The sequence below is a fragment of the Psychroflexus halocasei genome (assembly GCF_900107595.1).
Lineage (GTDB): Bacteria > Bacteroidota > Bacteroidia > Flavobacteriales > Flavobacteriaceae > Psychroflexus > Psychroflexus halocasei.
Map to the genome: position 1 here is coordinate 115,344 of NZ_FNQF01000001.1, position 115,343 is coordinate 230,686.

At 34.6% G+C, this 115,343-nt stretch carries 86 protein-coding genes, 4 tRNA genes and 1 riboswitch (2 of these 91 cut by a window edge); of the genes, 32 read left to right on the forward strand and 58 right to left on the reverse strand.

The window, feature by feature from the left end; all coding sequences use genetic code 11:
* The 5 genes from BLV84_RS00565 to rlmB all read left to right on the forward strand — a co-directional run.
* Positions 1-2,483, forward strand: partial view of a SusC/RagA family TonB-linked outer membrane protein gene (locus tag BLV84_RS00565; RefSeq protein ID WP_093237907.1) — the 3' portion only. Its footprint begins 475 nt before the window's first position; the window shows 2,483 of its 2,958 coding nt (coding positions 476-2,958); its start codon lies beyond the left edge, outside the window; its stop codon occupies positions 2,481-2,483.
* Positions 2,484-2,486: 3 nt separating this feature from the next.
* Complete coding sequence (locus tag BLV84_RS00570) at positions 2,487-3,899, forward strand: RagB/SusD family nutrient uptake outer membrane protein (protein ID WP_093237910.1); 1,413 nt, start codon at positions 2,487-2,489, stop codon at positions 3,897-3,899.
* Between the two features lie 11 nt (positions 3,900-3,910).
* Positions 3,911-4,705 carry a DUF4843 domain-containing protein gene (locus tag BLV84_RS00575; RefSeq protein ID WP_093237914.1) on the forward strand — a complete coding sequence of 265 codons (795 nt, stop codon included), beginning with the start codon at positions 3,911-3,913 and terminating at the stop codon, positions 4,703-4,705.
* 108 nt (positions 4,706-4,813) lie between these two features.
* Positions 4,814-6,757: a S8 family serine peptidase gene (locus tag BLV84_RS00580; protein WP_093237917.1), complete on the forward strand. Its 1,944-nt coding sequence runs from the start codon at positions 4,814-4,816 to the stop codon at positions 6,755-6,757.
* 75 nt (positions 6,758-6,832) lie between these two features.
* Complete coding sequence (rlmB, locus tag BLV84_RS00585; protein WP_093238751.1) at positions 6,833-7,564, forward strand: 23S rRNA (guanosine(2251)-2'-O)-methyltransferase RlmB; 732 nt, start codon at positions 6,833-6,835, stop codon at positions 7,562-7,564.
* A 16-nt stretch (positions 7,565-7,580) separates the two neighbouring features.
* Here rlmB and BLV84_RS00590 read toward each other — a convergent pair whose 3' ends face one another.
* On the reverse strand, positions 7,581-8,378 hold the full coding sequence (locus tag BLV84_RS00590) for a rhomboid family intramembrane serine protease (RefSeq protein ID WP_234953057.1): 798 nt from the start codon (positions 8,376-8,378) through the stop codon (positions 7,581-7,583).
* A 38-nt stretch (positions 8,379-8,416) separates the two neighbouring features.
* Between BLV84_RS00590 and BLV84_RS00595 the strand changes: the two genes are divergently transcribed.
* Positions 8,417-9,697, forward strand: a complete 1,281-nt coding sequence (locus BLV84_RS00595; RefSeq protein WP_093237920.1) for a replication-associated recombination protein A — start codon at positions 8,417-8,419, stop codon at positions 9,695-9,697.
* A gap of 23 nt (positions 9,698-9,720) precedes the next feature.
* On the opposite strand, the gene BLV84_RS00600 is transcribed toward BLV84_RS00595, so the two are convergent.
* From BLV84_RS00600 to BLV84_RS00660, 13 genes are all read right to left on the reverse strand, one after another.
* Positions 9,721-10,473, reverse strand: a complete 753-nt coding sequence (locus BLV84_RS00600) for a hypothetical protein (RefSeq protein ID WP_143521305.1) — start codon at positions 10,471-10,473, stop codon at positions 9,721-9,723.
* On the reverse strand, positions 10,470-11,147 hold the full coding sequence (locus tag BLV84_RS00605) for a YjjG family noncanonical pyrimidine nucleotidase (RefSeq protein ID WP_093237926.1): 678 nt from the start codon (positions 11,145-11,147) through the stop codon (positions 10,470-10,472). The genes BLV84_RS00600 and BLV84_RS00605 overlap by 4 nt, the downstream gene beginning before the upstream one ends.
* Positions 11,147-12,436, reverse strand: coding sequence for a DUF7033 domain-containing protein (locus tag BLV84_RS00610; protein WP_093237929.1), 1,290 nt, complete (start codon positions 12,434-12,436; stop codon positions 11,147-11,149). The genes BLV84_RS00605 and BLV84_RS00610 overlap by 1 nt, the downstream gene beginning before the upstream one ends.
* The gene (radC, locus tag BLV84_RS00615; RefSeq protein WP_093237932.1) at positions 12,437-13,135 is read right to left on the reverse strand and encodes a RadC family protein; all 699 of its coding nucleotides are present in this window, start codon (positions 13,133-13,135) and stop codon (positions 12,437-12,439) included.
* A 61-nt stretch (positions 13,136-13,196) separates the two neighbouring features.
* Positions 13,197-14,552 (reverse strand): UDP-N-acetylmuramate--L-alanine ligase, encoded by a 1,356-nt coding sequence (locus tag BLV84_RS00620; protein WP_093237935.1) that lies wholly within the window; start codon positions 14,550-14,552, stop codon positions 13,197-13,199.
* 47 nt (positions 14,553-14,599) lie between these two features.
* Positions 14,600-15,454, reverse strand: a complete 855-nt coding sequence (locus tag BLV84_RS00625; protein WP_093237938.1) for a tetratricopeptide repeat protein — start codon at positions 15,452-15,454, stop codon at positions 14,600-14,602.
* Positions 15,454-16,707 carry a rod shape-determining protein RodA gene (rodA, locus tag BLV84_RS00630; RefSeq protein WP_093237941.1) on the reverse strand — a complete coding sequence of 418 codons (1,254 nt, stop codon included), beginning with the start codon at positions 16,705-16,707 and terminating at the stop codon, positions 15,454-15,456. Before rodA ends, BLV84_RS00625 begins: the two co-directional genes overlap by 1 nt.
* Entirely contained in the window at positions 16,708-18,573 is a 1,866-nt protein-coding gene (mrdA, locus tag BLV84_RS00635) for a penicillin-binding protein 2 (RefSeq protein ID WP_093237944.1), read from the reverse strand.
* Positions 18,570-19,061, reverse strand: coding sequence for a rod shape-determining protein MreD (gene mreD, locus BLV84_RS00640; protein ID WP_234953058.1), 492 nt, complete (start codon positions 19,059-19,061; stop codon positions 18,570-18,572). Before mreD ends, mrdA begins: the two co-directional genes overlap by 4 nt.
* Positions 19,062-19,065: 4 nt before the next feature.
* Complete coding sequence (mreC, locus tag BLV84_RS00645; RefSeq protein WP_093237950.1) at positions 19,066-19,896, reverse strand: rod shape-determining protein MreC; 831 nt, start codon at positions 19,894-19,896, stop codon at positions 19,066-19,068.
* Between the two features lie 11 nt (positions 19,897-19,907).
* Positions 19,908-20,936: a rod shape-determining protein gene (locus BLV84_RS00650; RefSeq protein WP_093237953.1), complete on the reverse strand. Its 1,029-nt coding sequence runs from the start codon at positions 20,934-20,936 to the stop codon at positions 19,908-19,910.
* A gap of 43 nt (positions 20,937-20,979) precedes the next feature.
* Positions 20,980-22,515, reverse strand: coding sequence for a bifunctional phosphoribosylaminoimidazolecarboxamide formyltransferase/IMP cyclohydrolase (purH, locus tag BLV84_RS00655; protein ID WP_093237956.1), 1,536 nt, complete (start codon positions 22,513-22,515; stop codon positions 20,980-20,982).
* Between the two features lie 70 nt (positions 22,516-22,585).
* The gene (locus BLV84_RS00660; protein ID WP_093237959.1) at positions 22,586-23,026 is read right to left on the reverse strand and encodes a retropepsin-like aspartic protease; all 441 of its coding nucleotides are present in this window, start codon (positions 23,024-23,026) and stop codon (positions 22,586-22,588) included.
* Positions 23,027-23,076: 50 nt separating this feature from the next.
* Between BLV84_RS00660 and BLV84_RS00665 the strand changes: the two genes are divergently transcribed.
* The 8 genes from BLV84_RS00665 to BLV84_RS00700 all read left to right on the forward strand — a co-directional run bounded on the left by BLV84_RS00665 (position 23,077) and on the right by BLV84_RS00700 (position 28,234).
* Positions 23,077-23,847, forward strand: a complete 771-nt coding sequence (locus BLV84_RS00665) for a TatD family hydrolase (protein ID WP_093237961.1) — start codon at positions 23,077-23,079, stop codon at positions 23,845-23,847.
* Positions 23,844-24,872, forward strand: coding sequence for an asparaginase (locus BLV84_RS00670; protein ID WP_093237964.1), 1,029 nt, complete (start codon positions 23,844-23,846; stop codon positions 24,870-24,872). The genes BLV84_RS00665 and BLV84_RS00670 overlap by 4 nt, the downstream gene beginning before the upstream one ends.
* 78 nt (positions 24,873-24,950) lie before the next feature.
* Positions 24,951-25,040: transfer RNA gene (locus BLV84_RS00675), tRNA-Ser, on the forward strand.
* Between the two features lie 56 nt (positions 25,041-25,096).
* Complete coding sequence (locus tag BLV84_RS00680; RefSeq protein WP_093237967.1) at positions 25,097-25,882, forward strand: MotA/TolQ/ExbB proton channel family protein; 786 nt, start codon at positions 25,097-25,099, stop codon at positions 25,880-25,882.
* A gap of 8 nt (positions 25,883-25,890) precedes the next feature.
* Positions 25,891-26,325: a hypothetical protein gene (locus BLV84_RS00685; RefSeq protein ID WP_093237970.1), complete on the forward strand. Its 435-nt coding sequence runs from the start codon at positions 25,891-25,893 to the stop codon at positions 26,323-26,325.
* A gap of 2 nt (positions 26,326-26,327) precedes the next feature.
* Positions 26,328-26,954, forward strand: a complete 627-nt coding sequence (locus BLV84_RS00690; protein ID WP_093237973.1) for an ExbD/TolR family protein — start codon at positions 26,328-26,330, stop codon at positions 26,952-26,954.
* A 15-nt stretch (positions 26,955-26,969) separates the two neighbouring features.
* Complete coding sequence (locus tag BLV84_RS00695) at positions 26,970-27,452, forward strand: ExbD/TolR family protein (RefSeq protein ID WP_093237976.1); 483 nt, start codon at positions 26,970-26,972, stop codon at positions 27,450-27,452.
* Positions 27,453-27,532: 80 nt separating this feature from the next.
* The gene (locus tag BLV84_RS00700) at positions 27,533-28,234 is read left to right on the forward strand and encodes a porin family protein (protein ID WP_093237979.1); all 702 of its coding nucleotides are present in this window, start codon (positions 27,533-27,535) and stop codon (positions 28,232-28,234) included.
* On the opposite strand, the gene BLV84_RS00705 is transcribed toward BLV84_RS00700, so the two are convergent.
* From BLV84_RS00705 to cysQ, 17 genes are all read right to left on the reverse strand, one after another.
* On the reverse strand, positions 28,222-28,836 hold the full coding sequence (locus BLV84_RS00705) for a phosphatase PAP2 family protein (RefSeq protein WP_093237982.1): 615 nt from the start codon (positions 28,834-28,836) through the stop codon (positions 28,222-28,224). The two genes, BLV84_RS00700 and BLV84_RS00705, sit on opposite strands and share 13 nt — an antisense overlap.
* Positions 28,833-30,278, reverse strand: a complete 1,446-nt coding sequence (gene rpoN / locus BLV84_RS00710; RefSeq protein WP_093237990.1) for an RNA polymerase factor sigma-54 — start codon at positions 30,276-30,278, stop codon at positions 28,833-28,835. Before rpoN ends, BLV84_RS00705 begins: the two co-directional genes overlap by 4 nt.
* Positions 30,279-30,280: 2 nt before the next feature.
* Positions 30,281-31,159, reverse strand: a complete 879-nt coding sequence (locus BLV84_RS00715; RefSeq protein ID WP_093237994.1) for an RluA family pseudouridine synthase — start codon at positions 31,157-31,159, stop codon at positions 30,281-30,283.
* A gap of 5 nt (positions 31,160-31,164) precedes the next feature.
* A complete protein-coding gene (gene asnS / locus BLV84_RS00720; RefSeq protein WP_093237997.1) occupies positions 31,165-32,607 on the reverse strand; it encodes an asparagine--tRNA ligase in 1,443 nt (480 codons plus the stop codon).
* Positions 32,608-32,974: 367 nt separating this feature from the next.
* Positions 32,975-35,362, reverse strand: a complete 2,388-nt coding sequence (locus BLV84_RS00725) for an efflux RND transporter permease subunit (RefSeq protein WP_093238000.1) — start codon at positions 35,360-35,362, stop codon at positions 32,975-32,977.
* A gap of 56 nt (positions 35,363-35,418) precedes the next feature.
* The gene (locus BLV84_RS00730; protein WP_093238003.1) at positions 35,419-37,719 is read right to left on the reverse strand and encodes a DUF5686 family protein; all 2,301 of its coding nucleotides are present in this window, start codon (positions 37,717-37,719) and stop codon (positions 35,419-35,421) included.
* Positions 37,720-37,737: 18 nt separating this feature from the next.
* Positions 37,738-38,292, reverse strand: a complete 555-nt coding sequence (frr, locus tag BLV84_RS00735) for a ribosome recycling factor (RefSeq protein ID WP_093238007.1) — start codon at positions 38,290-38,292, stop codon at positions 37,738-37,740.
* A 10-nt stretch (positions 38,293-38,302) separates the two neighbouring features.
* Positions 38,303-39,010 carry a UMP kinase gene (pyrH, locus tag BLV84_RS00740; protein ID WP_093238010.1) on the reverse strand — a complete coding sequence of 236 codons (708 nt, stop codon included), beginning with the start codon at positions 39,008-39,010 and terminating at the stop codon, positions 38,303-38,305.
* Between the two features lie 169 nt (positions 39,011-39,179).
* Positions 39,180-40,004 carry a translation elongation factor Ts gene (gene tsf, locus BLV84_RS00745; RefSeq protein WP_093238013.1) on the reverse strand — a complete coding sequence of 275 codons (825 nt, stop codon included), beginning with the start codon at positions 40,002-40,004 and terminating at the stop codon, positions 39,180-39,182.
* Between the two features lie 84 nt (positions 40,005-40,088).
* The gene (rpsB, locus tag BLV84_RS00750) at positions 40,089-40,988 is read right to left on the reverse strand and encodes a 30S ribosomal protein S2 (RefSeq protein ID WP_093238015.1); all 900 of its coding nucleotides are present in this window, start codon (positions 40,986-40,988) and stop codon (positions 40,089-40,091) included.
* Positions 40,989-41,147: 159 nt separating this feature from the next.
* Entirely contained in the window at positions 41,148-41,534 is a 387-nt protein-coding gene (gene rpsI, locus BLV84_RS00755) for a 30S ribosomal protein S9 (RefSeq protein WP_093238018.1), read from the reverse strand.
* On the reverse strand, positions 41,535-41,990 hold the full coding sequence (gene rplM / locus BLV84_RS00760; protein WP_093238021.1) for a 50S ribosomal protein L13: 456 nt from the start codon (positions 41,988-41,990) through the stop codon (positions 41,535-41,537).
* Between the two features lie 355 nt (positions 41,991-42,345).
* Positions 42,346-42,699 carry a hypothetical protein gene (locus BLV84_RS00765; RefSeq protein WP_093238024.1) on the reverse strand — a complete coding sequence of 118 codons (354 nt, stop codon included), beginning with the start codon at positions 42,697-42,699 and terminating at the stop codon, positions 42,346-42,348.
* Positions 42,700-42,758: 59 nt separating this feature from the next.
* The gene (locus tag BLV84_RS00770) at positions 42,759-44,015 is read right to left on the reverse strand and encodes a sulfate adenylyltransferase subunit 1 (RefSeq protein ID WP_093238027.1); all 1,257 of its coding nucleotides are present in this window, start codon (positions 44,013-44,015) and stop codon (positions 42,759-42,761) included.
* Positions 44,016-44,095: 80 nt separating this feature from the next.
* Complete coding sequence (gene cysD, locus BLV84_RS00775; protein ID WP_093238030.1) at positions 44,096-45,001, reverse strand: sulfate adenylyltransferase subunit CysD; 906 nt, start codon at positions 44,999-45,001, stop codon at positions 44,096-44,098.
* Between the two features lie 11 nt (positions 45,002-45,012).
* On the reverse strand, positions 45,013-45,600 hold the full coding sequence (gene cysC / locus BLV84_RS00780) for an adenylyl-sulfate kinase (protein ID WP_093238033.1): 588 nt from the start codon (positions 45,598-45,600) through the stop codon (positions 45,013-45,015).
* Positions 45,597-46,394 (reverse strand): 3'(2'),5'-bisphosphate nucleotidase CysQ, encoded by a 798-nt coding sequence (gene cysQ, locus BLV84_RS00785; protein ID WP_093238036.1) that lies wholly within the window; start codon positions 46,392-46,394, stop codon positions 45,597-45,599. Before cysQ ends, cysC begins: the two co-directional genes overlap by 4 nt.
* Positions 46,395-46,585: 191 nt before the next feature.
* Here cysQ and BLV84_RS00790 point away from each other — a divergent pair, with 191 nt between their 5' ends.
* Positions 46,586-49,228: a calcium-translocating P-type ATPase, PMCA-type gene (locus BLV84_RS00790; protein WP_093238039.1), complete on the forward strand. Its 2,643-nt coding sequence runs from the start codon at positions 46,586-46,588 to the stop codon at positions 49,226-49,228.
* Between the two features lie 2 nt (positions 49,229-49,230).
* Entirely contained in the window at positions 49,231-49,560 is a 330-nt protein-coding gene (locus tag BLV84_RS00795; protein WP_093238042.1) for a DMT family transporter, read from the forward strand.
* A gap of 80 nt (positions 49,561-49,640) precedes the next feature.
* On the opposite strand, the gene BLV84_RS00800 is transcribed toward BLV84_RS00795, so the two are convergent.
* Positions 49,641-60,005, reverse strand: coding sequence for a CARDB domain-containing protein (locus tag BLV84_RS00800; RefSeq protein ID WP_093238045.1), 10,365 nt, complete (start codon positions 60,003-60,005; stop codon positions 49,641-49,643).
* A gap of 452 nt (positions 60,006-60,457) precedes the next feature.
* On the opposite strand from BLV84_RS00800, the gene BLV84_RS00805 reads away from it, so the two are divergent.
* From BLV84_RS00805 to BLV84_RS00820, 4 genes are all read left to right on the forward strand, one after another.
* On the forward strand, positions 60,458-61,633 hold the full coding sequence (locus tag BLV84_RS00805; RefSeq protein ID WP_093238048.1) for a CynX/NimT family MFS transporter: 1,176 nt from the start codon (positions 60,458-60,460) through the stop codon (positions 61,631-61,633).
* 111 nt (positions 61,634-61,744) lie between these two features.
* The gene (locus tag BLV84_RS00810; protein ID WP_093238051.1) at positions 61,745-64,456 is read left to right on the forward strand and encodes a TonB-dependent receptor; all 2,712 of its coding nucleotides are present in this window, start codon (positions 61,745-61,747) and stop codon (positions 64,454-64,456) included.
* Between the two features lie 10 nt (positions 64,457-64,466).
* Positions 64,467-65,816 carry a DUF4876 domain-containing protein gene (locus BLV84_RS00815; protein ID WP_143521306.1) on the forward strand — a complete coding sequence of 450 codons (1,350 nt, stop codon included), beginning with the start codon at positions 64,467-64,469 and terminating at the stop codon, positions 65,814-65,816.
* A 24-nt stretch (positions 65,817-65,840) separates the two neighbouring features.
* Positions 65,841-66,521, forward strand: coding sequence for a DUF6850 family outer membrane beta-barrel protein (locus BLV84_RS00820; RefSeq protein ID WP_093238057.1), 681 nt, complete (start codon positions 65,841-65,843; stop codon positions 66,519-66,521).
* A gap of 3 nt (positions 66,522-66,524) precedes the next feature.
* On the opposite strand, the gene BLV84_RS00825 is transcribed toward BLV84_RS00820, so the two are convergent.
* Entirely contained in the window at positions 66,525-67,691 is a 1,167-nt protein-coding gene (locus tag BLV84_RS00825; protein WP_093238060.1) for an IS4 family transposase, read from the reverse strand.
* Between the two features lie 122 nt (positions 67,692-67,813).
* Here BLV84_RS00825 and BLV84_RS00830 point away from each other — a divergent pair, with 122 nt between their 5' ends.
* From BLV84_RS00830 to BLV84_RS00840, 3 genes are all read left to right on the forward strand, one after another.
* On the forward strand, positions 67,814-68,716 hold the full coding sequence (locus BLV84_RS00830; RefSeq protein WP_093238062.1) for a DUF6850 family outer membrane beta-barrel protein: 903 nt from the start codon (positions 67,814-67,816) through the stop codon (positions 68,714-68,716).
* Positions 68,717-68,893: 177 nt separating this feature from the next.
* Positions 68,894-69,859: a cytochrome-c peroxidase gene (locus BLV84_RS00835; RefSeq protein ID WP_262501505.1), complete on the forward strand. Its 966-nt coding sequence runs from the start codon at positions 68,894-68,896 to the stop codon at positions 69,857-69,859.
* Positions 69,860-70,026: 167 nt separating this feature from the next.
* Positions 70,027-70,989, forward strand: a complete 963-nt coding sequence (locus BLV84_RS00840) for a YfaP family protein (RefSeq protein ID WP_093238068.1) — start codon at positions 70,027-70,029, stop codon at positions 70,987-70,989.
* 386 nt (positions 70,990-71,375) lie between these two features.
* Here the strand turns inward: BLV84_RS00840 and BLV84_RS00845 are convergent, their stop codons facing one another.
* The 7 genes from BLV84_RS00845 to BLV84_RS00875 all read right to left on the reverse strand — a co-directional run bounded on the left by BLV84_RS00845 (position 71,376) and on the right by BLV84_RS00875 (position 75,631).
* On the reverse strand, positions 71,376-71,732 hold the full coding sequence (locus tag BLV84_RS00845; protein WP_093238073.1) for a hypothetical protein: 357 nt from the start codon (positions 71,730-71,732) through the stop codon (positions 71,376-71,378).
* Positions 71,733-72,197: 465 nt separating this feature from the next.
* Positions 72,198-72,272 (reverse strand) — tRNA-Val (locus tag BLV84_RS00850).
* Between the two features lie 38 nt (positions 72,273-72,310).
* Positions 72,311-72,385, reverse strand: a tRNA-Val gene (locus BLV84_RS00855).
* A 64-nt stretch (positions 72,386-72,449) separates the two neighbouring features.
* Entirely contained in the window at positions 72,450-73,670 is a 1,221-nt protein-coding gene (locus BLV84_RS00860; RefSeq protein WP_093238076.1) for a bifunctional folylpolyglutamate synthase/dihydrofolate synthase, read from the reverse strand.
* On the reverse strand, positions 73,671-74,540 hold the full coding sequence (locus BLV84_RS00865) for an energy transducer TonB (RefSeq protein ID WP_093238079.1): 870 nt from the start codon (positions 74,538-74,540) through the stop codon (positions 73,671-73,673).
* 1 nt (position 74,541) lies between these two features.
* A complete protein-coding gene (locus BLV84_RS00870) occupies positions 74,542-74,934 on the reverse strand; it encodes an ExbD/TolR family protein (RefSeq protein ID WP_093238082.1) in 393 nt (130 codons plus the stop codon).
* 4 nt (positions 74,935-74,938) lie between these two features.
* On the reverse strand, positions 74,939-75,631 hold the full coding sequence (locus BLV84_RS00875; RefSeq protein ID WP_093238085.1) for a MotA/TolQ/ExbB proton channel family protein: 693 nt from the start codon (positions 75,629-75,631) through the stop codon (positions 74,939-74,941).
* A gap of 170 nt (positions 75,632-75,801) precedes the next feature.
* On the opposite strand from BLV84_RS00875, the gene BLV84_RS00880 reads away from it, so the two are divergent.
* Positions 75,802-76,719, forward strand: a complete 918-nt coding sequence (locus tag BLV84_RS00880) for a zinc metalloprotease (RefSeq protein ID WP_143521307.1) — start codon at positions 75,802-75,804, stop codon at positions 76,717-76,719.
* 24 nt (positions 76,720-76,743) lie between these two features.
* Here the strand turns inward: BLV84_RS00880 and pbpC are convergent, their stop codons facing one another.
* The 5 genes from pbpC to BLV84_RS00905 form a co-directional block, all read right to left on the reverse strand.
* Positions 76,744-79,110: a penicillin-binding protein 1C gene (gene pbpC / locus BLV84_RS00885; protein WP_093238091.1), complete on the reverse strand. Its 2,367-nt coding sequence runs from the start codon at positions 79,108-79,110 to the stop codon at positions 76,744-76,746.
* Between the two features lie 72 nt (positions 79,111-79,182).
* Positions 79,183-84,720 carry an alpha-2-macroglobulin family protein gene (locus tag BLV84_RS00890; RefSeq protein ID WP_093238094.1) on the reverse strand — a complete coding sequence of 1,846 codons (5,538 nt, stop codon included), beginning with the start codon at positions 84,718-84,720 and terminating at the stop codon, positions 79,183-79,185.
* A gap of 156 nt (positions 84,721-84,876) precedes the next feature.
* Positions 84,877-86,256 carry a sodium:proton antiporter NhaD gene (nhaD, locus tag BLV84_RS00895; protein ID WP_093238097.1) on the reverse strand — a complete coding sequence of 460 codons (1,380 nt, stop codon included), beginning with the start codon at positions 86,254-86,256 and terminating at the stop codon, positions 84,877-84,879.
* A 9-nt stretch (positions 86,257-86,265) separates the two neighbouring features.
* Positions 86,266-87,492, reverse strand: a complete 1,227-nt coding sequence (locus BLV84_RS00900; RefSeq protein WP_093238100.1) for a Glu/Leu/Phe/Val dehydrogenase dimerization domain-containing protein — start codon at positions 87,490-87,492, stop codon at positions 86,266-86,268.
* 13 nt (positions 87,493-87,505) lie between these two features.
* Entirely contained in the window at positions 87,506-88,585 is a 1,080-nt protein-coding gene (locus BLV84_RS00905; protein WP_234953059.1) for an anhydro-N-acetylmuramic acid kinase, read from the reverse strand.
* Positions 88,586-88,700: 115 nt separating this feature from the next.
* Between BLV84_RS00905 and BLV84_RS00910 the strand changes: the two genes are divergently transcribed.
* On the forward strand, positions 88,701-89,843 hold the full coding sequence (locus BLV84_RS00910) for an acyl-CoA dehydrogenase (RefSeq protein WP_093238106.1): 1,143 nt from the start codon (positions 88,701-88,703) through the stop codon (positions 89,841-89,843).
* A 78-nt stretch (positions 89,844-89,921) separates the two neighbouring features.
* On the opposite strand, the gene BLV84_RS00915 is transcribed toward BLV84_RS00910, so the two are convergent.
* The 4 genes from BLV84_RS00915 to mvaD form a co-directional block, all read right to left on the reverse strand.
* Entirely contained in the window at positions 89,922-90,740 is an 819-nt protein-coding gene (locus tag BLV84_RS00915; RefSeq protein WP_093238757.1) for a pseudouridine synthase, read from the reverse strand.
* Positions 90,741-90,786: 46 nt separating this feature from the next.
* Positions 90,787-91,689, reverse strand: a complete 903-nt coding sequence (locus BLV84_RS00920) for a geranylgeranylglycerol-phosphate geranylgeranyltransferase (RefSeq protein WP_093238109.1) — start codon at positions 91,687-91,689, stop codon at positions 90,787-90,789.
* Positions 91,690-91,701: 12 nt separating this feature from the next.
* The gene (locus BLV84_RS00925) at positions 91,702-92,640 is read right to left on the reverse strand and encodes a mevalonate kinase family protein (protein ID WP_093238112.1); all 939 of its coding nucleotides are present in this window, start codon (positions 92,638-92,640) and stop codon (positions 91,702-91,704) included.
* A gap of 86 nt (positions 92,641-92,726) precedes the next feature.
* The gene (gene mvaD / locus BLV84_RS00930) at positions 92,727-93,791 is read right to left on the reverse strand and encodes a diphosphomevalonate decarboxylase (RefSeq protein WP_093238115.1); all 1,065 of its coding nucleotides are present in this window, start codon (positions 93,789-93,791) and stop codon (positions 92,727-92,729) included.
* A gap of 92 nt (positions 93,792-93,883) precedes the next feature.
* On the opposite strand from mvaD, the gene BLV84_RS00935 reads away from it, so the two are divergent.
* Positions 93,884-94,366 carry a TspO/MBR family protein gene (locus BLV84_RS00935; protein ID WP_093238118.1) on the forward strand — a complete coding sequence of 161 codons (483 nt, stop codon included), beginning with the start codon at positions 93,884-93,886 and terminating at the stop codon, positions 94,364-94,366.
* Positions 94,367-94,369: 3 nt separating this feature from the next.
* On the opposite strand, the gene BLV84_RS00940 is transcribed toward BLV84_RS00935, so the two are convergent.
* The 3 genes from BLV84_RS00940 to BLV84_RS00950 form a co-directional block, all read right to left on the reverse strand.
* The gene (locus BLV84_RS00940; RefSeq protein WP_093238120.1) at positions 94,370-95,599 is read right to left on the reverse strand and encodes a BaiN/RdsA family NAD(P)/FAD-dependent oxidoreductase; all 1,230 of its coding nucleotides are present in this window, start codon (positions 95,597-95,599) and stop codon (positions 94,370-94,372) included.
* 42 nt (positions 95,600-95,641) lie between these two features.
* Complete coding sequence (locus tag BLV84_RS00945; RefSeq protein ID WP_093238123.1) at positions 95,642-97,774, reverse strand: Tex family protein; 2,133 nt, start codon at positions 97,772-97,774, stop codon at positions 95,642-95,644.
* A gap of 496 nt (positions 97,775-98,270) precedes the next feature.
* Complete coding sequence (locus tag BLV84_RS00950) at positions 98,271-99,395, reverse strand: Fic family protein (RefSeq protein ID WP_093238126.1); 1,125 nt, start codon at positions 99,393-99,395, stop codon at positions 98,271-98,273.
* A gap of 446 nt (positions 99,396-99,841) precedes the next feature.
* Between BLV84_RS00950 and BLV84_RS00955 the strand changes: the two genes are divergently transcribed.
* The 4 genes from BLV84_RS00955 (at position 99,842) to BLV84_RS00970 (ending at position 105,437) form a co-directional block, all read left to right on the forward strand.
* Positions 99,842-101,650, forward strand: coding sequence for a T9SS type A sorting domain-containing protein (locus BLV84_RS00955; RefSeq protein WP_093238129.1), 1,809 nt, complete (start codon positions 99,842-99,844; stop codon positions 101,648-101,650).
* Positions 101,651-102,202: 552 nt separating this feature from the next.
* Positions 102,203-102,338, forward strand: a riboswitch (cobalamin riboswitch).
* A 96-nt stretch (positions 102,339-102,434) separates the two neighbouring features.
* The gene (locus tag BLV84_RS00960; RefSeq protein WP_093238132.1) at positions 102,435-103,388 is read left to right on the forward strand and encodes a ribonucleotide-diphosphate reductase subunit beta; all 954 of its coding nucleotides are present in this window, start codon (positions 102,435-102,437) and stop codon (positions 103,386-103,388) included.
* A gap of 10 nt (positions 103,389-103,398) precedes the next feature.
* On the forward strand, positions 103,399-103,791 hold the full coding sequence (locus BLV84_RS00965; RefSeq protein ID WP_093238760.1) for an acyl-CoA thioesterase: 393 nt from the start codon (positions 103,399-103,401) through the stop codon (positions 103,789-103,791).
* Complete coding sequence (locus BLV84_RS00970; protein ID WP_093238135.1) at positions 103,788-105,437, forward strand: ribonucleoside-diphosphate reductase subunit alpha; 1,650 nt, start codon at positions 103,788-103,790, stop codon at positions 105,435-105,437. The genes BLV84_RS00965 and BLV84_RS00970 overlap by 4 nt, the downstream gene beginning before the upstream one ends.
* A gap of 257 nt (positions 105,438-105,694) precedes the next feature.
* Here BLV84_RS00970 and BLV84_RS00975 read toward each other — a convergent pair whose 3' ends face one another.
* Positions 105,695-107,464 carry an aminopeptidase P family protein gene (locus BLV84_RS00975; protein ID WP_093238138.1) on the reverse strand — a complete coding sequence of 590 codons (1,770 nt, stop codon included), beginning with the start codon at positions 107,462-107,464 and terminating at the stop codon, positions 105,695-105,697.
* Between the two features lie 235 nt (positions 107,465-107,699).
* On the opposite strand from BLV84_RS00975, the gene BLV84_RS00980 reads away from it, so the two are divergent.
* A complete protein-coding gene (locus BLV84_RS00980) occupies positions 107,700-108,632 on the forward strand; it encodes a sterol desaturase family protein (protein WP_093238141.1) in 933 nt (310 codons plus the stop codon).
* Between the two features lie 271 nt (positions 108,633-108,903).
* Here the strand turns inward: BLV84_RS00980 and BLV84_RS00985 are convergent, their stop codons facing one another.
* Together BLV84_RS00985 and BLV84_RS00990 are read right to left on the reverse strand one after the other, a co-directional pair.
* On the reverse strand, positions 108,904-110,172 hold the full coding sequence (locus BLV84_RS00985; protein WP_093238144.1) for a mechanosensitive ion channel family protein: 1,269 nt from the start codon (positions 110,170-110,172) through the stop codon (positions 108,904-108,906).
* Between the two features lie 273 nt (positions 110,173-110,445).
* A tRNA-Leu gene (locus BLV84_RS00990) sits at positions 110,446-110,527 on the reverse strand.
* A 115-nt stretch (positions 110,528-110,642) separates the two neighbouring features.
* Here BLV84_RS00990 and BLV84_RS00995 point away from each other — a divergent pair.
* Positions 110,643-112,037, forward strand: a complete 1,395-nt coding sequence (locus BLV84_RS00995) for a dipeptidase (protein ID WP_093238147.1) — start codon at positions 110,643-110,645, stop codon at positions 112,035-112,037.
* Positions 112,038-112,175: 138 nt separating this feature from the next.
* Here BLV84_RS00995 and BLV84_RS01000 read toward each other — a convergent pair whose 3' ends face one another.
* The 3 genes from BLV84_RS01000 to BLV84_RS01010 all read right to left on the reverse strand — a co-directional run.
* Positions 112,176-113,738 carry an SGNH/GDSL hydrolase family protein gene (locus BLV84_RS01000; RefSeq protein WP_093238150.1) on the reverse strand — a complete coding sequence of 521 codons (1,563 nt, stop codon included), beginning with the start codon at positions 113,736-113,738 and terminating at the stop codon, positions 112,176-112,178.
* A 10-nt stretch (positions 113,739-113,748) separates the two neighbouring features.
* Complete coding sequence (locus BLV84_RS01005; protein WP_093238153.1) at positions 113,749-115,005, reverse strand: OmpP1/FadL family transporter; 1,257 nt, start codon at positions 115,003-115,005, stop codon at positions 113,749-113,751.
* 111 nt (positions 115,006-115,116) lie between these two features.
* Positions 115,117-115,343, reverse strand: the end of a protein-coding gene (locus BLV84_RS01010; protein WP_093238156.1) for an alpha/beta fold hydrolase. 541 nt of this gene lie beyond the right edge of the window; only the last 227 of its 768 coding nucleotides appear in the window; its start codon lies off the right edge, out of view; the stop codon is at positions 115,117-115,119.

Sequence of the window (115,343 nt, forward strand, 5' to 3'; positions counted from 1 at the left end):
GATCGTCTGCACGTGTAAGAATTAGAGGTAATGGATCTATTAACGGTGAAAACGGACCTATGTATATTGTAGATGGTATCGAAATCACACCTGGTGATTTTGCTAACTTAAACAGTAATGACTTTGAGCGTGTTGACGTCTTGAAAGATGCAAACGCGACAGCATTGTATGGATCTCGTGGTGCAAACGGTGTTATTGTTGTGAGCACTAAAAAAGGGTCATTCTCTAAAGGAACGACTTTCAACTACAAAACAAGTTTTGGTTTTAGCGAAATCGGAGAAGCTAAGTTTGAAATGATGAATTCATCTCAACTATTAAACTTCCAAAGATTAATTGGTAGAGGCTTAGGTGCTGGAAAAACTGATGCTGAAATAGCTGAACTTGCTATGGTCAACACTGACTGGTCAGACGAATTCTTTAGAACAGGTACAGTAAGTACGCATGAATTGAGTATGGATGGTGGTAATGATAAAACAAGATTTTTCAGTAGTGTTCAGTACTTAGATCAAGAAGGTCTTTCTTTAAGATCAGGCTTGAAACGTTTTTCTTTAAGAAACAATTTAGAGCACAGACCTGATGAGAAAACTCAAATTGGTTTAAATACTCAAATGTCTTACTCGAAATCATCTCGTATTGATTCTGAAAGTTCAGTTACATTACAAAATCCATTTGCTGCTGCTTACTTAGGTTCGCCTTACCATGCGCCTTATGATGAAAATGGTGATTTTAACACAGGTGGTGGACGTGTTGGTCCTAATGCTTTAGAGCACTTGCTTAAAAGTGGGAATGACAGAAATGTTGTAAAAATCATCGCGAGTGGTTTTGCGAATAGAGAACTTTTTGAAAACGTTACTGCAGGAATTAACTTAGGTGTTGATTACCAACAATCTAATGTGATTAGATATACTGACCCGAACTCTCATTATGGTAGAACAACTGACCCAGGACAACAGGGTAGCTATAATGAATCTAACAGATATGATGCGAATATTACATCTACAACTAATATTGGTTATGCGAATACTTTTGATGAAAAGCATAACTTTAGTTTTGATGCATATTTAGAATACTATAAAAGACACGTTAGATCAAGCGGCTTTACTGGTTACGGCATCAACGAATTAATCGTTGGTTACCCAGGAGGTATAACTGCAGGATCACCGTCAAATGAATTAATTCCTACTATATCAGGCGGAGTTTTAGAAGAAGGAATCTTCTCTTATTTCGGTATTGCAGATTACGGTTACGACGGTAGATTTGGTATTAATGCATCTGTTAGAAGAGATTCATCAAGTTTATTTGCTGATGAAAACAAGTGGGCTACATTCTGGTCTGTTGCAGGTCGTTGGAACTTACACGAAGAAGGCTTTATGGATGGAGCTGATTTTGTTGACAACTTGAAATTAAGAGCAAGTTATGGTACATCTGGTAACAAAGGAGCTATAGATCCTTTCCAGTATGCAACTTCATACGGACAGTCTTCATATGATGGTCAGCCAGGCTTCGTACCTACTAACTTAGGTAACTCAGATTTAACATGGGAAACTTCAAACCAGTTAAACATTGGATTAGATTTTGACTTATTTGACTACAGATTATATGGTAGTGTTGAATATTATAACAATTTAACAACTGAGTTATTTATCGATTATAGTTTAAGTGCAACTGCGGGTGCAACTTCTATAGAAAGTAACAACGGTGAAATGAGTAATAAAGGTGTTGATTTATCTTTAAATTATGACATCGTTCGTTCTGAAGATAAAGATGGTTTAAACATTAGTTTAAATGTTAATGCAAACTATAACAAAAACACGATTGAAGATCTAGGTCAAGTTAATGAATTTGAGCAAGGTACTTCTATTATCAGAGAAGGTTTACCTTTAGGAACGCATTACATTGTTGGTTGGGCAGGAGTCAACCCAGCGAATGGTCAGCCATTGTACTTAGATAAAGACGGAAATGTTACAAATCAATATTCTGAAGATAATAGTACTGCAAACTATGGCAGTTTTAACCCAGAATACACAGGTGGTTTTGGAGGAACTATTTCTTACAAAGGATTTAAGCTTTCTACATTATTTACTTTCCAAGCAGAATACTACAGATTTAATAACCAAACTTTCTTCCAAGAAAATCCTAACTTTTCTCAGTACAACTTAAGTACTAAAATGTTAGACATGTGGAAGCAACCAGGTGATGTGACTGAAGTTCAAAGTTACCTTTATGGAAGAGAATTTTCATCTAAAGATATCGAAGACGCTTCTTTCTTAAAGTGGAGAAATTTAACTTTAGGCTATACATTCTCTGACAAGGTTATCGAATCAATTGGTTATATTTCAGGGTTACGTGTTTACGGAATGGCTCAAAACCTTTCGACTTGGACTAAGTTTACAGGTTTCGACCCAGAGGATGACAACAACATTGCACAATATGAATATCCAACGCCAACAACAATTACATTTGGTGTTGACTTAAAATTTTAACTCATGAAAAAAATATTTAAATTAAATTTTGTTTTATTAGTGTTTTTGGCAGCTGTATCCTGTAAAGACGCTTATGAAGTAGATCCAAAAGATGAAGTTTTCGAAGAGAATGCTTTTAATACTGTTGACCAATTGGAGGTCGGTTTATATGGAGTTTACAGCGGTATTTTCAGTAATAACGACTCTAACCTTATCAATTATACATCTGTTTTTGCTGATGATTTAAGAATTGCAAGCACAAACAGAGGACAAGGAATTCAAGTTCATACATGGAGTATTAACTCTGGTACGACTGAGCCTGAAGCAATTTGGAATAGCTATTACAGAGTGATTAACAGAGCTAACCGTATCATGAAAGCTGCGGAAGGTATCGCTACTGAAGACGCTGATGAGCAAGCGAAAAAGGACAGAATAGTTGCTGAATTACATGCCATCAGAGGTTTTGCACATTTCGACTTAATGAGGTTATTCTCTCAAAGTTATGATCCTTCTGCTGAGTCTGTGCCTATTGTTGACAGAGTTTGGGTTTACGAGCAGCCTGCAAGAAACACTGTGGCAGAGGTGACTCAATTTATCAAAGATGATTTTGATGATGCTAAAGATATTTTTGCAACATTAGGTGCATCTACTGATATTAACCGTATGTCAAGCATCGCAGTAACTGCTTTACAGGCTAGATTAGCTTTATACACTAAAGATTATGATGCAGCTATTAACTTCTCAACTGAAGTTATAGATAACTCACAGATAGCAACTACTTTCAATGATTATATCGGAATTTGGGCTGACGAGTATACTGGAGAAACTTTATGGCAATTAGCAAGAACACCAGGTCAAGAGACTATCGGTACAATTTTTACTGATACAAATGGTGATGTATTATTTAATGTGTCAGATCAATTATTTGATGTTTTAGGAAACAATAATTTTGATGATGACCATAGAACATTTGCTATTATTGATACTCAAAATTTCGATCCAGACAACTTGATGGTGGGTAAATATTTAGGTTCAGAATCTAATCCGTTTTTAGCTAATATTAAAATGTTAAGAACTTCAGAGCAATATTTAATTAGAGCTGAAGCTTACGCAAGAACCAATCAGTTAACTGAAGCAAGTACTGATATCGAAACTTTAAGAAATGCAAGAAAAGATATCACTGTAACAGTTGGATTCTCTGATCAGCAAAGTGCATTATCTGCTATCTTAACTGAAAGAAGAATGGAGTTAGCTTTTGAAGGACATAGAATGTTTGACTTAAAAAGATATGACTTAGGTGTGGTTCGTGACGCTAGCGATTGTGCAAATGCAGCCGGAGCTTGTAGTTTACCAGAAGACGACCATAGATTTGTATTGCCAATTCCTCAATCAGAGAGATTTGCAAATGATAACATGACACAAAATCAAGGCTATTAATAAATTAAATTATGAAGAAAATATTTTTATTATTATTTGTCTCAACATTCGCGTTTATTTCGTGTGATGAATCAGTAGACGAAGAAATATACACAGGCGATAGCTTGACGTATTTTACAAACGGAACTAACGGAAACTTTTTCGTAGAAGAAACTAACGACCCTGGGTTTAAAATACCAGTCGGTGTCACTGATAAAGTAGCTAACGATAGAATTTTCACTGTGAGTGTTGTCAATGAACAAACGACAGCTACGGAAGCAGAGTATATGTTAGACGAAACATTTGTCATCCCAGCTAATGAGCATATCGGTTACATTAATGTGACTGGTTTTTTTAATGAAATTGATTTAACTGGATCAGTCTTAGCAATTAAACTAGAAAGTATAGATGGTTCTAACATTGCTAATTTTGATAATATTTACACGTTAAAACTAAATCCATTTTGCCCATTTGATGTTCCTACTTCTTTTAATGGAACAGCGGCAATAGTTGGTCAAGGAACTGTAAACAGTTTTACTGTTGAGTTAGAACCAACAGGAAACCTAAATGAATTTACAACAGAGAGTATTTGGGGAGATTTCGTTGCAGGAGCAACAGGTGATCCAAGTTATGCTGGCGAATATCCTTACTCTGGAGTTTTAAATATAGATTGTTTAGGAAATGTAACTTTTGTTAGTCAAGAAGGCCAGCTTCCTGGAGGAACTGGTACTTATGATGAAATTACTGGAACATTAACAATTGTATTAGATCAAGAGCTATTTACAAATCCTTTTCAAGTTGAGGTTGTCTTAACACCAGCAAACTAAGGGTTTAACATTTATTAAATTTTAAAGGGTTGATGTTAACATCGACCCTTTTTTTTATTAATAATTTTATAATTCTAAAAAAAAACTTAAATTGTGCAAAAAAAATTTATGAAAGTTAAATCTTTACTATCTCTAGGTATGTTATTAACAGCTTCCCTTGCTATTTCACAAACACAGAGTGAAGTTGCAGAAATAAAACAACTACAAAATACTAATAAATTAGAAATCTTGTCACAAGCAACAGATAAGCTTGAAGCTAAAAAATTAGAAATAATTAAAAAAGCTAATCAAAAAGGTTTAGAAATCAATCAAATTATTAATGGTAAACTTCATACAATCGTTGATTTTTATCAAGGAAAACCTGTTTATCAAACCGCACACAATATTGACGCTTCTATATCAACAAGAGCTAATTTTCTTTGGCAAGGTGGAAACATGGGATTAAATATTGAAGGGCAAAACATGATCGTTGGCGTATGGGACGAACAACGTGTTAAAGATGACCATGTTGAGTTTATGAACGGTTCTGGTTCTAGAATTATATTAGGAGATTCAAATATATTCAATGAAGATGAATTTGGAGATCATGGAACCCATGTTGGAGGAACGATAGCTGCAGCTGGTGTTAACGAAGATGCTAAAGGTGCTGCACCGCAGAGTACAATAGTGACTTATACATGGGATCAAGACTTTAATGAAGTCCAAGATGAAGCCAATGATAATGGTCTATTAATTTCAAACCATTCTTATGGTGTTCCTGTTTTCAACAATAACGGAAGCGCAAACGCACCAACCTGGATGATGGGAAATTACAGCTCTCAAGCTAGAGCGTGGGATCTACTATCAAACACTTTTCCTTATTACCTTATGGTCGTTTCAGCAGGGAATGATGGAGGATCAAATTATTCTGGTGGATTAAAAAATGGGTTTGACAAATTAACGCACGAGAAAAACGGTAAAAACAACTTAATCGTTGGAAATGCTCAAGACGCTAGCGTTGATGCTCAATCAGGTGAATTGACTTTTCCTGCATTCATCAATTCAAGCAGTAGCCAAGGCCCAACTGATGATGGAAGAATAAAGCCGGATGTCGTAGGTAATGGAACTAACGTTATCTCACCAGTTACGACATCACAAAGTTCATACGCTACTTTTTCAGGGACTTCAATGGCAGCGCCTAACGTTGCTGGTACTTTAATTTTACTTCAGCAATATTACAATCAAGAAAAAGGTAATTATATGTTATCTTCTACTTTAAAAGCTTTGGCTATTCATACAGCAGATGATCTTGGTAATACAGGACCAGATGCTAAGTATGGTTGGGGATTAGTCAATGCAAAAAAAGCTGTAGAACTCATACAAGATACTGATACAGATGTAACAAGAATAGAGGAAATTGATTTAGCAAACCAAGAGACTTTTACATTTAATGTAAAAAAGGAAATAAGTAAAGATCTAGAAGTTACAATTGTTTGGAACGATCCTGCAGGAACATCTAGAGATGGCATATTAAATGACCCAACTCCTGTTTTGGTAAATGACCTGGATTTAAGAATTAAAAGAGTTTCTAATAGTGAAACTTTCCTTCCTTGGAGATTGGATTTAGCAAATGTTGCTGCTAACGCAGTTAAAGATGATAACATTGTTGATAACGTTGAAAACATCATTGTTGACGCAAGCGATAGTGAAATCTATGAAGTAACAATTAGTCACAAAGGAAATTTGAATAATCCTCAAAAAGTTAGCTTAATTGTTTCAGGAGTAGAATATACAACTTTGGCAACTCAAGATATTGAAGTTGATGTATCAAATATCAATGTATGGCCAAACCCTGTTAATAATCAATTAAACATTACTGGTACTGAAGCTTTTGAAGGTCAAGTTCAAGTGAATGTCTATGACATAAGCGGAAGATTGGTCCTATCATCTGATAAAGACACAGCTTCTCAAAATAGCATCCAGATGAATACAAGCTCTTTAACAACTGGGACTTATTTTGTTAAGATTACCGATGGTCAAACATCATTAAACAAGAAAATTATCAAAGAATAATTACTTTAATATTAGACTAAATTAAAAGGCTGACATATCTTTGTCAGCCTTTTGTTTTTATAAAAAATGAATCTTATGGAAAATATAATTTTTGGGAATCACAGTGTTCAAGAAGCTTTAAACGAGAAGAAAGATATTGATAAAATATTGATCAATATGAATTTGAAAAATAAGTTTAAAGATTTGACTTCTCAAGCAAGAAAAGAAAATGTCAAAGTATCTTATGTACCCGTTCAAAAATTTAAAAAATACGATCATTTAAATCATCAAGGAATTATTGCAGAAATTTCTGATATCAATTATGCTGATTTTGAAGAAACAGTTGAGAAAGCCTTAGCAAAAGATGAGCCAGCAACCTTTTTGTTGTTAGACGGAATCACTGATGTCAGAAATTTAGGAGCAATATTAAGAACAGCAGAATGCACAAATGTTGCTGCAGTGATTTTGCCAACACAAGGAAGCGCCAAAGTTAATAGTCAGGCGATAAAAACATCTGCAGGTGCAGCTTATAAAGTGAATATCTGTAAAGTTAATCATCTTAAAGATGCCATATTTTACTTACAGTCATCAGGAGTGAAACTCATTGGTGCCACAGAAAAGGCTGAACAAAATATCTATGAAACCGATCTTACTGAAGCAGCTGCGTTTGTGATGGGTAGTGAAGAAAGTGGCATCCATCATAGCATTGCAAAAATGTTAGATGAAACAGCTAAAATTCCACTATTAGGTGAGATCAACTCTCTAAATGTTTCAGTCGCTTGTGGAATGTTTCTTTATGAAAATTTAAAACAAAAGCTCAATAAATAATTAAAAATAGAGGTATCTATTTTTTCTGTTTCGGCTTATAATAAACTTTAATGTCTAGTTGATTTGATAAATCCTTTATTAAGACTTCATCCGTTGGTTCTTCTTCAGGTTCTATCGGATTAAAATGACCATTTTCATCAAACTGTCGCATAAACTCTTTTTCTTTTTCAGTCTGCATAACCGACTTATGTTTTTTAAAATTTAACTCAGACGTGACAAATTCAGAGGTATAGAAGTAACTCAACAAAAAACCTATAATTAAGCCAGACAAATGGCCTTCCCAAGAAATATTTTCCTTTGTTTGATCAGGTAAAACACCCCAAACTAAACTTCCATAAACAAATGCTACTGTCAATGCTAATGCAATCAATCTATAGTTTTTGGATTTAATTCCATTAAAAAATAAAAAGCTAGCTAAAAAATAAACAATACCACTTGCACCAATATGATAAGATGGCCTGGCTATAATCCAAGTCAATATTCCACTAAACAAAAATCCGTAAAGTAAAATTTTAATATGCTTCTTGGGATAAAAAAAAGCTAATGCTGAAATGAGAATGATCAACGGAATACTATTTTTAAATAAATGCTCTATGCCACTGTGAATAAAAGGACTTAACAAAATACCTCTTAAGCCTTTGAGTGACCTCGGGAACAGACCATAACTATTGAAGTTAAATCCAAATCTGATTTCTATCCAATAAACTATCCAAATTGCCAATAAAGCAAAAAAAGGAAGCCATAAATATCGATATGTTTTGTAAAGTTGAGATTTCATCGTTGTGAAGATATCAAAAAACTTTCCAATCTGCATCCTCTGCTATTGTGTCAGTAAAATTGTAGTTTTGCAATATGAACACGCCACTAGCAGAAAGATTAAGACCAAAAACATTTGCCGATTACATGAGTCAACTACATTTAGTTGGTCCACAAGGCTCCATTACTCAACTTGTTAAAAACCAAGTCTTACCATCACTTATTTTATGGGGACCTCCTGGTGTTGGAAAAACAACTTTAGCACATATTATCGCTTCTCAAACAGACAGAAATGTTTATACACTTTCTGCAATAAGTAGTGGTGTTAAAGATGTGAGAGAAGTCATTGAGAAGGCAAAAAAGAATGATGGCTTATTCAGTAAACAGAAAAATCCGATTCTTTTTATAGATGAGATTCATAGATTTAGTAAATCTCAGCAGGACTCTCTTTTAGCTGCAGTGGAAAAAGGCTGGGTCATCTTAATTGGCGCAACGACTGAAAACCCAAGTTTTGAAATCAACTCTGCCCTACTCTCGCGTTGTCAGGTCTATACTTTAAAGCAATTCAGTGAGAATGATTTAAAAGAATTGCTTCAAAAAGCCATGAAAGATGATGACATTCTTAAAAAAAAACAAATCAAGATTCAAGAATACGAGGCTTTAATTCGTTTTTCTGGTGGTGATGCTCGAAAGCTGCTTAACAATTTTGAACTTGTTGTCAATTCTTTTTCTGTCAACGAACCCATTGTTATTACAAATACAATTGTTGCTGAAAGGATTAATCAACAAAGCACGCGTTATGACAAAAATGGTGAGCAACATTATGACATCATTTCTGCTTTTATCAAATCCATAAGAGGAAGTGATCCCAACGCAGCCGTTTATTGGTTAGCCAGAATGCTTGATGGCGGAGAAGATGTCAAGTTCATTGCGCGACGCTTACTGATTTTAGCAAGTGAAGATATTGGATTGGCCAACCCAACAGCCTTAGTTATGGCAAATAACACTTTTCAAGCTGTAAATACTGTGGGAATGCCTGAATCTCGTATTATTTTGAGTCAATGTGTTATATATATGGCGACATCGGAAAAGAGTAATTCTGCATATATGGCAATCAACAAAGCGATGGCAGAAGTTAAAAGAACTCAAAATCTAAATGTCCCTTTATCATTAAGAAACGCACCAACAAAACTGATGAAAGATAGTGGTTACGGCGCAAACTATAGATATGCACATGATTATCCAGGGCATTTTGTGCAACATGAGTTTATGCCAGAAAGTTTGACACAGACAAGTTTTTTTAAGCCAACTGATAATAAAAGAGAACAGCAGCTCAGACAGAAACTTAAAAAGCAATGGCCAAAGTACAATTACTAAAGCCACCTCTTTTTCTTTTGTGTTTATTCAACTCTATTAAAGTTTAGAGTTTGTACCTCATCAAGATCTTGATCTCTATATTCAACTTTCAAATCACCTTTTGAAGTAAAGTAAGCTGCACCTAATAAATCCCCTGATTTATAAATGTAACTTCCTTTATCAGCAGGTTCTAACTCAGCGAATTTATTTAGACTTGAAGCGAGATAAATAACAAAATGATCTTCACTTTTTTCAATCATCCAATAAGTTTGACCTGCAAATTTAAAAATAATTTTATCTGAAAATTTATCCTCAGCTTCAACCTCAGGCTCCTCTACTGATTTTGGCTTAACCAACATTCCTGTTATTCTATCACTGGAAACATCTTTTGATGTAAAACCTTGAAAAGAACTTCTTAATGCTTCAGGATATGCTTCTTTAAATGGCTTAGAGTTGCTTTGTCCAACTTCAGAAGTATAAACAGTGTTACCTGCACAATCTATTAACTTAAATTGAAGACGTTTCCTCATAAAAGAATCAATCTCACCAAGCTGAAATCTTAAGCTTAAACATGGTTCTGATTGTAGCTTAAGTGGCTTTTCTTCAACATCCATATACACATTAAACCCTGCTTCTTTGAGTAAAACTCGAGCGAGGATATTAAGATTATATTGATTTTTTTCATTCACAAAATCAAATTTCATTGGAACAATAACACTTATTTTATTCTCATCAAATTCTTGAGCTTGTAGGCCCATTGATAACGTGACTATAATTAGTAAAAATAATTTTTTCATTTCAATATTGTTTTTAGTTCAGATAAACATGTGATTTGATCTCCGCCAAAGGTATCATCTTTGCCGAATAACACTGCTTCAATTCCAAATTTTCGTGCACCTTCAACATCAGCCTCAATATTATCACCAATCATTAAACTTTCTTCCTTTTCGGCTTGAGCTAAATTGAGTGCATAAGCAAAAATCTCGGGATTTGGTTTTTTACAACCGGCATCATCTGATGTTGTTAAAGTTTCAAAAAAATGATCAATTTTAGAACTTATCATCTTTTTTGCTTGAACTTCCTTAAAGCCATTGGTAATAATATGCAGTTGATAAAAGGGTTTCAACTCAGACAAAACCTCAATTGTGTTCGGAAACAACTGATTGTAATTGGCTAGATTCTCGATATAATCTTCTGAAAGAACAGATATTAAATCATCATTAGCCTTGTATTTCAAAACATCGAAAGTTTCTTTTAAACGTGCATATCTTAAGTCTTCTTTAGAGATTTTATTATGTCTAAAAAGTTGCCAATATTTTGCATTAATCGGTTCATAAATTGATATAAAATCCTTCATATCAACACCAACATCGTGGTGATTAAAAATGTGTTGAAAGGTTGATTTAGAATTTGAATTAAAATCCCACAAGGTGTGATCTAAATCAAAAAAAAGATGCTTGACAGGCTGCATTAACTAAGTTTTTTTAAAAGTGCATATAATTTTTGGTGATCTTCGTATAAAGAAAAATCTGCATTTGTAAATGTTAATCGATTGATTAAACCCAATTTTCTTAAAATAGCGGATATTCTTAGTAATTCTGCTTCAATGGCGTTAAAACTTCCACTTTGAAGCGTATCACTATTAAATAAATATGGGTGAATAACAAGACGTGTACTCTGCTCCAAATTAAGATCATAGAACTGAAAAGCACTTGCAGTCCCTGCTCTAAAACCAATTTGATTTGGATAACCCATTGAATAATCATCTGTGATTTCAAGCTTGATCATATGCTCAAAAACCAATGGAAAGTTGAGTCCATCAGAATTGATTAGAGTTGCATATAAATTTTGGTTAACAATATTCTGCCATCTCTTTTTCTCTTTTTTAAAAATTAAAAAGTTATTGATGGCTTCGTACCCTGGTCTTAAACCTAATTTCACATAATCACCCATAGATTTTATGAGTTTATGATAAACACGTTTATTGTAGCTAATGCTTTTTGAGTGACGCGTATAATCACTTAATTGAAAATAAAAATCAAGGATTATATTTGAATTCTGACCGAATTTAACCAGATCATCATAAACATCATAAGGATCAGGAGCCAAACGAAACATTGTTTTTAGTCGTTGATAAATCTTAAGAAAATCAAATTTGAATAAATCTTGAAGGCTTGCCCCTAGCAATCTCACAAAACCTCTATGTCTAAAAGCATAAGCTTGCTCAACAGAAATATTGACTTTTACTTGATAGCTTTTTTCATTTTCAGGTAGTTCAAATTTTTGTTGTAAAAGATTTTTAAAACATTCGACCCATATTTCAATAACAGGAAGTGTCAAGAAGTTTTTCTGAAAAGCTAGGCTTTCTTCATACCCAAAACAACCGTATTCATTCTTTACATGAGGTTGGTATTCTTCATATCGTGATAGTAAGTAAAAGCTAGCAGAAAATATATCAAAAGATAAATCACTATCATTTGATACTCTGAAAAAACATGGACAATCAGCTTCTTCCCAATAATCAACCATAATGTTGACATCGTTAATACCATGTTCTTCTAAAAGACCATATTGCTGAATGAATATTTCATTCCCAAGTTTCTTTTTACAATATGAAATTTTTGGTCCTTTAAAGCTAATAAAGGTTTCAATTTTAGAGGTAAATTGAACCTCAAAATCCATCATACGGCCACAAATATGATTAAAAATATAGCTAATCCGAGAGCTGTTTTTTGGGACGTAAACAAGTAATTCCTTCATTTATAATAATCCTTCATCTGCGAAACTAAAGTAAGATTTTTCTGTGATAATGAGGTGATCTAGGACTTTAATATCCAGGATTTCTCCTGCTTTCTTTACTTTTGCTGTTAATTGTTTATCAGCCTGACTTGGTTTGAGTGTTCCTGACGGATGGTTGTGTGTCAAAATAATACTCGTTGCAGATTGGCTTAATGCTTTTTTAAACAATAGCCGTATATCGACCATCGTCGCAGTGATGCCACCCTTACTCAAATTGTATTTATGTATAACTTTATTTGAATTGTTTAACATCATGATCCAAAATTCTTCATGAGAAAGTTCTCCTATATAAGCATACATTAAATGATAAACATCTTGGCTAGATTTAATTTTAGTTAACTCATGAGCATCCTCACTCCTTCTTCTTCTTCCCAGCTCAAGAGCAGCAACAATTGTAATAGCTTTTGCTTCTCCAATTCCTTTAAATTGCATCAATTCTTCAACACTAGCTTTTGCGATATTCTGCAATAAGTTTTGATGCGATTTCATGATGCGTTGACAAAGATTTACAGCAGATTCATTTCGGTTTCCAGATCCTATTAAAATCGCGAGTAATTCAGCGTTTGTCAAAGTTTGTTTACCTTTGGCAAGTAACTTTTCTCTTGGACGATCAGCAAGAGACCAAGTTGTGATGGGAAGTGATTCAGCTTGTTTTTTCATGAAAGAACTTTCCTAAAGATAAGGATTTTTAGGAAATTAAAGCTCAATTCAAAATTACCAGCTAAGAATGTTTATCTGAAAAGTCTTTAAAATTAAAACCTCCATAATGCCCGCTACTCATCATGAGTAAAACGTCTTTCTGATATTCTTTTTGATCTAAAAACTGAAGAACATCTTCAGCAGATGTAAAAACTTGTAAGTCTTTCCTCTTAAATTTATCTAAAATTGCTTCTTTAGATAAAATGTCAAGTCGTTTAATTTCTACGGCTTTTGGTGAAAAGAAAACAATCGCTTCATCAGCTGCGTCAAGTGTTGATTTATATTCATCCAAAAATTCAGAGTTCAAACTACTGTAAGTATGCAATTCTAAACAAGCAATCAAATGTCTGTTTGGATATTGCTTTTTAACAGCTGCTGTTGTTGCCTGAACTTTTGATGGTGAATGCGCGTAATCTTTGTATACGATTACTTTATCAGATTTATGCATTAACTCCAAACGTTTTGAAGCGCCTTTAAAACTCGCCATCGCTTCATAAAAGTCATTTTCATCAACGCCCATGTGTTGACAAATCCACTTGGCACCTGCAAGATTTTGTAAATTATGTTTACCGAAAATCTCTAAAGGCATTACACCCTCTGGCGTTTCTATCAAAGTGACGCCATCTTCTATAGTGAATTCAGGAGTTTGATATGGATGTTTTCGTGTTGGTTTTGTGGCCTCTTCTGCTATTTTTGCTAAATTTTCATCTTCAGCATTATAAACTAATGTGGATCCATTTGTCATTGAATCTAAAAACAATTCAAACTGCTTTATGTAGTTTTCGAATGTTGGGAAAACATTGATGTGATCCCAAGCGATGCCACTTAATAAAGCGATATTGGGTTGATATAAATGAAATTTAGGTCTTGGGTCAAGCACAGATGACAGATATTCATCACCTTCTAATAATATGAAATCGTTTGTTTCAGTAAGATGAACGGAGTTTTCGAAGTTATCTATTTGAGCTCCAAGCATATAATCTACTTCGTGTTGATGATAATGCAATACATGTAAAATCATTGCTGTAATGCTCGTTTTGCCATGTGAACCTCCTATCACTACACGTGTTTTCTCTTTAGAATGCTCGTAAAGAAATTCCGGGTAAGAGTAAATATTTAAACCGAGTTCTTTGGCTTTTAAAAGCTCTGGGTTGTCAGCCTTAGCATGCATACCAAGAATAACAGCATCAATATTTTCTGTTATTTTTTCTGGAAACCATCCATATGCTTGAGGAAGAAGTCCGTGAGATTCTAATAAAGACTTTGACGGATCAAAAATTTCGTCGTCACTTCCTGTGATTTTATCACCTTTTTCCTGTAAGGCAATAGCTAAACTATGCATTGCACTGCCGCCAATTGCTATAAAATGTAATCGCATATCAATGATTTTGATGTAAAATTAAAAACTTAGATGACTTAAGGAACCTAAATTGAATCAATTTTCAGTTGAAGTTTTCTCAAAAGTTGAACGTCCTTTTGAGGGTTTTCTCTTCTAAATAATTCTTGAAATTTATTTCTTACTCTTGTTGACAAATATTGCGTTTTAATATCTTTTTCTAAAAGTTGTTGTAAAAATTCAGCATTATGTGTTTGTTGATATGCTTCAATCAAAGTGATTAGTTCTTTTTTAAAAGTATTTTTTTTATGATAAAGGTCTATCAATTTCTGGTAAGTTGTTGTTGATTGTCCTAGCTCGACAGCTTTTTTATAATGAACCTCAGCTTGATCATAATTTTCATCATAAGTTTCTATATAACCTTTTGCTAAAGCAGCATCAACAGGGCTGATATCGAGAAGTTGATTTGCATATTTTTCAGAAACTTTTCGGCTTCCTCCTATAATCCCAGGAAGTTCCATATAAAGTTGAATCAATGCCCAGCGCGCATCAATATGATTTGTGTCTAACTCAGCTGCGCGTTTTAAATGATGTTTCACATCATCTAGTAAAAATAATGCCTGAAATTTTGAAGCATTTTTCGCCCATAAACCTAACGTTCCGCCATATCGATAATGATAATCGGCGTTATTCTCATCACTTTCAACTAGTTCTTTGTTAACTTCTGAAGATTTCTCCCACTCTTTTTGATATGCATAAATTTCACCTAAAAGTATTTTTGCTCTGACATCATTTTGATTGTTCTTCAAGTGGTTTTTAATAATAACTTCAGCCTGAGCGTAATCTTTTTCTTTAATTTCATTTTGTGCTTGCACATAGAAATCTTGTCCAAAAAAAGTAAGTGGACAAAGTATAGTGAAGACAAAATTAAATACAATTTTCATTAGTTTAAGCTGATTCGTTTAGCATCTAATTTTAGAAAGATAAAGATTAAAATTAAGAATCCCCACAACCCTGATCCTCCATAACTAAAAAAGGGCAACGGAATACCTACTGTTGGAAACAAACCGATAACCATAGCGATATTGACAAAGAAATGAAAAAATAAGATTCCAAACACCGAGTAGCCAAAGACTCGATTAAATTGAGATTTCTGACGTTCAGCTATGAAGTAAAGCCTTAAAAGTAAAGTTGCAAATAAAATGACAATAATACTTGTTCCTAAAAAACCCCACTCTTCTCCAACAGTACTAAAAATATAATCTGTATGTTGTTCAGGGACAAATCGCCCTTGGGTCTGAGTTCCTTTTAGCCATCCCTTTCCTGTTGAGCCTCCACTTCCGATAGCAACTTGACTTTGATACAAATTAAAAGCAGTTCCTTTTATATCAATATCATCTTCTAAAAGTACATCAAAACGATCTTGCTGGTGTGGCAATAAAACTTTGTTAAACATAAAGCTAACCGAAAACGAAAAACCTATCGCAATTAATGCACTAAAAATATATGACCCTAGACTTTTCTTTTTTGATTTATTAAGAAGATAGGCTAAGGTGAGGAGCAACGCTAATGCTGATGAGACAATTACAAAGCCAAATTTTAATGTCAAGACAAACAATACACCTGCTAAAATTGCGACCGTCAAATACCAATGTGGTAAACCTTCCCTGTATAAAGGAATTGCAAAGGATAGATAGATAAGTGCACTTCCTGCATCAGGTTGCAGCATGATCAATAAAATTGGTAATAAAATAATGATAAATGCCTGGAGTTGATCTTTAAACCTTTTCAAGTTCACATTAATTCCACTCAGATATTTTGCCATTGCTAAAGCAACTGTCGCTTTTACGAATTCTGCTGGTTGGATGCTAAATGAACCAAAGGAATACCAAGCAGTTTGACCTGCGATTGTTTTTCCAAAAAAAAGTAAACCTAATAAAGAAAGTAAGGCAATTAAATAAAAAGCATTTGCAAACCGTTCATAAAACTTGACTTCAACTGACAAGACAACGATCACCAAAAAGAACCCCATGACAATCCAAAGAATTTGCTTTCCATAAATTTTAGAAAAGTCTAAGATGTCTGCATTGGCATCAGTGACTGTGGTTGAATAGATGTTTCCCCACCCGAAACCAATAAGAATAACAACGAGCAAAATACTAAACCAATCTAACTGAAAAAAAGTGTGTTTTGACATTTAATTCTCCATTTCTTCTTTAATGAGATAAGGTTTTGCATACTCTTCTTCTAAGCTGTTTGACAAAATCCATTTCTCTAAATCTGTTCTTTCAATTTCATCTTTTAGATATTTTTCAATCATCAAGCTTGAAATTCTACCTGCGTAAGTTGAACCAAAACCTCCATTTTCAACAAAAACTGCAATTGCAATCTCTGGATCATCCTTTGGTGCGTAAGCCACAAAAATAGAATGATCTTCAAGTTGAACGATTTCACCATTGATACGCGTTTTATTTTCAGCAGTTCCTGTTTTTCCACAAACCTCAATACCGGGAACTCTCAAAAAGCGAGCTGTTCCGTATTCATAGGCATTATGCATCCCTTCGATAATCGGATCGAAGTTTTCTGGCTTTATTGTCGTATAGTTTTTCTTAGTGTATTCTTCAAATTTAATAGGCTCACCATTAACCTCTTTTAAAATATGCGGCTTGATATACCATCCTCTATTTGCTATTGCTACAATCCCATTAGCCAATTGAATTGGAGTTGTTAGCACTTCACCCTGACCTATTGCATTAGAAAGTGTTGCAGTTGCGTACCATTTATACTTAGGATATTGGTAAGCGCGGTTGTAATAATCTGCGTCTGGCACCAGACCTTTTCTTCCTACAGGTAAATCGTAACCTAGATAATTTCCAAAACCAAAACTTTCTAAATGTTTTCTCCAAACTTCAATTCCTTCTTGAGGTGTGTCATATTTTTCTATAGTATGACGATAAACTTGTGCAAAATAGGCATTACATGAATATGCCAACCCACTCACTGCATCAACAGGATTTTTGTGATGGTGGCAAGCCATTCTCGCGCTACGTCCGTATGAATAATAACCTTTGCAATAGTATGTTTCATCTGGTGACATCACATTTTCTTCTAAGCCAATTAAATCTGTGAAAGCTTTAAATGGTGATCCTGGAGGGTAAACAGCTTGAAGCGCTCTATTGTATAAAGGCCTAGAAATTGAGTCATAATACATTTCCGTATAATTACGTGAACGTTTACGACCCACTAAAATTTCAGGATCATAAGAAGGTGCTGTGACCAAACTGAGTATCTCTCCCGTTTTAGGTTGTATAGCGACAATTCCTCCTCTTTTATTTTTCATCAACTTTTCGCCGTAAGCTTGCAGCTCTGAATCTATAGTTAAACTTAAATCCTTTCCCTTTTTAGAAATCGTATCATATTTCTTATTTTTATAAGGCTTGATATTTCTATTAAATCTATCTCTAAGAAAGTGCTTTACACCTCGCGTCCCTTTAAGTAAATCTTCATATTGTTGCTCAACTCCTCTTCGACCAATAAAATCACCAGACTGATAGTAAGCATTCTTTTTAATATCCCTTTGATTCGCTTCAGCGATATAACCCAAAATGTTTGCACTATGACTCACATTGTAATCACGTAAAGATCTTTTCTGAATGTAAAATCCAGCGTATTTATACATACTTTCTTGAACGTAAGCATACTCATCTTTTGTTAACTGAGGTGTCACAACTGAAGCCAAACGCGGAGAATAAATAATTGCATTTTCAATACGATCTTTTAAACGCTCTGGAGTCAAATTAAGCAAATCAGCTAAAGCTAAAGTATCAAACTCTTTGACATCATTAGGCACAATCATCACATCATAGGCAGGTTGATTTCCAACGAGTAACTTCCCGTTACGATCGAAGATATATCCACGTTGAGGGTAATCATAAACCTTACGTATGGCAATATTTTGAGAGACATCACCATAAGAATCATCAATCATTTGAATATAAAACAAACGCGTCAAAAAAATAATGACTGAAAAGCTTACCAAAACTAAAGGAAGTAATTTTTTCATCTCAATTTCTTTTTGATTAGACTCATCATTAGCATAATTAATAAGATACTAAATACTGATGATAAAAGCAATTTTTCTAAAAATAAGCGCCAAAGATCAAAACTAAAAACCTCTAAAGCAAAAAGAACTGAATGATGTATAAAAACCAATAGAGCGACGTAAGTCATTTTTTTAAAAAAACTTTCATGCTTGATGCTTAAGGTTTGATAATCATAACTTAAGCCAAATGTCAAGTGCAAAAGCTGTGGTCTAAAATAAGCGGCGACCAATGTTGCAGAAGCATGAATCCCACCTGTACTTTCAAAAACATCAATCGATAAACCTAGAATAAAAGACAGAATTAATGTTTGGACACGGTTTGCATGTGGTGGCAATAAGACCAAGAACATGATATAAACATAGGGAATCACAAAACCAAACAAATAAACTTCGTTAAGGATGAGCGTTTGCAATAAAACCAAACCAATGAAAGCAAATATTTTTTGCAAACTTTTATTCACTTTGCTCTGTATTTTCTAATAATTCCATTGCTTCTTCTTTGTCCTTTCTTTTAACAACGTAAATTTCACCGAGATCAGTCATATCATTAAATAATTTAATCTGAATATCATAATAACCTCGATTTAAATCTAACTCAAAACCTTCAACGGTACCAATTAAAACTTCTCCTGGAAAAATAAATGATTTTCCTCCTGTCGTAATTGTATCACCAACATTAACTTTAGCTGATCTAGGCACATCAACCAAATTGACAATATAAGGATCTTCACCAACCCAAGTTAGGGTTCCAAAATGATTACTCTTTTTTAACTTAGCATTGATTGAAATATTCCGGTTTAATATAGAAATAACGCGTGTAAAATTTGCAGAAACTTGTTCTGTGATACCAACGACACCTAAACTAGATAGAACTGCCATACCAGGTTCTAATCCATTTTTATCACCAGAATTTAATAATAAGTAATTATCGGTATGCGAATAATTGTTAGCAATTACTTTAGAAGTATAAACTTTGAAAATGGTGTCATTAAAAACAACTGAAGTATCTATTTTCGGCAATTGTTGTTGACGATATTGATAAAGTTCTTCTTGTAAATTTTTATTTTCTTGTAACAGAACTTCATTCTGAGAAGCTAGCCTGAAGTAGTCGCTGACATTTGTTTTCATATGAAACAAATTGCCAGTCACGCCATTTGCAGCACTTATTATTTTTGAATTTTGATAATCGTGTGCTTTAACGGTTAAACTCAAGCCTAAAATTAATAATCCTATAAATACCAATCCAGCCTTATACTTGATAAGAAAATTGAAAATTTGCTGCATGGATTATAAAATTATTGAATTAAAATCGGCTTAAATTTTTCAATATTTTTCAGTGTAATTCCTGTTCCTCTCACTATTGATCTCAAAGGATCTTCTGCAATATAGACCGGTAAATCTGTTTTTTGAGACAAGCGTTTATCAAGCCCACGAAGCATTGAACCTCCACCAGCAAGATAGATTCCTGTATTATAAATATCAGCAGCAAGTTCGGGTGGTGTTTGTGATAAAGTTTCCATCACAGCATCTTCGATGCGCAAGATAGATTTATCAAGTGCTTTAGCAATTTCTCTAAATGAAATTTCAACTTGCTTTGGTTTTCCTGTTAGTAAATCACGCCCTTGTACATTCATTTCTTCAGGGACCGTTTCTAAATCTTCAGTAGCAGAACCAATTTGGATTTTTATTTTTTCGGCTGTACGCTCACCCACAAACAAGTTGTGTTGAGTGCGCATATAGTAAATGATATCATTCGTAAAAACATCTCCTGCAACTTTTACTGATCGGTCACAAACAATACCTCCAAGTGCAATCACTGCTATTTCGGTAGTTCCTCCACCGATATCAACAATCATATTTCCTTTAGGTTGCATAATGTCAACGCCAATACCTATTGCAGCAGCCATGGGTTCGTGAATAAGGTAAACCTCTTTACCATTAACACGTTCGGCTGAATCTTTAACAGCACGCATTTCAACCTCAGTAATACCACTTGGAATACAAATAACCATACGCAAGGAAGGCGTGAACAAACGTTTTTTAAGTGCAGGAATTTCTTTGATAAACATGCTTATCATTTGCTCACTTGCTTCAAAGTCTGCAATGACACCGTCTTTAAGAGGACGTACTGTTTTGATGTTTTCATGCGTTTTACCTTGCATCATTGCAGCTTCATTACCGACAGCAATAATTTTTCCGCTCAATCTATTTCGTGCAACAATCGAGGGACTATCAACAACAACTTTGTCATTATGTATAATTAATGTGTTTGCCGTCCCCAAATCAATAGCAATATCCTCAGTTAAAAAATCAAAAAATCCCATGCGTCAAGTTGTAATTCAAGTATAAGGTGTAAAGTTAGCTAAATTAATGCTTAAAATGTCTAATACCAGTCATTAACATTGTCATTTTATTTTGATCACAATAGTCAATACTCAGCTGGTCTTTTATAGAGCCTCCTGGTTGTATAACGGCTGAAATCCTTGCTTCATGTGCAATCTCAACACAATCAGGAAAAGGAAAAAACGCATCACTTGCCATCACAGCTCCTTTTAAGCTAAAACCAAAAGATTGCGCTTTCGCAATAGCCTGGTTAAGGGCATCAACACGTGATGTTTGACCAGTTCCACTTGCTAAAAGCTGACCATCTTTAGCCAATACAATCGTGTTTGATTTTGTGTGTTTACTTATTTTTGAAGCAAACAACATGTCCTGGACTTCAGCTTCTGTTGCTTGTTTTTTTGTAACAGTTTTTATGTCTTCAACAGTATCTGTTTTTAGATTTTTATCTTGAACTAAAACACCGTTTAAACATGTTCTAACTTGTGCTTCTTTAAACTCAAATTTCTTCTGTACAAGTAGGATTCTGTTTTTCTTTCCTTTTAAGGTTTCTAATGCATCTTCAGCAAATGAAGGCGCTATAACAACTTCACAGAACAATTGATGTATTTTTTCAGCAGCAGTTTTATCAATTTCAGTGTTTGAAATCAAAATACCTCCAAATGCTGAGACTGGATCGCCAGCCAAAGCATCTTCATAAGCTTCTAAAACAGTATCACGTTGCGCTAAACCACAAGCGTTATTATGTTTTAAAACTGCAAAAGTTGGTTTGTCATCTTTAAACTCAGACATTAAATTAACAGCGGCATCAACATCTAAAAGATTATTGTAAGAAAGTTCCTTACCATGCAATTGCTCAAAAACATCATCAAACTCTCCGTAAAAGCTTGCTCGTTGATGTGGATTTTCACCATATCTTAATTTTTTCGCTTGCTCATAATCTGCTTTATAAGCATCGACAGCATTGATGTCATTATTTAAATAATTAAAAATAACAGTATCATAATGTGAAGAAATATTGAAAGCTTTTGCAGCATATTTCTGACGGTCCTCAAGACTCGTTTCTCCATTTTTTTCTTCTAACAAACCTAAAAAAGCGTCATAATCTGATCGTGAAGATACACAGATAACATCCTTAAAGTTTTTTGCAGCAGCACGAATAAGTGAGATTCCTCCAATATCGATTTTTTCAATAATATCTTGCTCGCTGGCACCAGACGCAACAGTATCCTCAAACGGATATAAATCAACAATCACAAGGTCAATTTGAGGGATATCAAACTTTTTCATTTCATCTTGATCACTGTTTTGATCTTGACGATTCAAAATACCACCAAAAACTTTAGGGTGTAATGTTTTGACACGACCTCCCAATATAGAAGGGTAATCCGTGACGTCTTCAACAGCTGTAACATCGACACCGAGCTTTCTAATAAAACTTTCTGTGCCGCCAGTTGAATAGATTTTTACACCTAATTGATGAAGTTTTTTCACGATAGGCTCTAGCCCATCTTTATGAAATACTGAAATTAATGCTGATTTAATGTGTGTGTTAGAAATCATAAGTCATTATTTAAGCTGCGAAAGTAATATTTTTCAGCAAAAATGAGTCTCATTTTAAAGACAAAATAACTTATATTTTCAAGTAAAGACGATTTGTTTTATAGTCGATTACAGCTTTGGATTTTTTTAATAAATCAGCACCGATAATCCCATTAACACATTCAGAATCATACTCTTCCAATGCAGCATTAACATGCGACAAATCGAATAGAACAAGTTTGAATTTTGACTGTGCCCACTCTCCTATTTCAATATGATTATCAGTTGAAGTTTTTGTCAGCATATTAATAGCTCCTGCTCCTGCAGCTCGCACATCAGAATCTTCAGACAACAATTCAAAATGATCAGCAGATTTAAAATCAACACATGAGCTTGACGCACCCGTATCTACTATAAAAGAACCTTCAACACCATTAATGATCGCTTGACATTGGTGATGACCAGTTGATGTCACAGTCATTTTGATACTAGTGTAATTCTTCGTCTGTAAAAATTTTTTAAGAGAGGACATTTTTTCTTTTTTTGCAAATATAGATTTTCAATTTAATAAATTTGCCAACTATGAATTTTACTGACACACATACACATCTTTATGTTGATGCTTTTAAAGAAGACATTGACGAAGTGATGAAACGCGCAAATGACGATAACATCAATCGTTTTTTTATTCCTGCAATAGATTCGGCAACAACCGAGGCCATGTATCAACTTGAAAAAAAATTTCCCGAACAGATATTTTTAATGATGGGCTTACACCCAACATCAGTCAAGGAAAACTATCAGGAGGAATTGAAACATATTGAAGAGCAATTAGAAAAACGCCAGTTTTATGCCATAGGTGAAATTGGTATTGATTTATATTGGGATCAAACTCATCTTCAAGAACAACAAGATGCTTTTAGACATCAAATAAAATTGGCTAAAAAGTATAAACTACCTATTATCATTCACTGTAGAAATGCCTTTGATGAAGTTTTTGAAATTCTTGAAGAAGAAAAATCTGAAGATCTATTTGGAATATTTCACTGTTTCACTGGAACTTACGAGCATGCTCAACAAGCGATTAATTATAATTTAAAACTTGGCATAGGCGGTGTTTTGACTTTTAAAAACGGAAAGATTGACAAATTCATGTCTGAGATTGACATGAAGCATATTGTTTTAGAGACAGATTCACCCTACCTTGCGCCAACGCCATACAGAGGCAAAAGAAACGAAAGTTCATACTTGATAGAAGTCGCAAAAAAATTAGCTGACATCCATCAAATAAGTTTAGAAGAAGTTGCAAGAATCACGACAGAAAACGCAAATCAGATATTTGGTACATCATGAAAAATAAAGCGAAAATTTTACTGATTTACACAGGTGGTACAATCGGAATGATTAAAGACCCTGTAACCAATAGCCTGAAAGCTTTTAACTTTGATCAGCTTCTTTCTAAAATACCAGAACTCAAATTATTGAGTCATAAAATAGAAACCTACAGTTTTGAAGACCCTAAAGATTCATCTGATTTTGATCACACGGATTATATCGCTTTGGCAAAAGTTATAGAAGCAAACTATGAAGATTTTGATGGGTTTGTCGTTTTACATGGAAGCGACACGATGTCCTACACTGCTTCTGCACTTTCTTTTATGCTCGAAAACTTAACGAAACCCGTGATTTTCACTGGATCTCAACTTCCTATCGGAGATTTGAGAACTGATGCAAAAGAAAATTTAATCACAAGCATACAAGTTGCAGGTTTACATGAAAATGGCAAACCAGTCATCAAAGAAGTTGGACTCTATTTTGAATACAAACTATATAGAGCAAATAGAACAACGAAAATAAACGCTGAACATTTTGAAGCATTTGAGTCTTTAAACTATCCTCCTTTAATAGAATCTGGCGTCAATCTTAAAATAAATAGATCATCACTTCAACGTATTCCATCTAAAAGAAAATTAAAAGTTCATCATGAATTAGACAATCGCGTGATGGTGATCAAATTAATTCCTAGTCTTGCAAAGAAGACTTTAGAACATATTTTGGAGACACCACATATTAAAGGTATTATATTGGAAACTTTTGGAAGTGGTAATTCTAAGACTGACATTTGGTTTATTAAAGCTTTAGAAAAAGCAATAAATAAAGGCATTCATATTGTCAACGTCACGCAATGCAGTGGTGGAAGTGTAGAAATGGGAAAGTATGAAACCAGTGATCAGCTTAAAAAAATTGGATTAATAGAAGGAAAAGATATTACAACTGAAGCTGCGGTTGGCAAAATGATGTATATGCTGACCAAGGATTTAGAATACAATGTCTTTAAAACAATATTTGAAACGAGTTTAAGAGGTGAAATGAAATAATTTAACTGACTTTTTTTAAGAACATTAAAATATTTTTTGTTATTTGCATTCTAATTCGTTTATTTGAAATGATTTTAAAGAGAGGTGACCGAGCGGTTTAAGGTGCACGCCTGGAAAGCGTGTGTTCTGATTGTATCGGAACCGAGGGTTCGAATCCCTTCCTCTCTGCTTAACCATGTAATATAATTTAAACTATACATTTACTAATTCTAAGACAAACAACAATGAAAAGAGTATTTTCAATTTTAGCCATTTGTACATTAATGGTTTTAGGTAATTTCAATGCACATGCGTCAAAGACTGATGTTGTTTCAGAAAACATCATCGTTAACTTTGTGCAAGATGAAGAAGCTGCAGCAGCAGACACAAATGAAGACAAAGGTTTTCATCAAGTTTTAAAAGAAAGATTTATTGAGGGTGGCCCAACGTTTATGGGAATTGTTCTCTTATGTCTTATTCTAGGTTTAGCAATTGCCTTTGAAAGAATCATTTACTTAAACTTAGCAACAACAAACACTAAAAAGTTAGCTCAAAAAGTTGAAGATGCTTTAAATAGTGGTGGAGTTGAAGCAGCAAAAGAAGTTTGTAGAGATACAAGCGGACCAGTTGCATCAATTTACTACCAAGGCCTTGACCGTATGGATGAAGGTGTTGAAGCTTCAGAAAAAGCAGTTATTGCTTACGGTGGTGTTCAAATGGGACAACTTGAGAAAAACGTATCATGGGTTTCTTTATTTATTGCCTTAGCACCAATGCTTGGGTTTATGGGTACTGTAATCGGTATGATTCAGGCATTTGATAAAATTGAAGCAGCAGGAGACATGCAGCCATCATTAGTTGCTGGAGGTATTAAAGTTGCACTTTTAACAACAGTATTCGGTCTTATCGTTGCGATTATACTTCAAATTTTTTATAACTACATCATCTCTAAAATCGATGCTATTGTAAACGATATGGAAGATGCATCAATCACATTGATTGACATGTTAGTTGCTCACAAAAATAAATAAGACAAACAATGAATAAAGTATCAAATATATTTAAAATCCTTGTCGGTGTTATTGGGGCTATTTTATTCCTCAGAATATTTTACACTGGCGATGATGTTATCGAAAGCGAAGCTGCGCTTCAAGACAGTATTTTAGCACCATTACTTTATGTTGCTTATGGTATCTTGGCGTTAGTTATTATTTTCACCTTAGGTTTTTCTATTAAAGAACTCTTTTCTGGAAATGTGGTTAAGACATTAATTTCCCTGGGTGTATTTATTGCAATTATTGCTGTATCATATGGTATTGCAAGTGGAACTGAAACTGTTTTAAGGGATGGCGAAATGCTATCTGCCTCAGGCTCTAGATGGGTTGGTGCAGGACTTAATGCCTTTTATATTTTAGCAATTCTGGCAATCGCAGCTATGCTTGCTTCAAGCGTTAAGAAACTAATAATTAGATAATTATGGCAAAAAGAGGATCACCAGAAGTTAACGCTGGATCAATGGCAGACATTGCTTTCCTACTCCTTATCTTTTTCTTGGTTACAACAACCATCGAAACAGATAGTGGTATTAGCAGAAAGTTACCGCCATTAGATGAAGAAACAGAGAATCCTCCACCGCTTAAAAAGAAAAATATCTTTATCGTGTTAGTCAACGCTAATGAAGAGATTTTCGTTGATCATGATATAATCAAAGAAAACCCTGTAAAATTAGAAGACTTAAAAGATAAAGCTATAGAATTTCTGGACAACGGTGGCGGTACAGGAGATGAAGCATGTAATTATTGTCAAGGAACTGGAAACCCGGAATCATCAGACAACCCAATTAAGGCTGTTATTTCATTGCAAAATGATAGGATGACGGAGTACGGAACTTACATTGCTGTTCAAAATGAGCTTGTTGCAGCTTATAACACATTGAGAAATCGTGAAGCGCAACGACTTTACAACATGGATTTCACCGAAATGGAAAAAGCATTTAAAAATCCTGAAACAAGCGACGCTAATAAAGAAAAGCTAAAGGAACGTATCGGAGTTGTAAAAGACATGTTCCCTCAAAAATTATCTGAAGCTGAACCTAAGAAATAGTTTAAAATAAAAATTATGTCAAAATTTAAAAAGAAACAAGACGAGGGTACACCTGCAATTTCTACAGCTTCTTTGCCTGATATTGTTTTTATGCTATTATTCTTCTTTATGGTTGTTACTGTTATGAGAGACACAAGCTTGAAAGTTAAAAATGTATTACCCTATGCTGATCAAGTTGAAAAACTTGAAAAGAAAGATTTGGTCATGTACATTTATGCTGGAAAGCCTTCTCCACGTTATCAGCAACAATTCGGTACTGAAGCGAGAGTTCAGCTAAACGATAATTACGCAAGAATTAGCGATATACAACAGTTCATATTCCAAGAAAGAGAATCTAAAAGAGAAGAATTAGTGCCAGCATTAATTACAGCTCTTAAGGTTGACAAGGAAACAAATATGGGCTTAGTATCAGATATTAAGCAAGAGCTTAGAAAGGCTGAAGCCTTAAAAATTAATTACACAACAAGAGAAGGTGATGCAAACCTAAATATGGAATAAGCATTTTTCTTTTTATTGTTATCTTAGAAAACATCCAATTAACGTTGGATGTTTTCTATTTTAAGACATATCTTAGCGACATGAAAATCATTTATGCCTTATTATTAATACTCTCTATCTCGCTACCTTCTTTAGCTCAAAATAAAGATAAAAAAAGTGAAAAAGTTGTTGATAGTCTCTATAGGGAAGATCAGTTCTATGCGGGTGTCGCCTTCAACTTGATGACGGATATGCCAAAGGATGGGAGTCAGTCAGGATTTTCAGGAAGTTTTGACCTTGGATTTATCAGAGACTTTCCAATAAATAAAAGAAGGAGTCTTGCAGTTGGTGTAGGTCTCGGTGTAAGCTCTAGTAGTTTTGGACATAACATTTTAATAAGTGAAACCGGTGACGGCCAGGATATCGTTCAACCTATTTCAAAAGATATTGAATATAAAAACAATCGCTTTGCAACGCATTTAGTAGAGATGCCAATCCAAATAAGATGGAGAAGCTCAACACCTGAAGATTACGCTTTTTGGCGTGTATATTTTGGCGTAAAATTGGGCTATATATACTACTTCAATTCAAAATTTGAGCAAGATGATCTGACTATTAAACAGACAGATGTCAATGCTCTTAATAGATTTCGAACAGCCGGATTCTTTTCTTTTGGTTATAATATTGTCAATATTCAAATTCAGTATGATCTCAATCCACTTTTCAGTGGTAAAGTATCAAATGACACAAATAAAATAGGAATAAAGCCACTACGAATAGGGCTTATATTCTACATTTTATAATATTTAAAAATTGGAATTGTGAGTTGAGTTACGATTCCAAGAACAACTCCAAAAATCACTTCTGATGGAATATGCGCTTTTAAAATTAAGCGCGAAGAAGAGACAAGCCCTAAACACACGACCAAAAAGGCAATCGTATATATAAAATTGAGCTGAAAATTAAAGCTTAAAATAATAAGGAAAGTCAGAAGGCTTGACATACCTAAACTATGTAAACTTATTTTGAAACGAAAAAAAAGAGCTATAAAAACTACCATAGAAGCTAACAACAAAGACCAAAAAAAATAAAATAAATACTGATAATTGTATAGCTCGAAAATGTAATTGATAATCACTAAATCAAGCATCATAAAAAACAACAAAGGCAATCTTCTCTCCTTGGCAGTAGGAAGTTCAAAACTTGAAATCAACCTCAATGTTCTAAAAAAATATAAAAACACTAATGGGAGAAAAACAGAAATTATGAGTGTTGCAATTATTTTTGAATAGATAATTGCGCTATCAAAATAAATCGGAAGCTTATAGAAAAAAATAATAACAGCTGCAAGTGGAACAAAAACTGGATGTAAAACAACAGATATAAGTTGTGATAGTTTTCTCATATTTCTTTTCTCAATCTAGCAACAGGAAGATCAAGTTGCTCTCTATATTTAGCAATGGTTCTTCTGGCAATCGGATATCCTTTATCTTTCAAGAGTTCTGCTAGTTTAGCATCTGTATGGGGTTTAGATTTATCTTCTTTTTCAATAATCACTTCTAATATCTTCTTAATTTCCCTCGTAGAAACATCTTCACCTTTATCATTCTTCATCGATTCAGAGAAGAATTCTTTGATTAAAAAAGTACCATAAGGCGTATCCACATATTTACTGTTAGCCACACGAGAAACTGTACTGATATCCATATCAATACGTTCAGCTATGTCTTTTAAAATCATAGGTTTAATCTCACGTTCATCACCAGTTAAGAAATAATCCTTTTGGTAATTCATTATTGTGCTCATCGTTGCATATAAAGTTTGTTGACGTTGCTTTATCGCATCGATAAACCATTTTGCAGAATCAAGCTTTTGTTTGATAAATAAAACAGCTTCCTTTTGCTTTTTAGTTTTCTCTTTAGACTCTTTATAGGCATTAAGCATATTTGCATAATCATGAGAAACGTGCATTTCTGGTGCATTTCGTGAGTTTAATGTCAACTCTAATTCTCCATTTTTTATACGTATTGTGAAATCAGGAGTCACATGCTCAACAATCTTCGTATTCGAGCTGTAAGATGCGCCTGGCTTAGGGTTTAAACTTTCAATTTCATCTATCGCCGCTTTTAATTGGTCTTCATCAATTGAAAATTTATTCAATAATTTCTTATAATGCTTTTTCGTGAACATGTCAAAAGCATTATCTATAATCTGCAAAGCTAAATCAGTACTTTTACAAGATTTTCTGCGTTGTAATTGAATACTCAAACACTCCTGCAAATTGCGAGCAGCAACACCACTTGGATCTAGATTTTGAACATACTTGAGCACTTTCAAAACATTATCCTCATCCGTATAAATATTTTGAGTGAAAGCCAAATCATCAACAATATCAATCAACTCACGTCGTATATATCCTGAACTATCAACACTTCCGATTAAAAATTCTGCGATGACATAATCATTTTCACTGAGGCTCATCGTTGAAAGTTGATTTCTCAAATATTGCGTAAAAGATATACCTGCAGCGTAAGGTATTTGATTTTCTTCGTCGTCCTTAGAGTAATTATTTGCTTTTAGCTTATAGCTAGGTATTTCATCATCACTCAAGTAGTCATCGACATCAAATTCTGTCTCAATTACCTCATGATCATCTTCCATAGGCTCATTCTCAAAATGATCATCTTCCAATGATTCTTTACCAGATTCTAAAGCAGGATTTTCCTCTAATTCATTTTTAATTCTTTGTTCAAAAGCAACAGTTGGCAGCTGAATCAATTTCATTAATTGAATCTGCTGTGGCGACAACTTCTGGGATAACTTAAGATTTAATTGCTGCTTCAACATAATTATAACTTCTTATAGGATGTAATAAATTTACTAAACTTTTTAGGTAAATCAAGGTTTATATCAATTATTTGGTCTTTAAAAGGATGCTCAAATTTTAATCCACTGGCTTGCAAATATAAACGCTGAGATTTTTCATTACAGTTCTTTAAATCAGGATCATAAAGAACATCGCCTAATATAGGATGATTAATTCCTGCTAAATGCTTTCGTAACTGATGCGTTCTCCCTGTTGTTGGAAACAATTTCAGCACAGTAAACCTCTGATTTCTTATCATGAAATGCTGATCGACAAAGACTTCAGTTGATGCTTCTTTATTATCAACCTCATCTTTAATTAATAATTTTTGAGTTTCAAAGTGACCTTTGACAATCGCTGTGTAAACTTTATTCACCTGATGATCTTGAAAAAGTTGAGATAATTTAGATTTAGCGTGCATTGTTTTAGCACAAATCAAAAGACCTCGTGTCGGATTATCTAAACGATGAACAGGTTGCGGGTAGCTGAGTTTATCTTTTAAAACTGAAGATTTTAAATTATAAGAAAGTGCGTTTTCAATTGTTTTAAAATAATTACCGTTTGTGGGAAATCCAGGAAGCTTATCAATAATCGCAAAATAATCATCCTCAAAAAGAACTTTTAAATCTAACCTGAAAATAGGTCTTTCTGCTTGTTCCTGAGGTTGTAAAAGTGATATTTCATAACCAACTTTCACCCAATCGCCAGTGTAAGCAACTTTATTATTGATTAAAACCTGACCTCTTTTGATCGCTTTTTTTAAAGCACTTTTGGTTTGAATTGATTCAAAAATATGAATCGCATAGTCTTGCAGTCGCATTTCTTGTGAAAGCGACTGAACAAGATGCTTTTCAATAATCATATTTCTTAAAAATCTGCGTTTTGTGGCGTACGTGGATAAGGAATCACATCACGAATGTTTGTCATGCCTGTCGCAAATAAAACAAGCCTTTCAAATCCTAAGCCAAAACCTGAATGTACACAAGTCCCAAATTTACGTGTATCAAGGTACCAGGACAATTCTTCTTGGTCGATATTAAGCTCTTTCATTTTCGATTGCAACACATCATAGCGTTCCTCTCTTTGAGAACCACCTACAATTTCTCCAATACCAGGAAAAAGAATATCCATCGCTCTTACTGTTTTCTCATCTTCATTTAAACGCATGTAAAACGCTTTAATATCTGCTGGGTAATCAAATAAGATAACAGGACATTTGAAGTGTTTTTCAACCAGATAACGCTCGTGTTCACTTTGTAAATCTGCGCCCCATTCTTCAATGATGTAGTTGAATTTTTTCTTTTTATTCGGTTTTGACTTTTTCAAAATATCAATCGCTTCAGTATAGCTTACACGTTTGAAATTATTAGCTAAAACAAAATCTAATTTCTCGCGTAATTTCATCGGAGAACGATCTTTTTCGGGTTTTGATTTTTCTTCCTGTAAAAGTCTATTTTCTAAAAACTCTAAATCATCTTGACAATGATCTACAATATATTGAAGCACATATTTAATGAAGTCTTCTGCCAAATCCATATTGCCATCAAGATCACAAAAGGCAACCTCTGGTTCTATCATCCAAAATTCAGCTAAATGACGAGAAGTATTTGAGTTTTCAGCTCTAAAAGTTGGACCAAAAGTATAAACCTTACCAAGGCCAAGCGCATAAGTTTCAGCTTCTAATTGCCCACTTACTGTAAGATTTGTCTCTTTACCAAAGAAATCTTCTTTATAATCAACCCTTCCTTCTTCATTTTTAGGAACATTGTTAAGGTCATAGTTTGTCACTTTAAACATTTCCCCTGCTCCTTCTGCATCACTTCCTGTAATAATTGGTGTGTTGACATAGAAAAAACCGTTTTTTCTAAAGTATTCATGAACAGCAAATGACAATTGTGATCTCAATCGCATAACAGCACCAAAAGTATTTGTTCTGACACGTAAATGCGCCTGCTCTCTTAACTTCTCAAGACTGTGCTTTTTAGGTTGAAGTATCGTTTTCTTCACTTCGTCAGGATTGGCGGCTCCTAAAATATGAATGTGTTTGACAACAACTTCATATTTTTGCCCATGGCCCTGGCTTTCTTCTAGAGTTCCTTCAACCTTAATTGCTGCACCAGTTGTAATTTGTTTTAATATTTGTTCATCTGTATTTTCAAAATCAACAACACATTGAATGTTGTGAATTGTTGAACCATCATTTAAAGCAATGAATCTGTTACTTCTGTAAGCTTTCACCCAACCAGAAATTTGTATATCTTGATGTAGTTTCTTACCTTCTAACAATTGTAAAACGGTGTTATTTTTCATCTTGGAAATTTTAAGATCACAAATATAAAGGTAATTATATGTGATAACAATCTAAGTTGAATAAAAGCCTAGAATATTATATCATAATTTACAAAGTGTTTCATAATAAGACTCTATTCTATAAAAAGTAAATAAATTTTAGATCTAACCTCTTAAAGAAAGGACGATGAAAGGCTATGTGAGCTTAGTTGAAATAAAATTTAACAGTTTTCAACTGAAAAATACCTAGTATTAGGTATTGAAGTGACTTGTATGTTGATTTATGTTTGTACCAGACATCCAATCTAATTTGAAAAAATTTTAATGCGAGTTTTTTTGGGGTAAAAACTTCTCGCAATTTCAAACCGACTCAATCGAGTCGGTTTTTTTATTTATCATCGTCAATGATATCCATCTGAGGTTTTCTGAAAGTTTTCTTGTTTGCAATATTACGTTCTAAAGACAATAATAATGAAGGAAGCAATAGTAAGTTTGATAACATAGCGAAAAGCAAAGCTGCCGAAACAAGTCCGCCTAAGGCGACAGTTCCTCCAAAACTCGAAATCATGAAAACAGAGAAACCAAAGAATAAAACGATAGAAGTGTAAAACATACTTACCGCGGTTTCTCTTAAAGTTGGATAAACCGATCGTCTGATTTTCCAATTATTCGCCTTCAATTCTTGTCGATATTTTGCTAAAAAGTGAATTGTATCATCAACACTAATTCCAAAAGCAATACTAAAGACTAAAATTGTTGAAGGTTTTATTGGTATTCCAATATAACCCATCATGCCAGCTGTCATGATTAAAGGTAATAAGTTTGGCAGGAGTGAAATCAAAATCATACGGAATGACCTGAACATCCACGCCATAAATAATGCGATAAGCAAAATCGCCAAACCTAGAGATAAAAGTAAATTATTAACCAAGTAATAAGTCCCTTTTTGGTAGATTAAAGCTTTCCCAGTGAGGCTAACGTTATAACGATCTGGCGGAAATATTTTGTCAATTTCAGGCAGTAATCTTTCTTCTATTTTTTCAATTTCATCAGTTCCTATATCTTGCATAAAAACCGTCATACGTGCAAATTGCCCAGTAGAATCAACATAAGATGTGGTGCTACTTTGCCCTTCTCCTTCTGATAAACTTTTAAGGTAAGGCATCATAAAATTACGCTCACCACGTGTTGGCAATTGGTAATATTTTTCTTTACCGTTATAATATGCTTGTTTAGAATACTTAGCTAAATTAACGACAGATAGAGGTTTTGAAAGTTCTTCAATATCATTAAGCTCACTTTCTAAACGTTCCATTTTCTTAAGTGTTGAAAGTTTAACAACACCATTCTTCTTTTTAGTATCTATCATAATCTCAAGTGGCAAAACACCTTCAAATTCTTTCTCAAAAAATTTGAGATCCTGGAAAAATTCAGCCTTTTGTGGCATGTCTTCCAAAATGCTTCCTGAAACTTTTATTTTATAAATACCTATAACACTCAACACCAAAATGGCAACTGTCACAAAATAAATTGTCACTCGTCTAAATCTTACCATTTTTACAATCCAATCAACAAAACCTCCTATCCATTGCTTGCCAAGATGTTTTAAATGTTTCTCCCTAGGCGGTGGCATGTAGCTGTAAATAATTGGAATAATCAATAAGCTCAACACAAAAATGGTGACGATATTAATTGAAGCCAGAATACCAAACTCCATTAACAGTTCACTTCCAGTAAGTACAAATGTTATGAATCCTGAAGCTGTCGTTAAGTTTGTCATCAAAGTAGCATTACCAACTTTTGTGATTACACGTTGTAAAGATTTGGCTTGGTTGCCATGTTTTTTAATTTCTTGTTGATATTTATTAATCAAGAAAATACAATTCGGAATACCAATAATAATAACCAACGGCGGTATGACCGCAGTGAGCACCGTAATCTCGAAACCGAGCAATCCTATAAAACCAAAAGCCCACATAACACCCACTACAACAGTAAACATGGCAATCAATGTGGCTCTAAAAGATCTGAAAAAGAAAAAGAAAATAAATGAAGTCACAAATAATGCTGCCAAGACAAACCATTGAATTTCTCCAACAATATTTTCTGAATTTAACGTTCTGATGTACGGCATACCGGAAACGTGAATTTCCATTTCAGATGTTGCTTTGAAATCATCGATGAGCGGTATAATTTTATTAACTACAAAATCTTTTCGCAAAGAGGAGTTAACAATACTGTCATGCAAATAAATAGCCGTTTGCACTGTCTGATTATTAGGACTAATAATCAAACCTTTGTAAAACGGTAAATCTTTAATAAGAGTTTGTTGATATTCTTTTAAATCAGCTTCGGTTAAATCTTTACTTTGATCTAAAATAAAATCAAAATCAAATCGCTTAGGATTCTCTTTTTTAACAAGTTTCTGCAGATTATGTATTCCTAAAACTGATTTAACTTCAGGGAATGTTGCAATAGTATCTGCAAGTTTTTTCCATGATTGAAAATGCTTTGGTGTAAAAAGATTTCCATCATTTGTCCCTATCATCATTAAGTTACCATCACTCCCAAAGCGCTTAGTAAATGTTTCAAACTGTTGATTTATTTCAGCATCATCGGGAAGTAAGTTTGCTTCTGTGTAAGAAAAACGCATGTTTTTCCATTGGAGCGCTAGCAAAAAAGTAGCCACTACAAGAAGAACAATGATAAGAATTCGGTTCCTTAAAATAGAACTTGCAAGCGTGTTCCAAAAACCAGTGCTGAAAAGCTTTTGCATAATCTGAATTTAAAATTTACAAATGTATAAAACACGATGATATTTTCCGCTTAAAATCAAAGCTTTAGATAAAATGTAAATTTGAAAGATACGTTGTCTTCAAATTTAGGTAAATGATAAGCTCCATAGCGATAAGCAAGACTTAAACCAAAACCAAATATAACGTTATTAAGTTCGACTGCAGCCTCATTATAAACCTTATCAATCGTTTTAAATTCAATTTCTTGATGTTTAAATTTATCTAAAAAATCACCTACTGCATGTCGACTGATCAATACCAATTGCGGTTGCATAAAACGATTAATACGATAACTAGGAAAATAATGTTTGAAGTGTAATGTTGCTTGTCTTGAGCTGAAAAATTCGTTGAAATACATGGTTTCAAAACTTTTAACACCTGCCACTGAAAAACGATTAACGATTTTTTCTTTATTCGGACTGTTAGGTAAAGCATGAAAAGCATGCGTAATTGGTAAATCGCCAAAACCGATGTTTCCTTCCAAATTAAGTTCAGAAGTGTGATTATTAATATGTTGATAGATGTAATCAAATTTAGCGCTCACTTTGGTAAAGCTCAAATCACTATTAAAAACATCAGAAAAACTTTGCTCAACTTGTGCACTTATTGTTGGTGAGTTTTCACTTTGCAAAAACACACGATCATCTATAGAAAGATGAGTTGAATTTGGTGTCCATCTCAAACCAAACTTAGCAGTAGAGAGTTTGTAATCTTTCAATATTCCGTCTGAACTTTCAAATTGATAAGGCCTTGTTTGTTCAATTTCACTTCTTTCAAAACGAAGCTCAGTCATAATCTTTGGTGAAAAATTATGCTGAATATCAAGACCAACAGTTTTGTATTTATAAAAATAAGTGATATTAACCAAGCGTGGTTCGAAGAGTGAATAAGCGCGCTGATCAGTCATATATTTATTGGTCCCAACTTCGTTAATGTCCTGTGCATAATCAACATTCAGCCAAGTATTGGTTTCTTTATTTAATAAAGCACCTCCGCTAAAACCATGCTTGAAACTAGCATCTTTCGTTCCGTAAGCCACGTAAGTCCCTAAACGAAAACGATCAGAAAAGCGTGAGTTTGTTTGAAAACCAAGACCAAATCTAAATCCTTCGTAATTGTTTAATTTCACAAGTCTTTTTAAATCAACATCAGCGAAATTGATAGGAAAAAAACCGCGTTTAAAAGCATTGCGCCTTCTTAATCGGGAGCTTAAATTGTTATTTGAGACGTAATCAGAAACATATTGACCAGACTTTGGCGCTTCAGTCATAAACTCATAAGCAATATTTTGCCATAAATTAATTTCTTTTGGCTTCCCTGAGTAAAATTTAGTTTGAACGATTGTGTTATCTGTTGTTTCGTCTAAATCGGAAATATCATCATAAACACGCAAATGTGATAGATAAGCCTGTGGTTCATCAGTAAAACTGCTTTGCTGGATTTCCCCAAGTTTAATTGAACCACCAAAAAAAGAAAGCTTTTCGCCTCCATATCCTGGCCGTATATATAGTTCTTGACTTAAAGGAAATTGGTTAAAAGACTCAAAAGTTGACATAAAATACAATTGATATTCCGCATCAAAAGACATGGTATAATTTTCAATTGCATCAGTTTTATTATTCATAAAAATTAAGCCTTGCCATGCATATCGACTTTGCCTTGATTTATAAAAAAGTATTGTTTGTCTTTCATCTTGATGTAAAGTGTAAAATTGGTAAGCTCGGTAACGGGTACTTCCTAATGCTGAATAAATTTTGTCTTTTAAGAAATTAATTTTATTTTGAAATAAATTATAACTTACAATATTTTGACGAATCACATTGTAATCAATTTGATCAAAACCATTGATATCGATTTGGTCAATAATCACTTGATCCGTCGAACCTTTATATTTTTTATATTCAGAAGATTTTCTTAAATCGAAAATTAATGAATCATTTTGAGGGTCAATTTTCGTTCGCTCAACAACACGTGATTTAAACTTTAACAATGATGCCTTTAAAATAAGGCTATCAAGTTTGTTTTTTTCTTTATTGCCAAGGATCTTTGGAGAAGAAGAAGGTTTCAAAAAAATCGTGTCTTGTTTTTGATACAAGAAATTGACATCTTGGTAAAAAGCAGCTTTAATAGTAAGACTATCTTTAAACTTTTTACCAAAAAGTAAATCACCATCAAGATTAGATTGATAAACTTGATGGTGTTTTGTGATAAGTATAGCGTTAGCTATTGGTTTTTTGCTCTCAGCATCTATAAGTTTGAGCGTGTCTTTTGATCTTATTTGGCCATGAACTAGTAGGCTTGCAAAAATGAAGCAAAAGACAAAAAATAGTGATTTCAAAAAAGTGATTTTTAAAACTTAAACCGTCATAATCTCTTTGTCTTTAACTTCATAGATCGCATCTATTTTCTCGATATGTCGATCAGTTAGTTTTTGAACATCAGCTTCCACATCTTTCTGTAAATCTTCAGAAAGATCTAATTTTTTAATTTCAGATAAAGCATTTCTTCTATCATTTCGAACACCTACTTTAGCTTCTTCAGCCTCAGCTTTAGCTTGTTTTGACAATTGCATACGACGCTCCTCGGTTAATGGTGGCACATTGATGATCACATGCGTTCCATTATTCATCGGGTTAAAACCTAAATTAGCATTCATAATCCCTTTTTCAATTTCTTGAATCAGTGATTTTTCAAATGGCTGAATAGATAAAGTTCTTGCATCTGGCGTATTGATATTACTCACCTGAGAAAGTGGCGTCTGTGAACCATAATATTCTATTTTCACAGAATTAAGCATCGTTGGGTTAGCTTTACCAGCCCTGATGTTCATCAATTGTTTTTCTAAATGTGTTATAGCGTTTTGCATAGCTTCTTCAGCACTATCCAAAACAAAATCTACATCTTCGTTCATAAAATTTTATTTAAAGATTCACTTTTGTTCCTATATTTTTACCTGAAATCAATTTATGGAGATTTCCGCTTGTATTCATATCAAACACAATAATTGGCAACTTATTTTCTTGACTCAATGTAAAAGCAGTTGTATCCATCACTTTTAAGCCACGCTTAAGAACATCATCAAAAGTAATTGCATCAAATTTTGTTGCATCTTGATTTTGTTCAGGGTCAGAAGTGTAAATTCCATCCACACGTGTTCCTTTTAAAATAACATCAGCTTCTATTTCAATAGCGCGTAAAACAGCTGCCGAATCTGTTGTAAAGTATGGATTACCTGTCCCTCCTCCAAAAATAACAACACGTCCTTTTTGCATGTGTCTCATCGCTTTTCTTCTGATAAAAGGCTCAGCAACTTCATTGATTTTTACGGCAGACTGAAGACGAGTTTCCATACCAGCATCTTCACAAGCGCTTTGCAAGGCAAGGCCATTAATCACTGTTGCCAACATGCCCATGTGGTCACCTTGAACACGATCCATTCCTTTACTTGCTCCAGCAACACCTCTAAAAATATTGCCACCTCCAATAACGACTGCAACTTCAACACCTTGGTCTACAACTGATTTGATTTCTTCAGCATAGTCTTTTAATCGTTCAGGATCAATGCCATATTGACGATCGCCCATTAAAGCTTCTCCAGAAAGTTTAAGTAATATTCTTTTGTATTGCATAAGTTTATAATGTGTTGCAAATATATGGATATTCTTTATTGGATAAAGCAATGTCATTTGATTTTTAACAAGAAGTAAGAATCATTTGTTAAACAGCAATTTAAATCATAAAAAAACTGCTTTAAGCAGAAGCCTAAAGCAGTTTTATATATTTCAAGTAAAAATGATTTTACACCAATGCTACTCTTTCAAAAGCGACAACTTTAGCGTCATCACCAACAGTTTTTACGTGCTGTGCAATTGAAATTTTGTTATCTTTGATAAAAGCTTGGTTTACCAAAGTGTTATCTTTAAAGTAACGTTTGATCTTTCCTTGCGCAATTTTATCTAGCATATCTTCTGGCTTACCTTCTTGTCTTAACTGATCTTTTGCAATTTCGATTTCTTTTTCGACAGTTGTTTGATCAACACCTTCTTCATCAAGTGCAACAGGATTCATAGCAGCAGCTTGCATAGAAACATCTTTAGCCACTTCTTCAGCTTTTTCGCCAGCTTTAGACAAACCAGTTAAAACAGCAATTTTATTTCCAGCGTGGATGTATGAACCTACAAACTCAGCTTCTAAAGCTCTGAAATCTCCGATTTCAAGCTTCTCACCGATCACACCTGTTTGCTCTATTAATTTCTCTTCAACACTTAATCCATCAATATCAGCCTTTAAAAGCTCATCTTTTGAATTTGTGTTTAAAGCTATTTCAGCAAGTTGAGTTGCTAAGCTAACAAAGCTATCATTTTTAGCAACGAAGTCAGTTTCACAGTTTAATGAAACGATAACACCTTTATTGTTGTCAGCATTGACTTTTGCGATAACAGCACCTTCTGAAGATTCACGGTCAGCTCTTTTAGCAGCAACCTTTTGACCTTGCTTACGAAGAACTTCTACTGCTTTATCAAAATCGCCTTCAGCTTCTACTAAAGCTTTTTTGCAATCCATCATACCTGCTCCGGTAGATTTTCTTAATTTATTTACTTCTGCAGCGGTTATTTTAGACATAATATTTTAATTTAAAAAAAGTCGTAAAGAAACTCACCTTAAGAAAGAAACTAAACGACTTTTAAATTGTCAAACAATTTTATTTTATTTTTCTTCTTTAGATGAATTAGCTTTATCTAAGGTTTCCTTTTTAGATTCAAGTTTAACCTCTTTTTTAGCTTCTTTCATATCTTTTTTGTCTTCAGGATCTTGAGAAGGAACTTCAGCTTTAGCTTTTGCTTCTTCTTTAGCTTTCGCTTCCTCTTTTTCCTTTTTCAACTCAGCCTTTTTTTCAGCGGCTTTAGCTTTAGCATCATGACGTTCTTGAACGCCTTCAACGATTGCGTCTGACATATAAGAAACCACTTTTTGAATAGATTTAGAAGCATCGTCGTTAGCTGGCACTGCGTAATCAACATCTCTTGGGTTAGAGTTTGTATCGATCATTGCAAAAACAGGAATGTTTAATTTTTGAGCTTCCTTAACAGCGATGTGCTCTCTTAAAGTGTCAACAACAAAAAGTGCTGCTGGTAATCTTGTCATATCAGAAATAGAACCTAAGTTCTTTTCTAATTTAGCACGCATACGGTTCACTTGAAGTTGTTCTTTCTTTGATAAAGAGTCGAAAGAACCGTCTTTTTTCATTTTGTCAACAGCAGCCATTTTCTTAACTGACTTTCTGATTGTAACAAAGTTAGTTAACATACCACCTGGCCATCTTTCTGTGATGTAAGGCATGTTAGCTTTTTTAGCTTCGTCAGCAACGATTTCTTTTGCTTGCTTTTTAGTTGCAACAAACAAAATTTTACGTCCACTTCCAGCAATTTTTGCAAGTGCGTCAGCAGTTTCTTGCATTTTTGCTGCAGTTTTATATAAGTTGATGATGTGAATACCATTACGCTCCATATAGATATAAGGCGCCATATTTGGATTCCATCGTCTAGTCAAGTGTCCGAAGTGAACACCTGCATCTAGCAATTCTTTTACTTCTACTTCTTTTGCCATTTTTGTAATAGTTTACGTTCTTGTTTCGAATAGCAACAAATAAGTGGCAAATCAAGTGATTTGGCCTTATTCATTTAGATGCTAAACTAAGCTGAGGCGAACCTCAGGAATACAAAAAACAATTATTTTAAATTTTATGCCGCTATGCAGCAGTACCAATTAACGTTTTGAGAATTGGAATTTCTTTCTTGCTTTCTTCTGACCGAATTTCTTTCTCTCTACCATTCTTGGGTCTCTCATTAAAAGACCTTCTGGTTTTAAGATCGAACGATTCTCAGGATCAAGCTCGCACATTGCGCGAGAAATAGCTAATCTGATCGCTTCTGCTTGACCAGTGATACCACCACCAAAAACATTGATGTTTAAATCAAATTGTCCAGCGTTATCAGTCAATTCTAAAGCTTGATTTACTTTGTAAAGCAAAGGTCCAGTTGTAAAATAATCTGCAGCTTTCTTTTTGTTAATCGTAATCTCACCTTTTCCTTCAGAAAGATAAACTCTAGCTACCGCTGTTTTTCTACGACCAATTTTGTGAATTGTCTCCATTTACACGAGTTCGTTTATGTTAATTTCTTTTGGTTTTTGAGCATCTAAAGTATGCTCTGCATCTGTAAAAACACGTAGATTTCTGAACAATGCAGAACCTAATTTGTTTTTAGGAAGCATTCCTTTTACAGATTTTTCGACAAGTCTTTCTGGGTTCTTATCGAAGATTTCTTGCGCTTTCAAGCTTCTTTGACCTCCTGGATATCCAGTATATCTTAAATACTCTTTAGCGTCCCATTTTTTGCCCGTCAGGTTAACTTTTGCAGCATTGATAACGATAACATTATCACCACAGTCAACGTGAGGTGTAAAGTCTGGCTTGTGCTTTCCTCTCAATAGCTTTGCTACTGCTGAAGACAAGCGTCCAAGCGACTGACCGTCAGCATCTACAACAAGCCACTGTTTATTTACAGTGTTTTTGTTTGCAGAAACTGTTTTGTAACTTAATGTGTCCACACTTAACTTTTTTATTATTAAACATTCCTATTTCCTATTCTGCGTACAAAATAGGCGTGCAAATTTACAATTATAAATTTAGATAGCAAATTGGAATTGAATTTTTATCTTTAAGCCTTCTATTTATCAAGTGGTTAGAAGGCTCAAACCTTTATAAAAAGGCTTAAATCAAAGCTTTTTCTGGTTTCAAAAAACTTTAATTCTTTAAAATAAATCTCAAAAACATATTTTAAGATTCTCAAAATTCAGTTTCTAAATGGAGATGCAAATATAATGTATTTCAAACAGCTTTTAAAACACAAAAAAATCGCTTGAACAATACAAGCGACTTTTAAAATTCAATAAATATTATTGATTACTGATTCAATTCTTTATAAAAAAGCATGAAATCAGCATAACGTTCTGGCGTCAAAATAGCCTTGATTTCTTTTTTAAAATCACCATAAACACGTTTCTTTTGGTTCTTTAAGCCTTTAACTGTGTTTGGATCTGAATTTTCAACTTTTGCTTTTCCGGTATGGAATTTAGCAATTGATCTTTGAAGCTCCTCTGTTTGAACATCAGTTAAATCCATTTTTTGACTGATTTTCTCAGCTTGAACAGTTGCTTCTTTCTGTAAAGCCTGCTTATTAATGTCTTGTGCTTGCGCCGTTATAGATAAAGTAAAAACAGCTACAAGTGTTAATGCAAGTTTGAATATAGATTTCATTTGTATTAATTTTTGCTAAAAATATAAAAAAATTCCGAATAAGTTAGCCAAATCCAATTTTAAACAAGCATTCCTGCCGCAACTGTCTCTTTTGTTGCTTCATCTATCAAGGTGATGCTTCCAGTATTTCGGTTATCGCGATAAGAATCTAACATTAATCGATGTGTTGTTCTGATTTTCACACGTGCAATGTCATTCATCTTTAATGACTTGTCATCTGTATCACGATCATAAGTATTGATATCAATTTTATAAACAACATCTTTAATCATCGCTTTTTGCTCGTTTGACGTGTGTTGAATTGTGTATTTTGTTCTTGGCTTGGCTTGTTCATTATTTAACCAGCAAAGCATCACATCAAATTCTTGTAAAAGTTCTGGTTGATTGTTAGTTTTCACAATCATATCACCTCGACTAATATCAATATCATCTTCTAAAGTCATTGAAATTGACATCGGTGCAAAAGCTTCTCTCACTTCTTTTTCTCCTGCATTGATCGATTTAATTTTCGACGTAAAACCAGAAGGTAAAACCGTAATTTCATCACCAACTCTATAAATTCCGCTTGCGATGCGACCTGCATAACCTCGGTAATCAATAAAGCCTTCGCGCTGTGGTCTTAAAACAGTTTGCACAGCAAATCGCGCATCTATTTTATTTGTATCGCTACTGATATGCATATTTTCAAGCTCACTTAGCATAGGCGAACCCTGAAACCAAGGCATATTTTCAGAACGATTAACGACATTATCACCTAATAATGCGCTGATCGGAATAAAACGAATATCCTTAATTAATAATTTTGATGAGAAAGCCTCAAATTGTTGTCTAATGTCATTGAAAACTTCTTCTTTAAAATCGACTAAGTCCATTTTATTAACACACACAATAATATGCGGAATGTTAAGAAGTGATGCAATAAATGCATGACGTTTGGTTTGCTCAATCACACCATGTCGCGCATCAATCAATATCACTGCTGCATTGGCTGTTGAAGCTCCAGTGACCATATTTCGCGTGTACTGAATATGTCCTGGCGTATCGGCGATGATAAATTTACGCTTTGGTGTTGTAAAGTAGCGATAAGCAACATCAATCGTAATACCTTGCTCACGTTCATCTTTCAGGCCATCTGTAAAAAGCGCCAAGTCAACGCCATCAATACCTTTTTGTTTACTTGTATTTTCTATTGAAGCGAGTTGATCTTCAAAAATTGACTTTGAATCGTATAATAAACGGCCGATCAATGTACTTTTACCGTCATCAACACTACCTGCTGTTGTAAATCTTAAAAGTTGATTTTTATCTATTTCCATTTTGTTTCGTCTTTGTAACTGCGACAGATTACACTGTCATCTATTAATTATTTATGAAAATTTCTTGAGCATATTAACTCTTAGAAATAACCTTCTTTTTTACGATCTTCCATCGCCGTTTCTGATCGTTTATCATCACTTCTGTTTCCGCGTTCAGTTTCTCTCATGGTCGAAACTTCTTCAACAATTTTCTCCATGGTATCTGCATCAGATTCAATTCCGCCAGTAATTGTGATATCACCTAAAGTTCTGAAACGAATTTTTTTCTTAACAATTTCTTCGTTTGGTTCTAATTTTAAAAATTCAGAATTTGGAATCCAAGAGTCATTTCTCCTCACCACTTCTCGTTCGTGCGCTAAATAAAGTGAAGGAATTTCGATACCTTCTTTTGTGAGATAATTCCAAACATCCATTTCTGTCCAGTTTGAAATTGGGAAAGCCCTGAAATGTTCACCTTCAAAATGTTTTCCGTTCAGAAGATTCCATAGTTCTGGGCGTTGGTTTTTGGGATCCCATTGGCCAAAATCATCACGGTGAGAGAAAAAACGTTCTTTAGCTCTTGCTTTTTCTTCATCACGTCGACCTCCTCCGATTGCACAATCAATTTTGTGTTCTTCAATTGTATCTAAAAGTGTTGTAATCTGCAAAGCGTTTCGCGTTGCATTTTTACCTTTTTCTTCAGCCACACGGCCTTTATCAATTGATTCTTGTACAGAACCAACAATCAATCTTACACCAAGTTTTTCGACTAAATCATCTCTAAATTTTATGGCTTCAGGAAAGTTATGACCTGTGTCAACATGCATTAAGGCAAATGGAATTTTTGCTGGATGAAAAGCTTTTTTAGCCAAATGTGTGACCAAAATCGAATCTTTTCCGCCTGAAAATAAAATCACAGGATTTTGAAATTGTGCCCAAACCTCTCTTAAAATATAGATAGCTTCAGACTCTAATTCTTCTAAATAATTTAAATAATATGAGCTCATAATAATTGTTTCTAGATGAGAGTGTTGATATGGTTTAAGATTTCTTCAACCGCTTGATCAACAGTTTTTTCTTCAGTTTTAATATGTATATCAGGATTTTTTGGTGCATCATAAGGTGCTTCAATTCCTGTAAAATTTTTGATTTCTCCGGCTCTTGCTTTTTTATAAAGGCCTTTAACATCACGGCGTTCACATTCTTCAAGACTTGTGTCAACGAAAACTTCGATAAAATCTTTTTCACCGATAATATTTTTCACAAGATCTCTATCTTTATAAGTTGGTGAAACAAATGCAGCAACAGTGATGTTTCCTGCATCGACAAAAAGCTTGGCAACCTCAGCAATGCGCCTCAGGTTTTCGTAACGATCTGCTTTAGTAAAACCTAAACCTTTGTTGATTCCGCTTCTGATATTATCGCCATCAAGACTGTAAACTTGTTTGTTTTTTTCAAATAAAGCAGCTTCAACTTTATTAGCAATTGTTGATTTTCCTGATCCCGATAAACCTGTAAACCACAACACAAATGATTTGTGCTGATTTCTGTTATTGCGTTTTTCGCGGGTTAAATCGTAATGATGTATTGTGATATTTTCACTCATGATAAAGCGCTGACATGAAAGTATGAATTCAATAAATTTTCTCTATTATATAGCATTTCTTGATCAGTATCAAGATCGATGACTGATAAACCGACAGCTTTGCAAATTGCTTGCCCAGCAGCTGTGTCCCACTCCATTGTTGGTGCGTAACGTGGATAAACATCGGCTTTACCTTCAGCAACTAAACAAAATTTTAAAGAACTTCCTTTTGAAACGATTTCGACATCTTTATTGTAAGTCGATTTTAATTTCTCTATAAAATCTGTCGTATCTTGATTCATATGTGAGCGACTCCCAACAACTTCAATTTTATCTGAAGCCTTTTTAGGCGAAAGTTTTTCAATCGAACTCAAGACTTCATCTAAATTATAAACCCCAGGAACCTCAACTTTAAAAGCAGAATTATTTTCAACATCACCAACATAAAGTTCACGTTTAGCAGGAACGTAAATGACACCAAAAACAGTTTTTTGCTCTTTAATTAAAGCGATATTGACAGTAAACTCACCATTCTTTTTGATAAATTCTTTTGTGCCATCTAAAGGATCAACGATCCAACAAGCTTTCCATTTTTTTCTTTCTTCATAATCAATTGCCTTGTTTTCTTCACTGATAATCGGATATTCAGTTTGCTCCAAAAAATCCATGATCACCGTATTTGCACGTTGGTCTGCGATTGTTAAGGGAGAATTATCATCCTTCTTTTCGACGATAATTTCATCTTGATAAACTTGCATAATCTTCTCGCCTGCTTCAATTGAAGCCCTAATAGCCAGCTCTTTATGATGTTCCATTGATTGGTTTTGTTTTTATGAATTGACAAAAGTATGTAATTTCTATTGAATTAGTAGACTATTCAAAATAAAGTCTTTTAGAAATCTATTTTTTATGGCTGATCACTTAAAAAAACTCATTAACAGAGAATGAAAAATAATTCAATTTTCTTATGAAAAACATCTACATTTACACTAAAATCATTTCGTAAATGTGGTACTCACAATCGGCTAAGGACGTCCTTCAAAAATTAAAAACTGATGTTCAACAAGGTTTGTCTCCTGAAGAAGTTGAGAAAAGGCTTGAGAAGTATGGCCTTAATAAATGGCGCGAACAGAAAAGCAGGAGCATCTTAACCATGCTGAAAGATCAGCTCAATGATGCGCTTATTTTTGTTTTGTTAGGCGCTGTTCTTATCACATCGTTTATGGGTGAATATGTTGATGCGATCATCATCATGCTTGTTATTTTTATCAATGCAAGTTTAGGGATCATCCAAGAGATAAAAGCCGGGAAAGCAATTGAAGATTTACACAAATTGGCTTCTCCAAAAGCTTTGGTCCGCAGAAACGGAAAAGTTAGTGAGGTTAATACAGATCAATTAGTTCCTGGTGATATAGTGATTTTGGAAACTGGCCGATTGATTCCTGCTGATTTAAGATTAATCGAATCAATAAATCTACAAGTAGAAGAATCAGCATTGACAGGTGAATCTGTTTCTGCCAATAAAAAAGCAGATGAAATATTTAAGGATGAAAACATCCCGCTTGGTGATCAACAAAACATGGTTTTTATGTCAACCTTAGTCACTTATGGTCGCGGAGTTGGCGTCGTGGTTTCTACAGGTGAAGATACAGAAGTTGGAAAAATTGCAGAAGAAATTAATACGGATGAAGCTAAAACACCTTTAGAAAAAAGATTAGACGAACTTGGTAAAGTACTTGGAAAAATAGCTGTTGCAGTTTGTGTTCTTATTTTCATTATCGGTTATTTTCAGGGAAGAGATTTAGCAGAATTATTTCTCACCGCAGTTTCTCTTGCTGTCGCTTCAATTCCTGAAGGCCTTGCAGCTATTGTCGCTGTTGTTTTATCGGTTGGTGTGACCAAAATGTCCAAACAAAATGCAATTATTAAGCGTTTACCTGCCGTTGAAACTTTAGGCTCTGTCAATATCATTTGCAGTGATAAAACAGGAACATTGACGCAAAATAAAATGACAGTCACCTCCTATTTTACATTATCTCATAACATTCAAGAAGTTGATCAGAAAAAAAATGATGAGCATTCAAAGCTTTTAGCTAAAGCAATGTTTTTATGCTCTGACGCAACTTTAGAAGGAGATAAAAGCTCAGGCGACCCAACAGAAATTGCTTTACTCAGTTTCGCTGATGACTTAAATTTAAATCGTATCGAAATTAGCGAGCAATCAAAACGCCTTGATGAGCTACCGTTTGATTCTGATCGAAAAATGATGTCGGTTGTCGTTGAGAATAATGATCAAAAACGCATTTACACTAAAGGTGCTATTGATCGACTTTTACCAAAATGTACGCATGTACTTATTGATAATCAAGTTTTAGAAATAAATGAGCAACACAAATCTGAAATAGAAGAAAGCATTCATCAACTTTCATCACAAGCATTAAGAACACTAGCATCTGCATACAAGGATATATCAGAGATTCCATCAAAAGATGAATGGGAAGAAAATCTGGTTTTTATTGGACTAGTCGGTATGATTGATCCCCCACGTGAGGAAGTTAAGCCCGCAATTGCTAAAGCAAAAGCAGCAGGCATCACAACATTGATGATTACTGGCGATCATGCTGAAACTGCTTTTGCTATTGCAAAAGATTTAAAGATTGCTAAAAACATATCCCAAACGATTACTGGTCAAGGTTTAGATAAAATTGATTCAGATAAGCTTCAACATCAAATTAAAGACTATCGTGTTTTCGCAAGGGTTTCACCACAACATAAAGTTGCGATTGTCAAAGCCTTAAAAGCCGAAGGTAATATCGTTTCGATGACGGGTGATGGTGTTAATGATGCGCCATCATTGAGTAATGCAAATATTGGTGTTGCCATGGGAATTACTGGAACTGATGTTTCAAAAAGTGCATCTGATATGATTTTAACAGATGATAATTTTGCGACAATTGTCACTGCTGTTGAGCAAGGTCGAAACATCTATAGCAACATTAAAAAGTCAGTTATTTTTCTTTTAACCAGCAATATTGGAGAAGTTGTCACCATGCTTGTCACAATTTTAGCAGGAATGCCAGCCCCATTAATTGCAACGCAGCTGTTATGGATTAATTTATTAACTGACTCCTTACCGGCTATTGCTTTAGGAATGGATCCAAGCTCTGATGATGTGATGACGCATAAACCAAGACCTGCAAACGAAAGCTTCTTTGCTCATAAGCAAGGTTCTCGTGCAATTTTAGGTGGTTCATTGATTGGCTTTTTAACAATTGGCGCATATTGGTTTGGGTTTTATGAACATGGCTATTCACCTTTTGATGAAAATATACCTGAGGATATTTTAAGTTACGCACGCACAATGGCGTTTATGAGTTTAATCGCTTCTCAATTATTCTATTCCTTAGCATTTAGACATTATCGAAAATCTATTTTTCAAATCGGTATTTTCTCTAATAAATATTTAACTGGTGCAATTATTATTGGTTTTCTTCTTCAGGTACTCGTTTTAGAAATTCCTGTTTTGCAAGAAGCTTTTAAACTTCAGAGTTTAGATGCCGCTGGTTGGGCTATGGCAATTGGCTTAGGTTTGGTTCCTTTAATCGTCAATGAAATTATAAAACTATATCATAGATCTCAAAGTCGTTAATTATGAAGTGGATTTTCTTACTTGTTGCAATTTTATTTGAAAGCATCGCGACAACAGCTCTAAAATACTCAAATGGTTTTACAGAATGGAAACCAACTGTCATAATGATTATCGGTTATTTATTTTCATTTTATTTTTTAGCTTTAACATTAAAAGATATCCCGATGGGAATTGCATATGCAATATGGAGCGCAGTTGGAATTATCTTGATTTCAGGCATTGGATATTTTAAATTTCAACAAAATCTTGACATTCCTGCCATTATCGGGATTTCCTTAATTGTTATCGGTGTTCTAGTTATTCAAATATTTTCAAAAACTACTGCTGTTTAATTATAAATACTTTGATTTTTAATAATAAACAAGGCCCACTTTTAAAGCAGGCCTTGTTAATAACAATCTGGCTATATCTTTTATTTAATAATAAAGCGCTTCACAACAATCTCATTCCCTTTTTTGACCTCTATAAAATAAGCTCCATTGCCTAAATTTGGGGGAATTATATGAAGTTTTCCATTTGAAAATTGCTCTTGAGAGCTGTAAATCAAGCGTCCCAATAAATCTCTAATTCCGATTTCCACCTGATAATTTTTCATATAAGAGGATGCTAAATAGAAGCCTTCTCCAGGACTAGTTGGGTTTGGGTAAAGATCTAACTTATAACTTCCAAAATCATCACCTATTGATAATGTTTCATTTACAAAACGCAGATAGAATCGATTTGAAGAAAAGCTTTCTGTAACATCAGGATAAACATGATAATTGATAAGATTTTCTCCTTCAATTAATTGCACTTCTTCATCTGTGTAAGAATCTACAAAATAAGCACTCACTGATTCATAAAAATTCACTTTTTCTATCATCAACGTGTAATCTTCATGATTGTAGTTATTTGTATATAAATCAATCTGATCGCCATCTCCAGGAATCTGCCTACGCTCAACGCTATAAACATCTCCGTTGTTTACAATACCTATATTCTCAGTAAAATTAAATGGTTTGATAGCATCTTGATTATTCAAGTCATTATCATATTCTGAAGCAAATAAAATAACAAAACTATCATGTAATTTATTACCAGAATTATAGTTCTCTGTTGTAAAAAGTTGACCTGTAATTTGCGCATCACTTACTGTAAAACTCTCGGCTCCAAAAGTGCTATAATGCTGACCTGGCGCTTTATCAGTTTCAGAAAACAAAACAGATGTCGTTCCGTTTGTAGCAGTTGCCACTTGCACCGCTTGTCCTGGCTGTAGATATTGGTTAGCTTCTGATCCTGAGCTGTTACTGCCTGTATTCAAATCCACCGTTACATAAGAACCATACGTACCTAAAGTTGGATCATAAAAATAAGCATAATTTGAGTTTAAGTTTTGTGAATTGGCTATGACACTATTCAAATCTACTGTACTTTGGTAAGGGTTTGCTATCATGTTAAACTCGCCAGCTATATTACTCAAATCTGATGTTTGCATTTTATCACCCGTAAATAATTCTCCTGTCGAGCGTAAAACTGTCGCATCTGCAACTGGAAAAGTGCTACTTAGGTCTACTGCACGACTACCTCGAACATATATCATGTATCCCTCTCCCGCTGCAATTGTATTTACATCAGTATTCGCTACTGCCGCAAAAACTTGATTGTCAACATCTAAAGTAAATAATGACGTGTTTCCTGTTAATGTTGCATCAAAACCATTTTCTTGATCAATCATGCTTCCTGTTATATGCGTTCCAAAACCAGGAATGGGATCATTGGTCGCAAAGTTTGCTCCTTCCTGCCAGTTGTCATGAATAGAAGAGTTTGTCGTTACTGGGCTACTTATCATTCTGTAAGAACGCTTTGCACTCATATAACGTTCTGCTGTAAACTTTCCTATAATGTTAGAAGTTGAAGGTAATGTCGCTAATTCTCCATTTTTATTTTCAGAACTTTTGAATATAAAGTTTCCATTATTAATGATGTTTCCATTGACAGTTAATACTTGCTCCACATTTAAAGTAGCTTCAGTATTTACAAATAAATCATTAAGCTCTATATCACTTGTAAAACTGGCATTTCCTTCCATTATTGTAACATCATCAGAAGCCGTAAAATTAGCATCAGTATTTGGATTAGCTGGCGACCAACCATCAACATCATTAAGGTAAACATAGCCATCTTCACCACAAGCATCTAAAACAACACCTGTAGGAATCGTTAGATTACAACTACTATCATCCGTAAAAGAAATGTTGTAATTTACAGGTCCGGCTGTAAAATCTATATCAAAACTTTGCGGACTTCCGGTAATGGGGTAATCTGTTCCGTTTACGGTAATTGAACCTTGTGTGGGTTCGTTTTCGTAAGCTACTACCAAATTTGTAGAGTAAACTCCGGTATTAGGATCACATTCTGATCCAATTTCAAAGCTTACTGCTGATAAATTACAAGATGGAGGAGAGCAATAAGTGTCTTCATCTATTATTCCTGAGATTACAGCTTGTTTTCCTGAAGCATCTATAACTGTTACGCTATAACTACCTGCTTGTGCTTCTAAAACTTCATCTGTTGATCCATTACTCCAACTATAAGAATATGGTGCTGTACCATTGCTTGCTTGAGCTGTTAAAGTACCCAAATATTGTCCTTCACATGCAGGAGTTGAAACTAAGGAAACTGTAAAAATGTTTAATTGGGTAGAAGCAAAATTATCATTATAATCAAATTCTAATTCAGACGTGTTAATAATTTCTGCTACAATAGTTGTTGGACTTTGTTGAACATTCCACGGAAAAGAAACCGCTTGATTAGCTCCACTAGCCAAACTAACCGGTTTAGTGGCAATTGCCAAGGTATCTCCAGCAGTAGAAATGTAGGAAAACAATACATCTGCATCCACATCAATCTCCCCGTTATTTTCGATAACCGTTTCAATGTTTATCGTTTCTCCAACATTTGGCATTTGATTAGAAACATAAAAATCATCAAAAAACAAGTTTGCAGCTTCTCCAACAATAAATGATCGGGTAGCCTCATTATTATTTCTATTAGCATCATTAACTTCTTGATTTGAATCTATTATAGCACGAATAACATGAAGACCTATATCTTCAGATGCATATGAAACTGGTATAGAAATAGTATTAGTTGTATTTTTGATAAGTCCAGAAACATTTTGCACTACAGCATGTTCTTGATCATCTATTAAAATAGTAAGCTCCATCTCATCATTAATATTAGAATACCCTATATTCTCGTAAGAAATATCTAAGAATATAGATTCTCCCGGCTCCGGATTAAGCAAAGTAGGGTTGATATATTCTGACAAGATTCGCATGTCTGGCTTATTGGCAACAGTCACTTCTTTGATTAATACATTATTGCCTTCGTTGCATTCTGTATATGCGTTATCAGGATCTGATGTCATTCTAAACGTATAGACACCGGTTTGGTTGAAAACAAATTGTGTAGGAAGCGCTGCACTATATGGGCAACCATGACAGTTTTTTACATTTTGAACAGCTGCATCTCCTAGAAATGCCCATCCTGAAATTCCTGGACCACTCACTTCAAAACGCACCTTTACTTCAGAAGCTTGGTATAAATGTTCTGCTTTTATTCCAACGGCCAATTGCACCGATTCATTTTCATGATAAGTTCCGTTCCAGAAATCATAACCACAGCGCTCTACAGGACTGAATTCCCAACATAGAGTTTCTGATTTGCTATTATTGGTACGGTTTGCATCTTCTAATAGCTCGTTGGGATCTACGCTAGCTGTAAGCTGCACGCCTCCGGAATTTAATGCAGGAACGGGATCTGTTACAAAAGTAACAGTTTCGCCCGGTAAAATATCTTGGTTATGAACAAGGTTATAAATCTCTCCATTACTCAACGTAAACTGTAATTCTATGGGAGCGGTTGCCGTGGCATTACCTCTATTCCGCACATCTACAGAATAGGTAACGTTGCCCGGAACTTGCAAATCTATTGGGTTTACAAGTAAATCGCAACTGGATGCTATATACAAATCTGCTTGACATTCAATAATATCAATAGCATAACTTTTTTGATTATTGGTTTCCAAAATTTCGGTTACCACGCCATCCGGTAAAGGCACATCGCATTTTAATACAAAGCTGTAATTTCCTGTTTGTTGATATTCATACGGAATAGAAACCGAAGTACTCTGACCAGGTTCTATGTTTTGAACTGTTCTTGTAAAAGTGTCTTCTAAAGAACCATTGTAATAGACTTCAATAGTATTATCAAATGCTCCCGTAGCAACATACCCAATATTTTTTATGCCGAAACTTTGTGTAGTACTGGCATTACATAAATATGTTGCCCCTAATGAAGCACTTCCAACAGGAGTTATATCTGGAATCGCAGGGTTAACAATAATGGTGCTGTTTGCAAAATTGTTGTTTTCGGAAGATTCTTGTACTACAGAACCGGCATCTGCCATTGCCGTAATATAATAGGTTCCTTCCGTATCGAATTGAGCAGTAAAAGGATAAGTGAAGGATTCTCCAGGCTCGAGTGGCGGAACGGTTACATCGTTTATAAGCGGTAAACCTCCGGTCTGATCTATCTCTAACAAGGTTTCTACCGCAACAGCCTGGCAACCATTATTAGATACTACCACTTCTCCAGAAATAGATTCGCCGACAAGAATGTGATTATCAAAAAGATTTATTTTTGCTCGTAAATCTTTTAGACAAAGTCCTTGAACAAGTTCCCAAGTAATTGGCGATTCTGCGGTTAGGGTAAAATCGGTCACCTCTACCGGAGCAGTATAAACGCCCGGCTGGGAACCTCTGTGGGTTTTAAAATAAAAATAACCATTTGAGTTGGTGTGCGTTTGTACTTGAATTCCTGTGATTGGATTTACAAATGTTACTGTAGCTCCCGCCACAGTAGAATCTTGTAATACTACTGCCGTATCTGTATAATAGGCATGACCAGAAATAGTCACTTTGTCATTGCCAGAAGGCAATTGAACAAGACTTGGACTAACAGAAGCTTCTATATTGATTGCCCCCGGAAGATTGTAATCACCATTGATAAATGGACGCATTGCCCTGTTATTCAGCTCATTTGATTCTGCTATTACATCTGTGTGGTCTATAAACACTTCCATAGGATTCCACGATGGATCTGCCGGGGTAGTTATATTCCAAACCACGTTTGTACTTTCTTGCGGACCAAGATAATCTACATTTATATCTGGATAAACTGCAGCGGGATCGTATTGATTTTCTAGATGCGCGACAAAATTTTCTGCCGGCAAATCAGAATTATTATGAATGGTAGCGGTAATTTGTAAGGCCGACGAAACATCTGGATTGGGATTATCGAAAACAATATCGTTGGCAAAAATCTCCAAGTCTGGAGCGATTAAAACATTTGGCGCATCAAAGGGACCAATTTGTGTTTCGCAAGCATCTGCTTGCACTTGCACATAAGCTTGCCAGTTGGTACCAGAAGGCAATTGACTGATAGAACCCACGTAAACTTTTCCATCTGACGTATTATTATCTGTTGGATCTGCCGGAGATAGAATAACCGATCTATCGTTTGTGTTGCTGAAACTGCCATTAGCTTCATAATCCAATACTACACGAGGAAAGCCGTATGGTGGCATTATCCCGTCTTCATTAGTATAAACCACAGCAAACTCATAGGTTGTTTCTGGCGTGCCTTGAGTAGGACTAACAATACCATTCTGGAATTCTCCAGTTCCTAAAAAGGAAAGGTTTGGAGAGCCCAGACAATCTGTGGTAAATTCTAATGGCCCGATAAAATCACTTTCGTCACCCCCACCACAATTAGCTTTTACATATAATTGATAATTGGTGTTTGCACTTAGACCATTTAATTGAAAGTCTGGTGAACCGTTTACAGTTTCTGAACTACCTTCCGTTACGGGATCGAAACCTGGGGTTTCGCTATACTTAACTATCCATTCCGTTTCGGAACCATTGTTTGTCCAAGAAATATCGGCCGTAGTGTCTGTTGTTGCGTCTAAAGATAAGTCGGAAGGTGCTATACAATCGGCGTCTGAGACTTCAATTCCGAACGTACCTGTTTGGGTATTTTTTCCATCTACTTGCACATAATAAATACTTCCGGGATTAAGACCTGTGACTATTGTTTCTGCTTTTGCACCTGTATTGGTATCGTCACTACAAGCAAGTTCATTACCCAAAGAAGACAAGTCGTTGCAATCCCCTGCACTTTCGTAAACAGCAAGTTGTGTATCGTTTAATGTACCTCCTGTAATATTGGTGTTTACGATTACATTACCGCTGCTGGGAGCTTCAAAACTAAACCAAACGGTTTGCAAATCGAGTGTTCCTCCCCAGCAAGTCCCGCCAGATTCAAGGTTTTGTGCAGATGCGGCTATGTTAGAATAAGCATCGCCATTGGAGGTCGCATCTATTGCTAATAAAGTAGCATTACAAAGATCATCATTAGTTGGTGCAGCTATATCTATTACGGTTACTAAGGCGGTAGCAGAGTTTTCATTACCGCTGTCATCTGTAACGGTTAAGGTTACGGTATTGTCACCCAAATCACTGCTATCAAATGCGGTGATATCTGTATCGAAACTTAATGGGCCACAAGCATCTGTGGAACCATCATCAACAGCATCTTCATTAATGGTTGCGGTGCCATCTGGTTGCAGTTGAACAGTAATATCTTTGGTATTTACCGTAGGAACAGTTTCATCTACTACGGTTACTATACTTACACAAGAGTTTGTATTTCCATCAGAATCTGTAATGGTAAACGTAACGTTATTTGACCCCAAATCAGAACAATCAAACGTATCTATATCAATTGCTGCTGTAACAGTACCGCAATCTCCCGTTGGTATTGTCCCAACGTTTTCTGGGGTTATAGCAGCACTTCCATTTTCATCTAAAACCACTTGAATATCATTACAATTTGCACTAGGTGCTGTTATATCTCCTATAAAACCTTGTAAGGGCGTCATATTAAAAATAGGATTGGTTTTCGTGCCGTTATATTCGTAAATATTAACGTAGTAATTGGTTGAAGCTTGCAGCAAATTAGGCGGAACCAAATTTCCGGCACCATTATAAACCACAAAACCATTACCAATAGCATCTCCTAAACCATACCCAAAATTTGCATCATAGTTGGTTGCGTTTGTTGGGATAGTGTTTAGGGGAGATTCGCTTAAAATAACGATTCGTCCTTGTCCGTTTCCGGACGTCCAGTTTAAAATAAGATCGCTATCACAAGGCCTTGTATAACTAAAATTACTGGGAATTACAGTTGGCGGAGCCGGTGTTGCTTGCGAAGCTGTTTCTCCCGGTATGAGATATAGTTCGTTATTTTGATTGATGGCATATTCAAAAAAAGCAAAATGATAGTTGCTGGTCTCTTCTAAGTTGGAAAGTATAAATTCTTCATCTGTGCCGTTATAGACTACAAAGTTGTTAGCGCCTATTTCTTGTCCTGCACCAAAATTAGTATCGGCCAAATAGGTAGTATTATCGGATGGTTGCACATCTACGGGAGCTCCTTTTTTTGCAATTACTAGACGAGAGGAGCCATTTCCGCGGGTAAAATTAACCTGCATTGAGGTTGCGCCAATTTCCGCAAAATTGACATTGGAAACCTGCGTGGTTGGTGTTGCCCCGAAAGTTTCGGCTTCAAAAGTATAGCCTGGCCTTAAATAGACTTTTCCTGAACTTCCATTATATTCAAAAAGAGCAAAATGATAATTAGTGCCGGGTTGTAAATTAGTTACGTTATCTGAAGTTCCGCTTCCATCATAAAGTACATAGTTGCCCGTTCCTATTTCATAATTTCCATTGCCAAAACCACCACTTGAACTAGGATAATTTGTTAAGTCTTGTGGTTCGACATTTACAGGTTCGTTTTCTCTAGCGACCAAAATACGTCTTGTCCCATTACCGTTAGTCCAATTTATGTTAAAGGAAATTGTGGTTTTACTATTCACAAAAACATTCCCGGTTTGCACGGTAGGAAAAGTAACAGTTGCTTGATTGGTTTCAAAAACAGGATCACCATTGGTGTCTGTTGTTGTTAAATAAATGGTCTCAGTTCCACTACTATTAAATTCAAATACTTTAAAATAGTATGTAGTGTGAGGTTGTAAGTCATAAAGATATTGTGTGCCAGTAGAACTCCCGCTATACAATACAAACTCATCGGGAGCTATCTCATCTCCATTTCCAAAATAATTATCGCCTGTATATTCATTGCCATCTAGAGGAACTGCCGTTACGGGACTTCCTGCTTTGGCTATAATTAATCTACTTTCGCCATTGCCGACGGAGCTACTATTTACCCTGTAGCGAAGTCTATTTCCATCAATAGAACTAAACACCATATTGTTAGCATTAACAGTGGGAGCAGTATAACCATCTGTGCTTTGGCTTGCCGTAGCGCCAGGAATAGGACTGAAGATTGAAGTTGAAGTTAAGTAAACTTTGCCACTGTTGCCATTATATTCAAACAAAGCAAAATGATAGGTGGTATTGGATTCTAGATTATTAATATCTGTTCCATTTGCATTACCTCTATAAATTATATAATTTCCTGAACCAATTTCATAACTGGGAACGCCATAGTCATTATAATATGGACTACCATAATCGACCAAATCTTGGGGTTCTACATCTACAGGACTATCTGCCCGTGCTATCAATATACGTCCAGCACCATCGCCATTAGTCCAATTAACATTCATATTAGTAACCATAATATCACTAAAAGTAATATTATTGGCTTGGGTGGTAGGATAAGTAATAGTTGCTTGATTGGTTTCAAAAACAGGATCGCCATTGGTATCTATTGTGGTTAAGTAAAGAGTTTCGGTTCCACTACTATTAAACTCGTACACTTTGAAATAATAAGTGGTATGCGGTTGTAAGTCATAAAGATATTGTGTTCCGGTAGAGCTTCCGCTATACAACACAAACTCCCCGGGTGCTATTTCTTCTCCGCTTCCAAAATAATTATCGCCTGTATATTCAACTCCATCTGTGGGAACGGCAGTTACAGGACTTCCAGCTTTGGCAATTATCAATCGGCTTTCACCATTGCCTACAGAACTGCTATTTACCCTGTACCGAAGTCTATTTCCATCAATAGAACTGAAGGTCAAATTGCTAGCATTAATTGTTGGGGCAGTATAACCATCTGTAATTTGACTTGCCGTAGCGCCGGGAGTAGGATTGATTGTAGAAGTTGAAGTTAAGTAAACTTTACCGCTATTACCGTTATATTCGAACAAGGCAAAATGATAGGTAGTATTGGGTTCTAGACTATTGATGTCTGTTCCGTTTGCAGTACCTTGGTAAATAATATAATTTCCTGAACCAATTTCATAACCGGAAACACCAAAATCATTGTAATAAGGATAATTGTAATTCACCAAATCTTGGGGCTCTACATCTACGGGACTATCTGCACGCGCAATTAATATACGTCCAGCACCATCACCATTGATCCAATTTACATTCATACTGGTAACCATGATATCGCTAAAAGTAATATTACTGGCTTGGGTGGTAGGATACGTTATTGTAGCTTGATTGGCTTCTAAAACGGGAGTACCGTTAGTATCACTCGTCTTAAGATAAAAGGTATTGGTACCTGAACCATTATATTCATATACTTTAAAATAATAGGTAGTATGTGGTTGTAAGTCATAAAGATATTGTGTTCCGGTAGAGCTTCCGCTATACAACACAAACTCACCGGGTGCTATTTCTTCTCCGCTTCCAAAATAATTATCGCCTGTATATTCATTACCATCTACGGGAACGGCAGTTACAGGGCTTCCCGCTTTAGCAATAACTAATCTTTTTTCACCGTTTCCTACAGAACTACTATTTACCCTATATCGAAGTCTATCTCCATCAATAGAACTAAAGGTCATATTGTTAGCATTTAAAGTAGGAAAAGCGCTTGTTGCTTGGTTACCTGTTGCCGGAGGGGTTGGATTTGTAGCAGAAGTAGATGTTAGATAAACTTTACCATTATTTCCGTTGTATTCGAACAATGCGAAGTGATATGTTGTATTGGGTTCTAAATCTATAATCTCTGTACTGTTTCCACTCCCCGCATAAACCGCGTAATTTCCTGAACCAATTTCGGAGTTAGAAATACCAAAATTATTGTAATACGGAATGTTATAATTCACTAAATCTTGAGGTTCTACATCTACTGGGCTGTTTGCGCGAGCTATAAGTAGTCGGGCGGAACCATCGCCATTGGTCCAATTTACCGTCATTTTACTTCCTACTACATTGCTAAAGCTAATGTTGCTTGCTTGGGTTGTGGGATAGGTCAAAGTAGCTTGGCTACCTTCTAAATAATTGGAAGTAAGGTATTCTGTGGAAAAATTACTGCCATTATATTCGTAAATTCTAAAATGATAGGTGGTAGAATGGTCTAAACCTACTATAGTAGGCTTATTATAAGAACCTTTATACACTACAAACTCACCGGGTGCAATTTCGTTACCCTCGCCAAAATCATCTGCTAAATAATCTGTTCCATCTACCGGCACTGCGGTAACGGGAGAATCTGCTTTTGCAATTATAATTTTCTCTGCGCCATCACCTTGTGTGAAGTTTAATCTCATACGATTACCGTCAATACTTGAAAAAGATAAATTGCTTGATGGCGTGGTCGGGGCTTGCGCATTTACATGAAACGGAAACAATAGAATAAAGCATAATAAAAATACAGAAAAGAAGAGCTGGGTAGAGGAAAGATTTTTCATAATTGATGTTTTAACAAACCACAGTAAATCACTTACAGAGTTTAAGTTTTGGAAAAATCCCTTATTAAATAAGCTTAACTAATTTCACTAACGCTAAATTAAAAATCTGTATCAGATGCATCTTTTATGAATTCGTCTTAATTACAGTTTTCATTATCATTATTTCACATACAAAAGAGACTTTATATACAAATATTAAAAAAATAGAAACTCACTTTAGATATATTGTATAAGCGACAGAGAATAATATGTAAATGGTTAATATATTGTTATACATAGTAGTTTCAACATAAGAATTATGAGTTAGTATATCATCTATGATCATTCAAATATTTTCAAAAACCACTTCTGTATAGATTTATAAAACGTAAAACCGACCTTAATTCTTGGTTAAAGAAAAATTTTATGACCCAAGAAAACTTAGCTTTGCAGCTTTTTAAGTCAAATTTTATATGAAAAATCAACATAGGAGAAATCAAATCTTTTTGATTGTCGGCATTCTCTGCATCGCCTTTAACTTACGTCCGGCTTTATCGAGCATCGGCCCCTTGATTGATTTCATTAAGCAAGACTTAAATTTATCTGGAACACTATTAGGCTTACTCACAACTTTACCACTTTTAGCTTTTGGTGTCATTTCAACACTCACATCAATATTCACAAAAAGGTTTGGTATCGGAAAAACACTTCTGGCAGCAATGCTTTTACTTACAGTCGGAGTAATAATGCGATCTTTATTCGGAATTGTAGGTTTATATTTGGGTACTGTTTTACTAGGTATCGCGATTGCTTTTGGTAATGTATTGATTCCGGCTTTAACAAAACAAAACTTTCCTGATCGCGCTGGGATGATTACGAGCTTATACTCAAGCATGATGGCCGTTGGCGCTTCTTTGGCAGCTGGCATCAGTGTGCCTTTAGCTGTGACCTACAAAATGGGATGGCGAGGTTCCTTAAGTGTTTGGGCCATCTTTGCATTTATCGCATTTTGTGTTTGGTTGACACAGTTCAAAAAAATAAAAAGAACTAAACCCAGACGCTCTTTCTCTGAAGCTATTAAAAACTTGAGCGGTAAGCGTATCGTTTGGCAAATCGCCATTTATATGGGTTTACAATCCATGGCTTTTTATGTGATTTTGGCTTGGCTGCCTGCCATATTATTAGATGATGGTTACGATTCCTCTTACGCAGGTTGGATGCTCGCTTTATCGCAAGCCACGGGAATTATTGGTTCCATTGTCATTCCGCTTTGGGCTGGCAAAAGGAAAGATCAGCGTCTCGTTATTGGCACTTTAGTCGCTTTAGAATGTATTGCATTACTAGGTTTAATTTTCCCGAGTCCGATTATTATTCCGATGTCAGTTTCATTATTAGGTTTTGTTTTAGGCGGAACTTTTGGTTTGGCATTATTGCTTATCGTTATGCGATCGTCAGACACTGATACTGCTGCAGAACTTTCTGGTATGGCACAATCTATTGGTTATCTTATCGCTGCCGCAGGACCTCTTGTCGTTGGTGCAATTCATGATGTTTTTGACAACTGGAATTTTACAATTATTCTATTAATTTGTGTAGCTCTCATTAAATTAATGATGGGTCTCGGAGCTGGAAAAGAACAACAGATTTAAAATTTTACTCAACAAAATTCACGCTTGAAACTTGTCATAAATTAATCTGAAAAAACATTATTCATTTTTAGTCTAAATAAGATTTATATGTATTTTTGCCCAAAAATTTAATTGAGGTACTTGAGAGTTTTCTTGTTTATTTTTATTCTACCTGTAGCATTAAATGCACAAATCAACTTAAAAGGTATTGTGTTAGATGCTGAAACACAAGAGCCATTAGGAAATGTAACAATTATAGATTTGAACTCTAAGCAATGGAGTATTTCAAATTTAAAAGGAGAATTCATATTAGAGCTCAAGTCTAAAAAATCAACTCAAGTTGAATTTCGTTTACTCGGTAAAAAAGTAGAAACTTTAAATCTTAATCAAAACGAACTTCTTCAATCTCAGGTCGTTTATTTAAAAGACAAAAATTTACGTTTAGATGAAGTCGTCATCCGTGCTAAAAAAGGACAAAGCTTTTCTGAAATTATTTTAGAAGAAGAAGCCATTAACCAAGTTCAGTCTTTCTCCCTTAATGAAGTTTTGGAACAGCTTCCAGGTCAAAGAATTTCGGAATTTAGCCTTAATGAATTCAAACCTATTGCTTTCAGAACAGTTAGGCCTCCAGGTATAAGCGATGAGGGTTTTGGTAATAAATCTTTTGGTACTGCTGTTGTTGTAGACGATATTCCTTTATCCAATAACGGTAATATGCAATCTTTTACAGCAAATATGTCATCTCCTTTTAATCCAAACTATTTAGGCTCCAGCTTTAACGGTAATTTTACAAATGCGAATTTTGGTGTAGATCTCAGACAAATTACTACTCAAAATATTGAAAAAATCGAAATTGTTGAAGGTATTCCTTCTGCAAAGTATGGCGACCTCACATCTGGTTTAGTCAAAATTGATCAAAAAGCTGGACAATCTCCTTTTCTAGCCTATGCTTCATTAAGGGAAGGTACAACTGAATATGGCTTAAATAAAGGCTTTCAGCTGAGTGAAAAGGCGGGCTTTTTAAATGTTTCTGCGAGTTTATTAAAAGCAAATGCAAACCCAAGAGTTTCTTACACAGATTACGAGCGCGTCAACACACAACTGATGTGGAGTTGGGCAAATCAACCTAAAAGTATTCGAAATTCGTTGACTGTTAAATACGGATTTAATGTTGACAACGTCAATTATGAAGCGGAAGACAAGGATCAGAAGCGCGTTAAAAACGAGCAAAAAGATTTAAGAATTTCAAATCGCTTTAAATATAAATTTGAAGAAAATCACTTTATTGATCACTTTGAACTCAATACTAATTTAACGCTCACAGACCAATACAGTTTTGAGAGTAAATATGTCAATAACGGCGGCAAACTTGTCGGTTTTCAAACTGAAGAAGGTGTTTATGAAGGCATTTACACTGAACCAACTTATGTCGCTCGTAAAGAGGTTGAAGGCAAACCCATCAGCGTTTATTCGGCTGCAAACATTTATAAAAGTTTTTCAACCGAGCAATGGACACATCATTTATCAGCAGGTATTTCATACCGTATGAATGACAATAAAGGTCGTGGCAGACTTGGCTCACCAGAAAATATGGGTCCTGCTCTCGTCAGCCAAACTAATAGTGGCGGACAAGCATTTCGCCCTTATAATTATGCTGATGAAGTTAAGGCAGAATTACAATTTTCTTTGTTTATTGAAGATGAATTCTCAACTTATGGCGACAATAGCAAGCTCAACATCGCTGCAGGTTTAAGAAGTGACATCCAAAACAGTTATCTCACATTATCTCCGCGTTTAAACTCATATTATATTTATAAAGATTTAAAAATCAGAGCAGGATTTGGTCTCACTGCAAAGTCGCCTTCTCTTAATCAAATCTATACGGGTTATCGCTATTATGATGTCATACTTGGTGATTTTAGAGTGCCAGGAGAATACAATATTGGCGCGATTCAAACTTTTGTTGAAAAAGAAAACAATCCTGAAGTTAAACCTTCTAGAAGCTTACGAACTGAGTTAGGCTTTGATTACAGATTCGATTTCGGAAGTATTAATATCACAGGTTTTTATAACAAATTGTACAATGGAATTACATCTAGTCCCTACCCTATCAAACGTGATTTGGCTGATGTTAGCGTTGATGATTCTGATTTATCAAACCCAGAAATTGTGATCGATGGTTACAACTCATATTATTACACAGAATCTCAAATTTCAAACGGCCTAGAATCTGAAGATATCGGTCTTGAACTTTTCATGAATTTCCCTGAATTTATTTTTAAAAATATTGATTTCAGTTTACAAGGCAGTTATATTTCTACAATAAATAGTAATACAGAAGATGCTTATGTTAAATCTTCAAACGCTAGCAAGCCTGAAAGTTTTGGCGTGTATCACCAAGGAGATAAAGATTTATCTCATTTGACATTTGGCGGCACACTCAATTATCATATTCCCGACATCGGTCTGGTTATCGCTGTGAGAAGTGAGCATTTTATTTTTGATAAATACAAAAGAAATGCTTCGCTTTACCCTTACGCTTTTATTGATAAAAATTTAAATAAAGTTCCGATTTCATCAGAAAATCAGAATAATGAAGATTTATACGGACATATTACTAGAAGCAGTAGTCCTTATGAAAATAATAGAACAAAAGTTTTTCACAACTTTCATTTAAGAATTTCGAAAGACTTTTTAAATGGTTTTCGTTTTTCTTTTTATGCGAATAACTTTCTTGATCTCAAACCAACTTCAATTGAAAGATCAAATGGAAAAGATATTGAAATGATTAACCCTGATATGGTCAAACTATCATTTGGAACAAAAATCGAATATCAATTTTAAATCAAATGTCATGAAAAAAATAATTTTTAGCTTCATAGCAATACTCGCATTGTCTGCCTGTTCAGATGATGATTTTGGAAGCAATTCAAGTTTAACACCACAAAGCTTTCAAGTTAACGTCAATTTCGATAATGAAAATTATGATGGCTTAGCTGCTGAAAATACAAGCGTCACACTTACAAGTGTAAATACTGGCGATGAGTATCAAGCAATTTCATCGAGCAATGGCGCAGCAAATTTTGAAACTGTATTGCCAGGAACTTATAATGTGACTGCAAGTTTAAACTTGAGTGCAGATGAATTTAATGAGCTTTTCGGTTACGATCCTAATATTGATGAAGTCATCTTTAATGCTTCACAAGAGCAAGTGATTGTAAACGCAAACACAACATCAACATCTCTTATACTTAAAGCTGCAAGAATCGGAGATTTAGTCATAAAGCAAGTTTACTATGCTGGCTCGAACGCGGTGCAAGGTGCCGTTTTTAGAGATCAGTTTATAGAAATTTATAACAACTCAAATGAAGTTATTTTTGCTGACGGACTTTATATCGCGCAGCTTTACGGAAAATCTTCAACAACAGTTGAGAGTTATACTTTAGCAAACGGTCAGTTTGATTGGAGTCAATCAATCGGAATGAGCTCGGGTAGTTCTGCTAACACAGATTACGTTTATACAGATTACGTTTTTCAAATTCCTGGAAATGGAGAAATACATCCTATTGAACCAGGTGAAAGTATTTTGATTGCTCAAAATGCTTTGAACCACAAAGAGCCTTTAACTGACAATAATGGTGACCCAATTACAATTGGTGACCCAAGCTTAACCGTGGATTTAAGCGAAGCTGATTTTGAAGTTTACTTAGGTGATTTTAGAGAGTCAATCGGTGAAGAACCTTACCAATGGGATATCCAAAATCCAGCTGTTGAAGATTTGACAATTGCTTACTGGGGACGTGAGAATTACTATAGTGGAAATAAAGATTTTGTAATAGACACAAAAGGTCGTGATAGTTTTGCAATTTTTAGAGTTGACGAAGAAGAATTTAGCACTTATGAAGATTTCCCGAACCCTTCAATTAGTCAAATTGAAAATGACACAAAATTCTTCATGCAAATCCCGAATAGCCTAATTATAGATGGCGTTGATTTACAAAGCTATAATCCAGGTTCACCACGCCCAAAAATCTTACCATCAGAAATCGATGCTTCTTCAATTGCAGTGGACGGAATTTTCAATTCGCAAAGTGTGATGAGAAAAACGAAAACTGAAATCGATGGCAGAATTATTCTTGAAGATAACAATAATACTTCTGAAGATTTCAAAATTTTGAACAGAGCAGATCCTAAAGGATTTTAAACAATAAAGACAAATTTCCTTGGCATGTATAACAAAGGTTTATTTATTCTTATTTTCCTATCAAGTTGGTTTTCTCAAGCTCAGCTAAAGGATAGCCTTGATTTGACTGAAATATCTTATCACGATAATTTTCTTGAGAAATTAGAAAGTCAGCCTTTGTTATACTCCAAAGACTTATTAAAAAATGTGACCCAAACATCTCTTTCATTAGAAAGCAAAAAGCTAAATTTTAAGAGAGTTCAGACGCCTGAAGAAAGCATAACTTATCAATTTAAGACAGAAAGTTTTTTTTCATTATCAGAAAAACTGAAAGTATTCGGGCGTTTTAATTTTGATAAAATTGAAGAGAAACAAATGGGTTTTAATTCAACTTTGGAGCGTACAGAGAATCAAGCGGTTTTAACGCCTAATTATTTTTATGCGCCCCAAAAAGGCGATTGGGACAATCAGATTTTCGACATGATGGGCGGCGCGAGTTATCTCATTAACAATCATTGGTCGGTAGGCGGAGTGATTCATTACAAAAACCATAAAGCCTATCGCAATATTGATCCACGACCTGATCTTCAATTAGCTGATTATAGTGCAAAAGTACATTTAGGTTATTCTTTTAAAAAGCATCAATTTATTGCAAATGCTGGCTTAGGTTCAGCTTCTACAACGGCAAGTATTATTTATGTGGATGACATAGTACTGATGCGTTAATATTTAGTTGTCAAATAAATTTATCTGTTCATTGAAATTTTGATTTGAAAATTCGGCTGTAAGCAACTCTTTGATTGGAGTTTTGTCCATCGCTGATATACTTAGTATTTGTATAATCTCATAGATGGACAAATTACTTCGTAATGTATGTTTTATGTGCGCTACGATCAAGTACGTGCAGATTGCTACCCATATGTGGATGTTCACTGCATTTTCAGAGCGGCCCCATAGTTTTTTTATAGTTAGGTTTTGTTTTATCCACTTGAAGAACACTTCTATTTGCCACCTGTTTTTATACAGTTTAGTTACTTCTAAAGCAGATACTTCTTGATTATTTGTCAAGAAATATAATGTGATATCTTTTTCTTCATCGTGATATTCGACCATCCTAAGTGGTTCTGGATATAACTTTTTTGACTTATATCCATTTAGTATTATGGTTTTGTCACTTCTTAAACCTGTGATAGGGTTTATGTTATAATTCTGATGAGTGATCGTATAATCCATATTAGACTTTGCCCTTGAGATAAAAAAAGCTCCCGCAAGGTTTATACGGTACAGGGCTTCAAAATCTATATAAGCTTTATCCATCAAATAGATTGCCCCCCAAACTGGCATTATTACATCCAGTATGTTACTGTCGTGGTATTTTCCATCTGAGACTAAAACAAAAGAAGGGATACTACCTCTAATATCGAGCAATGTATGGATTTTCACAGCTCCTCTGGAGTATTTCCCTGGAGCCCATTGAAAAAGCACAAGACTAAGAGAAATCGTGGTCGAATCTAGCGCAAAGACTTCATTCTCCAACCTGATATTGGGAATTGGATGAGCAGCATACATAGGACGCACTTGACTGATTAGGTATTCCCCAAAGTCTGCAAATATTCTCCAGTCCCTACCTTCATTGGCTCGAGATAATGAAGACTGATTCACGTAACCGTTCATCCCTAAATGGTAAAGTTTATTTTTATGTGCCTTTAGGCAGGTGGCGATATCCCTTAGAGAATTAAGAGAGGTCAATTGTCCAAAATACAACTGAACAAACTGATTCCAACAATTAAAATCACGCGTTCTATAGTCGCCATTATAACGGTTTACGCACTTACTAAACTCATACTTATTGACAAAGTCCAATGTTTGGGCAAAAATGTATTTTCCAGAATTCATAGTAGTCTTATTTTCAAACTACTAAGATAAATTCATTTCAAATCAAAAAATCAAAGAACAGCTCTAAAGCCCCATAAATAAAGAGCTTAATTAAAATTAAAAAAAGTTAACGCATCACTAGTATGGATGACACTCAAAATGCGCCTGTTTATAAAGAGACTTTTACAAAATTTTCTTCAGGTTACGGTCGCGTTGTTTTCAACAGTTCTTACAGAAGGTTTCTGGAAAGAGAAAGACCTCAAACTGCTGGTTTAGCTTATAGTTATCGATATAACAGAAGTCGTGTAAGTTTGGATTATAACTACTTAAAATCTATTAAAAATAGCTACAATAGAGATGCAAACAACAGAGTTTATTTTGATGAAAAATTGATTGCCTATAAATACAGAAGCATTGAGCATCTCACAAAATTGAACTTTGATTATGATGGTGAAAAAGTAGATTATTTTCTTCAACTTAATTACCAACAACAAACGGGTGACAATTATTCTGTGATTGATCAAGGTCAGAATTATCAGCAAAACATTCAAGTTATCGGTTTTAATTCAGCAATTTTGCAACAAGAAAATAACAAGATGCTTTGGCAAGCAAGATTTAGCGCATCTTATTTAGATTCTGATTATACAGATTTGTTAGGCTTTACAAAAAAGGAAATTTCAGCTCTAAAGCTCAGAGGTGAATTTGGAAAAGATATTTGGACAAACTCTAAAAATAAAATCAATTTTGCTGTATCGGCTGAGGCTTATATTCCTGTTCAGGAAAATTTAATTACCACACAAGTGACGAGCAATACCTCTTTTACAGATCGCGTTATTAAGCCTGATCACGCTTTTGATAGCACATCAAAATTAAGAGCAGGTGCTGAAATCAATTATACTTTAAAATTATCCAATCAAAAAAGCTTAAGATTCTTTTTAAATTATAAAAATCTATCAGCTTTAAGTGATGAGTATCAGAAATATGCTCCTGAATTAAGGATATCTTCAAGTCATTTTACTAATTTTGGTTTACGCCTTTTTTATTGATAAATAATGATGAAATACATATTTTACTTTTGCTTAGCAACATTTGTTTTCAGCTGTGACAAAACTGATAAAGAAAAATATTACAGTATCGTTGAACTGAAATAAGTTTATAGCAGTGGCAATAAAGAAAATTGGCCAGAGCCACATTTAGACAGCCAAGTCATTAATTTTCAGGAAATAGGCGTTCTTCCTGATCTTAAGTTTGATAAAGAAAGTGGTTACTCAGAAAAAAAACGTGAGCTCGGTAAGTTTTTATTTTACGATCCGCGTATGTCGAGTTCCGGACAGATAGCTTGTGCATCATGCCACGACCCCAACACAGGTTGGGCTGATGGTAAACGCGTTGCTTTTGGTCACGACAGAAGTCCTGGAAGTAGAAATACAATGTCTATCATCAATATCGGACATATGGATACAATATTCTGGGATGGAAGAGCGGCTAATCTGGCTGAACAGGCCAAAGCTGCTGTTCAAAATCCGATAGAAATGAATCACGGTATTGATGAAGCTGTGAAAACAATTCAAAATATTGAAGGTTACAAAGCTTATTTTGAAGAAGTTTATGGTGAGAATCAAATCACTGAAGATAATATTTTCGATGCCATTATTGCTTTTGAGCGCACAATTGTCAGCCGTAAAAGTCGATTTGATAAATTTATTTCAGGAGACAGTACAAAACTTACCAACCAAGAAGTAGAAGGATTGCATCTTTTTAGAACTAAAGCAAGGTGTATCAATTGTCATAACTCTCCATTATTTACCGATCAACAATTTCATAATCTAGGTCTTTCCTATTACGGAAGAGAAGAATTTGAAGATTTAGGTCGCTACTATGTTACACAAAAAGCTGAAGATGTTGGTAAGTTTAAAACACCTTCTTTAAGAGAATTAAAACATACTGCACCATACATGCATAACGGACTTTTTCCGCATTTAGAAGGTCTTCTTAATATGTACAACGCAGGCATGGCAACGCTTGTTCCTTCAAAAGAGCAAGAGAATGACAGTTTGTTTCCTACAAAATCAAACTTATTAAAAGAACTTGATTTAAACCAAGATGAGTTAGCATCTCTTGAAGCCTTTCTGAACAGTTTATCATCTACAATTTATAGAGAAAGACCACCTAAAAAGCTTCCTCAGTAATCTTACAAAAATCAGTTATTACGGGAAGAGATCGCCGCATAAGTATCTTACCATCAAAAACTTACAGCTTACACATTCATTGATGTCAACCATACAACTAAGCTGATTCGTATGCTTAAAAAAGGTAATTTAGTTGAAAATTATAAGTTTAACTAATCCTTTTTATGATGAAATCAAGATTATTAAAATTAAGTTTACTTGCTTTTATTTTTATTGGTATCAATGCATGTAGCAGTGATGACGATGGAAACGAAATGGACGCAACGATTGATAACCTGTTTGATGTGCAAGATGCAGAATTGCAGAATAGAAACTTTCCATCTTCAACAACAGATGCGAGTTTAGAAATTATCAATATGAACACAAGTGTAATTCCTGGTGGAACCTCATTTGCCACAATCAGAACAAGCACACCTGCTCAAAAACTTCTAATTGGTGCAGAAAATGAGTCTGGCTTTTATGAACTTCCTGTTGATAATGATTCAGACCAAAGTTTTATTCTAAAAATAAACCAACTTAACCAAGAAGATAATTTCAGCGTTCGCTTAGCCTATTTAGATATTGATCATCAAATAAGTCAAAGCATCATCGCAGAATTAAATGTAATGAGTGTCGGGACAGGAACACTTCAGGTGAGTTTATCTTTTGACAATGATAAAGACGTTGATTTACATCTTATAGAGCCAAACGGTGACCATATTTACTATGGAAGTATGATGAGTGCCAATGGCGGTGAGCTAGATTTAGACTCCAATCCTGCTTGTTCAATTGATGGCATAAATAATGAAAATATCACATACTCAGAAGACGCACAATTAGATGCTGGAACATATTATGTATATGTTGATATGTACTCAAATTGTGATCCTTCAATAGCCACAAATTATGTTGCATCAGTCTATTTGGATGGCGTAGAAATACCTACCTCTACTCAAAATCCTTACACTGGGAACTTCCCTATAGATTTCCCAAGTAACAATGGCGGATCGGATATTCAAAACGATATTGAACCAGTCTTTAGTTTTACAATATCAGAGGACGCGTCGAGACCAATGCCGAATAAATTGTTTAAACCAAAACCAAAAACGCAATCAGCTATAAAAAAGTTAGAAATCTCAAATAACAGATAGTTTTAATTTTAAGTTGTTAATTTAAGTTAGATTGCTGAACCAGATGTCAAGAAATTGATGTCTGGTTTTTTTATTAAAAAGATTGTAGTTAGAGTTTGATATCTGATAATTCAGGATTAACTAATGTTGATACAAAGTAAAATCACAACTGTAAATAAAAAAATTCCGCATAGAGCAGAATTTTTTCTAGGTTCTTAATTATTTTTGCAGTCAATCAAACAACAACACACAACAGCATTAAATCCATTTTTTAAACACGAATATATTTAGCATTGCCTGATATCAGACTTTCTGCTAATTCACTTACTGCTTTCTTGAATTCTTCTTATATTCATACTTCACCACATCAAAACGAGTGTTTTTTCAATTCACCGTAAGATCATAAATCATTTCTGAACAGTTTTTTCTTCACTAAAAGGCTTTAAAGTTAATAACCCTGAACTCCCATCAATCGAGAACTCATATCCAATTTGATAATTCTCACTTTCTGAGGATAAATCTGTATTATACAACTCTTCTGTAAATGAACTCATGAGATGCTCTAAATCATGCTCATTCAAATCATAGGTAGTTTCTAAAAAACCTTTTTCTAAAGCGATGGTTACTGGATAATTATCAATATTTAATTCTTGACTTTCCCTCGTTTCTTCTGATTCAAAATTAGAATCATCTTGTAATAGTCTCTCTTGCTCACAGCTGAATGATAAAACAGCTAACACTAACAATAAAATAATTTTTTTCATAATTATATATATATTTTAATTAATAATATTCAATAATAACAAACAAATAAAACACCTATTAATATGATAATTAAATTATAGAGGGAATCACAAGATTAGTTTATTGAAATCCTAAAACAAGTTCAGAATGACATATAAATCTGTATTTATGAGTTAGAGTTTAATATCTGATAATTCGGATTAACTAGCGTTGATCCAGAGTAAAACCACGACTGCAAATAGAAATCCAAAACGCTATCGCGTTTCTTTGTCTTTTTTCATTTCACATCAGCTTTTAAGCGAAGCTTACATAAATTCGGATTAACTAATGTTGATCCAGATGAGAACCACGACTGCAAATAGAAATCCAACCGCTATCGCGTTTCTTTGTCTTTTTTCATTTCACATCAGCTTTTAAGCGAAGCTTAAGCTTTTGTGAAATGAAAAAATCCAACACCTTATATGGTATTGGATTTCTGCTTGATGTGGGTCATACTGGATTCGAACCAGTGACTTCCACGTTGTCGACGTGACACTCTAAACCAACTGAGTTAATGACCCCTTAAACTAAAAAACCCTAACGAATCGCTAGGGTTTTGTGGGTGCGAAGGGATTCGAACCCCTGACCTTCTGGGTGTAAACCAGATGCTCTGAACCAACTGAGCTACGCACCCTTTCGGATTGCGAGTGCAAATATAAGCCTATTTTTAATATGTCAAAATTTTATTTTCATTTTTTTTAAATTATTTCTGCTACTGTAAATGTGCTTCCGCCAATAAAGATTAAATCTGATGCTGAAGATTTATCCTTCGCAGAATTTAAAGCTTGATTCACAGACAAATAAACCTCTCCTTTTAAACCTTGTTCTTCTGCTTTCGTTTTTAAGAAATAGGCATCCATGCCTCTTTCTATTTTTAACTGACAGAAATAATAGTAAGCTTCTTTAGGGAAAAGCTCTAAAATCTCTTCGATGTCTTTTTCTTTTACAAAACCTAAAACGATATGTAATTGATCATATTTTTCTTCGGCTAGTTGCGACAATACATGTGTTAAACCTTCTTTATTATGTCCTGTATCTACTATAACCCGTGGTTCTTCTTGCAGGGTTTGCCAACGCCCAAACAAGCCTGTGTTATGAATAACATTATGTAAACCTTTTTCAATTGAAGATTTGGAAAGTTTAAAATCACATTGCTCAATTAAAGTTTGACAAGCAGTAACAGCTGTTTGTATGTTTTTCTGCTGATAAATTCCTTTTAAGTCAGAAGTAAAATTTGGCAAAATTAAATCTTCTGCAAAAATTAAATTTGCATTATTTGTCTTTGCTATTTTCTTAAAAATAGATTCAGTTTCAGAATTTTTTTCACCAACTACAACAGGCGTGTCAGGCTTGATAATTCCTGCTTTCTCCGTTGCAATTTTGGGACGGGTTTTACCTAAAAATTGGGTATGATCAAAACCAATATTTGTAATCACCGACAGTAAAGGTGATATAATATTTGTAGAATCTAAACGACCTCCTAAGCCAACTTCAATAACTGCTATATCAACTTTTTGTTGTGCAAATTCATGAAAGGCTAAGCCAACAGTCATTTCGAAAAAAGACAATTCATTTTCTTCAAAAAAAGATTGATGTTTAGTTATAAATTCAACGACATTTTCTTTTTCAATTGGTTCACCATTAATTTTAATGCGCTCTCTAAAATCCTTGAGATGTGGCGAGGTATGCAAACCAACCTTATAACCTTCTTCTTGTAAAATAGAAGCTAACATATGACTCACAGAACCTTTGCCATTAGTACCTGCGACATGAATACTTTTAAATTCCTGATGTGGATTTCCGAGATAACCAGAAAGCAAATTAATATTGGTTAAATCCTTTTTATAGGCCGCTCCGCCTTTGTTTTGATACATTGGCAATTGCTTAAAAAGCCAATCTAAACATTCATCATAAGTCATTTACTCGGATAATTTGAAAACATAAGTGATAAAACCAACTTGCTTTGAAGGTGCGTTTGAGTCGCTGTTAAACCTCGTATCTAAAGCGGCACGCTTGGCTGGCTCTAACAAGCAAGGACTACTGTTGGTTGTTCCTTTCACTCCTGCTGTTGCTCTGATGACATTTCCGTTTCTATCAACTTCAATCCTCACAACAACTTCGCCCGATTCATTACAATCTTGAGTATATTTTTCTTTATTTAAAGCTTTACGTCCGCCAAGTCTGTATTTGCCATCGCCATCTAAACCTTTGCCAGTTCCGTAATAATTTTTAGCGTTCGGGTCTCCATCAGGATCGCCTTTATCACCTGCTTTTTGATCATCGCCTTCACCTTCTGCCGCTTCTCCATCATTCTCTGGACCGTTCATTAAACTTTCCATCGCATCAGTCACTGACTTATCTGGCTTTGGTTCTGGTTTAGGTTCTGGCTTTTTTTCTTTTTCAGGCTTTTTCTCAGGCTGTTTTTCAACAGGTTGATTTTCAGTTTTTTCTTTTTGTTCCTTTTTAGGCTTTTCTTTTTTATCTTCCTTGATGACTGGAGCGTCTTCAACATCTTGATTAATCACATCTTCTTCTTCAGCAACAGATGAAGATTCTTCAACAGGAGTTGGTTCTGGAACATTTTTTTGCGGAGATGTTTTTACTGGTTCTTTAGGTTGAACATCACCCGACCCAAAATCAGTAGTTCCAAAGTTAACTGCAATACCTTTTTCTTTTGGAGGATCAAAATATTTAAAACCAAAAACCAGCATCAACAAAATAATCACCGCATAGATGATACTTGTAATGATAAATGATTTTTTTTGATGTTTTGTTTTTAAAAACTTCAATTTAGTTCGGTTTTACAGCTAAAATTAATTTGTACTGATTTTCATTAGCGATCATCATCACATCAACAGCCTTTTGTAAGATGATATCCTTTTCTGCTCTTAATATTACTGTTGGGTTTTCAACATCTGCTAATTTTGATTTCAAAGCAGACTCAAGGCGTTCGAAAGCGACTTTTTCACCATCAACGTGATATTCTAAATCTTTAGTGATACTGACAGAAACATTTTGTTTGTTTGTTGATTTTCCTTTCGCTTTTGGCAAAATGAGATCAAGCGCTTCTGGTGTGATTACTGGTGAAGTTAGCATGAAAAATATCAGCAACAGAAAGACAATATCTGTCATTGACGACATACTAAATTCAGGACTCACTTTATTTCTTCCTCTTAAATTCATAAAATTAAGTCGGTTCGTTTAATAAATCTAAAAAGTCAACTGCAGTCGCTTCCATTTGGTGAACGACTTTATCAGTTCTAACAACAATATGGTTATAGGTAATGTAAGCAATAATACCTACAATAAGCCCTGCAACTGTTGTTGTCATCGCTGTATAAATTCCTTCGGCTAACGAGCCCATCTCGGCTTGACCACTACTTGTTGCGAGCTCGTAAAAAGCTAAAACCATCCCAATTACAGTTCCTAAGAAACCTATCATCGGTGCTGCTCCGGCAATTGTTGCCAGCACGCTCACGTTTTTCTCTAATTTATAAACTTCTAATCGACCAGCATTTTCAATGGCTGTATTGATATCTTCTAAAGGTGTCCCGATTCGTGAAATCCCCTTTGCAGTTAAACGTGCAACAGGTGAATTTTCTTGAGCACAGCGCATTTTTGCACCTTCAATATTTCCGTGAGAAACATTATCTTTAATTTGATTCATAAAATCTTTATCAGTTTTTGAAGCTGCTTTGATTGCAAATAAGCGCTCAAAATAAATATAAAGTGCAACGAAAAGTAAGACAGCCAAAATGATGATGATGATTGTTCCTCCAGCTCCTCCACTGAGGATCAAGTCAATAACTGAAAGTGTTTTTTCTTCAGAAACTTGCTCAACGGCAGCCTCATCAACTCCTTGAATAAAATATGCTAGCATAATGTGTTATCAGTTTAGTGATATAACGAAAAAATTTTCACTAAATTACATTTTTATTCTAAACCTGAATGATTTGATTTCATTATTTTAATCTCATTTACCACTTCGATGGCATCCTATAGGCATTCATGTTTCGCTATAATTCTTCAATCATGATTAAGTTTCTTTTTATGGATTTTAAACAGCTGACAAAAATTTCATTTTTAGTTATTCTTTTGCTGAATTTTATGCCGATGAAAAGTCATTGTATCGTTATTAATTCAGATGAAGATCAACAAAGAAAATGCACGCCAAGCAAAAGCTACAGTTTTTCTATCGATCCTGAAGTATTAGCTGAATATCCCGAGATTGTTATCCGTATTAATTTTTGGGGAATTAATAAAGATAATGGTGAAAGTGAGGATCCTTTAACTGAAGAAAAAGTGATGGAAGCTTTAGGGCTTTTGAATTCCGCTTATGCCGATATGAATATTTGTTTTGAATTGAATGAATTTGAGCATATCAACAATTCTACTGCTTACTGGGGAAGCACAAAAAATTTTTCTAAATTTTTACGAGACTTTAAAGATGAATACGTCAAAGATGATGCACTCAATATTTTTGTTCCATACCGGTTTACAAATTTTGATGATGGTTTGAGAGGTGTCAATTTTGGCTATAATAAATTAGCAGTGAATATGCTGAATTATAACACAGGCATCTTACCACATGAAGTTGGCCATAGTTTTAGGTTGATACACACGCACCAAAGGTTTAAATCTGAAAGGTGTGAAAAAGTCACGCGTGATCCTGATAATCTGGAATTTAATGCAAAATGTGCAGGAGATTACGTGGTTGACACCAATGCAGTTCCGAGTATGTATGGATCAGAAGGAAATAATATCACTGACGATTGTAAATACACTGGTAATGCTAAAGATTGCGATGGCACACCTTACAATATCACCGAAGATGATGTCAGAAACTTTATGGCTTATACCAAACAATCATGTAGATCGCGTTTTACCGTTGGCCAAGGTATCCGCGTCAGGGAAACCATTGAACTCCAAGATTTTTATCAAAAAATGATTGTTGATTCGAAAAAATAAGAATTATTGAAGAATCGTTCTTTACTATGAATTGACTTCAATTTCTATTTGTTGAGATAAACTATTCCCTTCTTGATCAACGACTGTCAAAGTGTGTTTTCCTGGTTTTGGTAGTATAGAAATTTCATGAAAAGTTTCTGTACTTTCTAAATAAACCTCATCTAAATACCAATAAACCGTCGTTTCAGAATTGCGATGCGCTAATTTAAAAATAGTCGGATTGATTTCTTCTTTAAAATTTTTTGGAAGTGTGATGATTTCATTTTTTTTAGGTAAAACAAATTGCATCAACTCTTCTCCTTCTTTCAAACATCCGTTTTTATAAGGCGGTAAACTTCTGTACTCAGGATGCTTTTCAGAATAATAATAGGACATAATCGGAGGTAAGACAAACCAGTTTTTATTCTGAATTTCAGCTAAAGGATAACATGAAGAATTGACCTGAAATTGTTCAGAAGCATCCAAAAAAACTTGCTGATGATAAGGACAAGTTGATGTTCGTGTTCCTTTTTCAGGAATCCACTCAAGTTTTACATCGTCACAATAAAGTCCTGAAAGATATCCGCTTTTTTGACAAATTTCAGCTTCAACAAGTTCATCATAAGGAATGTCAAACCACCCACTTTTAGGCAAAGAATTTAAAACATCAAATAAAATCGGTGCTGCTGCCTGAATACCTGTTAAACCAGGCCGACCTTCTCCATCGGCATTTCCTGCCCAAACACCGATGGCATATTTTGGTGTTACACCAACTGCCCAAGCATCTTTAAAACCATAGCTTGTGCCTGTTTTCCAAGCCAAAGCTTGACTGTCGTTAAAAAATTCCCAACTTTCTTCACTCTGAGGTCGGTTAACTTCCTTCATCGCCTCGAAAGTTTCATATATCGCACCTGCATCCCAAACTTGAGCTTGATACTGAACTTTTCCAAAATCAAGTTTTTCTTGTTTTGAATAAATCGGATTCACAAATTCATTTTCTCGATATTCGCTAGATGAAGAATTGAAAAAGTTTAATGTTGAAGCCATGCCAGCATAAGCTTTCGTAATATCCCAAAGTGAACTTTCTGCACCGCCTAATATGAATGAAAGTCCATAATAATCAGCTGATTTATTCACATTTTTTTGGTGAAGATTTTTAAACTGATTATAAAATTTCTGTAAGCCAAACTCTCTCAACATTCTCACAGATGGTACATTTAAAGACCGAGATAAGGCAAGGCTCGCAGGAACAGCCCCGTTAAACTCTTTATCAAAATTTTGTGGATTATAACCATTCACTGAAGTTGGTACATCAGCAACTAAGGTATTCGGGAGAAGCAAACCATCATTTAGCATTGCTGTGTATAAAAAAGGTTTCAGAATACTCCCTGTACTTCTTGAGGCTTGAACCAAGTCAACGTAATGATCGTGTTCTGATGTTGTGGGTGAATTCCCGACATAAGCCAAGATTTCACGTGTTTCAACATCAAGCACAAGAATTGAAAGATTATGGATTTCATTCTGACGTAAACGATTGTAATTTTCCTTAGCAATTCTATTTAATCTTTTTTGAAGTGGATATCGAATTGTTGATATTAGCTGAACACCCTCATGTTCTTTTTTTAATTTCTCTGTCAAATGTGGTGTTATTTCTGGCAAGGCTAAAGCTTTGCTCGGAAGATTTTCAGCTATGGCTAATTCATAAGTCGTCGCATCAATCACTGAGTGATCTTTGAGTTTTTTGAGTAAGCGATCGCGTTTTTGTTTTAAAATCAATTCGTTTTTACCAGGGAAAATAAGGGAAGGTGCGTTTGGCAAAACAGCTAAGGCTGCAGATTGTCCCCAACTTAAATCTTCTGACGGAACACCAAAATAGCGCCATGAAGCCGTTTCTAAACCAACTACATTTCCGCCAAAAGGCGCATAAGTTGCATATAGATTTAGGATTTCCTTTTTGCTCTCTCTTAATTCTAATCGCGTGGCTTGAAAAATTTCAATCAACTTTTCAAGATAAGTTCTGGATTGATTTTGTCGAGATAAACGAATCACCTGTTGAGTGATTGTACTTCCGCCTCGCCTTTGATCGGTTGTTATATTCTGCCATAAGGCTTTTGAGATTGCAATTGGATTGAAACCTGGGTGCTGATAGAAATATTCATCCTCAAAATAAAGAATACATTGCTCAAATTTATAAGAAACGCTATCTTGTTTAGGAAATCGCCATTGTCCATCTTTTGCAATACGCGCACCCAAAAGCACACCCTCTCTACTCTTTAAAATACTTGATGTTGGAGCGTTGAATAAATCTTTAGGTAATGAGAAAAACCAAATTAAACCGATAATAACAAGAAGACTCAACTTGATGAAATGATTTTTCAAAAATTTTAAAGTAGAATTTTTGTTGTTTTTCATCTTAAACGGCTCAATATTTTACACTTTAAAAGAAGCTCAACTTGAAAGATAAAGTTGAGCTTCTTAGAATTATTATTGGACAACTTTCACCCAGTTACCTTGTGTTCTTGCAAAATAAGTTGCATCATACATTGCCTCCACTTGTGCGCCAGGCAAATAATATGTTCCTAAATAGGAAGCATTAAGTTTAATGTTAAATACTTTCGTTTTATTAGCATCAACACTAAAATAATATTTCACTCTATCGTCACGAATATCTTGATAATCAGCTTCACTATTCACTCCTTCTCCTAAATCAGTAAAACTCGTGTTAATCACTTCCCAACCACTAGGGAAAATTTGCGACAGAGCAACATTGCTAACAGCATCCATAGAAGTATTAGTCACAGCAACTTGAGCTATGATTTGTGTGCCCTGTTTTAAATTAGAAACATCAATCGGATTCCCTGCGCCATCAATAAATTGTGTTTTCATCACAAGATTACTTTGATCGATTAACTCTTCACCCAAAGTAAGTTTTCCTGATTGTGATACTGTTACAAAAAGCCTGTTATCTCTGAGGTTTTTAAGCATCAATGAATTCGTTCCTCTTTGAATATCTAAAGTTCTTTCAGCTAAAGCTTTTTTTGTTTTTACATTTGATGATTCTCCATTCAATTCATAATTTATCTCAATCGCTTTACCGCCATTTTCATTAGCCATTTTTGCTAGAGCCATTAAGGCATAAGAAGTTTCTTGCGTACTAAACCAACGCTGAGAAGATAAGTTTTTAGCTAAAGAAACTGACAATTCCCTTTGTTGATCATCGCCAAGTAAAACCATTGTTTCCAAAGCCATCGCTCTATTTCTGAAAGGAGAACCATAGGTGTAATAATTATACTTCTCAGGTTTAAAGTTAATGTTGGCTGTTTCTGAAATTTGTTGAGCCACACTTTCTTTTCCAGCAAAAGCATAAGCTGCAGCCAATCGCCACTTGGCATCATTACTCATTTCACCAGATTCTCGTAAACGGTTCATCGCAGCCAATTCAGGTTTTCCAGCTAAGGCTAAAGTATAAAGACGATAAGCTTGCGTTAAACTAGAGTTATATCTCGTATAAGAGTTACGCCATTGTCTCGCCTGATTTTGTTGATAGCTCAACCAATTGCTTAAAAAACTAATTGGCAAGGCATAACCTTTCTTCTTGGCTTCAAGCATAAAATGACCTGCATAATTTGTACTCCATTCATCAATTTCAGTTTGACCAGGCCAATAAGTCAAGCCGCCATTATGCGTTTGGAATTTATTTAAACGCTGAATCACTTGTTTGATATTTTCTTCAATCTCTTTTTTCTTATTAAAAGTAATATCAAAAACATCCCCTAAAAACAACTGCGGAAATCCAGCAGAGGTTGTTTGCTCCAAGCAACCATGTGGATAACGGATTAAATAATCCATACGTTTGTTGTAATCCATAGCAGGAAGAGTTGAAAATTCTATAGAAGCTGAATTGCTTCCTTCAACACCAAAAGCTTCAAAATTGATTTCTTTCATTTCCTTTCCTTCTAAAGTGTAAGTTTTAGAAATCTGAGAAATAGGATTTGGATTTTCAACATCAATTTCAATCGATGTTTTAGCTTTTTCTCCATTTCCAGAAGCATAAATTTGAAAATTTTGAGGTTGGTTTGAACTCTTGACTTCAAATTCAAAATTGACAATTTGCTCGCCAATTTCATTAAATGAAATATTTTTAGACGTTGAACCAATCGGTGAAAAAGCTTCGCTTTCTTTGATGCTTACAGACACATTTTTCACTTTGTCCTCCATCGCAAAAACAGTCACGGGAAGCGTTACTTTTTCTCCAGGAGACAGTTTCCTTGGTAATGAAGCAAGCACCATTAAAGGCTTTCTCACTGGAACTGTTTTTTCTGCATTTCCGTAAGCTGCTTTTTTATGATCCCCTGCAATGAGCATTGTTCTCACCGAACCTACATAATTTGGCATGTATAATTCATGCGTTTGCGTTTCTCCTTTTTGAAGATGAAAGGGCCCTAAATAAGTCACAACTGGTTTAAAGCGATCAGCTTTTCTATTTTTAGCTCCAGCTGCAGCATCGCCTCCACCAATTTCATAAATTTGATCGACACTTCCAGAAAATGCACCGATAACATCATCAAAAACATCAAAAGTTTTGACGCCTAAAGCTTCTCGCGCATAAAAAGCAGCATGAATATTAGGCGTTGTAAATCTGGTTAAATCAAGTAAACCTTCATCCACAACGGCTAAAGTATAAGTCATTTCTTTAGCATTTTCCTCAGAGACTTTGATGCTATACTTTTGTTCTGGTTTTAAAACCTGAGGCATTTCAATGTCAGGATTTAATTTAGTATTTGGGTTTTCAACCATTAGCGGAATAATCCCATAAAGACGGATTGGCAAATCATTTTTGGTTTGCTCGTGTGGTTGAATCAAAGAAATATTGACATAAACATTAGGTGCCATTTCTTCAGTGAGCGGAATTGAAACTTGAGTTTCACCTTTTTGCGTATCAACCCATTGTTTGCTGATAACTTCTGTTCCATTTTCAATACTGATAAACGCGCGACCTTTATTTCCTGAAGGAAAAGTAATCACAGCATCTTCACCAACTTTGTAAGCATCTTTATCAGAAGAAAAAACTAACATTTTTGCACTTTCTGCATCACCGCTTGTTGGTCTTTTAGACCAGTTTCTATAAAAATAAACAGTTTCTCCTGTTGCATGCCCTGAAACTTTATCAATCACACGAACAAGATAACGACCACTTTGACGCTCAGGAATATTCACTGTAAATTGCCCTTTACCTTCAGCATTAGTCGTGACTGTAAATTCCTTAACTGGTTTGTAAGTATTGGTATTGTCGTAACGAGATAAATTGTCTTTTCCACGACTCCACCACCAACGCCATTCGATTTCAAAAACTTTGACTTCAAGTTCTCTATTGCCAGCAAGTTCACCTTGCGCATTAACTGTAAGAACATCAAAAACAGTGTTTTCATCAGTATAATAAGCGCCATACTGATGTGGGTCTGGCGCTAAGAGTCCAACAAAATAATTATAAGGTGCTAATTTCTTTGAAAAAACATCGATAGAGAAATCTCCGCCACCTTCAAAAACTTTTGTCAGGAAAGTTGCCTTCAACATTCCTGGCGCATTTTTATTAAGATTAATATTTTTACTAAAATTAACTTCTCCTTTTTCTGAAAGTTGACTTTCTAAAATTGGCATTTCAATTTTCTCAAAATCTCGAACAGGATCCGTAAAATTATACTGTGGAAACTCTTCAAAAGCATTGTTTTGAGAAGTTAGAGTCACTTCCATTTCAGCTTTTAAATTTCTCGCGGGTGAACCATGCAACCATGTCGAGCTGAGTTTTCCAGAAATAGCTTTGCTAGCATCTAATATTTCATCATCAAAGTCCAAAGCTATTTTAAGTCGGTTTGGCTTTACAGTTGCAACACGAATTGTTTTGCTAAAACTTGCACCACCGACAAAAACAGTCGCATTCCAATTCCCTGTTGGCGAAGAATCTTCAGTGATGATAGGAAAATAATAAAAGCCATTTTTAGCATTTTGAGAATCTTTATTCTCGCTGAGAACTTCTTGCTTCATTAGCTTTCCACGAGCATCAGTCACCTGTAATTTGACAGGATGATTTTTAGGTAAAGGATTTGCTTTGTCGTTTAATGCAAAAGTTAAATGAATGGTGTCTCCTGGTCGGTGCACACCTCTTTCTGCATAAATTAAACCTTTTAAACCTTTTTTTAGAATTTTTCCAGAAACATCAAATTTGCTCAACGAAAGTGCATTTCCACCATCAAGTTTGGCATAAGCATAATTTTCTCCTTGTCGCGCAATAGCAAAAGCTGCTTTTTCAGCATTATCACTTAATGCGAAGCCTTCTTGATTCGTTCTTATTGAAGAAATGAGCTGTTGCTGAAAATTATATAATTCAACAGTGACGCCGCCTTCTGGTTGAGCTGTGATGAGGTTTGTTGTCGCAAAATGATAAGAGCGATTATTGCTTTCTTTAACAATAAGTCCCAAATCTGATCCTAAAACATTAATGCTCGCAAAACGATCTTCGTCATAGTATGAAAGATCACAAGGATTGTCACGCTCTTGCCAATTGTATGGTGTGTTTCGCCAATCATAAATTTCATTATTCCAATACTGTTCTTCAAGCTCTTCTTCTACTGAAGTGAAATCTGTCTCATTGACTTCTTCATTTTCTGATAGATCATTTGTTTCAGCACATTCATAATTGCTGTATTCTTTTTTAAAGCTGATTTCAATTTGGTACATCGCACCTGGATCAGCTTTTATAAAATCTGAAATATTAATCGCATATGCTTTCCATGAATTAGATTCTAAATCGTTTTCATGAGAAAGACTGATCGTTTTTTTAGCAATTCGTCGACCAACACGTCGAATGTTATAATTGTTTTGTGAGTTTAAATTACCAGATTGAAGAAATTGTAACATATTATCTTCAAAAACCTTGATGACACGAACATCAACAGCTGAAAGATTGACACTTTCAAAATAGATAGGTGTAGATGCTGAACTTGGTAAAATAACCCCTTTAGAAAGTAAACGTACCGCAGGTTTTAGTTGTTCAAAAGACACAGTTTCTAAAAAATCTTTCTTTAATGAATAGCCAGAATTATTTTTTATGCCTTTAAAAATATTGATATTAACTTGACCTGTTATTCGAGTTGAAGGATAAACATTAAGCAAGTTTCCATCAACTTCAAATCGCAAGTTATTTTGATCTTTAATCGTTATTAAGCCTTTAAAGTTTTGCTTCTCATCAAGCGGGTCCGAAAAGTTAATTGCTAACGAACTTTGTTGAGCCAAATTTGTTTTGATATCGATGATGGTAAAATTATTTTGACCAGGAATATCAAAATCGTTTTGAGCTTTATGATCAGCATCAATCGCTTCACCATCCCATTCAATCCTTACTTGAGAATCATCAACTTGTCGTTTAATACTGTCGATCTTAAATCTAAAGTAATTTCCATCTTGAGCTTCGTCTTGCCATTTTATAGAAAGGCTTTTCTTGTCTTGAGACGCTTTAATAAGTTTTTTTGCTTTTGAAAAATCAATTACATCTGAAGCTTCTATGTCGCCTGTTACGTACTGCCATTCTTTAGAATAAGATTGTAAGTTCCCGAGATTGACTTTAAAATTTGGCTGAATTGTTTTAAAGCTAAAGCTGAATTTTTTAAAATCATCACCAATGTCATCATAAAGCTCACTTAATTTTAATGTAACTTGATATTCAGTATTTGGTTTTAAATTTTCATTTGGTTGAAAGACTAAAGAATTATTGTTTTCAACATATAATTTCCCTTTGACATTTGGAGAAATTTCTAAATAACTTGCTGGGATTTCCTGAGACAATTCATATTGCTCTAGAGGCTGAGCTAAATTAATTCTGATAGGTTTTGCAATGGAAACTCTGCCTTGTGAATGATAAGAAATAAATTCTTTGAACTTAAATAAGTTATCAGTTTCAGGCGGTGTTTCGTCTTGACATGAAATTAAAAATATGCTTAGTAAAAGAAAACGGAAAAGATTTTTCATGGAGAAAGGATTATCGTTCAAAGTTATAGCAAATAATCTCGGTTAACAAGATTTTTTTATAATGAGATATTAATAAGAAACTAAACATCTAAACAAAAAGCTTTACATCTGTTATTTCGATGCAAAGCTTTTTTATTAAACTCGATTGATTTTTATTTATGCATAAAGGAATTTTTCTATCAGCATAAAAACACCTGCACCAGCTAAGAATCCGACAAGCGCAAGCCAACTGACTTTCTTGAGATACCAAATGAAATCAATTTTTTCGATACCCATTGCTGCAACACCAGCTGCAGAACCAATCACTAATAAGCTTCCTCCTGTCCCAGCAGAATAAGCGATAAAGTGCCAAATTGGGCTATCAGTTTCAAAAGTATACATTCCCATTGTGGCCGCAACCATCGGAACGTTATCAATAAGTGCCGATAACATTCCCAGAAGAATGACAACAGCATCCATATTAGGAATTGCATTTGAAATACTCTCTGCTGCATAACGTAAAGTTCCGACTTCAATACCAGAAATGCTTCCGTAAACAGTACTTTCTAAAGCTGCAACAGCTAGTAAAATACCTAAGAAAAATAGAATACTTGAAAATTCTATTTTAGATAATGCTCTGTTTGTTGAGTATAAGTGCTTTTGATCTTTAGGAAGGTTTTTTACTGGTTTCACATATTCTGAAAATAACCAAACAATACCTAAACTAAACATCATTCCTAAATAAGGTGGTAATCCTGTAATTGCTTTAAAAATAGGAACAAAAATTATTCCTCCTAAACCAATATAAAGCATGGTTTTACTACTGAGTAAACGCTCTGTTTTCTCATCAGTAATCATCTCACGACGCATGGCTTTTCCTCTAAAAGGTTTCATTTTAGTCGCGATCAGAAATGGCACTACAAAACAAACAATAGACGGGACAATAACATATTCTGAAAGGCCAACCGCCGTCACTTTGTTACCAATCCACAACATGGTTGTTGTCACGTCACCAATAGGCGACCAAGCACCACCTGCGTTTGCAGCAATAATAATCATCGCAGCATACCAAACGCGGTATTTGTGCCAAACGATAATTTTCCTTAATAAGGTAATGAGAATAATTGTAGCCGTTAAGTTATCAATCACTGCAGATAAAAAGAAGGCTAAAATACCTAAAATCCAAAGTAATTGTTTTTTACTTTTTGGCTTAATCACTTTTTTGATAATACCAAAACCACGATGTAAGTCAATGATTTCAACAATCGTCATGGCACCAATTAAGAAGAATAATATCTCACCAATATTACTGAAATGATGCATCAAATTTTTAGTAAAACCATAACTATCAGATTCTGATGGTCCTTCAATTAAACTAAAAACATCTCCTTTATAATTAATAATGTCAAACCAGCCATAGTTAAACCCTATCGCAAGTACTGCCCACATAAATGTTCCCATGAGTAAAGCAGGAACTGCTTTGTCCAGTTTTAATGGATGTTCCAATGTGATTGCTAGATAGCCAAGCACAAAGGCTAAAATTAAAATTGTTGTCATTTAATTAGCTCATAAAAGTTTTTCTAATGCGATTCCAAATGCAGTTTTACTGATGTTATTTAAATCAGAATTTTTATTTTTAATATCTTGAATAGCGTTTTTAATAGTGATTGAAGTATCATTGAAAATGGCTTCATCAGTCATCTGAACTTTTTCACCCATAAAATATGCAAAAGCTCTTGCCATACCACAGTTTGAAATAAAGTCTGGTATTAAACTGATGTTTTGATCTGCATGTTCCATAATGGAACCAAAGAAAATTTCTTTATCAGCAAAAGGAACATTCGCCCCACTTGCTATCACTTCAAGACCATGTTCAATCATTTGATTAACTTGGTCTCGTGTGACTATTCGAGAAGCGGCACAAGGTGCAAATACTTCAGCCCCAACTGACCAAATTTGAGAGTTAACCTCATCAAAACTGAGCATATTGTCTGCTTTTAAAGTATTACCATCTTTGTTTAAATATAAATGTTTCATCTCTTCATAAGAAAAACCTTCTTTATCAATAAGACCGCCATCTTTATCAATAATACCGACAACTTTTGCACCTAAAGCAGTTAAGTAATAAGCCGCTGCAGAACCAACATTTCCAAAACCTTGAATAATAACTTTCTTGCCTTTGACAGAGCTTTTATAAATATTATAAAAATGCTTGATTGACTCTGAAACACCATAGCCAGTAATCATGTCTCCCACGGTATATTGTCTAAATTGATCTGGTGTGTAGTCAGGGTTTTCTACAACTCTGGAAACTCCGCTTCTTAACTGACCAATTCTACTGATTTTATCAGTTTCTGTTGTTTGAAAATGCCCTTGAAAGACACCTTCTTGTGGATGCCATACACCATATTTTTCAATATTAGGAATCACTTCATGAATCTGATCGACATTCATATCGCCTCCAGTTCCATAATAGCTTTTTAACATAGGTGAAACAGCCTTAAACCAACGTTCTAAAACACCAGCTTTTCTAGGATCATTTGGATCAAAATTAATACCTGATTTTGCTCCGCCAATAGCAGGCCCAGAAACTGTAAATTTGATTTCCATTGTTTTGGCTAATGATAAAACTTCATTTTTATCTAGCCCTTTGCGCATACGTGTACCACCTCCTGCGGCTCCGCCTCGTAAAGAATTAATAACAACCCAACCTTCTGCTTCTGTTTCTGAATCTTTCCATTGAAAAACAATTTCAGGCTCTTTTGATTCAAACTTTTTTAAGAGATTTTTCATTTTAGGTTTACTTTTATTTAGTTATTCCAAAATATTTTCCACTTGAATGATCTTTTGAAGCGCCAGTAACTTCAGCAAGAATATTATTTTCATTCCTGAAATACAAAACGCCCATCAAAGCAAAAATCAATGCTTCTTTAAATTCTATAAGTTCCTTTGAAGGCAATATTATCTCACCTTTTATCTTTCCACCTAATTCTTTAATCAGAAAATTATTATACGCACCACCACCTGTCACAAAAATCCTTTTCATTTCTTTTAAAGATTGACTTAGCTGATTAATAATATGCTGTGTAAATGTTGAGATTTTATCTTCAACATTCATATGATATCCATCAACTAAAGGGAAAATCTCTTTATCTAACCATTCAACACCCAGAGATTTAGGTGGTTTTTGTCGATAAAAAGCCAAGCCGTCAAGTTTTGATAATAAATCTTGATGAACTTTTCCTCCTTCAGCAATCCTACCATTTTCATCAAAATCATAACCTAACTGGTTTGCGTATAAGTTGAGTACTTTATTTACAGGGCAAACATCATAAGCAATTCTTTGTTCCTTTTTTTGAAAAGAAACATTGGCAAAACCACCAAGATTTAAGCAAGCCTCATATTCTGAAAACAACAATTTATCGCCAATAGGTACCAATGGTGCTCCTTGACCACCTAACTCAACATCTTGAACTCGAAAATCACAAATGACATTTTGTTGAATTAATCGACTTAATTCTGGTCGATTTCCGATTTGTAAAGTGTATCTATTTTCGGGTTGATGAAAGATTGTGTGTCCGTGAGAAGCAACAAAATCAAGTTTTTCAACTTGATTTTCTCTGATAAACCGATTCATCATATCGGCCAAAACTTGTGTATATTCTCTGTCTAATTTCTCAATATCTTCATGTTTATATTGATGAGCATTTGACAGTTTTTCTTTTATCTTTTTGGAGTAAGAATAAGTCGCGGATGAGTTGAGTTGATAAGACCAAGAATTTGTGTTTTGGTTGAAGAAAAACACAACTTCGAGAAGATCTAAGCCGTCCAATGAAGTTCCAGACATAGCGCCTAGCACGTGATATTTCTTTACAGAATCCCCCAAAAAAACAACATTTATTTAAATTTCATTCAACAATTCGTAAAAGTACTTAATACTTGCTAAATATTACATAGGTTCTCACTATATTTGCGAAACTAATTAAAAGTAATTTTAACACATGGATTTTAAGCTAACAGAAGAGCATGAAATGATTCGCCAAGCGGCGCGTGATTTTGCTAAAAATGAGCTCCTTCCAGGAGTTATCGAGAGAGATGAGAAACAAGAATTCCCAAAAGAGCAAATCAGTAAACTTGGTGAACTTGGATTTCTTGGAATGATGGCTTCTCCTGAATACGGCGGTGGCGGAATGGACACCGTTTCTTACGTTCTTGCAATGGAAGAACTTTCTAAAGTAGATGCATCAGCATCTGTTGTTGTTTCTGTTAACAACTCTTTGGTTTGTTGGGGTCTTGACACTTACGGATCTGAAGAGCAGAAGAAAAAATATCTTTCAAAATTAACGACTGGCGAAAAAATTGGTGCATTTTGTTTAAGTGAACCTGAAGCTGGTAGTGATGCAACTTCACAAAAAACAACTGCAATTGACAAAGGTGATCATTACGTCATCAATGGAACTAAAAACTGGATTACCAACGGGAATTCAGCTGATATTTACCTTGTGATTGCTCAAACTGATAGAGAGAAAAAACATAAAGGCATCAATGCTTTTATCGTTGAAAAAGGTATGGAAGGTTTTGAAGTTGGTCCTAAAGAACAAAAAATGGGAATTCGTGGAAGCGATACGCATTCATTAAACTTTAATGATGTTAAAGTTCCTAAAGAAAATAGAATTGGTGAAGATGGATTTGGTTTTAAATTTGCCATGAAAACGCTTTCTGGCGGCCGCATCGGTATTGCTGCTCAAGCTCTAGGGATTGCATCTGGCGCTTATGAGTTAGCAAAAGAATATGCAAAAACAAGAAAAGCTTTTGGTACTGAAATCATGAACCACCAAGCAATTGCATTCAAAATTGCTGATATGCACACACATATTGAAGCGGCTCGTCACTTAGTGATGAAGGCTGCTTGTGATAAAGACAATGGTGAAAACTATGATTTATCAGGTGCAATGGCTAAATTATACGCTTCTCAAGTCGCGATGGATGTGACAACAGAAGCTGTGCAAGTGCATGGTGGTAATGGATATGTAAAAGAATATCACGTCGAAAGATTAATGCGTGATGCAAAAATCACTCAAATATATGAAGGAACTTCAGAAATACAGAAAGTTGTCATTTCTAGAAGTGTTTTAAGGGACTAATCTCTTAAACTTAACTCACAAAAAAAGAGTCATTTTCAGTTGAAAATGACTCTTTTTTATTTGGGTAATCATGAACTTTTATAACATGCCAAGATTAATAATTTCTTGTTTCGTTAATGGTCTCATTCGGCCACGTGGTAAATCTTTTTTTGTGAGATTAGCATAAAGTACACGATCAAGCTTATTGATTTCGTATCCTAATTTTGTAAATATCTTTTGGATAATTTTTGGACGTTGACTTTTTAATTCAACACCCACATTTTTTTTAGATTTATTATCAACATAGCTTACATCTTCAATATAAACTTTGTAACCTTCAATGAGAACACCATCTTTTATTTGCTGAAGATGTGCATGGTCTAAGGGTTTCTTTAATTCAACATCATAAATCTGTGAAATCCCAGACTTCATGTTTGATAATTTCTTAGCCAAAGTTCCATCATTCGTCATTAATAATAATCCCATTGCTGAACTTTCTAAAGTTCCAACTGGCTTTACAGGTGCTTTCGTTACACGTGCAGCCATATCTAAAACCGTCATATTATTATTTCGATAACTCCCTGTTGTAAAAACACTCTTAGGTTTATTTAGTAAAAAATACTCTTTTGGTTCAGGATTAATCCGACGCCCGTCAAATTTAACTTCATCGTCAAGTTTGACCTTGTGTCCCATTTCAATAATAACTTCGCCATTGACAGTCACACTTCCAGCTTGTATATAAATATCAGCATCACGTCGCGAACACACGCCAGAGTTGGCAATGTACTTATTCAGGCGCATACCAGCATTTGGATCTTTAATCTGTTTATCGACCTTGACCTGCTTCAAATTCTTCTTTCCGCCTTTATTTGACTGATTTGATTTAGAATTTGATTTACGTTTATTCATTCTCTCAATTTTTTGCAAATGTAAGCTATAATAATGAAGAATAACAAATCTGAACCTAGAATAAACGTTTAATAACTTGCTGGATATCAATTAATGCAATACTGAAAATACCCAAAACGATTAAAAATTTCAAAAAATTATGAAGCAAAACATAATCATGCCAATGAATAGAATTCCATAGTTTGATGATGAATGCAACAAAAAATATGACAGTAAAAATAAAATAATACAGCATTAAGCCAATGTCATAAGAATTAATCAAGATAAAAGCTGGTATAAAAAGCAGCAATACCAAAAAAGTAATCAGCTTTCGAGTAAACTGTGTCCCATAAATGACAGGAATCGTATAATATGATTGTGCAAAATCACCTCTCAAGTTCTCAAGATCTTTCACCAATTCACGAATACTTATTAAAAGAAATAAGAAAAATGCATGAATAAAAATAACAGGAGCAAAATTTTGATAATAAACGAAAATTATAAAAAATGGAAGTGTTGCTAACAAAGATGCCGTCAAGGTTCCGATGAAAGGATATTTCTTTAGTTTATGAGAATATAACCACAAAAGAAATATATAGACCGAGAAGAAAATAACAGCCTTAAAAGCGACATAACTCGCTAAAATAACACACAGAAAATTCAATGAAAAATAGACACCTAACTTTGTGTTTTGACTGACATAGTTGTCAAGCAAAGTTTTTTGAGGCCTATTGATTAAATCTTTCTCAGAATCATAAAAATTATTGATGATATATCCAGAGGCGATGGCCAATGAACTCGACAAAACAATAAGAAATAAATTGGAATCAAGCACAACATCTCGAATAGGAATATCAGGCGCCATAATAAAAATGGAAGCCAAATATTGCGCAATCACTAAAACAAGAATATTGTAACCTCTGACAACAGAAAATAAACTGAAAAACTTAAGAATAATTTTTCTGCTTCCTGAAGCCATTTTTTTTAATATCTAAAATGTATAAACTACCTCTAATTTGTGATCACTCAAAGCTTTTTGTGCTTTTTCAAAATCTTCAGTAAAACCTAAAATATAACCACCTCCGCCAGAACCGCAAAGTTTAAGATAGTAAGCATTTGTATCAATTCCCTTTTTCCATAAGTCATGGAATTTCTGAGGAATCATCGGTTTAAAATTATCTAGGACAACATTCGATAAATTTTTGACATTTGTAAATAATGATTTAAAATCACCTTTTAAGAAATCGTCAACACAAGCATCAGTGTGTTTTACAAATTTATCTTTAATCATGTTTTTAAAGCCTTCTTGCTTCATATTTTCCATAAAGATGCTGACCATTGGTGCAGTTTCACCAACAATTCCACTATCTAAAAGAAAAACTGCGCCTTTGCCTGAAGTCGTTTGAGAAGGAATACCAGCTGGCTCTAAATCTTCATGAGACTTAATTAAAATCGGTAAGCTTAAATAACTATTTAAAGGATCGAGACCTGATGATTTACCATGAAAGAAAGACTCCATTTTTGAGAAAATTCTTTTTAATTGTAGAAGCTTTTCTCTACCAAGATTTTCCAATACAGTTATTCGGTTAAGCGCATATTTGTCATAAATTGCAGCAACTAAAGCACCACTACTCCCAACACCATAACCTTGCGGAATGCTACTGTCAAAATATAAACCTGCTTTAACATCAGATTTTAGTTTATCAATATCAAAAGTGACTTCACTCTCAGAATCAGAACTAACATCTTCAAGATAGTTAGCAAATTTTAAAAGTTCTTGATTAGATTTTTTCGCTTTCCCATCAAGATTTTCATCAACCTTTAAAGCGCCATTATAAAAATTATAAGGAATAGAAAGACCTTTAGAATCTTTGATAATTCCGTATTCACCAAAAAGAAGAATTTTTGAATAAAATAATGGCCCTTTCATATTATTGAATTTTTCATGGTTAGTTGCGCCAAAATTAAATATTTCTTAAAGTCTAGCAAAGCTTTACTTGATTAATTAACAGTCTCTTATTTGATGTTCACGTAATCTTTGATATATTCTTCAACTTGACAGAACTGCTTTAGCTCACTTTCAATAAAATTTTCAACCTCAGACTTCGCAGAAGTTGAAAACAACAAATGCACGTTAGCACCTGCATCTAAAGTAAAACCTAACGGGAGTTTGGTGTCTTTTCTAAACTTCCAAATGCGTTCAATAATTTCTAAAGTATTTGATCTCATCAAAATAAAATAAGGCTGACTCGTCATCATCATCGCATGTAAGCTTAAAGCTTCTGATTCTACGATTTCAAAAAAACGCTTATAATCGCCTGAGGCTAACACAGTTTTCATAGCTATGATATGCTGATTAGCTTGCTTAAAACGCTGCTCCGCAAATGGATGATCATGCATTAAATTATGACCAACACTGCTGCTCACTTGTTTCTGACCTTTATCGACTAATAAAATATAATCTTGAAAATCCTTAAAATTCGGATGCAAAGCTTGGTTGTATTTAATGCCGTAATAGTTTGAACTTTCAGGAATTTCTGAATGCTCGCCCCACACTACCAAATCGCCAGATGTACTTCTACAAGCACTACCTGAACCTAAACGTGCCAAAAATGAAGTTTTGAGTTGCTCATATTCTTCTGTTAGCTGACTAAATGATTTCTCGGCTTCCATTATCGCTTTTGCCAAAGCTGCCATACCACTTGCTGAAGAGGCAATACCACTGCTATGCGGAAAAGTATTACTTGTATGTATCTCTAATTCATATTGCTTTAGAAAAGGAACATAAGCATCAATACGCTCAAAAAAAGATTTGATTTTCGGCTTGAAATCAGCTGCTTTTTCTCCTTCAAAAAAAACATCAAATACAAATTTATCAGATTTATTTTCTGATTTAAAAACCAATTTGGTCTCAGTTCTGCAAGTGTTTAAAGTAAAGCTAATCGAAGTATTCGTAGGCAATTGCTCGCCATACTTCCCCCAATATTTAACCAAAGCTATATTGCTAGGAGCTGAAACTGAAAAGCCTTTTCCTAATAGATATTCAGCTTTCTCATGACAAATAAATTCTGGCTTTTGCATAAAAAATATTTTAGGCAAAGATAGCAGACACTTTGAAATTTTTATTGTGAGAAAGATTTAAAATTTTTATTTTGCTTATTCAAAAGAAATTTATGAGATCAAAGCTTGCTGTCAAAATTCTCATTTCTATCCTCATTTGTCTTGGTGTTGGCCTCATCGCGTCTGTTGCAACACAAAGCTCGGTTAACACTTGGTTCACAACTTTAGAAAAACCATTTTTCAACCCACCAGCTTGGCTTTTTGCTCCCGTTTGGATTGTGCTTTATATCTTGATGGGAATTTCAGTTGCGCTTGTTTGGCATAAAGGTTTGTACCATTTATGGGTAAAGACAGCCATTTATCACTTTGGCTTTCAGCTTTTATTAAACGCTTTATGGTCTATTGCATTCTTCGGATTAATGTCACCTATCTTCGGACTTGTCGTTATTCTTTCGCTCATTGTCCTTCTATTGTTGACTTATAAATGGTTTAAAGTCGTTTATAAACCCGCAGCCTATTTATTGATTCCATACATGATATGGATCTTTTTTGCGGCTGCTCTCAATTTTGAGATTTGGCGACTCAATTCTTTTTAAAATTTAAGATTCAGCAATTGCTTCTGCAACATGGTAAGCACTTGTCCAAGCATTTTGGAAATTAAAACCACCTGTGATTGCATCAATATTTAGCGCTTCACCGATAATATAAAGTTGAGGATGCAATTTACTTTCAAAAGTTTTGAAATCAATTTCTTTTAATTCAACACCGCCGGCTGTCACAAATTCATCTTTAAATGTACTTTTACCTGTCACCTTCAATTTTGAATTTAAAAGAACTGAAATTAAATCAGTTTGGTTTTTTCTTGATAAATCTGCCCATTTTTGTGTTTCTTCAATTTTTGATTTTTGAAGAACTTTCAACCAAAAACGCTTGGGTAAATTTTCAACAGAAAAAGTTGACATCTGTTTTTTAGGAAAATCTTTTTGTTGTGCTGTTAATAAATTTGATAAAGATTCTGCTGAATGCTGAGGAAGCCAATTCACATGAAGTTGAAATTGATAATCAAGCCGATTTAAATCACGTGCGCCCCAGGCTGAAAGTTTTAAAATTGCCGGCCCGCTTAAACCCCAATGTGTGATTAAAGTATCGCCATCAGAACTCAAAACTAAGTGTTTACCTTCATAAACTTTCACTTCTGTCGGCAGAGCTAAACCTTGTAAACCTTTTAGCAAAGCATCTTCAATATGAAATGTAAATAGCGAAGGAACAGCTTCTATAATCTGATGTCCAAGATTTCTCATAAGCTTCCACATTTGTTGGCTACTCCCTGAAGCAATAATTAAATACTCAGTTGAATAATTTTCTTGAGTTGTTTTAACAGACCATGAATCATTTATTTTTTCAATAGATTTGACGGCTTGAGAGGTTTTATAATCAACTTTATATTTATGAGCTTCGCTTAAAAAACAATCAATAATTGTTTGAGAATCATCTGAAGTTGGAAAAATTCGGCCGTCTTCTTCAATCTTGAGTTCAACACCTCTTTCTTCAAGCCACGCCATCATATCGCCTGTCATAAATCGATGAAAAGGACCTCGCAATTCTTTCTCACCACGCGGATAGTTTTTAGACAATTCTTTCGGAAGAAATTCAGCGTGCGTTACATTACATCGACCTCCGCCCGAAATTTTGACTTTATTTAAAAATTTTTTAGTCTTTTCTAGAATCAGAATTTTTAAATCAGGTTTCTTTTTCGCTAAATTAATAGCTGCAAAAAAACCTGAAGCGCCACCTCCAACAATAATCACATCAAAATTTTGATCACTCACTTCTAAATATTTTCTACAAAAATAGACTTTTGAAAAGTAAACTTAGGATAAGGTCTTTTCTAATTTCAATTGAATTCTTTTTCGGTTGATATCAACATCTAAAACTTTAACCAAAATCTGCTGGTGCAAACTTACATGCGCATTCACATCTTTCACAAATTCATCAGCCAGATTGGAGACATGAATCAAACCACTTTCTTTAATACCAAGGTCAACAAAACAACCAAAGTTGGTGATATTATTGACGATTCCTGGTAACAGCTGTCCTTCTTCCAAATCTTCAATCGTCTTGATATTTTGATTAAAAGCAAAAGCTTTTGCCGTTTCCCGTTGATCTAAACCTGCTTTTTCTAATTCATTAATGATATCTTGAAGGCTATAAAGTCCAACTTCATCTGTCTGATATTTCTCAAAATCAATTTGTGACAAAACCGATTTGTTGCCGATTAAATCTTCAATTTTTAAGCCTTCACTTTTTGCCATTTTTTTGACAACATCATATTGTTCTGGATGAACAGCAGAATCATCTAAAGGATTTTTAGAATTTTTAACTCTTAAAAAACCTGCGGACAATTGATAAGCTTTATCGCCTAAACGCTTTACTTTTTTGAGTTCAGCACGCGATTTAAAACCCTGATTTTCCTGTCGGTAATCAACAATATTTTTAGCCAAACCAGAACCGATTCCCGAGACATAGCTCAATAAAGAATAACTTGCTGTATTGAGATTAATGCCAACAGAATTAACACAACTTTCGACAACACGATCCAAGCTTTTCTTCAACTGAGATTGATCAACATCATGTTGATATTGGCCAACACCAATGGATTTAGGATCAATTTTGACTAGCTCAGCCAAAGGATCTTGTAAACGTCGACCAATGGAAATTGCTCCACGCACAGTGACATCGTAATTTGGAAACTCTTCTCGTGCAATTGAAGACGCAGAATAAATTGAAGCACCAGCTTCACTTACCACAAAAACCTCAGGCGCATGCTTGAAATAAATACGTTTGACCAAAGCTTCTGTTTCACGAGAGGCTGTACCATTACCAATAGCGATGGCTTTAATTTTATAAGCTTCAACTAAAGTGCTGATTTTTTTGATAGCCTCTTTAGATTTATTTTGAGGTGCATGCGGAAAAATAGTTTCGTTGTGTTTTAAATTTCCTTCAGCATCTAAACAAACAACTTTACAGCCTGTTCTAAAGCCTGGATCTATTGCCAAGACTTCTTTTTCACCTAATGGTGGCGCTAATAAAAGCTGTTTCAGATTTTTAGCAAAAACATCTATAGCAGCTTCGTCTGCTTCTTTTTTAGAATTTTGTAATGCTTCATTACTCAAGGAAGGTAGCAGCAATCTTTTTAAAGCATCTTGAAGAGATAAACGAATTTGTTCCGCTTCATCTGATTCACTTTTGATGAGTTTTTCTTCAATTTTAGAAAAAATATAAGCATCATCAAGTTGTAATTTAACCCTGATAAAGCTTTCTTTTTCGGCACGTTGTATGGCTAAAAATCGATGAGAAGGTATATTTTTCAACCGCTCTGACCAATCAAAATAATCAACAAATTTCTGGGCTTTGGGTTCATCTTTTTTGGTTTTGATGACTTTCGTTTCAATCAATGCATGATTAGCGTATTGATAACGTAAAAAATCTCTGACTGACAAACGCTCAGAAATCCATTCAGCCATAATAAGTCTTGCAGCTTCAAGAACTTCATCAATAGATTTTAAATCTTTTGAAATATATTTTTTAGCAATTTGATTTAAATCTAAATTTTGCTGTGCCATGATCATTTTTGCTAAAGGCTCAACACCTTGCTCACGGGCAACATCAGCTTTTGTTTTTCGTTTCTTTTTATAAGGCAAATAAAGATCTTCAAGCTTGGTGAGATCTTGTGTTTTTTTGATATTCAGTTTTAATTCTTCTGTTAGATCACCTTGACTTTCTAAAGTTTCAAGAATACTTGTACGCCTCGTTTCAAGTTTTTCATAAGTTTCCTTGGCCTTGATAATATTCTCAATTTGCACCTCATCAAGATTACCAGTGTGCTCTTTTCGGTAACGTGCAATAAAAGGAATTGTCGCATCGGCATTGATTAATTCAAGCGTTGCTGACAATTGAGACAAAGCAATTCCGGTTTGTTTTTGAACAAAATCATTGAGTTGCATAAAATCAAATTTAGAGTTCAAAAATACATTTAATCTGATACGAGGCTTAAAATAATAACAAAGAAAATCTCAGCTTTTCAAGTTTTAAATTTTGAATGACTCAACATTTAATACTCTAGACTTCTAGACGGAAGACTGTTAGACTAAAGACTTTTAGAGACAGGACTATTTGATACACGACTATCAGCTTAAACTCTTTTATTCTCGATACATTTTTCGCTTCAACTTTGTTTCAACGAAAAACACTCGAATTGACAGTTTTCGGTTATCGATTGACGATTAATTGGGTGGTAGGTCTTAGGTAGTAGGTCTCAAATAATTTTGAATGATGAATTTTAAATTTTGAATGACTCAACATTTAATTCTTTAGACTTCTAGACGGAAGACTGTTAGATTAAAGACTTTTAGAGACATGACTATTGACGCGAACTGTTTATTCTCGATACATTTTGATTCCTTTATTTAGACACAAGTAAATTCGGTTTTAAAAAAAACATTATTCAAATAAATTGAGGTATTTTTTAAAGACATAAAGCTTACCTCTTTTACTTCCTGTTATTTCTTCAAGAATACCTAATTCTTCCAAATCACTGATAAGGTTGTAAGCTGTTCGGTTGGAAACCTGTGCAACTTCTTCAACTTTTTTCGCATCAATAACTGGTCTTGTTAATAAATATTGTAAAATCTTTTGCGCATTATTAGCTCGTGAACCTAAAGTTTGAATATTGAATTCTGAATTTTGTTTTAATTTTAAAATCTCATCAAAAGTTTCAACCCCTTTTTTTGCTGTTTCTATGATGCCTACTAAAAAGAATTTAAGCCATTGCTTCATATCATTTTGCGTTCTAACTCTCGTCAAGTTTTCATAATAAAGATCTTTATTTTTTTCAAAAAAATCTGACAAGTATAAAATAGGTTTTTTTAAAATTTCTTTATCAACCAAGTATAAGGTTATTAAAAGTCTCCCTACTCTTCCGTTACCATCTAAAAAGGGATGAATTGTTTCAAACTGATAATGAATCACACCAATTTTAAGTAAATCCGGAAAAAAGAACTTTTGATTGTGCGTAAACTTTTCGAGGTCACTCATTAATTCATTTATACTCGTATGTTCAGGCGGAATAAAAGTAGCATCGTTTATAGAAGCGCCACCAATCCAGTTTTGGCTTTTTCTAAATTCTCCTGGTTGTTTATGTTCACCTCTTACACCTTGTAGCAAAACTTTATGCGTTTCTTTAATTAGTCGGCTAGAAAATGGGATTTCTTGAAGCAACTCTATGGCTTTACTCATTGCTGAAATGTAATTTTGCACTTCTTCCCAGTCATCTTTTTTTTCACTTGTTACATCATCTTTATCAAGCAAAGCCTCTTCTATATTTGTCTGCGTCCCTTCAATTTTACTACTTTGAGTCGCTTCTTTTAGAACGTGCATACTTATAAAAAGATCTACATCTGGTATATGTTCACTATACATATCTAACCTCCCAAGCTGTCTATCTGCTTTAGATAATAAACTTAAAAGCTTCATATCATTCAACAACCATTCTTTATTTATAATGTTGGGCTGAAAGCTTTTATAATAGTCTTGACTTATATATAAACCCGATGTGAAATTTTGCATAATTTAATTATAGTTTACATTAACAAATTTCTTATTGCAAAATACAAGATTCTTTTACAATAAAGAATTTACTATTGCAAAATACAAGCTTTTTTTACAATAAGAGATCAGCTAATACAAGATGTTGCATTTATTTATAAATAACAGTTTTTCGGTTTTCGGTGAATAATGAATTTTGAATGACTCTATCGGTTATCGGTTGGCTGTTCTCTGTTGACAGTTTTCGGTTGACTGTTCTCAGTTCTCAGTTTACGGTTATCAGTTATTAGTTTTTCTGTTTGACTTTGTGAAATTAGATTGGTGATTAAAAAGAAAAAGTAATGACTAATCATAGCCTATTGTTTAATTACAAAATAATTAAGGATATTTGACTAATTGATTATACTTTTTGGTTAATTTTAACGAATAATAATAATTTCAACTCTCTGTTTTTAAAATTATATGACATGAAATTACAATTACAACTTTTCAGCATCGCCTTGGTTTTGCTTTCTAGTTTAAGCGTACAAGCTCAAGAAGACACACCAGATTGGCAATGGGCCAAGCGTGGGGGGAATACCTCTGGACTTATAGGGAGTGATTTATTAGGTTATGGTATGGAACGCGTTTTGGAAGTGGTGGTGGATACTGATAATAATTATTACTTTTTAGCCGAGGTGGGTTCTAGTCAAACAGATTATGACGGGATGCCCCTGACTGCTTATAGCATCAACGGTAGCCGTAAAGATATTTATGTGTTTTCAACAGATTGTGAAGGCAACTTGCGTTGGGATAAAATGATTGGGGGGGGCATAGACGATTCTGCCAATTCTATAGGCCTTGATAGCAACAATAATGTATATGTCAGCGGATATGTTAGAAATAGTAGCACCACCCCTCCCCCTCCTCATTTTGATACAGATAGCATCAAAGGCCCTGCCAACTCTCAAGCTGGCGAAATGCTTAAAAACATGTTTATTATTAAATACGACCAAGACGGCAATTATCAATGGCTCAGAGAACCTGAAGGGGCTTTAAGTGGTACATTTGGAGGGTATTTTATGAGAAGTTTTATTGAAGCTGATGGCACCAGCCATCACTTTGTTAGATTTTATGAAGGTACACATTTAGACGGTCAGTTGACCGTTGCTGATGGTGAACTTCAAGCAGCAATAGTGGTTTATGATGCTGATGGTAACCTTGAGCGTTTCTTTACCATTGATATGGAAACATATAATTTTTACGATCATCAAATGGTCTATGACGCCAACTTAAATCGCTATTATATTGCGGATACGAAACGTAATCAAGATGATTCTGATGCCCCAAGCATTGATGGCTATGGCGTGGCTTCTGGGGCTGAAAAAGCTTTTTATTTGGCTGCCCTAGATGATCAAGGCAATGTCATTTGGTATCACGAAAATCAACATAGAAATATCTATTCTTTAGGAGATCTTAAACTGGATGATAATGGCAATATCTATCTTACTGGTAAATATACGGGCGATGGTGTGCTTGATTCTAATCTTGAATTTACCCCTGACAGCTTTGTTGGTTTTGAGTTTATGACCGCACCCATGGAAGATCCTCAAGGGCCATTTCTTGTTAAGCTTGATAGTGATGGGAACTTAATCTGGGGCACCAATGCCATTGAGTATTCTCCTTTCCCAGGACGAAGCATCGCCATTGATGGTGATGATGTGTATTTAGGTTTAGGCATCTTAGGCAATTCTTGGGGTGGGGTTAATGTCCCTGGCCCTGAACTTCAAGGACTTGTCCCTGACCCTAGCATCATACATTTTGATGCCGCAACTGGTGATGTTGAAAATGTGATCAGCATGCCTCAAACCTCTAGCTACCACGATGCTTTTATGTCTATTGCTCTCGATAGCTACGGCAATATTATTGGCGGTGGCTATTTTGGTGGTAGCCTCTTTAGTAATCACTCTGTTGAAACACTTAACAACATAGGTGGGGATAGTGATTTCTTTATCGCGCAATATGGCTCTGGAAATTGCTCTGAAACGGCCTCATCAGAAGACTTTAACAAAACTAAACTTAAAATACACCCTAATCCAACTTCTGGCATTGTCAATATCATCTATGAAGATGAATTAACTACCTATAAAGTTTATGACTTGCAAGGGAAAGTACTACAAGCTGGCAGCTTGAAACATAAACAAATAAACTTGTCTAAACTCCAACCCGGATTGTATATGTTGTCCCTAACAGATACCGATGGAAATCAATCTTATGTGAAAGTCGTGAGGGAATAGACTTTAAATAATTTTGAATGATGAATTTTAAATTTTGAATGACTCTATCGGTTAACGGTTGGCGGTTATCGGTTTTCTGTGAATAGTGATTGGTGAATAGTGATTGGTGAATAGTGAATCGGTTTTCCTTTGGAATCAAGACTCAGGACTTTTTGACTCAGGACTAGGTTATTCGTGAGTGGTGATTTGTAAAATTGGTTATTTGTGAAATCGGTTTCTCTTAGAGTCAAGATTTAAGACTATTAGACTCAGGACTAAATCGGTTATTCGTGAGTGGTGAGCGGTGAGTGGTGATTTGTAAAGCTGGTTATTCGTGAAATCGGTTTCTCTTAGATTCAAGATTTACGACTATTAGACACAAGACTAAATTGGTTATGAAAAGCGCAAAGGCTAAAAGTAAAGGCTAAACATCTAAAAAAACGACACTTTAGCCCTCATTATCTTTATAAATATTCAAGAATAACATCAATTGCTTTAGAGCTGTCTTCTCAATTTTCAGTTCAATAATTTGATTCAATCAATAGCCATTAATTCAATTTTGTTTTATAAATTCGTCGCAAATACCTTTTTGGCTGTCTTGATTTTAAGACAGAAAACAGGGGAATTGGGTGTAAATCCCAAGCTGTTGCGCAACTGTAAGCGATAAATTATCGTAAGCCAGATTACCTGCCAAATTGGTTTTGAATTTTGTTTTCGCATAAAAAACGAAGTTCAGAAATAGGCTATTCATACCTTTTTCTCTTCCTTTTTTGTGCCATTGTTAAACTTTTAAAATTTAAATACAATGGGCATTTTTGACAAACGCTTAAATTACAAACCTTTTGAGTATCCCGAAGTCATGGACTTCGTGGAAAGTATGAATTCATCTTTTTGGGTTCATAAAGAGATTGACTTTACAGCAGATATTCAAGATTTTAAATCTAATCTCTCTGAAACTGAACAAGAAATCGTTAAACGCAGTTTACTCAGTATCGCTCAGGTAGAAATTGGTGTCAAACTTTTTTGGGGCGACTTGTACAGGCACTTCCCTAAACCTGAATTTAATAATCTTGGTGCTACTTTTGCAGAATGTGAAGTTAGACACGGGGAAGCTTATGCCAGATTAATTGAGGTTTTAGGTTATCAAAAAGATTTTGAAAATCTTGTTGACATCCCAGTGTTTAAAGAAAAAATAGAGCTGACTGAAAATAGTCTTTTAAACAATGCTGACATTATCTCAAAACTTCTATTTTTCACTATTGTGATTGAAAACTCTTCCTTGTTCTCACAATTTGCAAATATCTTGTCATTTACAAGATTCAAAGGCTATCTAAAAAACACTTCTAACATCATCGCTTGGACATCTATTGATGAGCAAAATCATGCTGATGCCGGTATTTACTTAATAAATAAAATAAATGAAGAAGGATTTTTAGACGAAAAAATTAAATCCAAAATGGCTCAAGATGTTGAAAAATACATTCACTACGAATCTCAACTTCTAGATTGGATTTATGAGAAAGGAGAGCTGGATTTCTTTACAAAGAATGACATGCTCAACTTCATGAAATACCGTGTAGATGACTCACTACAAAAAATTGGTATCCCGAAATTATTCAACATTTCTCAAGTTCAATACAAGCCTATGCAATGGTTTGATGAAGAGGTTTTTGCAAATGAACTAGATGACTTTTTTGCTAAAAGACCAACAGCTTACACAAAGCATGATAAAAGTATTCATGCTGAAGATTTATTCTAAATATAGAGAGATGACATCAGAGATTACCAATAGAATAGCACAATCGCGTACAAGTATTTTTAAAGTTGTTTTTCCGAACACAACCAATCATTACGATACTTTATTTGGAGGGACAGCAATGAATTTGATGGATGAGGTCGCCTTTATTACGGCAACGCGTTTTAGCCGAAAGAAAGTCGTGACAATCTCATCAGATCAGATTGACTTTAATGAACCTATCCCAGCCGGGACGATTATTGAATTAGCAGCAGAAGTTGCTGAAATTGGCAACACCAGCTTAAAGGTGAAAGTCGATTTATTTCAAGAAGAAATGTATGAAAATACCCCACAAAAGAAATCCATTTCAGGTGTTTTCACTTTTGTGGCTTTAGATAAAAACAACAAAAAAACCAATGTCTTATGAGTGAACCATGGTGGCTTAACGATGAAAGTGAGCAAATTTTAAATAGAGGTTATTTACTAAAAGGAGAAAGTGTAAAAGGAGCGATTGATCGTATTGCTACAGCAGCGAGCAAGCAACTCTTTAGGCCTGAACTAAAAGAAAAATTTATTGAGATTATCGACAATGGGTGGATGAGCTTAAGTTCACCGATTTGGGCAAATATGGGAACTGAAAGAGGTTTGCCCATTTCTTGCTTTAATGTTCATGTTCCTGATTATATTGAAGGAATCACGCACAAATTAGGTGAAGTAATTATGCAAACTAAAATTGGTGGTGGCACTTCTGGCTATTTTGGCGAGTTAAGGGGAAGAGGAACTGCTGTTACTGACAACGGCCAAAGTAGCGGCGCGGTTTCTTTTATGAAATTGTTTGATACTGCCATGGACACAATTTCGCAAGGCGGCGTGAGACGTGGCGCTTTTGCTGCTTATCTAGATATTGACCATCCTGATATTGAGGAGTTTTTGCAAATAAAAGATATTGGGAATGCACTACAAAATTTGTTCTTTGGCGTTTGTGTGCCTGATTATTGGATGCAAGAAATGATAGATGGCGACATGGATAAACGCAAACTCTGGGCAAAAGTTTTGGAAGCAAGACAACAAAAAGGTATACCCTATATTTTATTTTCGGATAATGTAAACCGGAATAAACCTCAGGTTTACAAAGATCATAATATGCGTATTAACGCGAGTAATTTATGTTCTGAGATTATGCTTCCTTCTAATTTTGATGAGTCTTTTATTTGCTGCCTCTCATCGATGAATCTTGAACTCTATGATGAATGGAAAGATACGGATGCCGTACAAACTGCTATTTTCTTCTTAGATGCCGTTCTACAGGAGTTTATACAAAAAACAGAAGATAACTATTACTTAAAGGCTGCTCATAATTTTGCTAAGCGACACAGAGCAATTGGTTTAGGTGTCATGGGCTGGCACTCTTATTTGCAAAAGAATATGATTGCATTTGAAGGCCTAGAAGCCAAACAATTAACAAATAAAATTTTTGAACATATTCGATCAGAAGCCGATACTGCCACACAAAAATTAGCAGAAATATTTGGAGAGCCTGAGCTACTGAAGAATTATGGTATCCGTAATGCTACCCTTATGGCAGTGGCTCCCACTACTTCTTCCTCAGCTATTTTAGGACAAACATCGCCTGGGATAGAGCCTTTTAGCAGTAATTATTTTAAGGCAGGCTTATCAAAGGGTAATTTTATTCGGAAAAACAAATATCTCAAGGCTTTACTGAAGGAAAAAGAGATTGACAATGAAGCAACTTGGCGCAGCATTATGTTACATCAAGGTAGCGTTCAGCATCTTGAAGAATTAAACGAAAAAGAAAAAATGGTCTTTAAAACTTTTAAAGAAATCAGTCAGTTAGAAATTATCCAACAAGCGGCAGTACGCCAAAAACATATTGATCAATCACAAAGTTTAAACATCAACATTCCATCAAACTTACCAGTTAAAGACGTTAATAAGCTTACGATAGAAGCTTGGGAGTTAGGAGTAAAAACGCTTTACTATCAACGCAGCCAGAGCGTTTCAAAAGAAACGGTAGTTCAGAATTTAGTAGAATGTGTAAGTTGCGAAGCTTAGATTCTACTTCTAGTCTGTGATATCAAGTTTTTGCTATTAGATTTGCTTGGCAGTTGTCATTTTTCGAATAATCAGTTTTTAGTGAATGATTAATTAGGTGATAGGTTTTAAGGATTAGGGAGTTTTCACCATTAAAGATTACTAGAACACATACTAATTGCTCTGTCAATACGTTTTTTTTAAAGCTGAAATATGATATGAAAAAAGGCTTATTGAAATATTCCAATAAGCCTTTTGAATTTTTAAAAAATCTTATTTTAAAGAGGTGTCACTAAATCTTCAAACCAAGTTTTAACATCACCTTCAAGGTGTGAAGATAATTTTTCTTGTACTATTTTATGGTAATCATTAATCCATTTGATTTCTTCTTCTGTCAACATTTCTTTCACGATGATGTTTTTAAAGAAAGGACATAAAGTTAAGGTTTCAAACTCATAAAAAGTATTCCACTCTGTTTCTTTCCATTTTTTGGTTAAGACTAAATTCTCGTGACGAATTCCGTATTGTCCTTCGACGTAATAACCAGGTTCGTTTGACATCACCATGCCGTCAACAAGATCATAAGGATTCAGATCTTTACGAATGCTTTGTGGTCCTTCATGTACATTTAAAAAACTACCAACGCCATGACCTGTACCGTGATTGTAATCTTTACCATCCATCCATAGTGGCATTCTTGCAAAAGCATCGAGTTGCACGCCTTTTGTTCCTTTTGGGAATTTCACTAATGACAACTGGATTAATCCTTTCAATGCTTTTGTTGCATCTTTCTTAAATTCATCTGTGACTTCGCCTAAAGCAAAAGTTCTTGTAATATCAGTTGTTCCTTCTAAATATTGTCCGCCAGAATCAATAAGGATACTGCCGTGATCGGTAATCTTTGTACTGCCTTCAGCTTTTGCAGAATAATGAATTATTGCGCCATTTCCTTTATAACCTACAATCGTATCAAAGCTATTACCTATAAAGTTTTCGCCTTGTGCTCGAAAATCATGCAACTTTTGACCAACGCCATATTCGTCGAGCTCTTCTTGACCGACAGCATGCGTAAACCAGTGTAAAAACTTCACTAATGCAACGCCATCTTTCACCATCACTTTTTCAAAACCTTCTTGTTCAGTTTTGTTTTTGATGGCTTTCATTAAATGCCCTGGGACTGGCTTTTTAATGATGTCGTTATTTTCTTTTACAGCCTCAAAAACAGATTGATTACTATTTGGCGCAATTAAAATTTGCTCGTTTTTAATATTTTTTAAATCATCAAAAAAGCTATCATAAGCTTTTAATGTGACCTCAGCCTCTTTCATTTGACGTCTAGCTTCTTCATCAAGTTTATTGATGTCAACAAATAAGATTGTCTCTTTCTGAGTAAGAAGTAAGTAACTTAAAAAAACAGGATTACATTTGACATCACTACCACGCAAATTCAGTGTCCACGCAACATCATCTAAACTAGAGATGATATGCATAGAAGCATCTTGCTCTTTCATTTTAGAACGAATTGCGGTGATTTTATCACTAACAGATTGCCCAGCACGTTCCATAGGTTGAATGTAAACAGGATTTTCACTTGGAGAAGGACGATCCGTCCAAACATCGTTTAACAAAGGCAAATCTTTAAGTAGACGCTTGTTTTTACTTAATTTCTCCGAAAGCTGACGCCAATTAGAATGTGAAGTAACAAGCGAATTAACAGCAACAGTTGCATTTTCTGAAGTTTCTGAAATAATCCAGTCAATATAATGTGGCGTTCCTTCAATTCCATCTTTAAACATATCAATACCCGAACCTTTGAGCTCTTCAGGTGCTTGCGTAAAATAGCGACCATCCGTCCAAAGTCCGGCTTTGTCTTTAGTCACAACCACAAAACCTGCCGAACCTGTAAAGCCTGAAAGCCAAGTCCTTTCTTGCCATTCAGCTGGTAGATACTCGCCCATGTGCGGATCGGCTGAATATATGATAAAGGCATCGACATTATTTTTCTTCATTTCTGCTCTCAAAGAAGCAACTTTTTCTTTTGCTGTCATAAGTGAATTTTTTAAAAGTCGAAAGTTACAGAAAGTCTGTTGCAATCTGAAAAAAGTAGATAGATGTTTAACAAGTTTTGGCTAGCAATTTTCGTCACGCATTTAAAAATAAATTTTTTTTAACAAAAAAGTGTTTAAGATTAGCATACCTGAGCCTCTTAGAAAAATTTATAAAGTTTAACTTGCCAAAATTATGATCCAAGATCAACAGACTTCTACTTAAAATTTTTAATAAATGAATCTTACCAACCCATTAGTTTACGGTGCTCCTATTTTCATCGCCTTAATTGCCTTAGAGCTTTCCTATAGCAAAACACGAGACAATAAAAAGCTATATAACTGGAAAGATTTATTATCAAGTTTATCGCTTGGCATAGGATCAGCTGTGATCGGCGCACTTATGAAAACAGTTTCTATGATTCTGATTTTCAATTTTGCTTATGAGCTTTTTAACCCGATTGTAGATGGTGTTCGCACCAATATCATGGGTTGGGAATCTTTTGGATATGCTTGGTATATTTGGATATTCTGTATGCTCTTAGATGATTACACTTACTACTGGTTCCATCGTCAAAACCATATGGTTAGATTTTTATGGGCTGCGCATATTGTTCATCATTCCTCTGACAATTTTAATCTGGGAACTGCTGTTCGTAATGGTTGGTTTACTATTTTTTACAAGCCTTTCTTTTATGTATGGATTGTTATTATTGGTTTTCCACCAGAAATGCTTGTCGTTTGTTTAGGTATTGAGGCTTTATGGCAATTTCAATTGCACACACAATACATTAAGAACTTAGGCTTTCTTGAAAAATTTGTAAACACGCACACAATGCATCAAGTTCACCACGCTCAAAACATTGAGTATATGGATAAAAATCACGGTGGTTTTCTAAATATATTTGATCGCATTTTTGGCACATGGAAAGAACTGGATGAATCCATTGATATAAAATATGGTGTTTCTACACCTCCAAACTCATATAATCTCTATGTGATTTTAACGCACGAATACAGAAACATTTGGAATGATATGAAAAAGTCTAAAAATTGGGGTGACAAGTTCATGTATATTTTTGGTCCTCCAGGCTGGAGCCATGATGGCAGTTCATTAACTATCAAACAAACTCGAAAGAAGCTTAAACAAGAAAAAATCGCAGCTGCTTAACTAAAAAAATGACATGATTGAATTTTTCAAGTTTTAATTTTTTAAGTCATCTATCTATTTTCAAAAACAAATCTCGTCATTGTTTTAACTGTAGATAAGCAAATTTGGGATCTTTAATAAAGAGTTGAAAATCATAGTGTATAATAGTATGTAGAAAAAGGAATCCACTGTTCAACCACAGGAAAGAATTTCTGGATTTCTTATTGTGAACATTTATGCTTCCAAACTTGATCTGACATAGAAAATTCTAAGATATAGCACAAAAGACTAGCTACCGCTTTTGTAATTGATCTAATGATGTTCCTTTTATCCCTTGAATATCATTCCCTGAAGGTTTTTGGAACAAGACAAGATCGAAATCCCCGATAACCGCAATTAAATGTTCGAAAACATCTGATTGAATTAAATTCAATGGTTTAAAACTAACACTATTAACCCAGGCATATATTTCCAAAGGAAGACCATCACCGTCTTGCTGAAGCTGTCTCACTACCATATATTCGTTATTTATACCTGGATGCATCATAAGAAAAGATTCTATATACTGCCTAAAAAGACTGAGATTGGTAATAGTGCTAAGCTTCTCAAAATCATATCCTTTTTCATCGTTCCACTTTAATTTTTCACTTTCGCCAGAGAAAAGACCTTTAGCACGAAGATTTTTAATGAAATTTTCATCAACTTTTTTAATACTTCTAAGATCAATGAGCAAATGATGCATAATACGTCTGATATTGGTATCCTCCATCGCTCGTACATTTTTAAAACCATTTGAAACCAAAGCATAAGTTGGAACATTACTGATGGTATTATCCCAATTTCTCACTTTAACACTGGTCAGGTTAATTTCAGTCACCTGCCCATCAGCGTCATAATTATAAATAGAAATCCAATCACCCACGCGCACCATATCATTAACCGACACTTGAATACTCGCTACCAAACCTAAAATAACATCCTTGAATATCAAGAGAACAATAGCCATCCCTGCGCCAAAAGCAGTAATAATTGTCATGGGCGATTTTCCGAAAAGTATAGAAATGATCAGAACAGCAGAGATGAGATAGCAAATAATCAGCATCACTTGAATGTAACTACTTACAGGTTTCTTTTCATATTTTTTACTATGTTGTCCTAAATATTCCAAGGAATGGAATGTACGTGTCAGAAAGACCATGGCCATGATAATAATATAAATGACTGCAAGTATCCGCAGGTTATGCGTGGCAGCTGCACTAATATTAAAAAACAGTGGTAAAAGATAGTAAACCACAAAGCCAGTCATCAGCTTTGCCAAAGCATCAAAGACTCTTTTCTTGATAAAAATAGAGGTGCGGTCATTCTTTTTCTTTTTTAGCCAAGGCTTTACAAGAGCGCGAATTATTGTTCGAATAACTAAAGAAAAAAGCCAACTAGCAATAAATAAGGCGAAACTATTAATAACTACTGCTAAAAAATTGGATGAATTTTCCGCTAGTCCATATCCTTCTAGTAAATATCTAGTCCGATCTTGCAAACTTGAAATATCTTGATATAACATAGGATATACTTTTATAAAACTTCTTGGGTGCTAAAGAAGCTACAAATTTAAAGAATTGTTTCTTGCTAATTTTTTATTTATGATGATTTTGATCGGTATAAATTATCAAGTTCCAACCGAAAAATAAAATGCCTATTATTTAATAAAGATAAGTAACGAAGAGATAAGAATTAAATGAAATTTTAAAAATTTAGTTTTAGTACAAAATCCTTACATGACAGACATAAAAAAACCTCAACAATCTGATAATTAGATTGTTGAGGTTTTGCGTTGTGCGGGCGGAGAGACTCGAACTCTCACACCTCGCGGCACTAGATCCTAAGTCTAGCGTGTCTACCAATTCCACCACGCCCGCAATAATGTTGCCTAAAACATAAACTTGTTTTAAACGGGTGCAAATATAAACAATAATCAGAATTGACAAACATCGATTCCTTAAAAATTTATATATTGTCATAAAATATTTTTTTATGCTATCACCAAAAGATTATATAGAAAAGAATAAAGATGCATTCTTAAACGAGTTAATTGAACTTCTGAAAATTCCTTCAGTGAGTGCTGACCCTGCTTTCAAGGATGATGTTAATGCAGCTGCTAAGGTTGTTAAAAAGAGTTTACTTGCTGCCGGATGTGATACTGCTGAAGTTTGCGAAACGCCAGGTTTACCAATTGTTTACGGTGAAAAAATAATTGACCCAAAACTTCCAACAGTTTTGGTTTATGGACATTATGATGTTCAACCGCCAGATCCGATTGATTTATGGACAAGTCCACCTTTTGAACCAGTCATTAAAAAAACAGATATTCATCCTGAAGGTGCAATATTTGCACGTGGCGCTTGTGATGATAAAGGTCAAATGTTTATGCATGTCAAGGCTTTACAATACATGACAGAAACTGACAACTTGCCTTGTAATGTCAAATTCATGATTGAAGGTGAAGAAGAAGTTGGAAGTGTCAGTTTAGAATGGTTTTTAGAACGCAATCAAGACAAATTAGAAAACGATGTCATCTTGATTTCTGACACAGGAATGATCAGTAAAGATACACCATCAATCACAACAGGTTTGAGAGGTTTAAGCTATGTTGAGGTTGAAGTTACAGGACCAAATCGTGATTTACACTCAGGTTTATACGGAGGTGCAGTTGCCAATCCAATTAATATCTTGAATAAAATGATTGCTTCATTACAAGATGAAGATAACCGCATTACAGTTCCTGGATTTTACGATAAAGTAGAAGAGCTTTCAAAGGAAGAACGCCAAAAAATGGCTGAAGCTCCTTTTGATTTAGATGAGTATAAAGAACATATCGGCATTCCAGATGTACGTGGCGAAAAAGCTTACTCAACTCTCGAACGTGCGTCGATCAGACCAACTTTAGATGTCAATGGTATTTGGGGAGGTTATATTGGTGAAGGCGCCAAAACAGTTATTGCAAGTAAGGCTTACGCCAAAATATCCATGCGTTTAGTCCCTAATCATAATTGGGAGGAAATCACTGAGCTATTTAAAAAACATTTTGAAAGTATTGCACCTGCTGGCGTCACTGTAGAAGTCAAACCGCATCACGGCGGACAAGCTTATGTCACTCCAATTGACGGAATAGAGTATAAAGCTGCTGATTTAGCATTTAAAGATACTTTCGGAAAAGATGCTATTCCTTTAAGAAGTGGCGGAAGCATTCCTATTGTTTCTTTATTTGAGGGCTATTTAAAAAGTAAAACAATTTTGATGGGCTTTGGTTTAAATTCAGATGCTATTCATTCGCCTAATGAGCATTTTGGCGTTTGGAATTTCTTGAAAGGAATCGAAACAATTCCATATTTCTATAAGCATTTTACTGATTTAAAAACGAAAAGCTAGTTTTTAAAACTTTTTACATCAATACAAAAGAGCCTGATTTCGTTGTTGAAATCAGGCTCTTTTTTTACTTTATAAGCAAAAAACTGCCTCAAATCAATGAGACAGTTTTTTTATATTCTTTCTAAAATAATTGATTAACTACTGAACGTCATCACTGAAAGTGACAGTTCCGAAATTTCCAATATTAACAGTTGGGACAGTAGATCCGTAAGTTTCATTGATTGATTGTATAGCTTCACTTGCGATGAATGCATATCCACGAGGAGTTAAATGAACACCATCAAGAGAAAACGCTCCACCTGTTACAAAAGCTGATGTCATCACACCGCTTTCGTAAACAATACCCGTTGTAGAAACTTCTTTCATCAACTCATCCACATCAACGAAAGCTAAACCATTAGCTTGTGCTAATCCTTCAATAGTCGCATTAAAAGATTCTTTTGCAGTTTGCACCATCATGATTTCATCATCATCTAAAGCATCTTCATCTTCTATTGGGTTGACTGCATCTAAAACTAACATTGCTTGCTGAGGTGTTGGTGTTCCTCCTTGCTGAAGAATACCTAAAACTTGCATCACTTCTGGCGTTAAAGCAACAGAACCATAGCCAGAGTTTTGTAAAGCTCCTCTATCTATTGTTAACAGCAACAACTCTTCATCAGTCATTTGTCTAAATCCAAAAGGATTTTGCTGAGAAGGCTCAACGCTGATTAAAAATCTATTCGGACCTTCGTTAAATGTTATTGCATATTGAGCTGCAAGAGCTTGTGCTTGAGCGGCTGGCACGCCTTGCTGAATTAATGTTTGTGTAGCTATACCAGCAAATGCTTGAAAGAAACCAGTTAATCCTTGCGCTTGCGCAGCATCAAGGGCTAAAGCATTATTAGGAACAGTTGTGAAAAAAGGAATATTAGTCACATCTGGAATATTAAAAACAACACCTCCTGAAGCGTTCGCATTTAAAGCGTTTAGTAAATCATTATAAACTGAAGCAAAAACATTCGGATCCGTAATATCATTAGAACCATAAGTAGAAGGATCGAGATTTCCTGCTTGATCAACACCGATACCACCTGAAGTTGCAAAACTCAATATATCATTATTTCCAATCCAAAGAGAAAAGAAAGTTGGATTTTGAGAAGCAGCATCTTCAATAACTGTCGCTGATTCAGATGAAGCAAATCTTGCAAAATAAGGATTTGCTTGTCCAGACGTTATTCCTGCTGGATTTCCATAACCTGGCGCTGCTAAATGAAAAGATTTAGCACCTGGAACCCCCATATTATTAAAGGATCCTGAAAGTTTATTAGTGATTTCTGTTTGAGGCGTTCCTGCTAAAATTGCAGGTGCAGGTGAACCTGAAGTTACACTCAAAACCAATCTATTTTCAGAAATTTGTTGACCACCTAATAGTAACCCACCAAGATTATCAGCCATCATCGGCTGTTTAAACTCTCCACCACCAACTAATTCAAATTTAGTTGCCATGATATTCGGAAAAGAACTCTCTTGACCTTGAACGTAAAGTGCATTATCAGCGTAACCAGCGGTTAGCGAGTTACCAACTGAAACAAAGTTAGTGAAGTCAGCATCTCCGCTGACATAAATATCATTTTCTTGAACTTGGTTATCGAACTCAGGCTCACACGAAAGAAACATCGCACAGGCTGAAATTCCGATATATTTTAGATAATTTTTCATAGAGATTTTTTTATAATTTATAACTTACACCTATACCTGGTATAAAAGCATTTGATTTATAAGTACCTTTAAATGGAACTTCTTTTCCATCAACCATATAGTGATCGTAAGACGCATTTACTTCTTTAAACCTTACATACAAGAATGAAGCATCAATCGCTAAATTCTCATTGATTTTATAAGAAAGACCCGCTGTAAAACCTTGAGAATCATTTCTTGGTGTTTCTGGTGCAAAATAACCTTCACGTACTGGCGTTTGGTCGTAGTAATACCCTGCTCTTAAATCAATTGCACTACTTGCTTTATACTCCATACCAAATCTATATGATGAAGAGTTTTTGTAATTTCTTGGGTTTTTAGAATCAGCAACACTTGGATCCACAAAATCAATATCTAAATTGTCATAAGCTTCCCAGTAAGTTCTATTGTAATCTAAAGCGAACAACCATTTTTCAGTCGCTTGCCATGCTGCACCAATCGACAGTTCAGCTGGCATTGGTAAAGATGCATTAAAGTTTTTGACTCCATTTTCAGCAGGAACTAAACCTGAATTGGGAATATTAGAAAATGTTGCTTCTCCATTTTCAGCCTCAAGAATAATTTCAGATCTATAGTTCATCGCTATTCTAAAATTATCTGTTGGCGCAACTGTCATACTTGCACTCCATCCCCAGTTTGTTACACCTGAGTCCTCTATATTTACATTAGACCTATTTCCATTAATATCGGTTATAGTCTGATTAATGTTTCTATTAAATTCAACATTACCAGTTGCATATATCGGTCCACCGCCAATACTTACATGCTCGGAAAGTCTAATTGATAATAAAGGTTGAATATAAATTGCAGCCAAATCAATATTGTTGACTAAGTGAGATCCTGACCAATCTTTCTCCCATTTCACTTCACTACCATAAGGCGTGTAAACACTTAAACCTGCAGATAACCACTCATTAATTTTATAAGTGATGTAAGCGTAAAAAGGTGTTCCCGCAGGACTATCTGTTTCACTATATTCACCTGTTGTTTCGTTTTGCCATTTCACGTTTGACATAACAGCTGATACCCCAACAGAGACATTCAGTCTGTCCTCAAGCATCACAATTCCTGACGGGTTAAAAAATGCTGTTTCTGCACTGTTTACCAATGCAACTCCTGCGTGCCCCATTGCTAAGGCTCTTTGCCCTTGTGTAGCAACTCGGTAACCTCCTGCATAAATTGAGGAAGCTGATAACAGCAATACCGCTAATAATAAGATTTTTCTCATATTTCTATATTAGATTTTAAATATACTCATCAATAAATGATGTTTCAAATTTAACATTAATTCACAATTTCACAACAAAATTTTAATAATACTATGTTAGCATAGTAATTTTTAAGCTAAAAATGCGGATGTCACATTATAAAATTCATCCTGTTGTTCCGCATGAACCCAATGCCCAGCATTCTGAATGGGTTGAATTTTAGAATTTGGAAAATGATTTTTAATCAAATTATTATCTTCAGCTGTGATATAATCTGATTTTTTTCCATTGATAAACAAGGTCTGTCCCTCAAAAGTTTCATTTGCTTTTAATGCTTTACCAATCTCATTAATATTCG

Bases quoted from the DNA above. Each gene is read 5' to 3' on its own strand.
- BLV84_RS00570 (WP_093237910.1), top strand. From the start codon at position 2,487: ATGAAAAAAATATTTAAATTAAATTTTGTTTTATTAGTGTTTTTGGCA.
- BLV84_RS00575 (WP_093237914.1), top strand. From the start codon at position 3,911: ATGAAGAAAATATTTTTATTATTATTTGTCTCAACATTCGCGTTTATT.
- BLV84_RS00580 (WP_093237917.1), top strand. From the start codon at position 4,814: ATGAAAGTTAAATCTTTACTATCTCTAGGTATGTTATTAACAGCTTCC.
- rlmB (WP_093238751.1), top strand. From the start codon at position 6,833: ATGGAAAATATAATTTTTGGGAATCACAGTGTTCAAGAAGCTTTAAAC.
- BLV84_RS00590 (WP_234953057.1), bottom strand. From the start codon at position 8,378: ATGCAGATTGGAAAGTTTTTTGATATCTTCACAACGATGAAATCTCAA.
- BLV84_RS00595 (WP_093237920.1), top strand. From the start codon at position 8,417: ATGAACACGCCACTAGCAGAAAGATTAAGACCAAAAACATTTGCCGAT.
- BLV84_RS00600 (WP_143521305.1), bottom strand. From the start codon at position 10,473: ATGAAAAAATTATTTTTACTAATTATAGTCACGTTATCAATGGGCCTA.
- BLV84_RS00605 (WP_093237926.1), bottom strand. From the start codon at position 11,147: ATGCAGCCTGTCAAGCATCTTTTTTTTGATTTAGATCACACCTTGTGG.
- BLV84_RS00610 (WP_093237929.1), bottom strand. From the start codon at position 12,436: ATGAAGGAATTACTTGTTTACGTCCCAAAAAACAGCTCTCGGATTAGC.
- radC (WP_093237932.1), bottom strand. From the start codon at position 13,135: ATGAAAAAACAAGCTGAATCACTTCCCATCACAACTTGGTCTCTTGCT.
- BLV84_RS00620 (WP_093237935.1), bottom strand. From the start codon at position 14,552: ATGCGATTACATTTTATAGCAATTGGCGGCAGTGCAATGCATAGTTTA.
- BLV84_RS00625 (WP_093237938.1), bottom strand. From the start codon at position 15,454: ATGAAAATTGTATTTAATTTTGTCTTCACTATACTTTGTCCACTTACT.
- rodA (WP_093237941.1), bottom strand. From the start codon at position 16,707: ATGTCAAAACACACTTTTTTTCAGTTAGATTGGTTTAGTATTTTGCTC.
- mrdA (WP_093237944.1), bottom strand. From the start codon at position 18,573: ATGAAAAAATTACTTCCTTTAGTTTTGGTAAGCTTTTCAGTCATTATT.
- mreC (WP_093237950.1), bottom strand. From the start codon at position 19,896: ATGCAGCAAATTTTCAATTTTCTTATCAAGTATAAGGCTGGATTGGTA.
- BLV84_RS00650 (WP_093237953.1), bottom strand. From the start codon at position 20,936: ATGGGATTTTTTGATTTTTTAACTGAGGATATTGCTATTGATTTGGGG.
- purH (WP_093237956.1), bottom strand. From the start codon at position 22,515: ATGATTTCTAACACACACATTAAATCAGCATTAATTTCAGTATTTCAT.
- BLV84_RS00660 (WP_093237959.1), bottom strand. From the start codon at position 23,026: ATGTCCTCTCTTAAAAAATTTTTACAGACGAAGAATTACACTAGTATC.
- BLV84_RS00665 (WP_093237961.1), top strand. From the start codon at position 23,077: ATGAATTTTACTGACACACATACACATCTTTATGTTGATGCTTTTAAA.
- BLV84_RS00670 (WP_093237964.1), top strand. From the start codon at position 23,844: ATGAAAAATAAAGCGAAAATTTTACTGATTTACACAGGTGGTACAATC.
- BLV84_RS00680 (WP_093237967.1), top strand. From the start codon at position 25,097: ATGAAAAGAGTATTTTCAATTTTAGCCATTTGTACATTAATGGTTTTA.
- BLV84_RS00685 (WP_093237970.1), top strand. From the start codon at position 25,891: ATGAATAAAGTATCAAATATATTTAAAATCCTTGTCGGTGTTATTGGG.
- BLV84_RS00690 (WP_093237973.1), top strand. From the start codon at position 26,328: ATGGCAAAAAGAGGATCACCAGAAGTTAACGCTGGATCAATGGCAGAC.
- BLV84_RS00695 (WP_093237976.1), top strand. From the start codon at position 26,970: ATGTCAAAATTTAAAAAGAAACAAGACGAGGGTACACCTGCAATTTCT.
- BLV84_RS00700 (WP_093237979.1), top strand. From the start codon at position 27,533: ATGAAAATCATTTATGCCTTATTATTAATACTCTCTATCTCGCTACCT.
- BLV84_RS00705 (WP_093237982.1), bottom strand. From the start codon at position 28,836: ATGAGAAAACTATCACAACTTATATCTGTTGTTTTACATCCAGTTTTT.
- rpoN (WP_093237990.1), bottom strand. From the start codon at position 30,278: ATGTTGAAGCAGCAATTAAATCTTAAGTTATCCCAGAAGTTGTCGCCA.
- BLV84_RS00715 (WP_093237994.1), bottom strand. From the start codon at position 31,159: ATGATTATTGAAAAGCATCTTGTTCAGTCGCTTTCACAAGAAATGCGA.
- asnS (WP_093237997.1), bottom strand. From the start codon at position 32,607: ATGAAAAATAACACCGTTTTACAATTGTTAGAAGGTAAGAAACTACAT.
- BLV84_RS00725 (WP_093238000.1), bottom strand. From the start codon at position 35,362: ATGCAAAAGCTTTTCAGCACTGGTTTTTGGAACACGCTTGCAAGTTCT.
- frr (WP_093238007.1), bottom strand. From the start codon at position 38,292: ATGAACGAAGATGTAGATTTTGTTTTGGATAGTGCTGAAGAAGCTATG.
- pyrH (WP_093238010.1), bottom strand. From the start codon at position 39,010: ATGCAATACAAAAGAATATTACTTAAACTTTCTGGAGAAGCTTTAATG.
- tsf (WP_093238013.1), bottom strand. From the start codon at position 40,004: ATGTCTAAAATAACCGCTGCAGAAGTAAATAAATTAAGAAAATCTACC.
- rpsB (WP_093238015.1), bottom strand. From the start codon at position 40,988: ATGGCAAAAGAAGTAGAAGTAAAAGAATTGCTAGATGCAGGTGTTCAC.
- rpsI (WP_093238018.1), bottom strand. From the start codon at position 41,534: ATGGAGACAATTCACAAAATTGGTCGTAGAAAAACAGCGGTAGCTAGA.
- BLV84_RS00765 (WP_093238024.1), bottom strand. From the start codon at position 42,699: ATGAAATCTATATTCAAACTTGCATTAACACTTGTAGCTGTTTTTACT.
- BLV84_RS00770 (WP_093238027.1), bottom strand. From the start codon at position 44,015: ATGGAAATAGATAAAAATCAACTTTTAAGATTTACAACAGCAGGTAGT.
- cysD (WP_093238030.1), bottom strand. From the start codon at position 45,001: ATGAGCTCATATTATTTAAATTATTTAGAAGAATTAGAGTCTGAAGCT.
- cysC (WP_093238033.1), bottom strand. From the start codon at position 45,600: ATGAGTGAAAATATCACAATACATCATTACGATTTAACCCGCGAAAAA.
- cysQ (WP_093238036.1), bottom strand. From the start codon at position 46,394: ATGGAACATCATAAAGAGCTGGCTATTAGGGCTTCAATTGAAGCAGGC.
- BLV84_RS00790 (WP_093238039.1), top strand. From the start codon at position 46,586: ATGTGGTACTCACAATCGGCTAAGGACGTCCTTCAAAAATTAAAAACT.
- BLV84_RS00795 (WP_093238042.1), top strand. From the start codon at position 49,231: ATGAAGTGGATTTTCTTACTTGTTGCAATTTTATTTGAAAGCATCGCG.
- BLV84_RS00800 (WP_093238045.1), bottom strand. From the start codon at position 60,005: ATGAAAAATCTTTCCTCTACCCAGCTCTTCTTTTCTGTATTTTTATTA.
- BLV84_RS00805 (WP_093238048.1), top strand. From the start codon at position 60,458: ATGAAAAATCAACATAGGAGAAATCAAATCTTTTTGATTGTCGGCATT.
- BLV84_RS00815 (WP_143521306.1), top strand. From the start codon at position 64,467: ATGAAAAAAATAATTTTTAGCTTCATAGCAATACTCGCATTGTCTGCC.
- BLV84_RS00820 (WP_093238057.1), top strand. From the start codon at position 65,841: ATGTATAACAAAGGTTTATTTATTCTTATTTTCCTATCAAGTTGGTTT.
- BLV84_RS00825 (WP_093238060.1), bottom strand. From the start codon at position 67,691: ATGAATTCTGGAAAATACATTTTTGCCCAAACATTGGACTTTGTCAAT.
- BLV84_RS00830 (WP_093238062.1), top strand. From the start codon at position 67,814: ATGGATGACACTCAAAATGCGCCTGTTTATAAAGAGACTTTTACAAAA.
- BLV84_RS00840 (WP_093238068.1), top strand. From the start codon at position 70,027: ATGAAATCAAGATTATTAAAATTAAGTTTACTTGCTTTTATTTTTATT.
- BLV84_RS00845 (WP_093238073.1), bottom strand. From the start codon at position 71,732: ATGAAAAAAATTATTTTATTGTTAGTGTTAGCTGTTTTATCATTCAGC.
- BLV84_RS00860 (WP_093238076.1), bottom strand. From the start codon at position 73,670: ATGACTTATGATGAATGTTTAGATTGGCTTTTTAAGCAATTGCCAATG.
- BLV84_RS00870 (WP_093238082.1), bottom strand. From the start codon at position 74,934: ATGAATTTAAGAGGAAGAAATAAAGTGAGTCCTGAATTTAGTATGTCG.
- BLV84_RS00875 (WP_093238085.1), bottom strand. From the start codon at position 75,631: ATGCTAGCATATTTTATTCAAGGAGTTGATGAGGCTGCCGTTGAGCAA.
- BLV84_RS00880 (WP_143521307.1), top strand. From the start codon at position 75,802: ATGGATTTTAAACAGCTGACAAAAATTTCATTTTTAGTTATTCTTTTG.
- pbpC (WP_093238091.1), bottom strand. From the start codon at position 79,110: ATGAAAAACAACAAAAATTCTACTTTAAAATTTTTGAAAAATCATTTC.
- BLV84_RS00890 (WP_093238094.1), bottom strand. From the start codon at position 84,720: ATGAAAAATCTTTTCCGTTTTCTTTTACTAAGCATATTTTTAATTTCA.
- nhaD (WP_093238097.1), bottom strand. From the start codon at position 86,256: ATGACAACAATTTTAATTTTAGCCTTTGTGCTTGGCTATCTAGCAATC.
- BLV84_RS00900 (WP_093238100.1), bottom strand. From the start codon at position 87,492: ATGAAAAATCTCTTAAAAAAGTTTGAATCAAAAGAGCCTGAAATTGTT.
- BLV84_RS00910 (WP_093238106.1), top strand. From the start codon at position 88,701: ATGGATTTTAAGCTAACAGAAGAGCATGAAATGATTCGCCAAGCGGCG.
- BLV84_RS00920 (WP_093238109.1), bottom strand. From the start codon at position 91,689: ATGGCTTCAGGAAGCAGAAAAATTATTCTTAAGTTTTTCAGTTTATTT.
- BLV84_RS00925 (WP_093238112.1), bottom strand. From the start codon at position 92,640: ATGAAAGGGCCATTATTTTATTCAAAAATTCTTCTTTTTGGTGAATAC.
- mvaD (WP_093238115.1), bottom strand. From the start codon at position 93,791: ATGCAAAAGCCAGAATTTATTTGTCATGAGAAAGCTGAATATCTATTA.
- BLV84_RS00935 (WP_093238118.1), top strand. From the start codon at position 93,884: ATGAGATCAAAGCTTGCTGTCAAAATTCTCATTTCTATCCTCATTTGT.
- BLV84_RS00945 (WP_093238123.1), bottom strand. From the start codon at position 97,774: ATGCAACTCAATGATTTTGTTCAAAAACAAACCGGAATTGCTTTGTCT.
- BLV84_RS00950 (WP_093238126.1), bottom strand. From the start codon at position 99,395: ATGCAAAATTTCACATCGGGTTTATATATAAGTCAAGACTATTATAAA.
- BLV84_RS00955 (WP_093238129.1), top strand. From the start codon at position 99,842: ATGAAATTACAATTACAACTTTTCAGCATCGCCTTGGTTTTGCTTTCT.
- BLV84_RS00960 (WP_093238132.1), top strand. From the start codon at position 102,435: ATGGGCATTTTTGACAAACGCTTAAATTACAAACCTTTTGAGTATCCC.
- BLV84_RS00965 (WP_093238760.1), top strand. From the start codon at position 103,399: ATGACATCAGAGATTACCAATAGAATAGCACAATCGCGTACAAGTATT.
- BLV84_RS00970 (WP_093238135.1), top strand. From the start codon at position 103,788: ATGAGTGAACCATGGTGGCTTAACGATGAAAGTGAGCAAATTTTAAAT.
- BLV84_RS00975 (WP_093238138.1), bottom strand. From the start codon at position 107,464: ATGACAGCAAAAGAAAAAGTTGCTTCTTTGAGAGCAGAAATGAAGAAA.
- BLV84_RS00980 (WP_093238141.1), top strand. From the start codon at position 107,700: ATGAATCTTACCAACCCATTAGTTTACGGTGCTCCTATTTTCATCGCC.
- BLV84_RS00985 (WP_093238144.1), bottom strand. From the start codon at position 110,172: ATGTTATATCAAGATATTTCAAGTTTGCAAGATCGGACTAGATATTTA.
- BLV84_RS00995 (WP_093238147.1), top strand. From the start codon at position 110,643: ATGCTATCACCAAAAGATTATATAGAAAAGAATAAAGATGCATTCTTA.
- BLV84_RS01000 (WP_093238150.1), bottom strand. From the start codon at position 113,738: ATGAAAAATTATCTAAAATATATCGGAATTTCAGCCTGTGCGATGTTT.
- BLV84_RS01005 (WP_093238153.1), bottom strand. From the start codon at position 115,005: ATGAGAAAAATCTTATTATTAGCGGTATTGCTGTTATCAGCTTCCTCA.